A 112,995-nucleotide genomic window follows, 5' to 3' on the forward strand; every position below is an offset into this window, starting at 1 on the left:
ACATCTTTGCGCACTAAAGGCTGCCTTGGAATCCGGCGCATCGGCGCTAGATAACAAGCAACCCTACCGAAAGGCCCCGCATGTCCGGCACCCGCATCACATATACGCGTCTTGTGAACTGGCTGAAGATCATTCTGCCAGCCACTGCGCTTGTGCTGCTGTCCTTGATGTTTCTTGTGTCGAAATCTGTCGATCCGACCACATCGCTGACCTATGCGCGGATCAATCTGGAAGAACTGACGGGCGAGCAGAAGATTACCAATCCGAAGTTTTCCAGCGTGACCGAAGATGGCGCCGCGATCCAGTTCAAGGCTGCCAGCGCCGCCCCGGACGAAGAACGCGCCAATTATTTCAAAGCGTTAGAGCTTGAGGCCGACATCGAAACCCCCGACGGCGCGCAGGTTCATATCCGTGCGGCTCAGGCCGATATTGATGGCACTGCGCACAAGATCGACCTGTCCGGCGGCGTGTCTTTGCGTACCTCGACAGACTACTGGATCTCGACCGAAACGCTGACGACCTCGATGGACAGCACCTATGTCGCCAGCAATGGCCCGGTCGAAGCCACGGGCCCGATGGGCGACCTGTCGGCAGGTGACGCCGTCATTTCTCAGGCAGAAGGTGAAGACGCCGGATATGTTCTTGTTTTCAAGGACGGGGTGAAGCTGATATATGATCCCAAAGACAAGGGGGAACCCCGGTGATCAAACGCAGTTTTATTTATTCCATTTTGATGGCGATCTGCTTGCCGGTCGCCGCTTTCGCACAAGCTCAGGTTGCCTTTGGCGGGCTGAAGCATGACAGCAGCCTTCCGATCGAAATCTCGGCCGATCAACTGACCGTGGACCAGTCCAGCGGGGCGGCGACGTTTTCCGGCAATGTGGTGATTGGTCAGGGCGACATGCGCCTAAGCGCCGGCAAGGTGCGCGTGGAATACGCAACGGGCGCGGACACGACCGGCGAAATCTCGCGCCTACACGCTACGGGTGGTGTCACGCTTGTAAACGGCGCCGAAGCCGCTGAGGCGCGCGAGGCGGTTTATACGATCGAGTCAGGTCTGGTTGTGATGACCGGCAACGTGATCCTGACCCAAGGCCAAAACGCGCTGTCGTCTGACAAGCTGACCGTGAACCTGCAGAATGGCACGGGCCAGATGGACGGGCGGGTTAAATCGATCATCCAGACCGGGGCGAACTAATGGCGGCCCCAAATCTGACAGTTGAAAACGGCGACGCGGGGCTGCGCATCATCGGATTGCGCAAAAGCTATCGCAAAAAGCCGGTCATCCGCGAGGTGAACCTGGAACTGCACCGGGGCGAGGTTGTTGCGCTGCTGGGGCCAAACGGCTGTGGTAAATCCACGACCTTCTATTCCATCGCTGGGCTGGTCACGCCCGAAGCTGGTCAGGTGATTATCGACGGCGAAGACGTGACGCTGTTGCCGATGTATCGCCGTGCGCGGCGTGGGATCGGCTATCTGCCGCAAGAGATGTCGATCTTCCGCGGCATGAGCGTCGAAGACAACATCCTGTCGATCCTCGAGATCTCGACCAAGGATCGGCACAAGCGCCGTGAGCGTCTGGAAGAGCTGCTGAACGAATTCTCGATCAGCCACCTGCGCCGCACCCCCGCGCTGGCCCTGTCGGGCGGGGAACGTCGTCGCTGTGAAATCGCACGACTCTTGGCATCGAATCCCAAGTATTTGCTGCTGGATGAACCCTTCGCGGGCGTCGATCCGATTGCTGTGGGCGAGATTCGCACACTGGTGCATGACCTGAAAAACCGCGGCATCGGCGTGCTGATCACCGACCACAACGTGCGCGAAACGCTCGAGATCGTCGACCGTGCTTACATCCTGCATGACGGCCATGTCCTGATGAGCGGCACCACCGACGAAGTTGTGAAGGACGAGAACGTCCGCCGCGTCTATCTGGGTCAGAATTTCTCGATCAACTGACGAATGTGACATCGGGTCGCTTGACAATCCCTACCGACTCGTCGCCAAATGAAGGTGATGCATGAACACGCAACCCTTCGTTCGTGCCGTGCCCAATGCGGGCTCGCACATTTGATCGCCCCAGACCTGATCGGGCGGACAAATCTCTGCAAAGACAAAACATCCACATGTTTTAAAACAGTTTTCTTGCTTTATGCCCCCGTGGCATAAGGCCAAATTCCTACAGCGATCAAAGGAGATAGGATGCAATATCAAATCAGTGGCAAGCAGATCGACATTGGTGAAGCCCTTCAGGTTCACGTGAAAGAAGAGCTCGGCGGCATTGTTCAAAAGTATGCTGAACGCCCCACCGATGCGCAGGTCATTTTCTCGAAAAGCGCACATGAATATGTCTGTGAAACCATTGTTCACCTGTCCACTGGGCTGACCGCTCAGGCGAAGGGTCACGCGACCGAAATCTACGCGGCATTCGACCAATGTGCCGAGAAAATGGAAAAGCAACTGCGGCGTTATAAGCGCAGGTTGAAGGACCATCACCGTGACCGCGTCGATCCGGTTGAAGTTTTCGGTGGATCCTCGTATATCCTCGCCAACGAAGAAGGCCACGACGAGGCAGAGGACGCTACGCTCCAACCCATGATCATCGCCGAAATGGAAACGCGCATCCCGTCGCTTTCCGTTGGCGAAGCTGTCATGCAGATGGAGCTGGCCCACGCCCCCGTGCTGGTTTTCAAGAACGAGAAAACTCAGGGCATGAATGTCGTATACCGTCGTGAAGACGGAAATGTCGGCTGGATTGACCCGGTTAACAACGAAGCGTAGGCCCCCCGCCTTGGCGGGCGGGAAATTGGTCAAAAATGGAACTTGCGAGCATTTTGGCGCCGTCCGCCGTAAAGGTTCTGTCGACGGTGTCGTCCAAGAAACGTCTTTTTCAAGACTTGGGCGACATCGCTGCGGATTGCTATGGCATCAACGCAGAGGATGCGTTTGCCGCCCTGTCCGAGCGTGAAAACCTTGGCCCGACCGGCGTAGGTCGCGGCGTTGCCCTGCCCCATGCCCGTCTGGCCGGTGTCACCGAAGTGACCGGCTGCTTTGTCCGCGTAGAAAAGCCGTTTGATTTCGACGCCGTGGATCGTCAGCCCGTAGACCTGATCTTTGCGCTGTTTGCCCCGGAAGATTCCGGTGTGGACCACCTGAAAGCGCTGGCGCTGGTGTCCCGCTCGATGCGCGACGCGTCGATCTGCGCAAAGCTGCGCGCCAACACGGACACCGCGGCCCTGCATGCGCTTCTGACGGATAGCCTGTCGAACAAGGCGGCCTAAGCGCCGCCTGTCAGGATTTCCCCCACGGCCGATAGCCGAACATCATATAATCACGCTGATAGGCGGCCTTCACGGCGGTCTCGACCTCGTCATCATAGATCTGAGCCAGCGTGAAGGGTATATCGTCTTGCGGCGCTGGCAGCATGGACGCGGCTAAGCCAACGTCCTGTGCAAGCGCAAGCAAGCCTTCCTCAAGCTCGTCTTCGCGCAGCACGCGGTCAGGCAATTGGAAGTCCGAAAACCCTTTGATCACAGCAGATTGCGTGGCCCACGAGGCATCTACACGGATGCCGGTCTGTCCGGCCAGATTGCGTCGGACGAAGTTGGCAAACGCGATGAACGCCGCGCGATGGGCAGCAACATCCCAGCTGTCATCGGGCAAATGCTCGGGCAGGGGGACGTCATAGTTCTCGCGCAGGGCGTTTTTGATTTCCCAATAGGTCTCGGGCCCGCCTTGCAGGAAATGCGTACAGAACGCAGCGTGCAGGCGGGCGACCGGGTGGCGCAGCACCGTGAAGGTACGATGCCCTTTGTTGCGGTTCTTCCACTGGCGCAGCGATTTCTGGTTAAACTCCGAGGACAGTTCGCCGAACCCTTCCATCCAGCCTTTCACGCGCTCCACCGGACCGCCCTTGATGGGCAGGTACATCAGCGGCGCATTCTCGGCCGTCACATAGGTTGGCACGGCCGGCGGGCGGGCGGGTTCAAAGTTCGGCACTTTGCCAAGGTCGAACAGGTCGATGTTGCGCACCGTCTCGACCAGCTCATCGATGTTGCGAACCTTTTCGGCCAACGTCTCGGGGTTTTGTTTCTTGTATTTGCCCGAGAACTTGGTGATCTCGTGCTCGGCCCCCAGAAACTTCCCCAGCCCGTTCACAACATCGAGATTCTGCGTGTCTTCGTAATCGATATAGAATGCCGTCTGGCCGGTCTTTTGCAGCCGACCTTTGATGTTCAGCTGGAAAGCTTTGTATTCATAGAAGAATTTTTCAAATTCGCTTGAATCAAACCGTACGCGGAACTTCTTGGCATCCTTACCGTTGGTCAGCGCCCATTGCTGCGTGGCCCAAGCGATCCGGCGACTGACATAGCTTTCCACCTGGTTCCGCGTCAGGACCACCTTGGCGCAGCGCGGGTCGTCGATCACATGCTCGAAAATACGCATGTCGTGGTCGTGGAAGAACCGAAAACCGGGAATGCCGTCTGTGCCGGCTTTCATCTGCTCCAGCAGCTTCACCGGGTTCTTGTCGCGCTGCTTTACCGTGACGCCGAACAGCTCTTCCAGCTCGGGTTTCACCATAAAATAGGGGTTGAACGCCTCGCCATAGCATTGGATCCCGTCGAACTGATCCAGATTGCTTTCCAGAAAGTTGGACCCCGTGCGCATCTCGGCAAGGATGATGAAACAGTCGAATTTCTTATTCATATTACTTTGTCACCAAATAGGGCGTGGTGCGCGCGGGCTGGGCTGGCTCGGGCGCATAGTCGGTTGGGAAATCACCCGCGAGGTGCAGATGCATGCCTTGGTTTTTCAGATTTTGCAGGAACTCTCCGAACCCGCCCAGATGCACCATCTCGGGCGGCGCGGACAGCTTGGGGCGGTCGCGGGCGGCCAACTGGTCTAGAACATCCTGCAGTGGCTCGATCGGGTTCAAAACGAAATCCGAAAGGGTCTGGATTTTAACACGGGCGCGGCAGTGATCGGACAGAAGGACCTTCAGGAACGCACTTTCCGTCTTTTGCAGGCGCGCAGCAGTGCGGCGCATGTCGGCAAACCGGCCTTCGGACAGGAACAAGGGCACGGCCCACGCCCCCGAGATGATATGGATCCGCGCATTGGCGTCGCGCGCGATGTCCCATGTGATGTCCTGCGTATCCGCGGGGCCAAACTGGAAACACTGCCGTTCCCCCCGCGTATTCCAGATTAGGTTGTTCAGAAAAGCCGTGCCGTCATAGTCACGCAGCGCCGCCGAAGACGACAGCGCCCCGAAATACTCGCCCCCGCCACCTGCGAAATGCGCACCATCTGGCGCGAACAGATGCCCATGCACCCGCACTTTGCCAAAGCTGGCCAGCCACGGTTCAAACCCGCGAAACATCTCGGAAAAGCCTTGCAGAACCACATAGGGTTCGGCGGTCACGCGATTGCCCCAGCGCTGGTGCGGAAAGCGGCTTTGCATCAACAAGCCGGGTCGCCCCTTGGTCCGGCGATCCACCGCCTTGGCGAAGATCCGGTCGATCTCGCCCGGATTGGGTTCGGCCCCGGCACTTAGGCTGGGCGCATCCGACAGGAAGCTATCATAGAGCCGATCCGCATGGGGCCAGATTTTCCGCGCCACGAAGCAGTCTGAACGTCGAAGAAGTTGCAGGTGATCGTCATAGAACACATGCGGTTTGCCCTGATAGTCGAACTTCGACAGGGTCAGGGATCGGCTTTCGATTTTCTTCGAATGTTGGCGGGATAGGGTCTGATAATAGCTTTCATCCGGGATCCAGACGCGCCGGAAATAGGCATCATTCACGGCGCGCCGGGGGTCGTTCAGGATGGCCGCCAAGGTGTGTCGCGTCAGGCACCACCACTGACTGCCCAGATGCGGAGAGATGCCCAGGGGGATACGGCGCTTGTACCCCACTCGGCGCTGAAGCCTTACATAGCCATCAAACAGCCGGCGGTGACGCTTCCACGAGAACGGAAAGCGCAGGGTGAAGCGTTCGGTGTTCAACCCGCCGATGGCCCACGGCACGTCCTCGGTCGTGACGCTTTCGATGAAATCGGTAGAGGGCCGGTCGCGCAGATAGGTTGTTAGTTCGGCGACCGGGCGCAACGGTAAGCAACTGCCCGAGGCCAGCAGAACGTGCTGCACATCGGGGAAACGGTCCAACATCAGCTCGGACGCGGTTTGACTGGCGGCCACCAGCGACCACGTGCCCCATTCGCAGCGGTGCCGGTCGCAGAACAGCACATTGTCACGATCCGCCAAGCTGTCGACAAAGCGGTCATAGGTGTCACGGTCCACGCGCTGATCGACATGCAACACCACGGGGCAGCCGTGATCAGACCAATGACGCGCCAGCTGGGTTGCGCGGTGCAGTGCCTCGTGCACGATCATGACAACGCCCAAGCTCATGCCCAGTTCCCCTTGGACATCAGGCCCAGCACCTCAAGCTGTCGCCAGTTGATGTATTCCTCGCTCCACTCACACCACAGGACCGGATCATCCGCCATTCGGGTGTTGTAGGCGCGGTATTCGTGGCTGTTGGCATAGTGCTGACGGCGCTGAAGCTCTTCCTTCGATTTTGCCTCGAACGTGTCCAGAAACTTGGTGTGCAACAAACAGCCCGAGGCTTTCTCGCCCCCGGATTCGTCGTAAACAAGGTTCAAACCGCGCGGCAAAAGCGTGTGGGTCGAGCTGACATAGGCATAGGACCGACGCCACCTCACCAAAGGGATCTTGTTCAGGGCGGGGGCGCGTTCCGGGTTGTCGTCAAAAAAGACACGGGCGCGCACGCCGCCCTGGATCCACAGGTTCCGAAACTGGCTGTTCTTGCGAATGGTGTAGTTGCCGCTGTCGAACCAGCGCGTGATCTCAAGCGGGTTCTGACCGGCCTGATAGGGCTCGGCGCCGATCTGGCCCTCGGGATACATATCCATCAGCATTGCGCCGAAGCTTCTGATCTCGCTCGCGTCCAGCCAATCGGTCAGCGCGCGCAAGGGGCGAGTGTCGCAGAACGGATAGACAAAGAACTCGTCCGTATCGACGGTCAGGCACCAGTGATCGTGCCCGTATTTGCGTTGCAGCCAGTTCAGCCAATCCACGCCGAACTTCGCGCGTTTGTAACTGGCCCCAGTGGCCCACAGCGACACATCATCCTGCTGCGCCAGATATTCCCGCGATCCGTCGTCCGAGCCATTGTCCACGATCAGAAAGTGATTCACGCCCAAGTCCCTGTAATACTTCAGGAAATAGGGCAGGCGGACCAGTTCGTTGCGCAGGGTGGTAAAGACAAGGATGTCCGCAGGCGCGATCTGTGTGGTACGGTTCTTGACCGCCGACAGCTCGTGCCGTTTGCGAAACGCACGGATCAGGTGGCGCTTGCGCTTGAGCCTAAGGCGATATGACGTCAAAGCGCCCAAATCGTATCCTGTCCGTTAATGCCTGTATCTGCTGGCGCGCGCCTCTGCCCGTGGCAGGCACAAAGCGCGGTCCACCTTTGCTTTTATATCTAAATTCTAAACGTCTTCCATACATCGCGCAAATCCCTTCACGCGATGGTGTTAGTCACTCCACCCCCCAGTCGACATCAGCCCAAGTCGGGTCAGTTGCTGCCAGTCTTCGAACCGCTGTGCGCCGGGATGCCACAGATCCGGGGCCGCGCCGATCGCATCGTAATAGGCGTCGAACTGGTCGGGCTGGCCGAAATGCTCGCGCCGGGATTTTTCCTCTTCCGACCGCTCCAGCACGCCGGGCAGGAACTTGGTGTGCAGCAGAACGCCGGACAGCTGCTCGGTGCCACTGATCGCGGGCGGGCCGTCCCATTCCAAGTTTAGACGCGGCGGCAGGATGGAATGGGTCGAATTCGCATAGGCATAGCGGCGCGACCACTTGACCAAAGGCAGCTTGTTCAGGGTTGGACCGCGCGTGGGCGCGTCTGGAAAGAACACCCGTTCCCGCGCGCCGCCTTGAAGCCACAGGTTCTGCATCGGTGCCTGCCGGACCGCGCGATAGGGGCCAGCATCGAACCAAGGCAGCGCCGCGATGGGGTCGTCCGCCGTGTCGGCCACACCCAACGGCCCCTTGGGATACAGATCCAGCATCAGCGCGCCAAGCGCCTGCGCGCCTGTGGCGTCCAACCTTTGCGTCAGGGCGGGCAGGGGGCGTTTGTCGTGATGCGGATAGATCAACAGCTCGTCCACATCGACGGTCAGACACCAATACCCGTGCCCATAGCGAAACTGAAGCCAGGTCAGCCAATCGACGCCAAACCGCGCGGATTTATAGCTGGCGTCGGTGCGCCACAGCGACACATCGGGCTGCTCCGCCAGATACTCGGCGCTGCCATCGGTGCAATCGTTGGCGATAATCAGGAAATGCCCAACTCCAAGGCGGCGATAATGGGACAGAAAGAAGGGGAGGCGCTGCATCTCGTTGCGTAGCACCACAAACCCCAGAACCTGATCTTTCTGGATCAGCTCCTTACGCTCATTGACTGGGGTCAACTGTCGCCGGGATCGGATCGAGCGCCACAAAAGGCGTCGACGTTTCAGCCGCATCCGATACGAGGCCACAAGGCCGGACACGCCCCCCGTCACGCAGGCTTACTCGGCAGCTTTGTTCTGGGCCACCAGATCGTGCAGATAGCCAATAAGCTCGTCCCGAAGCTCTTCACGGGCCATGCCGAAGGCCACCGTGGCCTGCAAGAACCCCGCCTTCGAGCCACAGTCGAACCGCTGACCACGGAAGCGGTAGCCATAGACATCGCGGCCCTGCACCAGTTCGTTTGCAATGGCGTCGGTCAGCTGAATTTCGCCGCCTGCGCCGGTTTTCTTTGCGTTCAGGCTGTTCAAAACATCCGGGGTCAGGATGTAACGGCCAATCACCGCCAGATTGGACGGCGCTTCGTCGATCGAGGGTTTCTCGACCATACCGCGGGTCGAGACCAGATCGCCCATGTCCTCTTTCACATCCAGCACGCCGTAAGCGCTTGCTTTTTCGGGCGGGACTTCCATGGCCGCGACCATGCAGCCGCCGGTATTTTCATAGGCTTCCACCATTTGCTGCAAACAGGGCTTTTCAGCAGCGATCACGTCATCCGGCAGGATCACGGCGAAGGGTTCGTTGGCAATCAGGCGGCGGGCACACCACACCGCGTGACCCAGACCCAGCGCCTTGTGCTGTCGCATATAGGCGATGGCACCAGATTCCATATTGGTGTCTTTCAGGATCTTCAGAAGCTGGTCTTTGCCCTTCTTGCGCAACTCCTGCTCAAGCACGGGCGAGTTGTCAAAGTAATCCTCAAGCGCGCCTTTGCCACGCGAAGTTACGAAGATGAATTCCTTGATGCCAGCGGCACGCGCTTCGTCAATGGCGTATTGGATCAACGGCCGGTCAACCAGCGTCATGATCTCTTTCGGGATGGATTTCGTCGCGGGAAGGAAACGGGTTCCCAGTCCTGCCACAGGAAATATCGCTTTCGTAACCTTACGCTTCATGAATTTCACCTTTGTACATATCGCAGCAAAACCTTAGCGATTCTTTCGTCAGGAAAGGGGTGACGGCATCACGTCAAAGTTGCGCTTACTCGTTAAGTCTCTAATTGATAAATTTGAAAACATCATGATCTTTTTCTAACATTCTAATGCAAAGCGGATTTTTTCTCGACTCTTTTCCAGAGACGCTCTGAGGGCTTTGAATTATTCCACCCCCAGCTCCTGCAAAATGGCTTCGATCCGCGGAACATCCTCGGGATTGTTCAGCTCCCAGAATTGGCGCGAACGGGCGTCGACCTCGACGCATTGAATGGGCTTTTCACGCTCGAGAAAACGCAGCTGTTCCAGCCCTTCCAACTGTTCCAGAGGCCCCGCGGGCCAAAGCGGGTAGGCGGCAAGGGCCGAGGGGCGGTAGGCATAGACGCCGACATGATGAAACACTGGCGTCTGATCGTGATCGGACCAGCCGTTTCCCTGCGTGTACGGGATCACTTCTTTCGAAAAATAGAGCGCGTGTCCCTCTGATCCGAAGACCGCCGTCGTTCCGCCGACACGTCCCGCCTTGCGGTCTTCCAGAAAGCCGTTCAGCGCGCGACCATCGCAGCGAAGAACCGGCGTGGCGACCTCGGCTGCGGGATGGGTCTTGAGCGCGGCAACCAGCTCTTCCACGAACCACGGAGGCGTCAGGGGGGCGTCACCCTGCAAGTTGACGATAATGTCGAAGCCTTCGCCCAGCGCGGTTAGGGCTTCGGCGCAGCGCTCGGTCCCGTTTTCGCAGGCGTCCGAGGTCATCACGACCTCGGCCCCAAAGCGTGTCGCCTCGTCGCGGATGCGGTCATCGTCGGTGGCGACCACAACCCGATCCACGCCGCGCACGGCTTTAGCGGCCTCCCAACTGCGGTGGATTAGGGTCTTATTTTGACCCGTCGCCCCCGTAAGCGGCGCAAGCGCCTTGCCCGGATACCGGGTCGAGGCATAGCGCGCCGGGATGACAATCAGCGTGGACATGCGGGATCAGGCCTTTTTCAGCTCGACACCCGGTGCATAGGCAATGAAGAACGGGTTCTCGTAGATCGGCTTGCCATAGGTCAGCGGCGTGTGATCGTCGAAGCGCACCACGTCGCCACCAGCCCCCTTCAGAACCGCATGACCGGCAGCGGTGTCCCATTCCATCGTGCGGCCCACGCGGGGATAAAGATCCGCCTCGCCCGTCGCAACCAGACAGAACTTCAACGAGCTGCCTGCCGATTTGCTGTCTTTGACGCTGTATTTGTTGATGTAATCCTCGGTCGCCTGATCGCGGTGGGATTTCGAGGCGACGATGAACAGCGCGTCGTTGTCGGGCGTCGAGACGGAGATCGGCGACAGGGCGCCCACGGTGTCTTTTGCGAACGGCCCTTGCTCTTCCACGCTTTCGCCGCCCGCACGGGTGAAGAACATGCGGCCTTTGGCGGGGGCGTAGACCACGCCGCGCACAGGGGTGCCGTCTTTGACATAGGCGATGTTCACGGTGAAATCGCCGCGACGGTGAATGAACTCTTTCGTGCCGTCCAGAGGGTCCACGATCAGGAACTCGCCCGCTTGTTCGCTGTGGCTGTCGGCCTGTTCTTCCGTCACCAAAAGCACATCCGGGAAGGCAGCGCGCAATCCAGCCGAGATCAGCGCATCCGCCGCTTCGTCCGCCGCGGTCACCGGGCTGTCGTCTGATTTGGCGCGCACATCGAAATCGTCCGAGTTGTAGATCTCCATGATCACATCGCCCGCTTCCAGGGCCAAAGTGCGCATAACAGTTTCCAGACGCTCAAAATCCAAGTCGAAGCTCCTTAAAGAAGGCCAAATCTGGCCTTGTTGATAACATTCTGTCGCACCCTTATGATCAACCAGTAAAGGATCAGCAAGAATTCCCTGATAAATAGCACCGCATAACCGTTCAAGGGAACGCCATGTTTGAGGCAAAGAAGAAACAATCGAAGCTGTCTGCAGCGTTTTCAATGCTCGAGGTCATCTTCCACATGACCGCGCACAGCATTCGCAGTTCGCACACAAATGCCTTCGCCGCACTTGCGATCAACATGACGCAGGTGTTGGTCATGATGGCTGCTTTCTATCTTATGTTCTCAGTACTCGGACTGCGCGGGGCGGCCTTGAGGGGCGATTTCCTGCTCTATCTCATGTCGGGCATCTTCGTTTACATCACAAACATCAAAGCGATGAGCGCCGTGGCCGGAGCATCCAGCCCCACAGACCCGATGATGCTGCACACACCTATGAACACGTTTGTGGCCATGGTCTCATCCGCTTTAGGGTCGCTCTACATTCAAGTTTTAACAGTCAGCCTTGTTCTGGCGGTCTATCACATGGGCTTCACACCCATTACAATTGACAAGCCGGTTGGAGCGGTTCTCATGCTCCTGCTGTCATGGTTCAGTGGCGCGTCGATGGGTGTGGTTTTTCTAGCTCTGAAGCCGTGGTTTCCGCAGTTCACCAATATTGCAAAAACGGTTTATACGCGCGCCAACATGATCGCGTCGGGCAAGATGTTCGTGGCCAACTCTCTACCGTTCAACATAATCGTGTTGTTCAACTGGAACCCTCTGTTCCATATCGTCGACCAGACACGCGGGTTCACCTTTGTGAACTACAATCCGCACTACACCAACTGGATGTATCCGTTGATCTTCTCGCTTGTGATTATCCTTGTAGGCCTGATGGGCGAAAGCTATTCCCGTCGACATGTCTCGGCCAGCTGGGCAGCGCGTCAGTAGTCGCGATCACGCGCTTTCCAAGGCTTTGACACGCCAAAACCACACAAAACCTCAAATTGACTCGGAATTTTTGCGCCAACAGGGGCACCGGACCGCTTGCAGGCCCGATTTTGCCTACTTATATACGCCGAGACGCCGGAGATGGATCACTCCTGACCCGGTAAAAATCTGGGATCCGGGGCCGATGCTTTGCAAGGTCGGTCCTGACAACATCGCCTAAAGAGAGGATATTACGCATGGCCAAAGTCATCGGTATCGACCTCGGCACCACCAACTCGTGTGTTGCCATCATGGACGGCTCGCAGCCGCGAGTCATCGAGAACGCAGAAGGTGCACGTACCACGCCTTCGATCGTAGCCTTCAAGGACGACGAGCGCCTTGTAGGTCAGCCTGCCAAACGTCAGGCTGTTACCAACCCGGACAACACCGTCTTCGCCGTGAAACGCCTGATTGGCCGTAACATGAACGACCCGGCTGTCGAGAAAGACAAAAAGCTGGTGCCCTATTCCATCGTGGATGGCGGCAATGGCGACGCATGGGTTGAAGCTGCTGGCGAGAAGTATTCGCCCTCGCAGATCTCGGCCTTCATTCTGGGCAAGATGAAAGAAACGGCAGAAAGCTATCTGGGTGAAGACGTCACTCAGGCCGTGATCACCGTGCCTGCTTACTTCAACGACGCTCAGCGTCAGGCCACCAAAGACGCCGGCAAGATCGCTGGTCTTGAAGTGCTGCGCATCATCAACGAGCCGACCGCGGCTGCGCTGGCCTATGGTCTGGACAAAGAAGACACGCAGACCATCGCCGTATATGACCTTGGTGGTGGTACCTTCGACGTGACCATTCTGGAAATCGACGACGGCCTGTTCGAAGTAAAATCGACCAACGGCGACACGTTCCTTGGTGGTGAAGACTTCGACATGCGCATCGTTCAGTATCTGGTCGATGAGTTCAAAAAGGAAAACCAAGTCGATCTGTCGAAAGACAAGATGGCTCTGCAGCGCCTGAAAGAAGCCGCTGAGAAAGCCAAGATCGAGCTGTCGAGTGCCTCGCAGACCGAAATCAACCAGCCCTTCATCTCGATGGGCGCTGATGGTGCACCGCTGCACATGGTCATGAAGCTGACCCGCGCCAAGCTGGAAAGCCTTGTGTCGGACCTGATCAAGCGTTCGATCAAGCCGTGTCAGGCTGCCTTGAAAGATGCTGGCCTGTCGACTGGCGACATCGACGAGGTGGTTCTGGTTGGCGGTATGACCCGCATGCCGAAAGTGATCGAAGAGGTCACCAAATTCTTCGGTAAAGAGCCGCACAAAGGTGTAAACCCGGACGAAGTGGTTGCCATGGGTGCTGCCATTCAGGCCGGTGTTCTGCAGGGCGACGTGAAAGACGTTGTTCTTCTGGACGTGACCCCGCTGTCGCTGGGCATCGAGACGCTGGGTGGCGTGTTCACCCGTCTGATCGACCGCAACACGACGATCCCGACCAAGAAGTCGCAGATCTTCTCGACCGCGGAAGACAACCAGAACGCCGTGACCCTGCGCGTGTTCCAAGGTGAGCGTGAAATGGCTGCGGACAACAAGATCCTGGGCCAGTTCAACCTGGAAGACATCCCGCCCGCACCGCGCGGCATGCCTCAGATCGAGGTGACCTTCGACATCGACGCCAACGGCATCGTTGAAGTAGGCGCCAAAGACAAAGGCACCGGCAAAGAGCAGAAAATCACCATCCAAGCTTCGGGCGGTCTGTCGGATGACGACATCGACGCAATGGTGAAGGACGCTGAAGCCAACGCCGAGGCCGATAAAGAGCGTAAAGAGCTTGTCGAAGCCCGCAATCAGGCCGAAAGCCTGATCCACTCGACCGAGAAGTCGATGGAAGAGCACGCTGACAAGGTCGACCCGACCACGATCGAAGCCATCGAGCTGGCAATTGCAGCCCTGAAGGACGATCTGGCCAAGGACGACGCGTCGGCTGACAAGATCAAAGGCGGCGTTCAGAACGTGACCGAAGCGGCCATGAAACTGGGCGAAGCGATCTACAAGTCGCAGCAGGAAGAAGCTGCTGGCGAACCTTCGGAAGAAGCAGACGGCCCCTCGGCCGTGGACGATGACATCGTCGATGCCGATTTCGAAGACCTTGACGACAGCAAACGCTAAGTCGCTTAGGTGAATGGCGGGGCGGCCACGCTGCCCTGCCTCCCTCCCAAGTGGAGACGACCCCATGGCAAAACGTGACTACTATGAGGTTCTTGGCGCTTCGAAAGGTGCTTCGGCGGACGAGCTGAAGAAGGCCTATCGCAAGAAAGCCAAAGAGCTTCACCCAGACCGGAATTCCGACAACCCCGACGCCGAGTCTCAGTTCAAAGAAGTGAACGAGGCCTACGACGTTCTGAAGGATGCCGAGAAGAAAGCTGCCTATGACCGCTTTGGTCATGCTGCTTTCGAAGGCGGTATGGGCGGACGTCCCGGCGGCGGCCATCATGGCCAAGGCGATTTCGCCAGCGCGTTCTCGGACGTGTTTGACGACCTGTTCGGCGACTTCATGGGTGGCCGTGGCGGGGGCCGTGCGCGCGCCCAACGCGGATCGGACCTGCGCTATAACCTGCGCGTAACGCTGGAAGAGGCGTTCTCAGGCATCCAGAAAACCATCAACGTGCCGACCTCGGTCGCCTGTGATGAGTGTGATGGAACCGGGTCCGAATCCGGCGCGGAACCCACCATGTGTCCGACCTGTCAGGGCATGGGCAAGGTCCGTGCGCAGCAAGGTTTCTTTACGGTCGAGCGCGCCTGTCCGACCTGTCAGGGCACCGGTCAGATGATCCAGAACCCCTGCAAATCCTGCCACGGGGCAGGGCGCAAGGAAAAGGAACGCTCGCTGTCGGTGAACATCCCTGCTGGTGTTGAAACCGGCACCCGCATTCGTCTGGCTGGCGAAGGCGAAGCTGGGATGCGCGGAGGACCTTCGGGCGATCTGTACATCTTCATCGAAGTCTCTGATCATGCCATTTTCGACCGTGAAGGCACGCATCTGCATTGCCGCGTCCCGGTCTCGATGACTGCGGCCGCACTTGGCGGCGATATCGAGGTTCCGACCATTGACGGCGGCCGTTCCCGCGTGAAAATCCCGGCAGGCAGCCAATCGGGCCGTCAGATGCGTCTGCGCTCCAAAGGCATGCCCGGACTGCGCGGTGGACCGAACGGTGACATGTATATCGAGCTTGCGGTGGAAACGCCGGTCAACCTGACCTCGCAGCAAAAAGAGCTGCTGCGCGAGTTCGAGAAACTGTCGGAAGAGAACAACCCCGAAAGCTCGAACTTCTTCACGAAGGTCAGAAGCTTCTGGGACAGCATGAAGGGCTGATCGCTCTGTCAGAAATCCAAGCGCCCCGGTGTTGCACAAACGCCGGGGCGTTTTTGTTTCTGGGGCGCGTTAACCTGTCATTCACCAGTTGTGGGACAGGCTGTCCCAATGACCGACCAGCGTGACTTCCACTTCGCCGAGATGCCGCAAAGCCTGTTCGACACGGACGAGGCACCCGCAACGCCGATTGCGATGACCGCTGGCAAGCTGCCGTCCTATATCAAGGACCACCGCCAACGGCTGCGCGCACGGTTTAACGACGGCGGGGCGCAGGCCATGCCGGAATACGAGTTGTTGGAACTGCTTCTGTTCCGCTCGATCCCCCGCCGTGACGTGAAACCCATCGGGCGCGCGCTTCTGGACACGTTCGGTGATTTCAACCGCGTGGTCACGGCCCCAGCCGATCGGTTGCGCACCGTGTCAGGCATCGGGGATTCGGTCATCACCGACCTGAAGATCATCGAGGCCGCAGCCCATCGCATGGCGCGCTCCAAGGTGATGCAACGACATGTGATTTCCAGCTGGGACGCGGTGCTGGATTACTGCCACACCACGATGGCGCATAGGGACACAGAACAATTTCGCGTGCTGTTTCTGGACCGCAAAAACGTGCTGATCGCGGACGAGGAACAGGCGAAAGGGACCGTGGATCATGTGCCCGTTTACCCGCGCGAGGTGGTGAAGCGGGCGCTGGAACTGAATGCCTCGGCGTTGATCTTGGTGCACAACCACCCGTCCGGAGACCCGACTCCGTCCGAAAGCGATATCCAGATGACAGCGCAGGTGAATGACGCCGCGAAGGCGCTTGGCATTGCGCTACATGATCACTTGATCATCGGAAAATCGACCGAACTGAGCTTTCGGTCTGAAGGATACCTTTAGGCGTCAGTCCACCCAGATCTCGACCCGGCGGTTCACGCTGCGACCCCAGGCGCTGTCGTCACAGGCCATCGGCATCGCCTCGCCAAAGGCGTCGATCTGCATCTCGACGCGGGACAGATCGAAGGCCTCAAGCTGCGCCAAGACCTGATCCCGCACGGCACGCGCGCGGCGTTCGGACAATTTTCGGTTCTGCTCTGCAGCGCCTTGCCCGTCTGAAAATCCAATGAAAGACAAGCGCTTACCGTCAAAATGCCCGCTCTCCAGCGCCTCGGCCAGCAGCGCCACGTTCGACCGCGAGGGCGCATCCAGCAGGGTTGATCCGCCTTCAAAACGGAAGCTGATCGACAGACGCTCGGACCCGGTCAGGGTGGTGATCATGCGCTGAAGTTCGTCCAAGGTGACTTCTTCCCCGCCCGCGGTGATCGCATTGGCCATCCGATCCCCCTGCGCGCGGAGCGGTTGGCGGGTCAGCGCCTGGTCCACAAAACCCGCGCGGCGGGTGACGAATTGCGCACTGTCGGTCCGCAGATAGGACAGGAACTCGCGCCCAATCTGGGGCAGGCGACGTTCCGGCAGATACAGGAACATCGGCATGGTCAGAGGATAATCTTCGGACTTGATCGACGCGCGCGAGGCATGGACCGAGAAGCCGCAACGCCCCGACAGCTCGACAACTTCGCCGCTGCCGCGCTGAGTATAGGTGGTCATCGCAATGCCGTAAGGATCACGCGCAATCGCGTCGGCAAGGGTGCGGCTGGTCGGGTGAATTACCACACGGTCAGACAGGGTGACGCCCTGCGCCGCGATGACGTCCTGCATGAAAACGGGACCGAATCCTTCTTCCACATCCATCATGTAAGGCGTAATCGGCGCGTCTTCGCCGCCCAGTTCGGACCAATTGGTGATCTTGCCCGCATAAATCGCCGCCAGCTGCGAAATCGAGATCCGCGTCACCGGATTTCCCGGCGCAACGATGGGCACAAGCGCGTCCAGTGCCGCCACCCGGCTTTGCCGCGCCATCCGCAAATCACCAAAGCCCGCGTCCCGCGCAAGCGTCCGCTCGCGCGTGGTCGCTTGGCGCATCGACAAAACCATATCGGCCTGCTGGCTCAGCAGATCAGCAAAGCCTTCCGAGCTGGTGGTCAGCTTGATCGTGAAGCGCGCGACCTCTTGCCCGCTGCCGCTTTGCATAAGCGTATACAGCGCGCCAACACCTTGAATATCCTCGCGTTTCAGGGCGTAGCCGTTGCGCAGGGCAAAGCCCTCGACCAATGCAGGGAACAGGACGGCACCCATATTGTGGGCCCCTGAAATCGTCAGCTCTGCCACGAAAGGCCCAAGGCTGGGACAGCCCGGCCCCTCGCAACTAACGCCCGAGCTATCGACGGTCAGGATGCCGAACTCGGTATCGACGCGATAAAATTCGCCATCGAAGGTCAGAAGATAGCCGGTCAGCTCGACCGTGCCGTCGCGCGAGGTCAGCGTGACGTCCTGCGCCCGGGCCGCAGAAGCGCTGATCAGCGTAATCGCGCAGATTGCACCCAGAAGGCGCACAAGGATATCAGGTAGAATTCGAGTCACACGGGGACCATAGATATTTCCGCGCCCAACGCCAGAGCCTCTGTTCGTGAACGTGGATTTTCGAAGAGGCGTGACCGATCTGACAATGCCTTGTGGGTTATCTTGGGGGGAGCGACGCGACCGCCTGAACGATATCTGGCGCGATCAACGCTGCGCCCGCATCGCTGGGATGGTCACCATCCAGATACAGGATATCAGCAGAGTTCGCGTTTGCGCAGCGGCCCGTTGCAACATCGCAAAACCGCGCATGAATAGGCGCAATCCTGACATTCTGCGACTGCTCCTGCACCGCTTTAAAGGCAGCGATCACAGGTTTGGTTCGCGTGACATAGACGCTATAATCTGTGGACAGTGATTGATCGTCACTTCCCGCGAAATGCATGCGTTTCGCGATCAGTTCGGGCACGTTCCACCCTGCCTCGGGGATCGGTTCGACAAGGACCAGATTGAAGCGCTGTGCCAGACCTTCCAGTTTCGACCGAAGCAGATCAAATTGCCCGGCGTGGAGAGTTGCGCCCAGATCACGTACATCCATGCGTGTTCCATGCTCGATCCCACCTTCGCCGTTGTCAAAGCGCGTACCATGCAAGTAGGCCGGGAACCGTGCGGCAAGTACCAGCGTATCAATCCCAATCTCACCCGCGTAAGTCAGGATTGCGTCCACGAACTCGGCGCATTCATGGGCCGAAGACTTATGCACGTGCTCCATATTGGGCAATGGGATGCAACCGCCATAGGACCCGACATAGACATTCCGCCCGCTCGCGTTCAATGCTGTGGTCACCTGCGGCCAGACAGCCGCCACATGGCTGTCCCCCAATAAAAGTACCTCGCCCGAAGCGTCAGGAACCGAGTGATAGCAGGCTTGTTTCGGTACGAATTTCGATCGGTTTTCGTCAAAATGGCAGGTCCTGTCGATCCGATCCGTGTGCATCGACAAAACCGCACGCGCCTCGGGCGAAAAGCGGTTTGGAAAGCCGTTGTTCACATGCCCCCATGCGCCAAATCCCGCGATCAAAACCAGCCCAACAATACTGGTTGCGAAGACAGAAGATCGAGACTGCATCCATGTGTTAGGCCCCGCGCGGAACGGCTGCTCGACATAGCGCCAGCTGAAAGCGGCCAAGATCAGGGACAGCACGGCAAGCCCCAACATCAGGGTAAGACTGGGCTCGGTCAGGCTGCGAATGCGGGCGAAGGCGAAGAGCGGTTGGTGCCACAGATAAGCGCTGTAGCTGATCAGCCCGATCCCGACGATGGGTTTTGCGGACAGAATCGCAGCGACCCGCGTGCCTTGCTGCCCAAACAGGATGATCAACAGCACGCCAATGACGGGCAGCAATGTATAGAGGCTGGGGAACGGGGTCGTGTCGTCAAACAAAAATACCGCCACACCGATGGCCAGAAGGCCCAGCATAGCGACGATGTCATTGCCGGGCAGGGGGCGCCGGTGCAGGGCGAAAGCACAGAAGGAACCGGCCAACAGCTCCCACACGCGGCCGGGGGCGAGGAAGAAATTGGCGGCAGGGTGGTTTCGCCAGCCCCATTCCGCAAGGCCAAGGCTGACCACCGCGATCAGGGCCAAGATCCAGATCACCGCCTGCCTACCCAGTTTCCACAGCGCGAACAGCAAGACGGGGAAGATCACATAGAACTGCTCTTCAATGGCCAAGCTCCATGTATGAAGTAGCGGTTTCAGGTCGGCGCCGGCCTCGAAATACCCGCTTTCCATCCAGAACAGGAAGTTCGACGAAAACAGGCTGACCGCCACAAGGCTTTGGGAATAGTCGCGCAATTGCGCGGGCAGCATCCACAGGATTGCGAAGGGGATGGTGCAGGCCACCACAAAAAACAGCGCGGGTAGGATGCGCCGGGCGCGGCGCTCATAGAATTTCAGAATGCTGAAACGCCCACGCACGATATCTTCGATCAGGATCGAGGTGATCAGGTAGCCACTGATGACGAAAAAGACGTCGACGCCGACAAAGCCACCTTCAAACAGGCCAATGCCCGCATGAAACAAAATGACCGGTAAAACGGCAACCGCACGAAGGCCATCAATCTCTGGCCGATACAACATTACACAACAAAATCCCGTCAAATACCGCTTTACGATAGGTCAGCTATCGGCGGATTTGCAAGAAATTGTTGTTATCAGGGTGTTGCCGCGCCGCTGAGCGACGCGACAGTATCAGGTCAGTCGGCCGTGGCAGTGCTTGAACTTTTTGCCCGATCCACAGGGGCAGGCATCGTTGCGCGACGGGTTGCCCCAAGTGGTGGGATCGTTTTCGTCAAAGCCTTCGATGGCGTTTTCATTCGGCTCAGCGGCCGCAGCAGCTTGTGCCGCCGCCTGCTGCTGTTGGATCATCTGCTGCATCATCGCCTGCTGCTCTTCTTCCGTCATCGGGCGGATCTGAGCCAGCTTCTTGGTCACGTCCGAACGCAGACCATCCAGAAGGCTTTCGAACAGCTGGAAGGCTTCGTTCTTGTATTCGTTCAGCGGATCGCGCTGCGCGTAGCCACGGAACCCAACGACCGAGCGCAGGTGGTCCAGCGTCAGCAGGTGCTCGCGCCATTTCGAATCGATCGTCTGCAGGATCAGCTGCTTTTCGATCGTGCGCATGGTCTCGGGTCCGAAATCAGCGGCTTTCTTGGCCATGAACGCGTCAGACGCATCATAGAGGCGCTCGCGAATGCTGTCGTCATCCACGCCTTCCTCGGCAGCCCAATCAACAACCGGCTCTTCAAAGCCCAGATGTTCGATGACAGCGGCTTGCAGACCTTGTGTGTCCCACTGATCGGCATAGGATTTCGGCGGCATGTATTGGTCGACCAGATCGTCGATCACCTGATGGCGCATGTCGCCTGCGATCTCGGACAGATCCTCGGCTTCCATGATTTCCAGACGCTGACCAAAGATCGCCTTACGCTGATCGTTCATCACGTCGTCGAACTTCAGAAGCTGTTTACGGATGTCAAAGTTGCGGCCTTCGACCTTGGCTTGGGCGCGCTCCAGCGACTTGTTCACCCAAGGGTGCACAATGGCCTCGCCTTCCTGCATGCCGAGGGTCGACAGAACCTTTTCCAGACGCTCGGACCCGAAGATGCGCATCAGGTCATCATCCAGCGACAGGAAGAAGGCCGAGCGGCCCGGGTCACCCTGACGGCCCGAACGACCGCGCAGCTGGTTGTCGATCCGGCGGCTTTCGTGACGCTCGGTGGCCAGAACGAACAGGCCGCCCGCATCTTTCACCGCTTGCTCATCTGCCTCATGGGCTTCTTCAATCTGAGCGCGCAGGGCTTCGTGATCGCCATCCGGGTTGGCGGCGATGGCTTCCATCACCTTGAATTCAACGTTGCCGCCCAGCTTAATGTCGGTGCCGCGACCCGCCATGTTGGTGGCGATGGTCACCGCGCCCAGCTTACCGGCATCGGCGACGATCTGTGCCTCACGCTCGTGCTGGCGAGCGTTCAGAACGTCGTGCTTGATCTTGGCATCGGTCAACAGTTGCGACAGCTGTTCCGATTTCTCGATCGAGGTCGTGCCGACCAGAACCGGCTGGCCTTTCTCGTTCGCCTCGCGGATTTCCTTTACGATGGCGTCAAACTTCTCGCGTTCGGTGCGATATACGGCGTCGTTTTCGTCGATACGTGCAATCGGGCGGTTGGTGGGAACTTCGACCACACCAAGGCCATAGATCTCGGCAAATTCCTCGGCTTCGGTCAGGGCCGTCCCGGTCATGCCGCCCAGCGTGCCATAGAGGCGGAAATAGTTCTGGAACGTGACCGAGGCCAGCGTGACGTTTTCCGGCTGGGTCTTGCAGCCTTCCTTGGCTTCAATCGCTTGGTGCAGACCTTCGGACAGGCGACGACCTGCCATCATACGGCCGGTGAATTCGTCGATCAGAACCACTTCGCCATCACGGACGATATAGTCCTTGTCGCGGGTGAACAGCTTGTGGGCGCGCAGGCCTTGGTTCACGTGGTGCACAATGGTGGTGCTTTCCGGATCGTAGAGCGACTGACCCTCGGGCAGCAGACCACGGGCATGCAGCAGCTCTTCCAAGAACTCGTTGCCTTCCTCGGTAAAGGTGGCGCCACGGGCTTTCTCGTCGATGGTATAGTGCTCTTCCGTCAGCTCGGGGATCAGCGCGTCCACGGTGACATACAGTTCCGAGCGGTCCTCGGACGGGCCCGAGATGATCAGGGGCGTCCGGGCTTCGTCGATCAGGATCGAGTCGACCTCGTCCACAATCGCGAAGTTATGGCCGCGCTGGGACATGTCTTTCAGCTCGGACTTCATGTTGTCGCGCAGATAGTCAAACCCAAGTTCGTTGTTGGTGGCATAGGTGACGTCGCAGGCATAGGCCGCACGCTTTTCGTCATCGGCCTGATGCGGATAGACGACGCCGGTGGTCATGCCCAGTGCGCCGTAAACCTTGCCCATCCATTCCGCGTCACGCTTGGCCAGATAGTCGTTCACGGTAACGATATGAACGCCCTTGCCGGACAGTGCGTTCAGATAGGCCGGGAAGGTCGCCACAAGGGTTTTGCCTTCACCGGTCTTCATCTCGGCGATGTTGCCTTGGTGCAGGAAGATCCCGCCCATCAACTGCGTATCAAAGGCACGCAGACCCAGCGCGCGCTTGGCGGCTTCACGACAGTTGGCAAAGGCCTCGGGCAGGATCGCGTCCAGCTTTTCGCCGTCCGCCACACGTTGCTTCAATTCTTCGGTCTTGGCGACGATGCCGTCATCCGTCAGGGCGGCGAATTCGTCCTCAAGCGCGTTGATCTTTTCGACAATGGGTCGCGTGGCTTTGATCTTGCGATCATTCGGTGTGCCAAAGACTTTACGCGCGATTTTTCCAAGCATGTTTTTTTGCCTCAATGCGGTTTAACGCTGGTTTGACCAGAGGAAACTTGCCCGTCCCGATCCAGCCACCTATCTAAGTGCTCAAGAACCCACGCTCTTAAGCCCTTAGCGATGTAAGCGTCGGGTGGAAAACTGTCAATGTTGCCGGGGATTCCGGCCTGTTTTGAAGGATATTTTCATGATTTATCGCCACGCGGCCGCCTTTGGCTTCGCCCTTTCGCTGACTTTGGGTGCGCCTGCCTTTGCGCAAGAAACCGCAACCGAAGATGCCATGCCCAAGGTCGAGGTTCAGGCCGACACCGTTCTGGCGACTGTAAACGGTGAAAATATCACCGTGGCACACGTCATCGCCGCCCGTCAGGGTCTGGCGCAGCAGTATCAGCAACTGCCCGATGACGTGCTGTTCCCCGGTCTGGTCGAGCAGCTGATCCAGCAGACCGTTCTGGGTCAGGCCGCAGACGAAATCAGCCGTCGGAACGAGATCATTCTGGAAAACACCCGCCGAGAGATGGCCGCAGCCCAGCAGGTGGACGCGATTGTGTCCGAGGCCGTGACCGAAGACGCCCTGCAGAAGGCCTATGACGCGCAATATGCCGATGCCGAGCCCACGAAGGAGTTCAGCGCCGCGCATATTCTGGTTGCTACCGAAGACGAAGCGAAAGAGCTGATCACCAAGCTGGACGGCGGTGCGGACTTTGCCGAGCTGGCGAAAGAGTTTTCGACCGGTCCGTCAGGCACCGGTGGCGGTGATCTGGGCTGGTTTGGTCCCGGCATGATGGTGAAACCTTTTGAAGACGCGGTCTTTGCGCTTGAGGTCGGCGCGGTATCCGACCCCGTTCAGACCCAGTTCGGCTGGCACGTGGTCAAGCTGAACGACACCCGCATGGTTGGTGCGCCGGAACTGGACGAAGTCCGCGCAGAACTGGCCGCCCAGATCGAAGCTGACGCCGTCGATGTGGCCCTTCAGGCGCTGTTGGATGGTGCAACAATTGAACGTACTGCGCTGGAAGGGATCGACCCCGCCGTCTCGCGTGATATGACACTGTTGGACAACTGATCTTTAGGGGACAAAGATGGGCAAGACGGCGAAAATCAAAAAGCTGAAAAAGAAGGTATCCAAGCTGAAGGCCAAGCTGGCCGCGGCGCGGGACCACACGCATGAGGTTTCGCCGCTTGCACCCGCAAGTTTCCCTGACCTGCCGGTGATTGCCGGGGCCAAGTTCTCGGCTGTGAAGGCGGGTGTGAAATACAAAGATCGGCTGGATGTGATGCTGGCCGAGCTTCAGCCGGGCACCGCGATTGCAGGTGTATTCACCAAGTCTGCAACGCGGTCTGCGCCGGTCTTGGACTGTCAGGCGAAACTGGGCGGGGCCTCGGACCAAGGCGCGGCTTTTCTGGTCAACGCGGGCAACTCGAACGCCTTCACCGGCGCGACCGGCGACGGCTCGGTTGCGGCCATCACGGGGGCCGTGGCCAGCGCGCTGAACGTCCCGCAGGACCGCGTTTTCACCGCCTCGACCGGCGTGATTGGCGAACCGCTGCCCCATGACCGCATCACCGCCAAGATCGATGAGTTGAAGGGGCTTCTGACCCCCGATGCGATGCAAGACGCCGCCCAAGCCATCCGCACCACCGACACCTTCCCCAAAGGCGCCAAGGCTGAGGTGAAGATCGGTGACCGGATCGTGCATATTGCAGGGATCGCCAAAGGCTCGGGCATGATTGCGCCGGATATGGCGACGATGCTGGTGTTCATCTTCACCGACGCCAAGATTGCTCAGGGCGACCTGCAAGCGATGCTGTCGGACCTGAACGAGGACAGCTTCAACGCGATCACCGTGGACAGCGACACTTCGACCTCGGACACGCTGCTTCTGGCGGCGACGGGGGCGTCGGGCGTCGAGGTTGACCAAGACAACGCCGCCTTCCGCGCAGCCCTGAACGAGGTGATGTTGGATCTGGCTCATCAGGTTGTCCGCGACGGCGAAGGCGCCACCAAGTTCGTCGAGGTCCGCGTGACCGGCGCGAAATCGAATGCGGATGCCAAAGTGCACGCGCTGTCCATCGCCAACTCGCCCTTGGTGAAAACCGCAGTCGCGGGTGAAGATCCCAACTGGGGCCGCGTCGTGGCGGCGATCGGCAAGTCCGGCGCCTATGCCGACCGCGATCTTCTGTCGATCCGGTTCGGAGACATTCTGGTCGCGGAAAAAGGCTGGGTGTCGCCCGCCTATCGCGAAGAAGACGGCGCAGAATACATGAAGCAAGACGACCTGCTGATCGACGTCGATCTGGGTGTGGGCGAGGGCACAGCCACCGTCTGGACCTGCGATCTGACCCACGCCTATATCCAAATCAACGCGGATTATCGCTCGTGAAAACCATCCTTGTTTCTGCCGTCGCCCTGATCGACCCGGACGGGCGTATTCTGCTGGCCCAACGACCCGAGGGGAAATCCATGGCGGGCCTGTGGGAGTTTCCGGGCGGCAAGGTCGAGCAGGGTGAAACGCCCGAGGCGGCCTTGGTCCGTGAATTGCACGAGGAGCTGGGGATCGAGACGTGGAATTCCTGCCTCGCCCCCCTGTCTTTCGCCAGCCACAGCTATGACGACTTCCATCTGCTGATGCCGTTGTTTGCCTGTCGCAAATGGAGCGGCACGCCAACCCCGCGTGAAGGGCAGGTGCTGAAATGGGCGCGTGTGAACCAGTTGCGCGACTTCCCGATGCCGCCTGCGGACATCCCGCTGATCCCGGTGCTGCGCGAACTGCTGTAGAGCATTAACTCACCGCAAAACATGCAAAAAGGGGACGGAAAACCGTCCCCTTTTCTATGTCATCAATCGGCGGGGCGATTAGTCCAGCGTACGCTCGACCTCTTCACGTTCGAAGATCTCGATCACGTCATTCGGACGGATGTCGTCGTAGTTTTCAAACGCCATACCGCATTCCTGACCGGACAGAACCTCTTTCACTTCGTCTTTGAAGCGCTTCAGCGTCTTCAGCGTGCCTTCGTGGATCACCACGTTGTCGCGCAGCAGGCGAACGCCAGCCGAGCGGCGGGCAACGCCTTCAGTGACCAGACAGCCGGCAACCTTGCCAACGCCCGATACTTTGAAGACTTCGCGGATTTCGGCGTAGCCGATGAAGTTCTCGCGAACCTCTGCCGACAGCAGACCCGAGGCCGCCGCTTTCACGTCATCCACAAGGTCATAGATGACCGAGTAGTAACGGATCTCGACGCCCTTCTGGTTGGCCGAGTTACGAGCCGAGGCGTTCGCACGCACGTTGAAGCCGATAACCGGTGCGCCCGAGGCTTCCGCCAGACCCACATCGGTTTCGGTGATCGCGCCCACACCATAGTGCAGCACGCGCACGCGGACTTCTTCGTTGCCGATCTTTTCCATCGCCTGAACGATGGCTTCGGCAGAACCCTGCACGTCGGCTTTGACCAGGATCGGCAGCTCGGCCACGTCCTTGTCGGCCTTCGCCTTCGCCATCATCTGTTCCAGCGTGGTCGCAGCACCGGCAGCGGCGCGTTTGTCCTTGGCGGCTTGCTCGCGATATTCAGCGATCTCGCGGGCCTGCGCTTCGGTGTCCACCACGTTCAGAACGTCACCCGCTTCGGGCGTACCGTTCAGACCCAAAACCTCGACCGGAACCGAGGGGCCAGCTTCTTTCACGCGTTCGCCATGATCGTTGACCAGCGCGCGGACCTTACCCCACTGCTCACCCACAACGAAGATATCGCCCTGTTTCAGCGTGCCGTTCTGAACCAGAACGGTGGCAACCGGACCACGGCCCACATCAAGCTGGGCTTCGATCACAGCACCCGAGGCCGCACGGTTCGGGTTGGCTTTCAGTTCCAGAATTTCCGACTGCAGCGCGATGGCTTCCAGCAGCTCATCCAGACCAGCACCGGTGATGGCGGACACTTCAACGTCCTGCACGTCACCCGACATTTTCTCGACGATCACTTCATGCTGAAGCAGCTCGGCGCGGACCTGATCGGGGTTCGCGGTCGGCTTGTCGCATTTGTTGATCGCAACGATCATCGGAACACCCGCCGCTTTCGCGTGGTTGATGGCTTCGATGGTCTGCGGCATGACGCTGTCGTCAGCAGCCACAACCAGAACAACGATGTCCGTTACCTGCGCACCACGGGCACGCATCGAGGTAAACGCGGCGTGGCCGGGCGTATCCAGGAAGCTCAGCGTTGCGCCGCTATCGGTGGTTACCTGATAAGCGCCGATGTGCTGCGTGATGCCGCCAGCTTCGCCGGCTGTGACTTTCGCATCGCGGATCGCATCCAGAAGCGAGGTTTTACCGTGGTCAACGTGACCCATGATCGTGATGATCGGGGCGCGGTCTTTCAGGTCTTCCTCTTTGTCCTCGACGGTGTCGATCACGTCTTCCACGTCAGCGTCAGACACGCGAACGATGTTGTGGCCGAACTCTTCGATGATCAGCTCTGCAGTATCCGCGTCGATGGCTTGGTTCTGCGTCACCATCATACCCATTTTCATGAGCGATTTTACAACGTCAGCAACACGCTCGGCCATACGGTTGGCCAGTTCCGACACGACGATGGCCTCGGGGACCTGAACGTCGCGGATAACCTTTTCCCGCTCGACCGATTCACCCATGGCTTTCTGGCGTGCACGTTCCTGCTTACGGCGCATCGAGGCAACCGAGCGCTGGCGACCGTCGCCACCACGCATTGCCTGGTTCACAGTCAGCTTGCCCGAACGGCGACCATCATCGCGGCCTTTGCCACGGTTCTGGCGGTCATTGGCACCACCACGATCGTCTTTCTTGCGCGGAGCGGACGACGTTTTGCCGGGGCCACGCTGTTCAGCAGCCTGAGCCGCAGCAGGATCCGCTGCCGGAGCAGGGGCCGCTTTTGCACGGGTCTTGGCTTCTTCAGCTTCGCGTTTCTTGCGGGCTTCTTCCTCGGCCTTGGCTTTCAGCGCTTCTTCGCGCTCGCGCTCGGCGCGTTCCTTGGCTTCGGCTTCTTCGCGACGACGCTTGCGCTCTTCCTCGCGGGCCTTTTCTTCGGCTGCACGCTTTTCAGCTTCCTCGGCTTCACGCGCCTTGGCAGCCTGAAGCGCCTTCATGCGGCGTTCCATTTCGGCATCCGAAATGCCAGCGGGACGCTTGCGCGGATCCCCGCCTGCGGGCGTCTTGCCTGCACCACCAGCTGCCGCACCCGGCTTGGGCACGACAACGCGCTTGCGTTTCGTTTCGACCACGACGTTCTTGGTGCGCCCGTGGCTGAAGCTTTGCTTCACCTGGCCGGGGCGGCTTCCGCGCAGGCCAAGGGTCTTTTTGCCGTCATTATCGCTCATCTGGTCTTCGTACCTTTCCGGCGAGCCTTCCCGCCGTCGTTGTCTTGCACAACACGCATCGCTGTCAGTTTCTGGGCTTCCTCTACAACACGAGAGGCCAAACCGCCAGACGATAGCGCGCCATGTATCACATTTTCACGTCCAAACGCCAAACCCAGCTCGTCGCCGGTCAGACATTCGATAAACCGTCCCTCTTCGCGGGGCGGTCTGAGTTTTGACTTGCCGCGCTCGGACCCGTCCGAGGCCTGGATCAGGACATACGCCTGATCTTTCATCAGCCAGTCTTTAACTTTCTCATACCCGGCGACCGCTTGACCCGCTTTGCGCGCCATCGCGATCAGATGCGTCACCCGATCCGCGTAGCTACGCTCGAGCAGATCGAGCAACCCGTCTGGCACGGTGACCTGCTTGCGCGCGGAGCGCGAAAACAGGCCTTTCTTAATCGCCGTGGCAATCGCCGCACGGTTGGCAGCGACATAGATCCCACGACCCGGCAGCTTGCCCAACAGGTCAGGCACCACCATGTCATCCGGCCCCACCACGAAGCGGATCAACCCGGCCTTTGGCTGGGTTTCACCGGTTGCGATGCAGCGCCGTTCGGGCTCTTCCGGCCGCTTTTTATGTCCACCACGCGTCATGCGTTGCCCTCTGAGGCCCGAGGATCAGGCCTCGGCTCCTTCTTCAGCGGCTTCAGCTTCTTCTTCACCTTCAGCAGCTTCTGCTTCCAGTTCAGCAGGATCGACCCAACCCAGAATGATACGGGCGGTCATAACCATGTCCTGAGCTTCTTCCAGCGTGATGCCGAATTTCTCAAGCGAGCCGTCATCCTTGATGCGTTCACCATCTACGGTGGTCCAGCCGCCGGCCAGTTCCCAGTCAGCGCAGGTCGCGAAGTCTTCCAGCGATTTCACACCGTCTTCGGCCAAAGCCTCAACCATCTGAGCGGTCAGACCTTCGAACGCGATCAGGCTGTCTTCGACACCCATTGCGCGGGCGTTTTCCAGCGCCTTGGCGGCCTGAGCTTCCAGATATTCGCGGGCGCGGGTCTGCAGTTCCTGTGCGGTGCCTTCGTCAACACCGTCGATCACCAGCAGTTCGTCCAGTTCGACATAGGCGACTTCTTCCAGGTTGGTGAAGCCTTCCGAGACCAATAGCTGGGCAAAGAACTCGTCCAGATCAAGGGTCTCCATGAACAAAGCGGTGCGCACAGCGAATTCTTTCTGGCGACGTTCGCTTTCTTCGGCCTCGGTCAGGATGTCGATGTCCAGGTTGGTCAGCTGCGATGCCAGACGCACGTTCTGACCGCGGCGGCCAATGGCCAGCGACAGCTGCTCGTCGGGGACAACCACTTCGATCTTGCCGGCTTCTTCGTCCAGAACAACCTTCGACACTTCAGCAGGCTGAAGCGCGTTCACAAGGAAAGTCGGCTGATCTTCGTTCCACGGAATGATGTCGATCTTTTCACCCTGCAGCTCGTTCACAACGGCCTGCACGCGCGAACCACGCATACCAACACAGGCGCCAACCGGGTCGATCGAACCATCATAGCTGATCACGGCGATCTTCGCACGCGAACCGGGGTCACGGGCCACGGCCTTGATCTCGATGATGCCGTCATAGATTTCCGGAACTTCCATCTTGAACAGCTCGGCCATGAATTCCGGAGCGGTACGCGACAGGAAGATCTGCGGGCCACGGGCTTCGCGACGCACGTCTTTGATGTAGCAGCGGATACGGTCGTTCGGGCGATAGCTTTCGCGGCCGATCTTTTCGTTGCGGCGCAGGATGGCTTCGCCAGCACCCACGTCCACGATGACGTTACCGTATTCTTCGCGCTTAACCTGACCGTTGATGATGGTGCCGGCACGATCTTTGAACTCTTCGTACTGACGATCACGTTCGGCTTCACGCACCTTCTGCAAGATCACCTGCTTGGCGGACTGGGCAGCAATACGGCCCATTTCGACCGGCGGAACTTCTTCGCTGTACACGTCGCCCACTTCGGGGTTTTCCATGTACTGCTTGGCCTGTTCGACGGTGAACTCGGCCTGATAGTTCTCCAGCTCGTCATCGGCGACAACGGTGCGCACGCGGGTAAAGGTGGCGCGGCCGGTCTTGCGGTCGATGGACACGCGAATGTCCATTTCCGCGCCGTAGCGCGACTTGGCTGCACGGGCCAGGCTTTCTTCCATCGCTTCGATGACCAGCGCGGGGTCGATCATCTTTTCGCGGGCGACGGCCTCGGCGGTTTGCAGAAGCTCAAGCTGGTTAGCAGAGGTAATTGCCATTCTCAGTCCTCCTCGGAACCGGTGATTTCTTGAATTTCATCAAATTGGGCTTCGTCGATCTGGCCCGCATCCTTGCGCTGACGCAGCGCCTCGCGGATCAGGTCGTCGGTCAGAACCAGCTTGGCATCGGCCAGCCAGTCAAAGTCGAGGCCAATGGTGACCTCTTCGCCGTGGTTCTCGATCTCGATCAGAACCTCGTTTCCATCCACGCCTGCAAGGGTACCCTTGAAGCGCTTGCGCCCGTCGATCATCTCGGACGTTTCGATCTTGGCGACATAGCCCGACCACGCGTCGAAATCTTTCAGACGGGTCAGGGGGCGGTCGATGCCGGGCGATCCGACTTCAAGCGTATAGTTGTCTTCGATCGGGTCTTCGACATCCAAGATCGCGCTGATCGCGGTCGAAATCTGGGCGCAGTCATCCACTTCGATCCCGCCTTCGGGACGCTCGGCCATGATCTGCAGTGTGGGCGTGTTGCCGCCCATCAGGCGCAGACGCACCAGTTCGAACCCCATGTCTTCGATCACGGGGCTGACAATTTCAGCCAGACGACGGTCAATCGCGGATTTTGCAACAAGGTTGCTCACACGTCTCTCCAAAACAAAAAAACGGGCCAGCGGGCCCGTCGGATTTTCCGGTGGAGCTTTGGGGGTGGAGGCCAAAGCACCGCTGTTGAAAAGGGATATAGGGGAAAGCGGGCGAGTCTGCAAGAGGCATAACCTGCGCCCCAGCTTCTACTCGGCACCCACTGCGTCGGTCGTTTTGCGCGGCCTGCGCAAGGCTGCTGGATTGCCCAGCACTAGCTGACCTTGCGCATCCAGAAAATACCCACGCGCGACCATCTTGCGGGCCACCAGCCCGGTCCAAAACACACCATGCGCAAAACCGACCAGGACATCGGCTGGATAGTGCCAGCCCGAAAAGAACCGCGAAAAGCTGAGCCCAAGCCCGATGCCAAGGATCAGCCAGACCTGCCGTGGATACCAAAGCGCGACGAACATGGCCGCAGCCCCCAACGTAGTCGAGTGGCCGGACGGGAAGCTGTTGAAATGCCCGCCCGAGAACGGGGCAAATCCATATGCACCCAGCTCTTCAAAGGCCATAGGTCGCGGGCGGCCGATCAAAAACTTGATGATCTGAACGGCAATGCCGGACAACAAGATCGCCAGAAAAAATAGCAGTACGACCTGAAGCAGCAACCGAACATGCTTGTTAGCTGCCTCGGTCCGCGTTCTTTTCAGGGCAACTCCAAGAACCGCAAAGCCCAGCAAGCTGCTGACAAACATCCAATCGCTGTTGCCAATCTCGGTGATCGCCAAAGCAAACTGCTTAACGCTTTCAGGCAACCCCATCCGCCATTCGGTCAGGGCCGAGTCCGCAAACAGCGCACACACGCACACCAAAGCATAAACAACTACAAGCTTTCGCGAGAACACGGGCTTCACTGACATCACTTACATCCCTCAATCGCATTCACGGGCTGATCCGGGGCCGCATAAAGCCGCATCAAGACCTCTCGCCCTTCATTGTAATTAAACCCCCGCACCTCGATGGCGTCCGCGACAGGCGGTAACTTGCTGGCGTCGATCCACGCAAGCTCGATTGCTCCGGTCGAGAGGGCGTTCCAGGCAGCATCATGGTCGAGTTTTTTCAAACCGGTGCCCAGATTAAACACGGCTGACGGCTCGTGATAGCCAGCAATGGCCAAGGACCGCCCCTCGCATCTGTGCTGCGCAATCGCCCAGCGCATGGATTCCGACGGAAACACCAAGCGCATTTTGGCCAGCATTCCGGACAATAGACCAATATGCATTACAACGGCCGATACCGTCAGCGCGGTGACCAGCAACTCGGGCGCAAGGGTTTTTCTGCGCGTGAACACCCAAAACCCAATGCCGCCTGCCACGATGAATGTCGCAATAAACAAGAGGGATTGCGCGCTTTCCGCCATGATGGGCAAGCCAATACCGATGACGGCAATCAGCGCAGCGCCCAGCACCCAGATGCCAATCCCCAGCCACCCAATCGCGCGCGCCGAGAAGGTGACAAGCGCGAGCGCTGCAAGGGCAATCAGGGCAGGATAGACCGGAAGCGTGTAGTGCAGCAGTTTGGTGGGCACCAGTTCCAACACCAGCCAGAAGGGCACCAGCCATCCGATCAGAAAGGCGATGTTGCGCTCGGCCCGGTTCTTGAAGGCAAAGACTGCGGCCGCCGGCACAAGCACCGTCCACGGCCAGAGCGTCAAAAGCCCGGTCAGAATGTAAGTGCCCGGAAACGCCCCGTGTTCTTCTTGTCCCGACGCAATCTTGGCCGAGAAATCCTCCCCGAGGGATGCCCCCCAGAACGCCCAATCGCTTTTGATCGTGATGGCAATGAACCAAGGAAGGGTCAGAGCAAGGAATGCCAATCCGCCCTTCATGGGCGACAGATCGCCCAGCCAACGCCACTCGCGTTTCGTTGCGCACAGCCACAGGATGCTACAGAGAACCGGGCCGAAGATGATCGGTCCTTTGATTAATACTCCGGCAGAAAGGCCAACCCAAAAAATCGCCCTTGTCCACCAACCGCTTGGCGTGCGCATCCAGATACGCGCCAACGCCCCCATGGTCAGGATAATGACCAGAAGAAGTGTTGCATCTGTCTTGGCCAATCGCGCTTCGATATTCAGGATGAAAAGGCCAGGCATCATTAAAGCGGCAGGCCCAGCCGCCTGCGCTCCGGTCAATGGCAGTAGCGCCCAATAAAGCGCAAGCCCAGCCAACACCGCAGCAGAAAACGAGACAATCCGATAAGACCATATCTGATCCTTTTCGAACAGATTGGCGGTGGTGCTTTGTAACCAGTAGATCCCCACCGGTTTCTTGTATCTGGTCCCATCTTGAAACCGGATGTCAATCAGATCGCCGCTGATCGCCATCTGCTTCGAGGCCTGCGCAAACCGCGCTTCGTCTCGGTCCGTCACCCCGATTGTCGACTGTCCCGGACCGAAGGCAACCACACCTAACAGGACCACGAGTGGCAAAACCAACCACGGCATTCTGAGATATTGGATCAGCCTGCTCATCTTGGATCAGGCGGATTTGCTCTCGTCCCCCATATCCGTTTTGCCGGGACGATAGATCAGCACCAGATTTCGGATATAGACGAAAAGGCCCATGGATTGACCGAGGATAAACACAACATCCTGTCGGTAAATCGCATAGGACAGCAGCAGCAACCCGCCAACGATGGAAATCCACCAGAAGGCTACCGGCACATAGGAATGGCCTGCGCGTTCGGACGCAATCCACTGCACGATGAAACGGGCCGAAAACGACAGCTGCGCGGTCAGGCCCAGCGCGACCCACCAGAACTCGGTCCAGCCATCAATGGCCAGAAACTGAAAGATCGCGTCCTTCATTCGGTCGATCCACCCTGCGCAAAGACCTGCACATCACCGCGACGCACTTTCTTGCGGCGACGGATCAGCCAGGATACGGCCATCAGATCCGAAATCCCCACAAGCGCGCGGTTCAGGTTGTTATACTTGGACTGTCCGGCTTCGCGGTGACGGTGGGTGATGTCGACATGATCAATCTTCCAGCCATCGCGCAGGAACAGCGCGGGCAGGTAGCGGTGCATGTGATCGAAATAGGGCAGCGCCAGAAACGCCTGACGGCGATAGGCCTTCAGACCACAGCCCGTGTCACGCGTCCCATCTTTCAAAAGCGCCCCACGCAGCCAGTTGGCGAACTTGGAACCCCAGCGTTTGGCCAGTGTATCATTGCGCTTGGCGCGCTGCCCGGCGACCAAGGCAAGATCAGGGTCAGCATCCACAAACTTCGCCAGAAGACCCGCGATCTGGTCGGGTGGGTTCTGGCCGTCTCCGTCCAGCGTGACGATGATGTCCGACTGCGCGACCAGCACGGCGGAATGCACCGCAGCCGATTGCCCGGCCGAGCTTGCATGCTGCACGATCCGCAACTTGGGGATATCCGCCTGCAGCGTCTTCAGGATTTCAAGCGTACGGTCATCCGATCCGTCATCCGTCACATAGATGGGCGGCTCGCCCAGATCCAAGGTGGCGGTATAGCATTCCCGCAGGAAGCCCTCGGCCACCTCTTCCTCGTTCTTCATTGGAATGACCAACGCAAAATCAAGCGTCGAGATACGGTCTTCCTGAGATGAAGATGTGTTCCCGGTCGTGGTCTGTGTCATGACGATAATCCCAATTCCACATAGCGGCACAACTGCCGATGGATTGGCCCGGGCTTACAATGGAACCATCACGATTGAAAGACATAATGCCCCTGCCTGCTATGAGGCGTGGTGAACCGCCAATTTCTCCATCGTGGTCACCAGCTCGTCCGCGATACCGCGTTCTGACAGGGCGTGACCAGCCAGATGGATCATCCGCAGATCGGACGCGGGCCAGCGGCGGTGCAGCTCCCACGACATTTTCGGCGGGCAGATCATGTCGTGACGGCCCTGCACAATCGTGCCGGGGATATGTGCGATGCGCTCCATATCGCGCAGGATCTTGCCGTCCTCATCCAAGAAGGCGCCGTGCCGGAAGTAATGGTTTTCCAGCCGCGCAAAGGCGCGGGCATATTCCGCCGGGCTGTCAATCGTCACACCCATATTGTGGATCGAGGCGAGAGCGTTTTCCCACCCGGTCCAAGCGCGGGCAAAGCGGGCTTCCTCGGCATAGTTGCCGGAAAAGAGGCGCCGGTGATAGGCGGTGATCATGTCGTGGCGCTCGGCCTCGGGGATCAGGGTCTCGAAACGATCCCACAGCTCGGGCCAGAACCGCCCAGCGCCGCCGCCATAGAACCAGTCGAGCTCGGATTTCGTGGCAAGGAACACGCCGCGCAGAACCAGATGCGCCACGCGGGACGGGTGCGCTTGCGCGTAAATCAAGGCCAGCGTTGCGCCCCAGCTTCCGCCAAACACGATCCAGCGATCAATCCCCAGCAGGGTGCGGATCTGTTCAATGTCGCGCACCAGATGCCACGTTGTGTTGTGGTCGATGCTCGCATGCGGACGCGACCGGCCACAGCCGCGCTGGTCAAACAGGATGATGTGATAGAGCCGTGGGTTGAAAAACCGCCGCATCGCGGGCGAGGATCCACCCCCCGGACCGCCATGCAGAACCACAACCGGAATACCGTCTGGATTGCCCGATTGTTCCACATAGATCTTGTGGCCGTCGCCCACATCCACCATATGCCGATCAAACGGGTCGATCGGAGGATACAACCTTGCGGCTGCGCTGTTTTTTCCTGCGGCCTTATCCATGAGACCTCTATATAATGCCCACGACGCGCCCGCCATCAGAAAGAAGGTATCCGATGACCGCCGATAACCAGACCACCGTCGATCCCGCCGAAGTCGCCAAGTTCGAGGCGATGGCCGCCGAATGGTGGGATCCCACGGGCAAGTTCAAACCACTTCACATGATGAACCCGGTGCGTCTGGATTATATCACAAACCAGATCGCTACCGAATTTGGCCGCGATCTGAACGATGTCGAGCCGTTCAAAGGCCTGCGACTTCTGGATATCGGCTGTGGTGGGGGGCTGCTGTCCGAACCCATGGCCCGCCTGGGTGCCACGGTGATTGGTGCCGATGCGGCGCCGCGTAACATTCCGGTCGCACAGCTCCATGCCGAGCAGATGGGGCTTGAGATCGATTACCGCAATTGCACTGCCGAAAGCCTTGCGGACGCGGGCGAGCAGTTCGACGTGGTTCTGAACATGGAAGTGGTCGAGCATGTCGCCGACCCGCTGGCCTATCTGACCGCCTGTCAGCAGTTGCTAAAACCCGGCGGGCTGATGGTGGCATCCACGATCAACCGCAATCCGAAAAGCTATATGGTCGCAATCATTGGCGCCGAGCATGTGATGCGCTGGTTGCCCAAGGGCACCCATGAATGGTCGAAATTCATCACCCCGGACGAGCTGGCCGATCTGATCGCTGCCGCGGGTCTGAATGTGGTGGATCGCATGGGCATGGTGTTTAACCCGATCGCGTGGAGCTGGTCTCTGTCGGCACGAGACCTTTCGGTGAACTACGCGATGACCTCGGTTAAGCTGAAATAGTCTCTATTCCGTGGGCCGATAGGCGGAAATCGTCGTTTCGGCCAAAGCAAACCCGGCGCGGCGATAGAGCCGCCCGGCATCACTATCGGCATTCGCCACAATCACCGGAAGCGCATCTGGCGCACGGGATGTGGCCCAATCCAGACAGGCGCACAAAAGCGCCGCGCAAATGCCTTGCCGCCGGTGATCCTTATGGGTCTGAACCGACTGATACCGGATCAGGTTTTGATCGTGGAAAACCCCCATATCTCCGACCAGCGTGTCCCCCTTGAACGCCCCAAACCATTGACCCAAGCCTTGCGCAATCAACGCCCGCCGCGTGGCGCTGTGTCCGGCCAAATACGTGTCTAATCCAGCCTCAGGCAGCCCATCTTCGATGTGATGCACCTTGGCAATCGCCTCGGATTGATGCCAATCACTTGGCGTTTGAAACGGGTGAATGGTGACGCCCGCAGGCGCAGCACCTCGACGCAGTGGTCCGGTCAGGGTCAGAACATCCGCCTCTTCGACCGTCAAGCCGGTTCCATCAAACATCGCCGCCATCTGCGCGCGGTCCAGCCCCGGAATGTCCCAACTGATGCAGATATGACGTGCCTCGGGAAGGTCGGCGTGGAATTGATCGAGATGCGCCTTGGCGCCGTCCAGCACGGTGCGGAAAATCACCCGATTGCCAAACCAGAAATTCGGCTCGTCCGGCGTGATCTGCACGAAGCGATCTTCATACGTTTCCAGCCTGTACTGGCCGGTTTGCACCAAAAGATCGGTGGTGAACTCAAGCGCGTTCATTCAACATCGCTAAGGATCTTACGCATCTCACGAAGAACCGGCAGCACATTGCGCACGTTTTCGGCCCCGATCTGGCGCACCATGTTCGAGATGATGGGCGTGATCGCTGCCAGCGCCGCATCGCGCGCCGCCTTGCCCGCGGGCGATATCGTCACGAATTTGCGCCGCGCGTCGTCCCAGTCGGGCCGGATATGCACATGCCCCGCCCATTCCAGCTTGTTTAGCGTGTTGGTCATCGCACCGCGCGTAACGTGAAACGATTTTGCCAGCTGCGCGGGGCTTTTCTCTTCCCCGACACGGGCCAAGTGATTCAGCACAGAAAAATGGCTCAGCTCCATCCCCTTGGGCAACGCCTTCGACAGACGGTTGCGTGCCAGCTGGTCAGCCATGAACATCTCGCTGAACAGGGCGACAGACAGGGTTTCGGCAGAGCTTTCGGACATCAGGGGCCTTTGAATTCTCGATCATGCGTCAGGGATGGGACGCGTTGGCGCGACCTTCCCACGTCTGCAAGGTCAAGATCAACCATTGTGATGCCCGGTGCGACACCTGCGTCGGCCAAAACTTCGCCCCAGGGCGAAACGACCAGCGAATGACCGTACGTGGACCGCTTCGGTCCGTGCTGCCCGCACATGGCAGGTGCCAGAACAAAGACGCCATTTTCAATCGCGCGGGCCCGCAGCAGGCTTTCCCAATGGGCCGCCCCTGTGACCGGCGAAAACGCGGCAGGTACGGTAATGATTTGGGCGCCCGCCTTGGCTAAGGCACGGAAAAGATGCGGGAAACGCATGTCATAGCAGATGGTCATACCAATCGGGCAGAATTCGGTCTCGGCCACGACGGCGCGGTCGCCGGGGCGATAGCCCGCACTTTCGCGATAGCTTTCCGTCTCGTCGATCTGCACGTCGAACATGTGGATCTTGTCATAGCGCGCGACAATGTCCCCAAGCGGAGAAATCATGAATGACCGGTTGGCAAAGCGCCCATCCGGGTCGTCGGTCTTCAGTGCAAGCGAGCCGATCAGCAGCCAAATGCCCAGCGCGTGCGCCTCGTATCGCAAGGCGGCGAGGGTGGGGTCATCCTGTTCGTGATGTAGAACGTCTAGCTGATGGCGGCGACTGGTCGAAATGATGTTCGACACTTCGGGCGTCAGAACAAACTCGGCCCCGTCTTGCGCTGCCTGTCGCACCATGTCGCGCAATGGTCCAAGGTTCGCGGCCGGATCATCCCCGGCCGTAAACTGGATCAGCGCGACGCGCACGGTTAACCCGCCAACAGCGGATCAAGCTTCCCGCTGCGCTCAAGATCATACAGGTCATCGCAGCCGCCCACGTGGATGTCACCGACAAAGATCTGCGGCACGGTGTGGCGGCCATTGGCGCGCGACATCATTTCCTGCTTGCGCTCAGGCTTCATCAGAACGTTGATCTCTTCAAATTCAACGTTCTTGCTGTTCAAAAGGCGCTTGGCGGCGTGGCAAAACCCGCAAAGCGGCGAGGAATAGATGGTGACAGGCTGCATCAGGGGCTCCGTACGGGGGATCTGTTGATAGGTTTACAGCCAGTTAGGCATCACGCGCAACGCGCGCAAGGGACAGCACCTTCACAGATGCGGCACCGGCACGAATTGCCGCATGCGCCGCCGCATGAAATGTCGCGCCCGAGGTCATCACGTCGTCCAACAAAAGGACATCACGTCCCTGCAAAGCTGCGCCGTGCTTGGGGTGTGGCGCAATCGCGTTGTCCATATTCTCGAACCGATCCTCTGCGCTCATCCCGTCATGCATGGCGGTGCGGCGCGGGCGGATCAGGGATTGTGGTACGTGCTCTAACCCGGTTTCGCGCGCCAACGCCCGCGACAGCTCGGCCGATTGATTATAGCGCCGCTTCAGCCGCCGGGTCCAATGGATGGGGATGGGCACGATCAGCAGGTCGTCCTGCAGGATATCCGCAGCCGCGCGGGCAAGCCACGGGGCAAAACTGCGGGCAAGCTCGGGCCGGTCTCCGTGTTTCAAGGCCAGGATCATCCGGCGGGCATTGCCGCGATAGAGCAGGGCGGATCGGCCCCGCGTCCACGGACGCTGCCACGTCATGCAGGCGTCGCAATGCACGATGCTGTCCTCATCTTCGCCGGGCAGGGGTTCACCGCACAGATCGCAAGACAACCCGCTGATAAAGGGCGTGTCCCGCCAGCAGTCCGGGCACAGCGCAAAGTCCGTATCCGTCGGCGCATCGCAACTGACGCATTGCGGCGGATAGATCAGATGCAGCGCTGATTGCATTTTCGCCCTTTCCAACTATGGTCCGCCGCCATGAGACTGCCTGACGACACACCGCCCAAGCTGATCAACCGCGCCCAACTGGCGCAAAACCGCCGCCGCGCGACGGCGGATGGTATGTTCCTGCAGGAATTGGCCGCGGATGAGGTGAAGGATCGCCTGACAGAGGTTAACAGAACGTTTACCAAACCCGCGATTGTCACCGGTTTCCCGGATGTGTGGGCCGAAAGCTTCCCCGACGCGGTGATCGTGCCCGATGACGACATCCTGTCGCTGGAACCGGGCGCGCATGATCTGGTGATCCACGGGCTGTCGCTGCACTGGGCCAACGACCCGGTGGGGCAGATCATCCAATCCCGCCGCGCGCTGATCAATGATGGGCTGTTCATGGGGGTGATGTTCGGCGGGCAAACCCTGTCCGAGCTCCGCGCCATTTTGTCCGAGGTCGAGGTCGCCCGCACCGGCGGCCTGTCCCCCCGCGTCGTTCCAATGGGCGAGATCCGCGACCTCGGCGCGCTGCTTCAGCGCGCGGGACTTGCGCTGCCCGTTGCAGACAGCGCATTGCGGCAAGTGACCTACGCGGACAGCTACGCCCTGATGCGTGACCTGAAAGCGATGGGAGAGCGAAATGCGCTGGATCAGAGACTAATTTCGTCCTTGAACCGCGCCTTCTTTGACGATGTCAAATCCCGCTATGCCCAGCACTTCCCGGCAGACGACAACCGCATCACCGCCAGTTTCGAGATGATCTTCCTGACCGGCTGGGCGCCCGATGAAAGCCAGCAAAAACCCTTGCGCCCCGGTTCCGCCGCCGCCCGTCTGGCCGACGCCTTGGGCACGGACGAGACCAAATTGTCCAATTGACCTAAAGTTTATACCCGTTAAGTGATCTATGACGCGAACAAGGACGTAGCCATGATTATGAAAATGCCCACGGATCACCCCAAAATCCCCGCCCGCAAAGTCGGCGTTCTGTTCGCCAACCTCGGCACGCCCGATGGATATGACTATTGGTCGATGCGCCGCTATCTGAACGAGTTCCTGTCGGACAAGCGCGTCATCGATTATCCCGCATGGAAATGGCAGCCCCTGCTGCAGACCATCATCCTAACCAAACGCCCGTTTTCCTCGGGCGAAGCGTATAAGTCGATTTGGAATGAAGATCTGGGCGAAAGCCCCCTGATGACGATCACCAAAGCGCAGATCACAAAGCTTCGCGCAGCGTTAGAGACTAAATACGGCGCCGAGGTCATGGTCGATTTCTGCATGCGCTATGGCAACCCGTCGACCAAATCAAAAGTGTCCGAGATGGTCGCGGCAGGCTGTGACCGCATCCTGTTCTTCCCGCTTTATCCGCAATATGCAGGCGCCACGATGGCCACCGCGAACGACCAGTTCTTCCGCGCGTTGATGGAGGAAACCTGGCAGCCCGCGTCCCGCACGATCGAGCCCTATTTCGACGATCCCGCCTATATCGACGCTTTGGCGCAGTCGGTGGAAAAGGGCTATGCCGCGATGGACAAAAAGCCCGACCTGCTGGTCGTGTCTTATCACGGGATGCCGAAACGCTATCTGATGCAAGGCGACCCTTATCACTGCCAGTGCCAGAAAAGCACGCGCCTGTTGAAAGAGCGTCTGGGTTGGTCCGACGACGCCATCACCACAACCTTCCAATCGGTCTTTGGCCCCGAAGAATGGCTGAAACCCTACACGGTCGAAGAAGTCGCGCGTCTGGCTGAAACCGGCAAGAAGAACATCGCGGTCATCGCGCCCGCGTTCTCGGCCGATTGTATCGAAACGCTGGAAGAAATTCAGGAAGAAATCCAAGAGGCCTTTATCGAGGCCGGGGGCGAAAGCTTCACCTATATTCCGTGCCTGAATGACGACGACGCCCATATCGACGCGCTGATTGGCGTGGCTGAACGCAATCTGGGCGGTTGGCTGAAATAAGCCCTCGCAGATCTGAATATACACCACTTCGCACAGGCCAATGCTTGTGCGCCGTGTCGCCCGTGTCCATATAGGATGAAACCGAATTTGGAGGCGACATGGCAGAAAGCGAATTTCCCGGCTGGCATGGCACGACGATCATTGGCGTGCGCAAAGGTGGCAAGGTTGTGATTGCAGGTGACGGGCAGGTCAGTCTGGGCCAGACCGTGATCAAGGGCACCGCACGCAAGGTACGCAGGCTATCCCCCGGCGGGTTTGATGTTGTGGCTGGATTTGCGGGCTCGACCGCCGATGCCTTCACGCTGCTGGAGCGTCTGGAAACCAAGCTGGAAGCCACACCCGGCCAACTGGCCCGCGCCTCGGTCGAGCTGGCAAAGGACTGGCGCACCGACAAATATCTGCAAAAGCTGGAGGCGATGCTGATCGTCACCGACGGCAAGGATTTGTTCGTGATCACCGGCGCGGGCGACGTGCTGGAGCCGGAACATGACGTGACGGCCATTGGATCGGGCGGAAACTTCGCCCTCGCTGCCGCGCGCGGCTTGATGGAGGGTGACTTGGACGCCGAAACCATCGCCCGAAAAGCGATGGCAATCGCCGCCGATATCTGTGTCTATACCAACGGAAACCTGACGGTTGAGGAGATCAGCCAATGACCGATCTGACCCCGCGCGAGATTGTCTCGGAACTTGACCGTTTCATCATCGGCCAGAACGACGCCAAGCGCGCCGTTGCCGTGGCGCTGCGCAATCGTTGGCGTCGCAAGCAGCTGTCGGATGACCTGCGTGACGAAGTTTACCCGAAGAATATCCTGATGATCGGACCCACCGGCGTCGGCAAGACCGAGATCAGCCGCCGCTTGGCGAAGCTTGCCCGCGCGCCGTTTCTGAAGGTCGAAGCCACCAAGTTCACCGAAGTCGGCTATGTCGGCCGCGACGTGGAACAGATCGTACGTGATCTGGTGGACGCTGCCATCATCCAAACCCGCGAGCATATGCGCGAAGACGTGAAAACCCGCGCCGAAGAAGCCGCCGAAGATCGCGTGATCGAAGCGATTGCCGGCTCTGACGCCCGCGACGCCACCCGCGAGATGTTCCGCAAGAAATTGCGCAGCGGTGAATTGGACGATCACGAGATTGAACTGGACGTCGCCGATACCTCAAACCCGATGCAGATGCTCGATGTGCCAGGACAACCGGGGCAGGGTATGGGGATGCTCAATCTGGGCGACATGTTCGGCAAGGCATTTGGCCAGCGGACGGTGCGCAAAAAGATGACCGTGCGCGACAGCTATGATGTGCTGATTTCAGACGAGGCCGACAAGCTTCTGGATGACGAAACAGTCACTAAATCAGCGCTAGAGGCGGTTGAACAGAACGGCATCGTCTTCTTGGACGAGATCGACAAGGTCTGCGCGCGTACCGAAAATCGCGGCGGGGATGTCAGCCGCGAAGGCGTGCAGCGTGACCTGCTGCCGTTGATAGAAGGCACAACCGTGTCGACCAAACACGGCGCGGTGAAAACGGACCACATCCTGTTCATCGCCTCGGGCGCTTTCCATGTCGCCAAACCCTCGGACTTGCTGCCGGAACTTCAGGGCCGTCTGCCGATCCGCGTCGAGCTGCGCGCGCTGACCGAAGAGGATTTCGTGCGTATCCTGACCGAAACCGACAATGCGCTGACTCGTCAGTACACCGCCTTGATGGGCACCGAAGACGTGACCGTCAGCTTCACCGATGACGGCATCGCGGCCCTGGCCAAGATCGCTGCCGAAGTGAACCAAAGCGTGGAAAACATCGGCGCGCGGCGGCTTTATACCGTGCTGGAACGTGTGTTCGAGGAACTCAGCTTCTCAGCCCCGGATCGTGGCGGCGAAGAGGTGGTCGTGGACAAGGCGTTCGTCGACAAACATCTGGGCGCGCTGATGACCTCGACCGACGTCAGCCGCTACGTGCTTTGATCTAGGCAGGGGCGGGTTCGTCAGCTATTCAGTAGCTGTATTTAAGGAGCCTGCCCAATGCATTCTCAGGTGCGCTTTCTGGTTTTTTCTATTGTTCTGGCGCTTTCCGCCTGTGCCCCACGCGGCACAATCACCCTTTTTCCCGGTGCTGGGCAGATCGGCGACGTGCAAAACATCTTTGTTGCCTCAACCCGCGAGCTTGACGAAGACGGCGCCCCGACCAGCAGCAGGGGTGGTGAACTGTTGTTCGGGCATGTTGGCGTTTCGATCCCGGAAAATCGCGAGCCGGGCGAGATCAACTGGCCCGGACGCAAGACCCCGGACCCCGCTCAGCATTTCCTTGTCGACAATTACGAACAATACACCTCGCGTCGCGCGTTCGAGGCCGCGATGGCGCGCGCCCTGCGCGGGCGGCGCGGGGAAGAGCGCACGGCGACCGTATTCGTCCACGGGTTCAACAACCGTTTTTCTGAAGGGCTGTATCGCTTTGCGCAGCTGAATGCGGATCTGGATCTGCCCTTCTTGCCGGTCCACTACTCTTGGCCCAGCGCCGGGCATCCTTTGGGATACGGGTATGATCGCGACTCAATGCTTTATGCGCGCGACGGGCTTGAAGCGACGCTGCGGTCGGTCTCGAAATCTGGCGTGGATGAGGTTTTGTTGGTCGGCCATTCGATGGGCGCGCTTCTGTCGGTGGAAGCCCTGCGCCAGATGGCAATTGCAGACGGCCAACGGGGGCTGGCCAAGATCGGCGGGGTCGTCCTGATTTCGCCCGATATTGATCTGGACCTGTTCCGCCAACAGGCCAAGCGCATTGGTAAACTGCCGCAGCCGTTCTTTATTTTCACGTCTTCCCGAGACCGAGCGCTAAGGCTGTCCGCCCGCTTGACCGGCCAGACCACGCGGCTTGGCAACAACACCGATGTCGCTGAATTGGCCGAGCTGGACGTGACCCTTGTGGATCTGTCTGCGTTTACAGATGGCGAGGCCGACCACAGCGTCGCCTTCGCCTCACCTGCATTTCTGCGATTGATCAACAGCATTCCGAACCTATCCGCCGCGATCAGCGCCAGCCCAACGGTCCAGCCGGGCCTGTTGCCGGGAACGATCTTGGTGGTTCAAAACGCGACACGCTTGGTGATCCCGAACAACGCGCCTTAACGCTGTCTGCGCAGATAGACGTAGTATGCACCTTGGCCGCCATGCTTCAGATGGGCTTCGGTGATTTGCAGGACGTGTTGGCGCAGGGGGGCGGTGTTCAGCCAATGCGGCACCTGATGACGTAGCACGCCGTGTCGCACCGGGATCGGCCCGCCCTCATCCTTGTGTTTACCCTTCCCGGTAATCACCAAAACAAGCCGTCGATCCGCATCGATCGCGTTCAAGATAAACCGCGTCAGCATCGGGTGGGCCTGCGCGATGGTCATGCCGTGCAGGTCGATCTTGGCCTCGGGCGACAGGCGACCCTTCTTCATCTTGCCAAAGGTTTTGCGGTCCATCGCCACCGGGCTGGACGCGATATGATCGCGCATGGATGGCGCCAGATCGTTCGGTTTTCCGGGTTTCTTCGCCCGCTCGCCCACGCGGAACCGCGGGTGCGTGACCTTGACCGGTTTGGGCGGAGGCTGAATGGGTTCAGGTGGAATAGTCTCTGTTTTCTCACGCGACGGCTTGGGTGGGCGCAGCCGGATCGTGCTGTCCGCCACTTTCTTCCACAACACCTTGTCGTCTTCGGTCAGTGTCTTGGGTCGCTTCGCCATGTCACTGATCCTCGGGCAGCAGCGCATAGGCGCGCTGGATTGGAAGCAGCACATACATGCGCCCGTCGTCTTTGATCTTGCCCGCCAGCTTTCCGGCCTGATCGCCGGTGCCCCAGAAAATATCCGCCCGCTGCGCGCCCTTGACCCGCGAGCCCGTATCTTGCGCGACCATCAGGCGGCGAAACGGCTCGGACCCGTCTTTTTCCAACCAGATCGGAGCGCCTAGTGGCGTGTATTTCGGATCAACCGCCAGCGACCGATGCGCCGTGATCGACCGGTTCATCGCCCCAAGCGGACCTTTGCTGGCCGAGACGTCTCCGATCTTGCGGAAGAACACATAGGACGGGTTGGACATCAGCAGATCATGCCCGGCTTCCGGGTTGCGCCGCACCCAGTTCTTGATCACCGCCTGCGAGACTTGGTGTTCGTTATAGACCCCGCGCCGGACCAGCTCTTTCCCCAGCGACACAAACGTGTGCCCGTTGGATCCGCCATAGCCCAGCCGAATGCTGCCACCATCCGGCAGTCGAATGCGGCCCGAGCCTTGGATTTGCAGGAATTGAAGATCGACGGGGTCCGCAACCCACGCGATTTCCAGCCCGCGACCCTTCATCACATCACCTTCTTCGATGGTCCGACGGGCAAGCCAGACCTGACCCGAGGCCTCGCGCGGTTTGGCGTAGACCGGATAACGATAGACCGAGGTCTGAACCCGCGAGCCTTTCAGCTCGGGTTCGAAATAGGCGGTGAACAGCGGGGCGTTGCCGTCTTCGATCAGAAGGGGGCGGAAGAAAAGCTCGAAAAAGGTTTTGCCGTCGTCCTGCGTCTGCGCCAAGGCACAGATCGGGCGCCATTGCGGGTCATCCAGATCACGGCAGGTGTCCAGAAATACGTGCAGGGCGTCTTGATGGTTGTCATCTTCCCAACCATCAAGGTCTTCAAACGGAACAAGAGTTACGCGCGCGTCATCCAGACCCGCATAGGCAGGCATGCCCAAAAGGGCCAGCGCACATGCCAGCCCCCGAAGCATCAGCCACCCGTGGCGACAAGTTGCCAGTTGGGGTTGTCCGAACCCATGATGCGGGCGAAGGTCCAGACGTCTTTCTGACGTTTGACCTCGTTCGGGTTGCCCTCGATGATGTCGCCGCCTTTGTCACGCACGACCGAAGTTAGCTCGCCCACAAATTTCACGGTGATTTCGCCTTCGCGGGTCGCGGTGTCGAACGCGGCTTCTTCCAGCTTCAGTTCGCGCACGCCAACAAAATTCGCTTCGACCGACAGGCCTTGAGCTTCGCGCGCCTCAACGACGCTGGCGAAGGTTTCGTACACTTCTTCCGACAGGAAGGGTTGGATCTTGGACATCTCGCCCGCTTCGAACCCCATCAGGATCATTTCATACGCACCACGCGCACCGCCAAGAAACTCGCCGACATTAAAGCCGGGTTCGTTGGTTTTCATCGCCGCCAGCGCTTGTGCCGAAGCACTACCCTCATCCGCGTGATCCAGAATGTCCCGATCCGGGCCACCTTCGATCACTTCAAGGTTGCTGCGATCCAAGCGTCGGTTGTCCTGACGCGGGACAACGGGTTTCTCGAACCCCTCGCGCGTGCCAAGCACATCGCGCAGGCGCAAAATCAAAAACAGGGCAATACCGGCCAGTACAAGAAGCTGGATCAGGGAAGAGCTCATGGATACCTCTTTTCAAGCGCCATATGGAAACGCGATCATCGAAGTCATATGTAGGTGCAGTACCGGGCCAAGTCCACCGGTCACACGAAAAGGAGATCACTTGCCATGTGGCTTTTTGCACTGTTCATCGCCGTTCCGCTGATTGAAATCGCCCTGTTCATTCAGGTTGGCGGTGCGATCGGGTTGTGGTGGACCCTTGGGATTGTGGTTTTGACCGCGATTGTCGGCACCCAATTGATGCGGGCGCAGGGGGCACTTGCGTTGTCACAACTTCGGGACAGTTTTGGGCAGTTGAACGACCCGACCGAACCGCTAGCCCATGGCGCAATGATCCTGTTTTCCGGCGCGCTTCTGCTGACGCCCGGCTTCTTCACCGATTTCGTAGGCTTTGCCCTGCTGATCCCCGCCGTGCGCAGCGCCGTGTTCAACTGGGCGAAATCGCGGGTGAAGGTTCAGACCTTCACAATGGGTGGCATGGCTGAAGAAGAAATGCGCCGCCGTCCGCGTCCTGAGGACGACGTGATTGATGGCGATTTCAAAGATGTGACGCCCGAAAAACGCCCGACCCATCCCGGCGTCGAAGGTCCGTCAGGCTGGACCAAACACTGAGGCTGAATGCTTCGACATGTAAATCTGTAGCCATGGGGTGAACTGATCTGGGTTTTCGGCGATTTTCGTCTCTAATTCACCACGATCCAGCCAATCCACTGCCTGAACCTCGTCCGGGTTCAGGTCCATATCGGGGCGCGTGTCGCAGTGAATGACGAACAGATCGACGACTTCGTGCTCGATCAGGCCTCCACCCACATCGGCGCGATATTCCAAGTTTTCGACCCAGACCGGATCGACGCCAGTGATCCCCAACTCTTCCTCCAGCCGGCGGATCGCGCAGAACCGCGGGTCTTCGCCCCAATAGGGGTGCGTGCAGCAGGTATTCGCCCACAGGTTCGGCGTATGATATTTCCCCGCCGCGCGTTGCTGGATCAGCACCTGACCATCGCAGATCAGAAACACAGACACGGCTTTGTGCCGAAGCCCTTTCACATGCGCTTCAAGCTTTTCGACCGGGGTCAGGGTGCCGTCCACCCAAGTGGGGATCATCGTCGTCATGACGCGCTGATAGCGTCAAATCCGCTCTGACGAAACCCTTAGTTGAGGGTCCCTTCCCAACCTGATAAGGACATTTCCGACAGATTTTCCTGAAGGAGACACCCATGGCCGACGAAGCCACCCCACAGACCGCTCCCACTCCGCCCAAGATGCAGGTTCTGGGTCAGTTCATTCGCGATATGTCGTTTGAAAACATTCTGGCGCAAAAAGGCATTCAGGGCGAAGTACAGCCCGATATCAGCGTCGAAGTTGCGCTGGACGCCAAAAAGCGCCCGACCGATCACCAGTTTGAAGTGATCACGAAATACACCATCGGCTCGAAAAACAAGGCAAGCGGCGAACAGCTGTTCCTGATGGAGCTGGAATATTCGGGCATCTTCCACGTGGAAAACGTGCCGGAAGAGCAGCTGCACCCGTTCCTGATGATCGAATGCCCGCGCATGCTGTTCCCGTTCGTGCGTCGCATCGTGTCGGACGTGACCCGTGACGGTGGCTTCCCGCCGCTGAATCTGGACACCGTCGACTTCCTGGCCCTGTACCGTCAGGAAATCGAGCGCCGCGCCGCGGCCGAACAGGCAAACGCTCCTGTGAGCTAAATCGAAGCCGATTTCATCCGCTCCAAAGAGCATCAGAAATCGCGTTCGAGATCTGCCACAGCTGATCGAGAGGCAGCGAATTCTGATTCCGATCAATCGGCTTCGATTAAGAAGTTACTGAAACTTCTTCCAAATTGCGCCGTCGCCCAGCTTTTCTACGAAAGCATCATGGGCGGCGGTTTCTTTTTCGTGGATCCGGGACGGCAGGGGTTCAGGACGTGGGCGCGGGCGCCAATCGTCGTTCGCACCACCAGAACCCGAGGTCGCCTGATTGCCCGCCAAAACAAGGTCGGGCTGACGACCTCCAATGAGCTCCAGATAGACTTCGGCCAGAATTTCACTGTCCAAAAGCGCGCCGTGCAGTGTCCGCGACGAGTTGTCGATCGCATAACGACGGCACAGCGCATCCAAAGACGCGGGCGCGCCGGGAAATTTGCTGCGCGCCATCGCCAGAGTATCCAACGCGCGTTCCCACGGGATTTGCGGCAGGCCCATCCACTGCAGCTCGGCATTCAGGAATTTCATGTCAAAGCTGGCGTTGTGGATGACCAGCTTGGCGTCTCCGATGAAATCAAGGAACGCCTGCCCAACCTCTTTGAAGATCGGCTTGTCTTTCAGAAGAACTTCGCCCGGTTCGGCGGGGCGGGGGCTGGCCAGCAGGTCGGGGCCGATGCCGTGCACGCCAAACGCCTCGTCCGGCATACCGCGTTCGGGGTTGATGTATTGGTGATACGTCCGCCCGGTCGGCATGTGGTTCATCAGTTCAAGACACCCGATTTCCACGATGCGGTCACCGCTTTGGGGATCAAAGCCGGTGGTTTCTGTATCGAGCACGATCTCACGCATCCAACTTCCCTTTCACATGGGCGATGACCTCGTCCACCGCGGCCCGCGCACCGTCCAATGTTTCGGTCGGAATGATCACATCCGCGCGGGCGCGTTTGTCGGCATCTGGCACCTGTTTGGCCAGAATAGTCTCGAATTGTGCTTCCGTCATGGTGCCTCGCGCAAGTACGCGTTCGCGCTGTAACTCAGCGGGGGCCGAGACCACGACGACCAGATCCACATGTTCATGCGCACCGATTTCAAACAGAAGCGGCATGTCCAGAAGAACGATGGGCGAGGTGCTGTTTGTCAGAAATTCCGCCCGGTCTTGTCCGACCAGCGGGTGGACGATCTGTTCCAGTTTTTTCAGTGCGCCCGCATCTTTCGACATCCAGTCTTTCAGAGCATCGCGGCTGACGGCGCCGTCGATAATTGCATCAGGACAGACCGCGCGGATCGGTTCGACCGCCGCGCCGCCCACATCATAGATGCGATGCACCGCTGCATCCGCGTCCCAGATTGGAACGCCGGCGTCCGCAAACATTTTCGCGGTTGTGGATTTCCCCATCCCGATCGAGCCGGTCAGCCCGATGATAAACGGCCCGCTCATACGCCCAGAACCGCGTGGCGCAGCGCATCATCGACGACGGGGCGGGTCCCGAACCAACGTTCGAACCCGGGAACGGCTTGGTGCAGCAACATGCCCAACCCGTCGACCACCTGACAGCCCGCATCCTCGGCCTGTTGCAGGAAATCGGTTTTGAGCGGCGAATAGACCAGATCATTCACGACCGCGCCGGGCATCAGCCCATCCAGCGGCACGCGGAAGTCGGGCTTGCCGGTCATGCCAAGGGACGAGGTGTTCACAACCGTGACCGCGTCATCCAACATATTGCCCGCCTGAACCCAGTCATACACCACGATCCGCGCACCAAATTCAGCGCGCAAAGCATCCGCACGGGCGCGGGTCCGGTTGGACAGGCGAATTTCAGGCACGCCGAGCTCGATGAGCGAGGCCAAAATGGCGCGCGCAGCGCCGCCGGCTCCGAAAACAGCAGCAGGTCCGGTTTCCGGCGCCCAGTCCGGTGCAGATTGGCGCAGGTTTTGCGTAAATCCATAGCCGTCGGTGTTGTCCGCGTGGATTTTGCCATCGTCACGGAAGATCAGCGTGTTCGCCGCCCCGATCAGCGCGGCGCGGTCAGTGACGATGTCGGCCAGCTTCAGCACGGCCTCTTTATGCGGGATCGTCACATTCAGACCGACAAACCCGGCTTTCGGCAGCGTGCGAATGACGGTTTCCAGATCGTCCGCTTCGACCCGCATCGGGATGTAATGCCCGGCCAGCCCCATCGTGCGCAACCAATGGCCGTGCAGCCTTGGGGACAGAGAGTGTTCGATGGGGTTTCCAATGACGCCCGCCAGGGGAATTCGTGTGTCGCTCATATCTTCAGATCTCCTCGCACGATCAGATATGACAGAAGCTCGGTCAGGGGCAAACCCAACACGTTGAAATAGTCGCCGTCCACCTTGGCAAACAGGCGTACGCCTTCTTCTTCCAGCTTGTAGGCGCCGACCGAATGGCGGATGCTGTCCCAGTTCCGCTCGACATAATCCGCGATATAGTCCGGCGAAAGCTCTCGCATCTTCAGGCGCACCAAGCCCACATGGCGCCAAATCGGCTTGCCGTCTTCGTAAAGCACGGCGGCAGAGAGCAACCGATGCACTTTGCCGGACATCGCCGCCAGCTGGGCGCGGGCCTCTTCTTTGTCTTTCGGCTTGGACAGCACCTTCTGTTCCAGCTCGGCCACTTGATCGCAGCCCAGAACCAAAGACCCAAAATGTTTCTCGCTGATCTTTCGGGCTTTGAACTCGGCCAGCGCATCAGCCAGATCGCGCGGGCTGGCGCCCTCAGCCTCTAATGATGCGCGGATCATCTCTTCATCGATGCGGGCGGGGATGATGTCGAAGTCGATCCCTGCGTTGCGCAACATATCGGCGCGGATTTGCGAGGCGGACGCCAAGATCAGGGAAGCGGTCATGTGATAACCCTGTGGAAAAACTCTGTGTAATCCTGTTCTGGAATCAGCAGATAACTCGGCCCTCGCCAGAACAGCTGGATAAGTCCCACCTTTACTAAGGCGATTTTCACAGTTCTTCCACTGTTGGTTTTTGCCTGTCGCACCCCGTGGGCGAATCCCCACCGTGCGATTTCATCCCTGCACTTATCCCCAGATGGTAAATGCGCTGATCCCTGTGAAACAAAGGCGAAAAGATTCCGTCCAGAATCCGGGTCGCCGCTTATCCACCTGTGAACAAGTCGCGGGACAGATCAATAATCCCCGTTATCCACAGGCCTAACAACAACATCATCTTTTCTTCTTCTTTATTTTATTTATGAAGATCGAAGCGGCATCGCATGTAAGAGGCTTAGAATGGGTGACTTTCTGTCAGACGCGTATTTCTGGACGAAATCGCTGCACATCGTATCGGTGATCGCATGGATGGCGGGCCTGTTCTATTTGCCGCGCCTGTTCGTCTATCATGTCGAGGTCGTGGGATCGGGCAATGAGACGGATGATCTGTTCCAAACGATGGAGCGCCGGCTTCTGAAAGCGATCATGAACCCAGCCATGATCAGCTCGTGGATTTTTGGTCTGTGCCTTGTGGCAACGCCCGGTGTGGTCGACTGGTCGCTGGTCTGGCCCTGGACCAAGGGGATCTCGATCATCGGTATGACGTGGTTTCACATGTGGCTGGCTGCACGACGCAAAGACTTCATGGCGGGCACCAATACGCTGACCGGTCGGCGCTATCGCATGATGAACGAATTGCCGACGCTTTTGATGATCGTCATCGTCTTCTCGGTCGTGTTCAAATACTGATTTTGTTGACTCATGCGCGTCCAGCGCGTATCTGAGCCTCTAAGCAGGCCGTCCGGCCATGTGTTTTTCCCAACTCGACATAGACAGCGCTCAGGCGCCGTCGTGATCTATTTCCGAGATATTCCATGTCTGAAAACCGTCTGAACCTATCCGATCTGAAAGCCAAGAGCCCGAAAGAGCTGGTGACTATCGCTGAAGAGCTCGAGATCGAGAACGCCTCGACCATGCGTAAAGGGGACATCATGTTCTCGATCCTGCGTGAACGTGCGGATGAAGAATGGATCATCGGCGGGGACGGGGTGCTGGAAGTGCTGCAAGATGGCTTTGGCTTCCTGCGCTCGCCCGAGGCAAACTATCTGCCCGGTCCCGATGACATCTATGTTTCGCCCGACATGATCCGTCAGTACTCGCTGCGCACTGGTGATACTGTCGAAGGCGTCATTCAAGCTCCCGGCGAGAACGAGAACTATTTCGCGATCACCAAGGTCGAAAAGATCAACTTCGGCAATCCGGAAGACGCGAAGCACAAGGTTGCCTTTGACAACCTGACGCCGCTCTACCCCGATGAGCGTCTGAAGATGGAGATCGAAGATCCCACCATTAAAGACCGTTCGGCCCGCGTGATTGATCTGGTTGCGCCGATCGGCAAAGGCCAGCGTTCGCTGATCGTGGCGCCGCCGCGTACCGGTAAGACGGTGATCCTGCAAAACATCGCCCACTCGATCGAGAAGAACCACCCGGAATGCTATCTGATCGTTCTTCTGATCGATGAACGCCCGGAAGAGGTGACGGACATGCAGCGCTCTGTCAAAGGCGAGGTTGTGTCCTCGACCTTCGACGAACCCGCGACCCGCCACGTGGCCGTATCCGAGATGGTGATCGAGAAAGCCAAGCGTCTTGTTGAACACAAGCGCGACGTTGTGATCCTGCTCGACTCGATCACCCGTCTCGGTCGCGCGTTCAACACGACCGTCCCGTCCTCGGGTAAGGTTCTGACCGGTGGTGTCGATGCCAACGCCCTGCAGCGCCCCAAACGTTTCTTTGGTGCGGCACGTAACATCGAAGAGGGCGGCTCGCTGACCATTATCGCGACCGCGCTGATCGATACCGGATCGCGTATGGACGAAGTGATCTTTGAAGAATTCAAAGGCACCGGCAACAGCGAAATCGTGTTGGATCGTAAGATCGCCGACAAGCGCGTTTTCCCGGCCATCGACATTCTGAAATCCGGTACCCGGAAAGAGGATCTTCTGGTCGATCCGAAAGACTTGCAGAAAACCTATGTCCTGCGCCGCATCCTGAACCCGATGGGCACCACGGATGCCGTCGAGTTCTTGCTGTCGAAGTTGAAGCAGACCAAGTCGAATTCGGAATTCTTCGACTCGATGAATACATAATATCAAACTAAAACAATAGGTTAGTCCAATGGACACAATCTATGCTCTTGCCAGTTCCCGCGGGAAAGCGGGTGTCGCAGTGGTCCGGATTTCCGGGCCACATGCGTTTTCAGCCGCGCGTATTTTGGCAGGTGATCTGCCTGCGCCGCGCCGCGCTGGGTTGCGCCGCCTGACAAGCGCGGACGGAGCACTGTTGGACGAGGCATTGGTGTTGCTGTTTGAAGCGGGCTCCAGCTTCACAGGCGAGGATGTGGTCGAGCTTCAGCTGCACGGGTCCACGGCTGTGGTTCGGGCTGTACTGGCCGAACTGTCAAAGCAGGATGGGTTGCGCCCTGCCGAGCCCGGAGAGTTCACTCGCCGCGCGCTTGAGAATGAATGCCTCGATCTGGCACAGGTGGAAGGCCTGGCAGACCTTTTGGACGCCGAGACCGAAGCACAGCGCAAGCAGGCCGTAGGCGTGCTGTCTGGCGCTCTGGGCGACCTTGCAGGCGCATGGCGTACCGACCTGATCCGCGCCGCTGCGCTGCTGGAAGCCACCATTGATTTCGCAGATGAAGACGTGCCCGTCGACGTCTCGCCCGAGGTAAATGTGCTGTTGGACACTACGTTGGACAGCCTGGAACGCGAGACCGCAGGGACACGCATTGCCGAGCGTATCCGAGAGGGGTTCGAGGTTGCCATCGTCGGTCGTCCTAACGCCGGGAAGTCCACGCTTCTGAACGCGCTGGCGGGGCGTGAAGCGGCAATCACCTCGGATATCGCGGGCACTACCCGTGACGTGATCGAAGTCCATATGGAGCTTGCAGGGCTTCCTGTGACGGTGCTGGATACGGCTGGGGTTCGGGACACCGAAGATCAGGTTGAGGCCATCGGCGTCGCCCGTACGCTTGAACGTGCGAATGCTGCAGACCTGCGGGTCTTTTTGCTGGAGGGGACCGACGATCAGCCTGCGATGGACCCGCTGAACGATGACCTCGTGGTCCACGGAAAGGCCGATCTGGGCGTCTCTGGTGATCTGGTCGTTTCGGGTAAGACCGGGCAGGGGATGGATCTGTTGGTGCAAAAGATCTCGTCCGTGTTGGAAACCCGCGTTCAGGGGGCCGGGATCGCCACGCGCGAACGGCATCGCATCGCGATGGAGCGCGCGCTGTTCTCTTTGGAAGATGCGCGAATCGAGGTACAACACGGCCCCGAACGCGCTGAATTTGCCGCAGAAGAGATCAGAACCGCCATCCGGGCCCTTGATAGTCTTGTCGGCCATGTCGATGTAGAGCATCTGCTGGACGAAATCTTTTCTAGTTTCTGTCTGGGAAAATAGCGTGTGCGTAGCGAAGGAGTGTTTCACGTGAAACATCTGGATTTCGATGTGATTGTTGTTGGGGGCGGGCACGCGGGTGCCGACGCGGCCCATGCTTCTGCGCGTATGGGTGCAAAAACCGCGCTGATCACTTTGCGCAAGGAAGACCTTGGCGTGATGTCCTGCAACCCCGCCATTGGTGGTTTGGGTAAGGGGCATTTGGTGCGCGAGATTGATGCGCTGGATGGGTTGATGGGCCGTGTCGCAGATCAGGCTGGCATTCAGTTCCGCCTGCTGAATCGTCGCAAAGGCCCCGCTGTTCAGGGTCCACGCGCCCAGGCAGACCGCGCAATCTATCGCAAAGCCATGTCGGCCGAGATCCTGTCGACCGAGGGTCTGACCCTGATCGAAGGTGAAACCACCGACTTGATCATGGACGGGGATCGCGTGTGCGGTGTCGTGCTGGGAGACGGATCACAACTGCATGCCGGCGCTGTGGTGCTGACCACGGGCACGTTCCTGCGCGGGATTATCCATATCGGCGACCAGCAAAGCCAAGGCGGCCGAATGGGGGATCGCCCCTCGGTCAAACTGGCGGAACGCATTGACTCCTTTGGTCTTCCTCTTGGCCGCCTGAAAACGGGCACCCCACCGCGCCTGAAGGGGCAAACGATCAACTGGGATATTCTGGCGTCGCAACCGGGCGATGATGATCCCGCGATGTTTTCCTTTATGAACAAGGCGCCCATCGCGCGGCAGATTTCCTGCGGGATCACCCATACAAACGCGCAAACGCACGACATTATCCGCGCCAATCTGGACCGCTCGGCGATGTATGGTGGGCATATCGATGGTGTCGGGCCGCGCTATTGCCCCTCGATCGAAGATAAAATCGTGCGCTTTGCAGACAAAGAAAGCCATCAGGTGTTCCTTGAGCCGGAAGGTCTGGACGATGACACGGTGTATCCGAATGGGATCAGCACCTCTCTGCCCGTTGAGGTGCAAGAGGACTATGTGCGCTCCATCGCCGGGCTTGAGCAGGTCGAGATCCTGCAGCCCGGCTATGCCATCGAATATGATTACGTCGACCCGCGTTCTTTGACCGAAACGCTGTCTTTGCGGGATGTTCCGGGGCTATATCTTGCGGGTCAGATCAACGGCACCACAGGATATGAGGAAGCCGCCGCACAAGGTCTGGTAGCTGGCACCAACGCTGCACTGGCGGTGCAGGGCAGGGATCCGGTGATCTTTTCGCGCTCGAATTCCTATATCGGGGTGATGATCGATGATTTGATAACCCGCGGCGTAACCGAACCCTATCGCATGTTCACATCGCGTGCCGAGTATCGTCTATCGCTGCGCGCGGACAATGCAGACCAGCGTCTGACACCCTTGGGGATCGAGCTTGGTTTGGTGAAAGATACGCGTAAATCTGCGTTTGAAGCGAAGCGTGACGCCTTGGCGTGTGCGAAAGAGCAGCTGACGCAGACGTCGTACACCCCACAAGATCTTGTGGGTCTCGATCTAAACGTACGTAAAGATGGTACCCGCCGCACCGCTTACGAGCTTTTGGCCTTCCCCGATATGAGCTTTGAAAAGCTGGTTCAGCTGGACGCAGCTCTGGATCAGATTGACGATGAAGTGAAGCTTCAGGTCGCGCGCGATGCGCTTTACGCGAATTATATCGAGCGTCAGCAGAAAGATGTTGAGGCGCTGAAGCGGGATGAAGCGCATGTGATTCCCGAGGAATTCGACTATTCATCGCTCAGCGGGCTGTCAAACGAACTCGCGTCGAAGCTTCAGGCCGCCCGTCCGCGTACTTTGGCCCACGCCAGCCGCGTTGAAGGGATGACTCCAGCCGCCTTGACGCTGCTTTTGTCGAAGATTCGCCAGTTCGAGCGGAAGCGCTCAGCATGAATCATGGCGAATTTCAGCGTCACGTCGATGTTTCACGTGAAACATTCGAGCGACTCGAGGCTTACGTCGCCCTGATGAAGAAGTGGAATTCGGCGATTAATCTGGTTTCGCCCAGTACGATCTCTGAAATCTGGACGCGCCATATTCTTGATTCGGCCCAGATATATGGCCTTGCGCCAGAGAATCCCAATATATGGTGTGATCTGGGATCGGGTGGGGGGCTTCCGGCGTTGGTCGTCGCAATCATGGCGAAGGAGGCCAACCCCGATCTTTCTGTGACTTGTATCGAAAGCGATCTGCGCAAGGCGACCTTTCTGCGGACTGTCGCGCGCGAGCTGGATCTGAAACTCTCCGTCCGCTCAGAGCGAATCGAGAAAGCCGCCCCGCAGAACGCCGATGTCCTGTCGGCGCGTGCTTTGGCGTCGTTGGATGCGCTTTGTGGCTTTGCCGAACGGCACTTGAAGCCCGAAGGCGTTGCCATTTTCCCCAAGGGCGAAAACTATCGCCAGGAAATCGACGAAGCCCTTGAAAACTGGTCGTTTCAGCTTGATACATATCCCAGCAAGACCCATCCATCCGCCGTTGTTCTGAAGATTAAGGAAATCTCACGTGTCTGACCCATTCCAAGTACGCGGGCCGAAGATTATTGCCATCACCAACCAGAAAGGCGGGGTTGGAAAGACGACAACAACGATCAATCTGGGGGCAGGGCTGGCCGAGGCCGGAAAGCGCGTGCTTTTGATTGATTTGGACCCGCAGGGCAACGCCTCGACCGGGTTGGGCGTTTCCGCCGACGATCGCGATATGAGCACCTATGACCTTCTGCTGGAAGAGGCGTCGGTGCTGGATGTCATTCAGAAAACCACCATCGACAATCTGCTGATCTCGCCCGCGACAACGGATCTGTCTTCGGCGGATATCGAGCTGGTCTCGAACGAAAAGCGCAGCCACCTTCTGCGCGATGCATTGCGAGATGTAGCGTTATCGCAGCTGAACATCGACTACATCTTGATCGATTGCCCACCGTCTTTGAACCTTCTAACCGTCAACGCGCTGGTCGCAGCGGACAGCGTTCTGATCCCGCTGCAAAGTGAATTCTTCGCACTGGAAGGGCTGTCGCAGCTTCTTCTGACCGTGCGCGAGGTGCGTACAGCAGCCAATCCCGATCTGCGAATTGAAGGTGTTGTGCTGACCATGTATGACAGCCGCAACAACCTGTCCCGTCAGGTCGAGGCGGACGCGCGCGAAAATCTGGGCGAGCTGGTGTTCAAGACCATGATTCCGCGCAATGTCCGCGTCAGCGAGGCGCCCTCTTTCGCGTTGCCGGTGTTGATGTATGATCCGACGTCCAAGGGCAGCCGCGCCTATCGCAATCTGGCCGCTGAACTGATCAAACGATAATCGGAGGCGAGTAATGAGCAAACCAACTAAAAATCGCGGCCTGGGCCGCGGCTTGTCGGCCCTGATGGCGGATGTTGTTGTCGATGAATCGCCGAAGGGGGCTTCGTCCGAACCGCGCCGTGCGGATATGATGGTTCCGATTGAAAAGATCAAACCAAACCCCGAACAGCCGCGCCGCACCTTTACCCAAGAGCAGCTGGATGATCTGGCGGCTTCGGTGAAGGAAAAGGGGGTTATCCAACCCCTGATCGTGCGCCCGCGCCCGGGTGCTGAAGGCGAATATGAAATCGTTGCGGGCGAACGTCGTTGGCGCGCGTCTCAGATGGCGAAACTTCACCAAATACCTGTAATCATTAGAGAATATTCAGATACTGAGGCGCTGGAAGTTGCGATTATCGAGAATATTCAGCGCGCCGATCTGAACGCGATCGAAGAAGCCGCCGGCTATCGCGATTTGATGGATCGGTTTGGACATACGCAGGAAAAAGTTTCTGAAGCTCTGGGCAAAAGCCGTTCGCACATCGCGAACCTTCTGCGCCTTTTGAGCCTTCCCGATGACGTTCAGGCCTTTGTGCGTGACGGGCAATTGACCGCCGGGCACGCGCGGACGCTGGTTACGGCGGATAACCCGTCTGCCTTGGCGCGCGAGATCATCAACAAAGGCCTGTCGGTGCGGGCCGCCGAGAAGCTGGCGAAGGGCGCTGGCGAAAGCAAACCGCGCACAGCAAGCCCGAAGGCCGAGAAGGACGCCGACACCAAGGCGCTCGAGGCGGATCTGTCTGCGGCGACGGGCATGAAAGTTCAGATCGACCACAAAGCCGGGGGCGAGGCCGGGACGGTCACAATTCGCTACCAAAACCTCGATCAGCTGGACGATATCTGCGGAAAACTGTCCGTTTAGTCCGGCAAAAGCTCTCGCAAAATACCATTCAATACGGGGCGGCCATTTTTGGTCGCCCTAAGTGTTTTCTGATCGACGGAAACCAGATCTAATTCGATTAAGTCTTTGATTTTATTCACATCTAGCTGGGCATTGAACTGGGTCTTCAGCCGCTCTAGATCGATCCCTTCAGTGGTGCGCAGACCCATCAAAAGGTATTCAGTTACCTGTTCAGAGAGGGGAAGAGGTGCTCTCTCGCGCTTGTCATCGTCCCCCAGTGCGTTTTCCAACCATTTGCTCGGCGAGAGAGGGGTTTCCGTTCCCCACCTGTTCTCGCCAAAGGACAGCCGCCCGTGCGCGCCCGGACCGATCCCGATCCAGTCGCCGCTGCGCCAATAGATCAAATTGTGCCGACTTTCTTCGCCGGGGCGTGCGTGGTTCGAGACTTCATAGGCGGGCAGGCCGGCGGCTTCGGTGGCGTACTGCGTGTGGAAGAACATGTCGACGGCCAGTTCGTCCTCGGGCAGGCCGGACAGCTTTCCTGCTTCGAAGCGTGCACCGAAGACGGTGCCGGGCTCGATGGTCAGTTGGTAAAGCGACAAGTGATCTGGCGCGAAACTAAGTGCGCGGTCAAGCTCGGCTTGCCAATCGGATAGGCTCTGGTCCTGCCGCGCATAGATCAGGTCGAAATTCACGCGGTCGAAATGGGTGCGGGCAATGTCGAGCGCGCGCAGACCCTCGTCGACCGAGTGCATGCGGCCAAGCCTGCGCAGGTCCGCATCGTTTAGCGCCTGAAACCCCATGGACACGCGGTTGACGCCAGCCTTGCGATAGCCCGCGAAGTTTAGCGCCTCGATCGAGGTCGGGTTGGCCTCAAGCGTGATCTCAATGTCATTGGCGAAGGTCCACAGGCCTGCCGCCTTGTCGATGATCGCGCCGACGGTCGCGGGGTCCATCAAGCTGGGTGTGCCACCACCGAAATAAATCGAATCCAGTACGCGACCTTGGGTTTCAGCCCCATAGCGCCCTAGATCTTTCAGATAGGCTGCCGCCCAGTCGTCTTGGTTAATGGATGCCGAGACATGGCTGTTGAAATCGCAATAGGGGCATTTGGCGGCGCAGAAGGGCCAGTGGACATACAGGCCAAAGCCCCCGATTTGCCAGTTCTCAAGCAAAGGCGCCCTTCACCAGCTTGGCAAACGCGTCGGCGCGATGGCTCATTTGGTGCTTCTTGTCGGGGTCCATTTCGCCAAAGGTGATGTCAAAGCCTTCGGGCACGAAAATCGGGTCATAGCCAAAGCCCTGATCGCCGCGCATGGGCCATGTCAGCGATCCTTCGACCTTGCCTTCGAAAACCTCGTCATGCCCATCGGGCCAGGCAAGGCACAAAGTGCAGCAAAAGCGCGCGGTGCGGGGCAGGGGCGCTTTCTTCTCTTCCAGAAGGGTCCAGGTTTTCTCCATCGCCATCGGGAAATCGCGCCCGTTCGGCGTTTCGGCCCAATCTGCAGTGTACACGCCCGGCGCACCGTCCAGCGCGTCGACCATGATGCCACTGTCATCCGACAAAGCGGGCAAGCCGCTTTCCTTTGCGGCAAAATGCGCTTTGATCCGAGCGTTGCCGACGAAGGTGTCTTCGGTTTCTTCCGGCTCTTCCAAACCCAGCGCGCCAGCCGAGGTGACGGCGATGCCAAAAGGCTCTAACAAGGCGGAAATCTCGCGTAATTTGCCCGCATTGTGGGTCGCAACGACCAGTTTATCGCCGTCAAACTTCCGCATTATGCTGTCGCCTGAAGCTGAGCGGCGACCAACTCGGACACGCCTTTGTCGGCTAGATCCATCAGCTGGTTCATCTGGTCGCGCGTGAAGGTCGAACCTTCCGCAGACATCTGCACTTCGATCAGTTTCGGGCCGCACATGACAAAGTTTCCATCCACGCCCGCTTCGCTGTCTTCCGGATAGTCCAGATCCAGAACCGGCTGACCCGCATAGATGCCACAGGACACGGCGGCGACCGGATCCATCAGCGGATCGGTGGTGATGTCGCCAGCCTTCAGCAGTTTGTTTACGGCCAGACGCAGCGCTACCCAACCGCCGGTGATCGCCGCACAACGGGTGCCGCCATCGGCTTGGATCACGTCGCAGTCGACGGTGATCTGACGTTCGCCCAAGGCCACCAGATCGATGCCCGCGCGCAGCGAACGGCCAATCAGGCGTTGAATTTCAACTGTGCGACCGCCTTGCTTACCGGAAGCAGCCTCGCGACGCATGCGCGATCCGGTCGAGCGGGGCAGCATGCCGTATTCCGCGGTCACCCAGCCCTTGCCGGAATTGCGCAGAAACGGGGGAACGCGGGTTTCCAGCGATGCGGTGCACAGCACATGCGTGTCGCCTACGCGGATCATGCAGGATCCTTCGGCGTGTTTTGTGACCCCGGTTTCGATTGAAATCGGGCGCATTTGATCTAAATCTCGACCAGAGGGACGCATGGCTTCTTCCTTTGTTTCCGCTTTGAAAGCGTGATAGCCATGGGTCCGGCAAAAAGGCAAGGCTAAGCTGATGGCAGACGCTTCTGATTTGATGGAAGACATGAACACCCGCTCGCGCGAGGTCTTCCGCTGCATCGTTGAAAGCTATCTGGAAACGGGCGCGCCGGTGGGCTCGCGCAGCCTGACCCGCAGCCTGACGGAAAACGTCAGCGCGGCGACCATTCGCAATGTGATGCAAGACCTTGAGTATATGGGACTGCTGAACAGCCCGCATGTCTCGGCCGGGCGGATCCCGACAGAGCTTGGCTTGCGGATGTTCGTGGATGGGCTGCTTGAGGTGTCGGACCTGACGACGGACGACCGGCAGAAAATCGATGCAACTGTCGGAAATGAAAGCAATATCAACTCGATGATGGACCGCGTGGGCGCGGCGTTGTCGGGGATCACGGCTGGGGCCAGCCTGGTTCTGACGCCCAAGCACGAAGCGCCGATCAAGCATATTGAGTTCGTGTCACTTGGCCCGGATCGTGCGCTGGCTGTGCTGGTCTTTGCAGATGGCCACGTGGAAAACCGCGTGTTTGAACCACCTGCGGGGCAAACCCCAAGCTCGATGCGGGAAGCGGCGAATTTCCTGAACGCATTGGCCGAAGGCCGCACGATTTCCGAACTTCAGCGCATTATCGCGACCGAAGTTGCCAATCGTCGGCAGGAACTTGATACTCTGGCGCAGGCTTTGATCGAAAGTGGTGCCGCAATCTGGGAAAACGAAGGGCAACCTTACGAGCGTTTGATCGTGCGAGGCCGTTCGAATCTGCTGATGGAAGACGGGCCTGAGGTCGATCTGGAGCGTATTCGCACCCTGTTTGACGACCTCGAACGCAAGCGTGATATCGCCGAATTCCTTGATCTGGCCGATCAGGGCGAGGGCGTGCGCATTTTTATTGGGTCCGAGAACAAACTTTTCTCACTTTCGGGTTCCTCTTTGGTGGTTTCCCCTTATATGAACGCTGATCGAAAGATCATTGGTGCTGTGGGCGTGATTGGCCCGACGCGGCTGAACTATGGGCGGATTGTTCCGGTGGTGGACTATACCGCGCAACTGATCGGCAAAATGATCTCGGATCGAGGATAAAGGCCGAGGATAGAGGCAAAGAACATGACGGACGCGAAAACCGAACGCGCTGAGGAACTGGAACCGGGCATCGACAAGCTGATGACCGAAGAAGTGACCGTTGAAGACGAAGTGAGCCTTGAGGACGAGCTGATTGCCGCACGTGCCGAGCGGGACGAGATGAAAGATCGTTTCATGCGCGCGCTGGCGGACGCTGAAAACGCCCGCAAACGTGGCGAACGTGACCGTCGCGAGGCCGAGAACTATGGCGGCTCCAAGCTGGCCCGCGACATGCTGCCGGTTTACGACAACATGAAGCGTGCTTTGGAAGCTGCAAATGAAGCCGGTGAAGCAGACAAGGCTCTGCTGGAAGGTGTTCAACTGACCATGCGTGCGCTGCTGGGCATCTTTGATAAGCACGGCATTCATCTTCTGGCGCCAGAAGTTGGCGATAAGTTTGACCCAGAAGTGCACGAAGCGATGTTCGAGGCCCCGGTGCCCGGCACCAAGGCGGGAGACATCATTCAGGTGATGGCCGAGGGCTTCATGCTGCATGACCGCCTGCTGCGCCCGGCGCAGGTTGGTGTGTCGTCGACGCCGAAATAAGGCTCTAATTCACCATAAAACGCTTAAAACGCCCTCGGATTTCCGGGGGCGTTTACGTTTCTGCCGCGATCTCTTTCAGCTCATACAGCAGGTTCAGCGCCTCGATGGGTTTCAGGTCATCAGGGTGGATATCCTTCAAGGCAAGCTCCAGGTCGCTCGGGCCTGTAGGCGCGGGTTGAACCGGTTCGGCAAGGGCAGAAAACAGCGGAAGGTCGTCGATGATGGCCTTCTGACCGGATCCTTCACGCTCTCCTTTTTCCAGCGCGTCCAGCACCACATTCGCGCGAGCGACAACGCTGTTAGGCAGGCCCGCCAGCTTGGCAACCTGCACACCGTAAGATCGATCGGCCGCGCCTTTGCGGACTTCGTGCAGGAAAATGACCTCGCCTTCCCATTCTTTCACCGCAATCGTCGCGTTTTCCACGCCGTCCAGCTTGTCGGACAACTGCGTCATCTCGTGATAATGCGTGGCGAAGAGTGCGCGGGATTTGTTGACGTCGTGCAGGTGTTCCAGCGTCGCCCAGGCGATGGACAAACCGTCATAGGTCGCCGTCCCGCGCCCGATTTCGTCCAGAATAACCAGCGCGCGGTCGTCGGCTTGGTTCAGAATGGCGGCGGTTTCCACCATTTCGACCATAAATGTCGAACGTCCCCGCGCCAGATCATCCGAAGCGCCCACGCGGCTGAACAGTTGCGAGACCAAACCGATATGTGCCGCTTTCGCCGGAACAAAGCTGCCAGCCTGCGCCAACAGGGCGATCAGCGCGTTTTGGCGCAGGAAGGTCGACTTACCGGCCATGTTCGGACCAGTCAGAAGCCAGACATCGGCAGATTTTGCACCATCCGCGAGGTCGCAATCATTGGCCACAAACGCCTCGCCCGACTTTCGCAGGGCAGCCTCGACCACGGGGTGACGTCCGGATTCCACGTGAAACACGCGGCTGTCATCGACGGTGGGGGCGGACCAATTGTCGGACCGTGCCAGATCGGCAAAACCGGTGGCCACGTCGATTTCCGATAGGGCGCGGGCGGTGTCGGATACCGCACCTACCTGATCCAAAATTGCGGCAGTTAGGCTGGAATAGAGCCGCTTTTCGATCTCAAGCGCTCGGTTGCCCGCGTTCAGGATCTTGGTTTCCATATCGCTGAGCGCCACTGTGGTGAAACGAACCGCATTCGCTGTGGTTTGCCGGTGGATATAGGTCTCGGACAGCGGTGGGTTTAGCATCTTTTCAGCATGGGTTGCCGTGGTCTCGATGAAATAGCCCAGCACGTTGTTGTGCTTCACCTTCAGCGAGCTGATGCCGGTGTGTTCGGCGTATTGGGCCTGCATCGCAGCGATCACACCGCGGCCTTCGTCGCGCAATTGGCGGGCCTCGTCGAGGTCCTGGTCATAGCCGGGGGCAATGAAGCCGCCGTCACGGGCCAGAAGTGGCGGTTCGGCGACCAGCGCTTGATCCAGAAGATCGATCAGATCGTCATGGCCGCGCAGGTTTTGCGAGGCTTCCGCCAGTTTGGCGGGCAGATCGGATTGCGACAGGCTGTCGGCCAGATCACTTGCAGCGGCAAGCCCGTTGCGAATGGCGCCCAGATCGCGGGGGCCGCCACGTTCCAGTCCAAGCCGCGATAGGGCGCGGTCGATGTCGGGGACGTTGCGCAGAAATTCGCGCGTATTCTCGCAAATTAGTCTCTGTTTCACCAGAAAACGTACCGCATCCAGTCGGGCGTTGATCTCGGAAAGGGTGCGCGAGGGGCTGGAGATGCGACGTTCCAACAAACGTCCACCACCAGCGGTCACGGTACGGTCGATCACAGACAAAAGCGATCCGTCACGCCCGCCGGACAGGCTGTGGGTTAGCTCCAGATTACGGCGGGTGGCGGCGTCGATCTGCATCGTGCCCTGCGCAAGCTCTTTAACGGGCGGACGCAACAGCGGCAGTTTGCCCTTCTGGGTGATGTCCAGATATTCGACGATGGCTCCCATCGCGCCCAGTTCGGCGCGTGAGAAGCTGCCGAACGCATCGAGCGACCCGATCTTATACAGATCCAGCAGCCGTTTTTCAGCACCCGTACTATCAAAGGCCGCGCGGCCCAGTTCGGTGGGGGATGCGCCAGAATCAGTCACTATTTCAGAGCAATTTTGATAATCGGCTTCGGACAACACAACCTCGCGTGGGGCAAGGCGGGCGAGTTCGGGGCCAAGACGCACAGGCGGGCAGGGCATGACGCGGAAGGCGCCGGTCGAGATGTCGACCCATGCTAGCGCGGCCTCGTCGCGCACGACGTTATAGGCGGCCAAGAAGTTATGCCGCCGCGCGTCCAGCAGGCTTTCTTCGGTCAAGGTGCCGGGCGTGACAAGCCGGACCACATCGCGTTTCACCACGGATTTCGAGCCACGCTTTTTCGCCTCGGCCGGGTTTTCCATCTGCTCGCAGACCGCAACACGGAAGCCCTTGCGGATCAACGTCAGCAAATAGCCCTCGGCCGCATGAACCGGCACACCACACATGGGGATGTCTTCACCCAGATGCTTGCCGCGTTTGGTCAGGGCGATGTCCAAGGCCGCGGCAGCCGCGACGGCGTCGTCAAAGAACAGCTCGTAAAAATCGCCCATGCGATAGAACAAAAGGGCGTCTTGGTAGCCCTCTTTGATCTCAAGAAACTGCGCCATCATTGGCGTGATCTTGGCTGGTTTATCGCTCACCTGCTGCCCCCCGGCGTTATGCTTTGCGACAGACTAGAATGTCGTGCGTCGGGGTGAAAGAGGGGTCAGGAATTTTTGCGGCGCGAGACCCAGTTCCAGCTGCTTTCGCACATCTCGTCCAGACCACGCTCGGCTTCAAATCCCAGCACATCGCGGGCCATGTCAGGGCGGGCGACCAAAGTGGGGACGTCGCCCGGGCGCCGCTGTGTCACGGCATACGGCAAGTCGCGCCCAACCGCGCGCTCATAGGCGTGTAGCATATCGTACACTGAGTAGCCCTGACCGGTCCCAATGTTGACGGTGTGACCCTTCTTGTTTTCAAGCAACGCGGTCAACGACAGTACATGCGCACGCGCCAGATCAGAGACGTGGATATAGTCGCGTACCCCAGTACCGTCAGGCGTATCGTAATCATCGCCAAAGATCGAAAGCTGTTTCAGTTCGCCCATTGCGACTTTGGCAATATAAGGCATCAGGTTGTTAGGAATATCGTTTGGATCCTCGCCAATCAGCCCGGTTTCATGCGCGCCTGCCGGGTTGAAATAGCGCAGAATACCAAAGGCCCAACTGTCATCCGAGGCCGCGACCTGTTCCAGCGTTTGCTCACAGGTCAGCTTGGTGAATGCATAGGGGCTGGAATAACTGCGGGGGTAATCCTCGGGGATCGGGATGACCTTGGGCTCGCCATAGACGGTGGCGGTTGATGAAAAGACCAGCGCACGACAGCCCGCCGGTTGCATCGCCTGAAGCAAATTCAAAAGGCCGGACACATTGGTTTGAATATAGTCCAGCGGAATTTGCGTGCTTTCACCAACGGCTTTAAGTGCGGCGAAATGCACTACGGCGTCGATCTTGTGGCTGTCAAAAATGCGGGCCAGAATTTCAGGATCCAGCACATCCCCTTCGTAACACGTGACAGGTGCGGCGGTGATCACTTCTAGCCGGTCAATTACATCGCGGCGCGCGTTTGAGAAATTGTCCAAGATCACAACGTCAAACCCAGCTTTTGTCAGCTCGACATAAGTATGCGAGCCAATAAATCCTGCGCCGCCGGTCAAAAGGACTTTTTGTGCCACGTGAAACCTCCAAATCTAATGACCGAGATATAGGATGGATCGGAGGGAAAGGCACGTAGGAATGATTTTCGGGTGTGAAATTGCGATTATTGCGGTGATCTTCGAAAATATTTTTCAAGAATTACCCAAAAACCCCCGATAAAAGACAGATTAATAGCCGAATACCGGTTGAGGCCCGGATTTTCCCCCTGTAAGGGTTTGACTTCGACAGAAGATGACAAAGGCCCCCGAAATGCCCAAAGCCAAGATCACAGATGAAGAGGCGCTTGCCTTCCACATTGACCCCACACCGGGCAAATTCGAGGTCACGCCGTCGGTCCCGATGACCACGCAGCGTGACCTGTCGCTGGCCTATTCGCCGGGCGTTGCGGTTCCCTGTGAGGCGATCGCCGAGAACCCGCAGACGGCCTATGATTATACCAACAAGGGCAACCTTGTGGCGGTGATTTCCAACGGGACCGCGGTTCTGGGTCTTGGCAATCTGGGCGCGCTGGCGTCGAAACCCGTGATGGAAGGCAAGGCGGTTCTGTTCAAGCGTTTTGCCGACGTGAACTCGATCGATATCGAGCTGGACACCGAGGATCCCGAGGCGATCATCAACGCGGTCAAGCTGATGGGCCCGACCTTTGGCGGCATCAACCTTGAAGACATCAAAGCGCCCGAGTGCTTCATCATCGAGCAGCGTCTGAAGGAAGAAATGGACATCCCCGTCTTCCACGACGACCAGCACGGCACGGCGGTGATCTGCGCGGCGGGCCTTTTGAACGCGCTGCACCTGTCGGGCAAAAAGATCGAGGATTGCCGCATCGTTCTGAACGGTGCCGGTGCTGCGGGCATCGCCTGTATCGAGCTAATCAAGGCGATGGGCGCGAAGCATGACAACTGCATCGTTTGTGATACCAAGGGCGTGATCTATCAGGGCCGTACCGATGGTATGAATCAGTGGAAATCGGCCCACGCCGCCAACACTGAACTCCGCACGCTGGAAGAGGCAATGGACGGGGCAGACGTGTTCCTTGGCGTGTCGGTCAAGGGTGCAGTGACGCAAGAGATGGTCGCCTCGATGGCCGACAACCCCGTCATCTTCGCCATGGCGAACCCGGATCCCGAGATTACGCCGGAAGAAGCCCACGAAGTGCGCAATGATGCGATCGTGGCGACCGGGCGTTCGGATTATCCGAACCAGGTGAACAACGTGCTGGGCTTCCCGTACCTGTTCCGTGGCGCGCTGGACATCAACGCGCGTGCCATCAATGACGAGATGAAGATCGCCTGTGCGCAGGCGTTGGCGGAATTGGCCCGCGAAGATGTGCCGGACGAAGTTGCGATGGCCTATGGCAAGAAGCTGACCTTCGGTCGCGACTATATTATTCCAACGCCGTTTGACCCGCGTCTGATCCACGTGATCCCGCCGGCAGTTGCTAAGGCCGGGATGGATACCGGCGTTGCGCGCCGCCCGATCATCGACATGGATGGGTACGAGCAAAGCCTGAAGGCGCGGATGGATCCGACGGCCTCGATCCTGCGCGGCATCACGGCGCGTGCACGTAAGAGCCAAGCGACGATGATTTTTGCCGAGGGCGACAACTCGCAAGTTCTGCGCGCGGCAGTTCAGTATCAGCGTAACGGCTATGGCCGCGCGCTGGTCGTTGGCCGTGAAGAGGATGTCAAGGCCAAGCTGACCGCCGATGGTTTGGGGGATGCTGTGCGCGAGTTGCGCGTGGTGAACGCCGCAAATACCGAGCATCTGGATACCTACAAAGACTACCTGTACCAGCGCCTGCAGCGCCAAGGTTTCGACCGCCACGACATTCACCGTCTGGCCGCGCGTGACCGCCACGTGTTTGCCTCGCTGATGCTGGCGCATGGGCATGGCGATGGTCTGGTGACCGGCGCGACCCGGAAATCGGCCTATGTGCTGGACCGGATCAACCACGTGTTCGACGCAACCGCCGCCGATGGCGCGGTGGGCGTGACCGCCGTTCTGCACAAAGGGCGCATCGTGCTGATGGCCGATACGCTGGTGCATGAATGGCCCGAAACCGAGGATCTGGCCAACATCGCAGAACGCGCTGCCACCGTGGCACGTGGTCTGGGGCTTGAGCCGCGCGTGGCGTTCGTCAGCTTCTCGACCTTCGGTTATCCGGTGTCGGAACGCGCCTCGAAACTGCACGAAGCCCCCGTGATCCTTGAGAAGCGCGGCGTGGACTTTGAGTTTGAGGGCGAGATGACCGCGGACGTTGCTCTGAACCCTGACGTTATGGCGCAGTATCCGTTCTGTCGCCTGTCTGGTCCGGCCAACATTCTGGTGGTTCCGGCCCGTCACTCGGCCTCGATCTCGGTCAAGATGATGCAGGAATTGGCAGGGGCCACGGTCATCGGTCCGATCCTGTCGGGTATTGATCAGCCGATCCAGATCTGTTCGACCAACTCGACCTCGAACGACATTCTGAACATGGCGATGCTGGCCGCGACCCGCTTGGGCAAGCGCTAATTCCGCTGGATTAGAGACTGAAACGGCCCGTGGGACATCCTGCGGGCCGTTTTCGTTCTGTGCAGGTTTGAACAGACACGTCGCTTATCGCGCTGAATTGTTTGGTGGCTTGGAGTCGCTATCTCTCTATGGAGTATAGGAGGCACCAATGGGTCAGCTTGTAGATGGCGTCTGGAAAGACGTGTGGTACGACACGAAGAAAACCGGCGGCACATTCAAACGCGAAGACGCGCGGTTTCGCAATTGGGTCACGGCGGACGGGTCTGCGGGCCCGACGGGCGATGGCGGCTTCAAGGCCGAACCCGGGCGCTATCACCTGTACGTCTCGCTCGCCTGCCCTTGGGCGCACCGCACCCTGATCTTTCGCAAGCTGAAAGGGCTTGAGGATCTGATCGGCATGACCGCCGTGCATCCGCATATGTTATCGAATGGGTGGGAGTTCGACCCCGCCGACCCCGACCCGCTGTTCGGGCACAGCTTCATGCATCAGGTCTATACTACCGACAAAGCTGACTACTCGGGCCGGGTGACGGTGCCGGTTTTGTGGGACAAGGTGCAGGGGCGGATTGCCAGCAACGAAAGCTCGGAAATCATCCGCATGTTCAACACGGCCTTCAACGGGCTGACCGGGAATACGCTGGATTTCTACCCTGAACCGTTGCGGGATCAGATCGACGCGATCAACGATGACGTCTATCGAAACATCAATAATGGTGTCTATCGTTGCGGATTTGCGACCACGCAAGAGGCATATGAACAGGCGTTTGACGCGCTATTCGCGGCACTGGACCGCGTTGAAACCATCCTATCCCAAAGCCGCTATCTGGTCGGCGGCCAACTGACCGAGGCCGATTGGCGACTGTTCACTACGCTGATCCGGTTCGATGCGGTCTATCACGGGCATTTCAAAACGAACCTGAAACGGATCGAAGATTTCCCGAACATCTCGAACTATCTGCGCGAACTGTATCAGCATCCCGGCGTGGCCGAGACGGTGAACATGCAGCACATCAAATCGCACTACTATTACTCGCACGACACGATCAATCCGACGCGGGTGGTGCCGAAAGGCCCGGCGCTTGATTTTAGCCGCCCCCATGATCGCGATCGGTTCTGACGCAGTTTGACTTGCGCGCCGGGACGGCCCTAGGCTTGTCCGATGCGGTATCTTCTGAACCATCTGCGTGGGCGGCATCCGCTGTGGCAAAGCTTCTGGGTGAATGGTGTCGGCGTGCGGCTGACGCTCTATGCCCTTATTTTGCTGGCTCTCAGCGCCGCCCCGATTTCGATCTTGGCGGCTGCGGCGCTTGTTGGCGCCGATGCATTGTGCCTGCTGTGGCAAAGCGTCGGCTATTTCCGCGCCGCTGACGCGCGCGTGCGCGATACCGGGTCGATGCTGCCCACGTGGGGCGGGATGATCGCCTTGGTGATCGCCGTGTTCGTCGTGGCGTCGCAATGGTGGGCCTTGGCTTTGGCAACGCGACCGGGCGAGGATGGCCCCAGTTTTGCCGAGCAAAAGGCGCTAGAACGGCAGGCTGAATACCAGATTGTGCGACAACTTGACGGAAACCTTCTATTCCAAGGGCAGATCGTGTTGGGTGTGACCAAGGCGCTGGACCGGGAACTGGCGCAAGGGCCGATCCCCACACGCATCACCTTAGCCAGTGACGGCGGCAATGTGTTCGAGGCGCGCGGGTTGGCGAAGCTGATCATGACACACGAGATTCAGACCCATGTGGAGGACACCTGCAGTTCGGCCTGTACGCTGGTGTTCATCGCGGGATCGCAGAGGCAATTTGGGCCGGATGCACGGTTGGGGTTTCACAGCTATCTGCTGGAAGACGCGCAGCGGCTGCCGGGATTTAATATCGAGGCTGAACAGGCGCGGGATCGGGCGTTCATGCTTGGGCAGGGAGTGTCGGCTGATTTCATCACCCGCGTGTATGAGACGCCCTCCAGCGATATCTGGTTTCCGGAACACGGGTTTTTACGCCAATCGGGGGTCGTGACACAGACCCCCTAAAACAGAAAACCCCGCCACAAGGACGGGGTTTTCAGGTGATTTAGAGACGTATTAGTCGATGATCGCGTTCAGCGTGGCCGAGGGGCGCATCACTTTGGCTTTCAGTTCGACCGAGGGGCGATAGTAGCCGCCGATATCGGCTGCCGGACCCTGCGCTGCGGCCAGCTCGGCCAGAATGGCTTCTTCACCGTCTGCCAGTGCCTTGGCAACCGGAGCGAACTCGGCCGCCAGATCAGCGTCGTCCGACTGAGCGGCCAGAGCGTCGGCCCAGTAACGGGCGAACCAGTAGTGGCTGTCGCGGTTATCCGGCTGACCAACTTTACGCGACGGCGAGTTGTTGTTGTCCAGAATGCCTTGGGTTGCAGCTTCGGCAGCGGCACCCAGAACACCGGCTTTGGCGTTGCCTTTAACGTCCGCCAGGAAGTTCAGGCTTTCACCCAGTGCACAGAACTCGCCCATCGAGTCCCAACGCAGGTGGTTTTCTTCAACCAGCTGCTGAACGTGCTTCGGAGCCGAGCCACCAGCACCGGTTTCAAACAGACCGCCACCTTTCATCAGCTTCACGATCGACAGCATCTTGGCCGAGGTGCCCAGCTCCAGGATCGGGAACAGGTCGGTCAGATAGTCACGCAGCACGTTGCCGGTGATGGCGATGCTATCGTTGCCAGCGGTGATGGTTTTCAGCGACTGCGCGGTTGCTTCGCGCGGGGCCATGATCTGGAACAGGTCGGCTTTGCCGGCAGCTTCCAGCGCGGGCTGAACGTATTTGATCAGCTCGGCATCGTGGGCGCGGTTTGCGTCCAGCCAGAAGATCGCTTCCGAACCGGTCAGGCGCTGACGGTCCATGGCCAGCTCGATCCAGTTCTCGATCGGCGCTTTCTTCACGGTGCACGAACGCCAGATGTCACCGGCTTCAACCTCGTGGCTGTGCAGCGTGTCGCCATTGGCGGTCACGATGCGGATGGTGCCATCGGCGGGCGCCTCGAACGTGGTCGGGTGCGAGCCGTACTCTTCTGCTTTCTGCGCCATCAGGCCGACGTTTGCGACCGAACCTGCGGTGGTTACGTCCAACGCGCCGTTGGCTTTGAAGAAGTTGATGGTTTCGTCATAGACGGTGGCGTAGCAGCGGTCGGGGATCACGCAGTTGGTGTCGCCTTTCGCGCCAGTCTTGTCCCAGCCTTTACCGCCCGCGCGGATCACGGCGGGCATCGAGGCGTCGATGATCACGTCCGACGGCACGTGCAGGTTGGTGATACCTTTGTCGCTGTCGACCATATACATCGACGGACGATCCAAGGCGGCGATTTCCGCGTTGATCTCGTCTGCGTTGTCCATGCTGTTGATGGCGTCCAGAACCGCACCCAGACCCGAGTTCGGCGAGCCACCGGCAGCGGCAATCGCGTCACCGTGCTTGTCCCAAACCGGACCCAGCCATGCTTTGACTGCGTGGCCAAAGATGATCGGGTCCGACACTTTCATCATGGTCGCTTTCATGTGAAGCGAGAACATGGTGCCGTCTTTCTTGGTGTCTTCGATGGCCTCGGCCAGGAAGGACCCCAGCGCTTTTGCCGACATGAAGGTCGCATCCGCGATGGTGCCTTCTTCCAGCGGCCAGCCGTCTTTCAGAACGGTGGTTGCGCCGTCTTTGCCGACGAATTCGATCTTCGCGTCACCTGCCTGAGCGGCGGTGATGGTGGCCGAAACTTCGTTGGCGTAGAAGTCGTTGCCCGGCATGGACGACACTTTGGTTTTCGAGGACGATTCCCAGGCACCCATCGAATGCGGGTTGTTCTGGGCAAAGTTCTTCACAGCGCGGGCCGAGCGACGGTCCGAGTTGCCTTCGCGCAGAACCGGGTTCACAGCCGACCCTTTGATACCGTCGTAACGGGCGCGGATGGTTTTTTCTTCGTCGGTCGTGGGATCTTCCGGATAGGACGGGATGTTGTAACCCTGACCTTGCAGTTCTTCGATCGCGGCAACCAGCTGCGGGACCGAGGCCGAGATGTTCGGCAGCTTGATCACGTTCGCGCCGGGAGTTTTCACCAGCTCGCCCAATGCAGCCAGATCGTCCGACTGGCGCTGATCGTCGGTCAGGTTCTCGGGGAAGGTCGCGATGATACGGCCAGCCAGCGAAATATCCGGCGTGCCAACGGTGATTCCCGCGGCGGAAACAAATTTGCGGATGATCGGCAGGAACGAGGCCGAGGCCAGCTCGGGCGCTTCGTCTACAATTGTATACAGAATGTCTGCTTGCGATTTATCGGTCATTTCAGGACACCTCTTTTTTCGCGGAAAACTTCGCCGGGGGGCCACTGCCCTGAACGGCGAAAGGTGAGATTTCCCCTTTCCCATACACAAAACCCGTGAAGAAAAAAAGGGCGGAGCGCTAACAGCCCCAAGAAAAAGGGTCGCAGCCTAAGCTACGACCCAATGAACTGCTTACAGGCGATCCATGATCGCTTCGGCAATCGACATTGTGTTGCCCGTGCCGCCAAGATCCGGCGTGACGCGGTCTTTGGCTTGTACGGTATCGATCACAGCTTTCTTCAGGCGCTGGGCGTCTTCGGGTTTGCCCACATGCTCCAGCATCAGGCCTGCGGCCATCAGGAAGGCACAGGGGTTGGCTTTCTGCTGGCCCGCGATGTCAGGGGCCGATCCGTGGACGGCTTCGAAGATCGCGGCGTCTTTGCCGATATTGGCGCCCGGGGCCAGACCCAGACCACCGACCAGCCCAGCGGCGAGGTCAGACAGGATGTCGCCAAACAGGTTGGTGGTGACAATCACGTCGAACGCGTCCGGGTACATCACCATCTGCATGGCGCAGGCATCGACGATACGTTCGTCGAAATCAACGCGGCCTTCATATTCTTGGGCGATCTTGCGGGCTTCCTCAAGGAACATGCCCGACAGCAGCTTTAGGATGTTGGCCTTGTGAACGATCGAAACCTTCTTGCGCCCGTTCGCCAGCGCATATTCGAACGCGGCGCGGGTGATGCGCTGGGCGCCTTCTTTGGTGTTGTAGCCAGTCGAGAAGACTTTGCCCTCGGGGTCGCCGTTGTGCTCCATATACCCTTCGTCCGAGATGTAATACCCTTCCAGGTTCTCGCGGAAGATCACCATGTCGACGTTGTCAAAACGGCCATCCAGCTTGATCGTCTTGGTCGGACGGACGTTGGCATACAGGTTGAACGCCTGACGCAGTTGCAGGTTGATCGACTTGAAGCCACCGCCAACGGGTGTGGTCAGCGGACCCTTCAGCGCCAGCTTGGTTTTGCGGATGCTGTCCAGCGTCGCTTCGGGCAGGGGGGTGCCGACGGCGTCAAAGGCGGTCATGCCGGCCTGCTGTACGTCCCATTCGAACGGGCTGCCCATCTTGTCGAGGATGGCAACAACGGCTTCGGTGATTTCGGGGCCAATCCCGTCGCCGGGGATCAAAGTGGCTTGGATCTTGGTCATGGTCTTCTCCATGCTGTTGAGCGCGTTTAGGGCTCATATAAACGGTATACAATGGAATACAATAGTGAAATGATATTCAGAAAGGTGAATAAAACAAGGCGTTTCCCCGTCATGCTACGCGCGACTTGCACCTGCGGGCAAGCGCGCTAACGTGGACAGGCAAGGAGGCGCCGCGTGACCCTATTCAATCTCGGATCCATCAACATCGACAACTTCTATCGCGTGCCGCATATGCCCGCGCCGGGCGAGACCTTGGCGGCGGAGGAGCACTCTGTCGGTCTGGGCGGGAAAGGCGCAAATCAATCTGTTGCCAGCGCGCGGGCTGGATCGCAGGTGCGCCATATCGGGGCGGTTGGCCCGGAGGGCGACTGGTGTGTCGAGGTGCTGGCACAGGCCGGAGTCGACGCGCGCCACATCACGCAAGCGCAGGCGGCAACGGGCCACGCTAATATTCTGGTGGATCCCGAGGGTGAGAACCAAATCATTCTCTATCCCGGCGCAAACCGTACGTTTTCACGTGATCATGTTTCCGAGGCTTTGTCCGACGCGGGGCCGGGGGACACTCTGATCTTGCAGAACGAAACAGCCCTGACGGTCGAGGCGGCAACGCTGGCCAAGTCGAAAGGCCTGCGCGTCATCTATTCCGCCGCACCCTTTGTGGCCGACGACGCGAAGGCGATGTTACCCGTCACGGATATGCTGGTGCTGAACGCGGTCGAGGCGCAGCAACTGACCGACGCGCTGGGCATTGGGCTGGCCGATCTTCCGGTGCCTGTGGTGCTGATCACCAAAGGGGCTGATGGGGCCGTATGGATGGAAAATGGCGTGGAAATCGCGCAGGTTCCAGCCTTTCCAGTCACGCCTGTGGACACGACTGGGGCAGGGGATTGCTTTATCGGCTATGTCGCCGCCGGGCTGGATCAGGGGATGTCACCCGAGGACGCTATGCGGTTTGGGTCGGCGGCGTCTGCCATCAAAGTCACCCGTTTCGGCACCGCAGATGCGATCCCGAAACGGGAGGAAGTGGATCGTTTTCTGCAGAAATAGGCTCTATTAGCCCTTCAGCAACTGCCCCAACCGCATCGCAATCGACACATCGCCGGATACTTTAATCTTGCCCATCATGAAGGCGGTCATTGGGTTCAAATCGCCCTTCATCAGCTTCTGCAAATTGGCATGCGACATGGAAATCGTACAATCCGCATCCGCATCCTCGCGCGAGACCACTCCGTCTTGCAGCACAATCACGCCGTCCTCACCACAATCTAACTTCAGGCTATCCTCGAACGACACCTTGGTTAGGCCGCGTTCGATCTTCTCGACGATAGGGGTCAGGGGCATGGGGGGGTCCTTAAGTAAAAACGCCCCCGCGTGATACGGGGGCGTTTTGAATTGGTCCACTGTGACGTGGCGCGAGCTTACTTGACGCGTTTGTTGCGCATCGCGATCAGCTTCAGACGTAGGGCGTTCAGCTGGATGAAGCCGGCGGCGTCGGTCTGGTCGTAGGCGCCCATGTCCTCTTCGAAGGTCACGTGCTCTTCCGAGTACAGCGAGTGATCCGACCAGCGGCCAACCACGCGGGCCAGGCCTTTGTACAGCTTCATGCGGACGGTGCCGGTGACGTGTTCCTGCGAGTGGTCGATGGCGGCTTGCAGCATCTCGCGCTCGGGCGAGAACCAGTAGCCGTTATAGATCAGCTCGGCGTAACGCGGCATCAGTTCGTCTTTCATGTGCATCGCGCCGCGGTCCATGGTGATCGACTCGATGCCACGGTGGGCGTCCAGCAGGATGGTGCCGCCGGGGGTCTCGTAGATGCCGCGCGACTTCATACCGACATAGCGGCCTTCCACCAGATCCAGACGGCCAATGCCGTGCTTGCGACCGTATTCGTTCAGTTCGGTCAGGATGGTCGCGGGCGACATCTTTTCGCCGTTGATGGCAACGGGGTCACCCTTTTCGAACTCGATCTCGATGAATTCGGGCGTGTCCGGCGCGTCTTCCGGGTGCACGGTGCGCTGATAGACGTAATCCGGTGCGTCCTCGGCAGGATCTTCCAGAACTTTCCCTTCCGACGAGGTGTGCAGCAGGTTCGCGTCGACCGAGAACGGCGCCTCGCCACGTTTGTCCTTGGCGATCGGAATCTGGTTCTTCTCGGCGAAGTCCAGAAGCTTGGTGCGCGAGCCCAGATCCCATTCACGCCACGGGGCGATCACGACGATCTCGGGGTTCAGCGCGTAGGCGGCCAGTTCGAAACGCACCTGGTCGTTGCCTTTGCCGGTTGCGCCGTGGCTGACGGCATCTGCGCCGTGCTCTTCGGCGATTTCCACCAGACGCTTCGAGATCAGCGGACGTGCGATCGAAGTACCCAGCAGGTACAGGCCTTCATACTGCGCGTTGGCGCGGAACATCGGGAAGACGTAATCACGGACGAATTCTTCGCGCAGGTCTTCGATGTGGATGTTTTCAGGCGCGATGCCCAGCATCTCGGCCTTCTTGCGTGCGGGTTCCAGTTCTTCGCCCTGACCAAGGTCAGCGGTGAAGGTGATCACTTCGCAGCCATACTCGGTCTGCAGCCATTTCAGGATGATCGAGGTATCAAGGCCACCGGAATAGGCCAGAACAACTTTCTTAGGCGCCTTTTGCGGTGCGGTATTGGACGAAATCATCGGTTTCCCTTTCACGAGCGTATCGCGCGGCGATTATATGTTTTTAAGGGAAAGAGCAAGGATGCGCGGGCGTGTTCTGCATGGAAAAGGGCGGCCCAATGGACCGCCCTTCGTAATTTTATGCGTAGTGGCGGATCGGATCAGAGCCCGAGGTTGCCGTGCAGCTCGTCCATGGCGGCCTCGTCGCCGGAAATGTCGCGGCCATCGGTCAGCGTCAGAAGCGAGTCGTGCTGGGCTGCTGCGGCGGCTTCAGCTTCAGCAGCAGCAGCTGCTTCTTCAGCTTCCAGACGTGCCAGCTCTTCTTCAAAGGCTTGGACTTCTGCAAGGTCATCTTGTGCAGCTGCCAGATCGGTTTCAGTCTGCGCGATCTCGCCGTCCTTGGTCGCCAGTTCGCCTTCCAGTTCGGTAACGCGGGCGGCCTCTTCTTCGGTCAGCTCGGTTTTCTCGTTGAGCGCATCAAGCTCGTCCTGAAGGGCGGTCTTTTCGCCGTTCAGTGTGGTCAGGTCGTCATTCAGCCCATCGACCGCTGCCTGAGCATCCGCTTCAGTGATACCCGGATCGTTTGCTTTATGGGCCTCAGTAGCAGCAGCTGCTGCCTCGGCTGTAGCTGCAGTTTCTTCTGCGGTGATCGTTGCGTCGCGATAGGCCGCAGCTTTACCAACGCGGCTGTTTGGGCTGGCAACTTCAAGAGCGCGTGCGCTTGCGTTCGAGGCATTCGCCCCTTTCAGCGTGCTGCGGACCGCACCATTTCCGTTCGAAGGCTTGGAGGGTTTGTCTGCACCTCGGGATTTGGCGCCGCGGTCTTTGTCTTTGCCGCCACCTCTTTCTTTGTCCTTGTCCTTACCTTTGGCGAGCGCAGGTTCGGCGGAGACAAGCATGATCGACGTGCTTGCAACGGGTACAGCAAGTGTGGTGACAAGTGCTGTCATGACGGCTTTGGTAAGTGTTTTCATTACGCTCTCTCCGTGAGTTCAGAGTTTGGGGGCCTCGCTAGGATAGAACAGGCACGCTAAAGGGTCAGGGGAAACTCGCAAGCATTTTATGTAAATATGCGCACAATTCCGCCGGGTTAGGGGTGACTGTTTCCAATCAGACACAACCTTAAGGCATCATTAAGGCGTCCGTTTGTGGGTTTGACTTGCCAAGCTGCACCACTTGATGGACAGATCACGCATGAACGATTTTTTGAAAAGAGCCCGCGTTGCCGAACAGCAGATGCGCGCATTGTTTCCCGCCACGCCCTTGCAGCGAAACGATCATCTGTCTGCGATGTATGGGGCCGATATCTGGCTGAAGCGTGAAGACCTCAGCCCGGTGCGCAGCTACAAGATCCGGGGCGCGCTGACGGCGATGGGCAAGGCCTTGGCCGCGGACCCGACGCGCGATCTGTTCGTCTGCGCCTCGGCGGGCAACCACGCACAGGGTGTGGCCTATACCAGCCGCCATTTTGGCGTGCGTGGTGTGATCTTCATGCCTGTGACGACGCCTCAGCAAAAAATCGAGAAGACCCGTATTTTCGGCGGCGACAACATCGAAATCCGCTTGGTTGGGGACTATTTCGACGACACCTTGGCCGCTGCTCAGGAATATTGCGCCACCGAGGGCGGTCATTTTCTGTCGCCCTTTGACGATGCGGATGTGATCGAAGGACAGGCCAGCGTCGCCGCCGAGATTGTGTCGCAGCTTGGCCGCGCGCCGGATCTTGTCATTCTGCCTGTTGGGGGCGGCGGTTTGTCGTCGGGCGTTACCAAGTATCTCAGCGCAACCGCGCCGGAAACCGCCCTGCGCTATGTCGAGCCTTTGGGCGGCGCCAGTTTGAAAGCGGCATTGGATGCGGGCGGGCCCGTGACCATGCATGCGGTGGACAACTTTGTTGACGGCGCTGCCGTGGCCCGGATCGGCGATCTGACCTTCGACGTTTTGAAGGATGTTGATCCGGCGCATGTACTCGACGTTCCCGAGGACCGCATTTGCCTGACGATACTGGACATGCTGAATGTCGAAGGCGTGGTGCTGGAACCTGCCGGTGCTTTGTCCATTGATGCGTTGAAAGACCTGAAAGACGAGATCAAGGGAAAGACGGTTGTCTGTGTCACGTCCGGCGGAAATTTCGACTTCGAGCGCCTGCCCGATGTCAAAGAGCGCGCCCAGCGCTTTGCCGGCTTGAAGAAATATTTCCTGCTGCGCCTGCCGCAACGCCCCGGTGCGCTGAAAGATTTCCTTCAGATCCTTGGTCCGGACGACAACATCGCCCGGTTCGAGTACATGAAGAAAAGTGCGCGCAATTTCGGATCCGTCCTGTTGGGCATCGAAACCAGCAAGCCCGAAAACTTCGACCTGCTCGAGCAGCGGTTGGAAGAGAGCGGTTTTGCCTTCTCGGACATTACGGATGATGAAACCATCGCTGAATTCGTGGTCTAGCAGGTCGCCAGAAACTCGGCCTTGGACTGGTCATAGGTGGTGAAAACCGGATCAAGCTGGATCTGGTGTGCCTGACCGTTTGCCGCGGCCTGTTCATTCTGTCCGCAGATCACAGAGAGATCCCGAAACCCCAAATTCAGGGCCGATCCTTTCAAAAAGTGCATATCCTGTTCGAACTGCGCGGGGTCTGGGCTGGATTTCAGACGGGCAATCACCTCGTCCACTTCCTCCAGGAAAATCTCGGCCACTTCGCCGAAATCCTCTTCCCCGATTTCATCTTTCAGTTCATTCACGCGGCCCCAGTCGATCATGAGCGGCTCCTATCTGTCCGCGGTGATCATGCGCGATGCAGGTTAACATACTGTTATAATTATAGATAAGGTCGAATTTTAACTTTAAAGACCTGTTAAATCGGGCGCCCTAAAGATGATCCAGAATATCGTATTTATGAAGAGTTCTCGGGGCAATCTTGGGCGTAGCAAAACCACATAACACTGAGGCAATCCGCGCAAGCACTGTGCAAAACAACGCAGTGCGGCCTGATTCGATTCAGCGCATCCTGGTCGTTGACGACAGCCGCGCCCAACGCAGCCTGATGTCGCGATCACTGGCGAAACAAGGCTATCAGGTGACCGAGGCCGGATCGGGGCTGGAAGCGATCAAGCTGTTCGCCGCGCAGGACTTCGATCTGGTCCTGAGCGACTGGATGATGCCCGGTATGGACGGGCTGGAGCTGTGTAAGGCTATTCGGGCGTACAATGCGAAGGGCTATGTCTATTTCATTTTGCTGACGTCGAAATCCGACAAAGACGCGGTGGCGCGCGGTTTGGATGTGGGGGCGGACGATTTCCTGGCCAAACCCTTCAATCCGGATGAACTGCGTGCGCGGATCGCGGCGGGTGGGCGCATTCTGTCGATGGAGCGGGAGCTTCAGGAAACCAACCGGCTGGTGTCCTCGGCGCTGGCAGAGCTGAAAACGCTCTATGATTCGCTGGATCGTGATCTGGTCGAGGCGCGGAAAATGCAGCAGTCCTTGGTGCGGGAATCGTTCCGCGACTGGGGCCGGGCGGAGGTGTCCGTGCTGTTGAAACCCTGCGGCCATGTGGGCGGCGATCTGGTGGGGTTCTTTGATGCCGGAAAAGACCACATCGCGTTCTATTCCATTGATGTGTCCGGGCACGGGATCGCCTCGGCGCTGTTGACTGCACGGCTTGCGTCCTACCTGTCCGAAGGGTCGCCCACGCACAACATTGCCTTAATCGAGCGTGAAGATGGCGACCACCGCCGCCAACCTCCGGAAATGGTCGCGACCCAGCTGAACACGCTTCTGACCAAGGACATGCTGTCCGAGCACTATTTTACGATGTTGTTTGGCTATCTGAACATGTCCACCGGCCAAGTCGAGTTCACCCAATGCGGGCACCCAAATGCTGTGATCCTGAACCGATCCGGCCGGGCGCAATTCATCGGAGATGGCGGAATGCCGATCGGCCTAATTTCGGCGGCAGAGTTCGAACGCCAAACCCTGAATTTGCACCCCGGAGAGCGGCTGATCTTCTATTCAGACGGCTTCACGGAATGCGAAAACACGCAGAAAGAACAGATTGAAGAACAAGGGTTTGGCGAGATCCTTGAACAAAACAGCGGTCTGACGAACGAGATGCTGTTTGACGCGATGGTCTGGGATCTGGATCGCTATGCCGGCGGGGAAGAATTCGGCGATGATCTGTCCTGTGTGATGGTGACTTACAAGTCCCCGACATAGGACCGGACGAAATGCCGATCGCCCGCGCTGTGCAGGATCTTTGCGGCGATGGGGGCGGTACTCCAGATCGGGGTATGGTCCGGTTCAATTGGTGCACCGATCTGCCGAACGGGGACTGCCAGAAAAATGTGGCAGATCTTTTCGGCCCACAGGTCGTATTCCGGCATGAAGGTGAACCGACGATAGGCGCCAAGTCGCACGGGATTGCGAATGGTCCAGCCGGTTTCTTCCATAACTTCGCGGTGCAGGGCGGCAATCGGGCTTTCCCCTGCATCAATGCCGCCGCCCGGCAATTGGTATTCGTCGAATTCCCCACCCTGATGAGTCAGCAGCAGATCCCGCCCGTGTACAAGGATGGCATAGGCCCCCGGTCGCGGAGTATAGGCCTGATTTCTTTGCTTCGGAGCGCCAAATCTGCGGATCATCCCTTTTCCATCCGGTTGCTGCCACCATATAGACGCGGTATGCCAAGCTGAACGCCGATAGGAAACCCCAATGACTCTTGGATCTCAAATCGCATGGGATGACACCATTCTGCCATTCCAACTGGACAACAGCGACATCCGCGGGCGTCTTCTACGCCTTGACGGAACGCTGGACACGATCCTGTCCCAACACAATTATCCCCCCGCGATCGAAGCGCTGGTGGCCGAAGCCGCCATGCTGACCGCGATGATCGGGCAAACGATCAAGCAAAGCTGGAAATTGTCGCTGCAAATCCGCGGTGATGGCCCCGCGCGCTTGATTGCCACCGATTACTACGCGCCGAAAAAGGCGGGCGAACCCGCCGAAATCCGCGCCTATGCCAGCTATGACGAAGAGCGTCTGGACCCCACCGGTCCCAGCTTTCCGCAGATCGGCAAAGGCATTTTCGCGATCCTGATCCAGCAAAAGGAAGGCCAGCAGCCCTATAAGGGCATGACGCCGCTTGCCGGGAATTCGTTGTCTGATTGTGCGCAGGCGTATTTTGCACAGTCCGAACAGTTGCCGACCCGCTTCCACCTGACCTTTGGCAAATCGGTCTGGGCCGGCGGTCAGGAAGGCTGGCGTGCGGGCGGCGTGATGCTGCAACACATGCCGAAATCCTCGCCCCATGTGGCGGGTGAAGGTGGGTCGGGCGAAGGTGGGCTTCTGGCCCCAGCTGATCTGCTGAACGACGAAGACAGCGAAAACTGGAGCCGCGCCAACATCCTGTTGGATTCCGTCGAAGAACTGGAGCTCGTTGGCCCCTCGGTTCAACCGACCGAGCTGCTGGTTCGCCTGTTCCACGAAGAAGCACCGCGCGTCTATGATCCTCAGCCCCTGACTTTTGGCTGCCCCTGTTCCGAACAGCGTGTGCGCGACAGCCTGTCGATTTATTCCGAGCGGGATATCGGCCATATGACAAATGACGACGGTCGTGTGACGGCCGATTGCCAGTTCTGCGGGGCGCATTACGATCTGGATCCGGCTACCGTTGGCAAGGATGCGAAGGGCGTGGATGGTGACAGCGCCTGATCAAATCGCGCGCCTTCGGGCGGCCCTGTCCCTGCCGGGGACGGGAAGCTCGGACTTTGATTTGTCGCCCGGCGTGAAGCCTTTGGCCGGGCGAAAACTGCGCCCCGCGGGCGTTTTGATGCCCTTTGTCGAAACCCGAACCGGGTTGGAACTGGTGCTGACCAAACGGTCCTCGGCCTTGAAACATCACCCGGGGCAGATTGCCTTTCCGGGCGGCAAACGGGACGAAATAGACACTGATATTCGTGCCACCGCCTTGCGCGAGGCGCATGAGGAAATCGGTCTGCAGCCCACGAATGTCGAGGTTCTGGGCCAATTGCCGGAGCACGAGACCGTCACCGGCTTCACCGTGACCCCCGTCTTGGGCTTGGTGACCACCGAGTTTACCCCAATCGTAGAACCCGGCGAGGTCGAGGAAGCATTCCGTGTGCCTTTCGACCACGTCGCGGACTTGGCCAAGTTCAGCAGACAAGGACGGTATTGGCAGGGTCAAATGCGCTGGTACGAAACTGTGCCGCTTGGCCCGTACTATATCTGGGGCGCAACCGCGCGGATGTTGCGCGCATTGGCCGAAAGGCTGGCGCAATGACGCGTATTCAGGGAGATTGGATCAACGACCCGGGCGCGCAGCGGGTTTGTGCCTTGCTGGCCGATGCGGGATATCAGGCCTATTTCGTCGGCGGGTGCGTGCGCAACGACCTGTTGGGGGTTGGGATCTCGGATCTGGACATGTGCACGGATGCGCTGCCCGCGCGGGTGATGGAGTTGGCCGAAGCTGCCGGTCTGCGTGCGTTGCCCACCGGGATTGAGCACGGCACGGTGACGATTGTCATCGACCATGAACCGTATGAGATTACGACCTATCGCAAAGACGTTCACACGGATGGGCGTCGTGCGGTCGTGGCGTTCTCGGACCGGATCGAGGATGACGCACATCGCCGCGATTTCACGATGAACGCGCTGTATGCCGATCCAACCGGGCAGGTTTTGGACCCGCTGGGCGGGCTTCCCGACCTGAATGCGCGCCGGGTGCGGTTCATTGATGATGCGGGCGAGCGGATCCGCGAGGATTACCTGCGCACACTGCGGTTCTTCCGGTTTCATGCGTGGTATGGCGATGAAACTGCAGGTATTGATCCTGACGGTTTGGCCGCCTGTGCGGCGAATTTGGATGGATTAGAGACGCTTTCGAAGGAACGTGTTGGGTTGGAGATGCTGAAAATCCTCTCCGCGCCTGACCCCGCGCCCGCGATGGCGGCGATGGCGCAGTCGGGCGTATTGGCGCGGATCTTGTCCGGTGCGGATGCCTCGAAACTGGCGGTTCTGGTGCATCTTGAGGCCGATCTGGCGACAGACCCGCTGCGCCGTCTAGCGCTGTTGGGTGGGCAGGGCGTCGCGAAGGCATTCCGCCTGTCAAAGAAGCAAGCAAAGCAGCTAGACGAGTTGCGCGATGGGATGGGGTCGTCCGCTTCGGTTGGCGAGTTGGCGTTCCGGTTGGGCGCCGACCAAGCGCGCAACATCGCGCTTTTGCGCGCTGTGATGTTCGAAATACCTCTGCCAGATGGGCTGGACACCCAGATTGACGCTGGAGCTGCGGCCAAATTCCCCATCAAACCTGCCGACCTGATGCCCGACTTTTCCGGCCCCGCGCTGGGCGAGAAACTGCGCGAACTCGAAACCCGTTGGATCGCGTCTGGCTTTACCCTGACGCGCGAGGAGCTGTTGAAATGAGTGACGTGACTCACACCATCACCCGTCTGGGTCATCTGGGCGATGGGATCGCCGACGGACCGATCTTTGCGGCGCGCACCCTGCCGGGTGAAGTCGTGCGCGGTGACGTTGTGGGCGACCGGATCGAGACGCCGAAGATCGTCACGCCCTCGTCCGATCGGGTCAAACCCGCTTGCCCGCATTACAACGCCTGCGGGGGGTGTTCGTTGATGCATGCCTCGGATGAGTTCGTGGCGGGATGGAAGACCGATATTGTCCGCACTGCGCTGAATTCCCATGGAATAGAGACTGATTTTAGGCCCATCCACACCTCGCCTGCGCGCTCTAGACGCCGGGCTGTGCTGTCCGCGCGACGGGGCAAGAAGGCGCCGATTGTTGGCTTTCATGGCCGCCGGTCTGGCACAATCACCGAGATTTCGGACTGTCATCTGATCCACCCCGAGATCCTGCAAGCCTTGCCCGCACTGGGCGAACTGACCGTGATTGGCGGCTCGCGGAAGGGCGAGCTGTCGATCAACGCGACGGTCTCGGACGTGGGTCTGGATGTGTCGGTCACGGGTGGCAAACCGCTGGACCGCGCGCTTGAATCCCAGTTGGGGCAGGCTGTACATCGGTTTGGTTTCGCCCACCTGTCGTGGGACGGCGAAGTGATCGCGATGGAAACCCCGCCGACGCAAAGCTTTGGGGCCGCCGCCGTGACGCCCCCGCCCGGTGCGTTCCTGCAAGCCACCCGCGAAGGCGAAGCCGCGCTTCTGGCTGCCGTGCGCGAGGCCGTTGGCGGTGCCGATCACATTGTGGACCTGTTTGCTGGCTGCGGCACCTTTGCGTTGCCCTTGGCGGAAAACGCCGTTGTGCACGCGGTCGAGGGCGAGGGCAGCATGTTGAAAACGCTGGATGCGGGCTGGCGGCACGCCAAAGGTCTGCACAAAGTGACCGTCGAAACCCGCGATTTGTTCCGAAACCCGCTTTACGCCGAAGACCTGACCCGGTTTGACGCCGCAGTCATCGACCCGCCGCGCGCTGGGGCCGAGGCGCAAATCGAACAGATTGCGGCGTCGGACCTGTCGGTTGTGGCAATGGTGTCATGTAACGCGATCAGTTTTGCGCGAGATGCCAAAATTTTGCTTGATGCAGGGTTTGAAATGGAGTGGTTACAGGTCGTGGACCAGTTCCGATGGTCCACACATACCGAGCAGGTGGCCAGTTTCCGGCGCAAATAAGTCGGACCTGCCCAATAAAACAACGGGTGCCCCATGAGGATCGTCGTCGCAATCGCAGCAGTGCTTGCCCTTCTTTTCACCGCGTCCTGCGGCGAGAAGGTAACCCGTTATGACGGGCCCGAGGTCACGCGGATCGTGGTGAACAAGGGTGCCCGGAAAATGTATCTTCTGCACGGCACCAAGATCCTGAAGCGCTATAATATCGACCTTGGCTTTGCCCCCAATGGGCACAAGCAGTTCGAAGGCGACGGCAAGACGCCCGAGGGGCGCTATGTCATTGATCGCCGCAATCCCAACAGCGCCTTCTATTTGTCGATCGGTATTTCCTATCCGAACCGGAAAGACGTGGCGTATGCCCGCGCGCGCGGAAAGCCTCCGGGGGGCGAGATCTTCATTCACGGTGGTCCGCGCCCCACGGATCCCAATGGTCCGGATTGGACGGCGGGCTGTATCTCGGTCACGAACCGCGAGATGCGCGAGATTTATACGATGGTGCGGTTGGGAACGGTCATCGACATCCATCCCTAAGACAAAGCCCGCCGAATTAGGCGGGCTTTTTTGTTGTATCGGAGTGGCTTAGGCGCCGGTTTCCAGAACCCACCAAATCTTGCCGTTGTCTTCTTGATGCCACGAGAACCCCATGTTGCGGGCACGCGGATCCATGATGATGCGGCGCGTGTCGGGGTTTGCCATCCATGCTGACAGGGTGGTCAGCTCGCTCTCGAAGGTCTCAGAAATCGTCTCGCCCAGATAAAGCCCCGGGTATCCCACGCGATTGGCGCGATCCAGCGGGGATGAGCCGTCCGAGCCGAAATGCCACGGGCGGTTTTGCACGGCCATATCCTGTGCGTGGGTCTTGGCGGCGGCGTTCAACTGGCTGTTCAGCTGTAAGGGCACAGCACCTGATGCTGCGCGCAGTTCATTTACAGAATCCAGCATCCGGTACTGGATACGCGAAGTTTGCGAGGACGAAATCCGGTAGACGCGTGTGCCGTCCCCGATATTGCCAGTGTTGGTCGTACAAGCTGTCAAAGCTGTTGCTGCGGCCAAGGCCAACAAAATCGCGCGCATGGGTACTCTCATCAAAATAATCTTGTTCAGGCGCTTCACTATAGACACTATGAAGCGAATTCAAACAACGGCTGCGTGATATTGCCGATTCACGCCGGTTTGAATTGCGACTGATGCTGTCGCGCAATATAGGATACGTGAATACAAGTTAGTTGATTGGAGTGGCGATATGAATGACACCCCCAAAACACAGATTGGCCGGCGTACATTTTTGACCGGTGTTGCCGCCGCTGCGGGTGGTGTGGCGTCGCCCGCACTTGCGCAGTTTGACAACTCGACCGAAGTTGAGCGTGACCTGACCGAGGTGGTGAAGCGGAACATCTCCAGCTTCCGCACGTTGGATTGGCAGCCCTATTTCAGCAACACCCGAAACGGTGTGATCTTGGTGGATATCAGCTCGCGCTGTTTGCACTATTGGTCCGAAGATCAGTCGATCTACCGCCTGTACCCGACCTCGGTCCCGCTGAGCGAAGACCTGACCCGGCGCGGTCGCACCAGCGTGATCCGTAAGGTGGAAGGTCCATCCTGGGCACCGACCCCGGCGATGCGCAAGCGGAACCCGGAATGGCCCGCCTTTGTTGGCCCCGGCCCCGACAACCCGCTGGGCACCCATGCGCTGTATCTGGGCTGGAAGTACTACCGGATTCACGGAACGCACGACACGCGCAAGATCGGGCGTCAGTCGTCAAACGGCTGCATCGGCCTGTATAACGAACACATCGCCGAGCTGTTCGCCCTGACGAAGAATGGCGCGCAGGTTCTGTTGATCTGACCGCAGGCCACGCCAGAAACGAAAAAAGCCCCGCAATCTGCGGGGCTTTTCTTTTGGTTGTGTGCCGGGATCAGACGCTTTCGTCGATCCACGACTGCAGGGCAGCTTTCGGCGCAGCGCCCACTTTGTTCGAGATCACCTGACCGTCTTTGAACATGAACAGCGCCGGAATGCCGCGCACGCCCATCTGAGCCGGCGAGTTCGGGTTCTCGTCCACGTTTACCTTCACGATTTTGACCTTGCCTTCATACTCGGTCGACAGCTCTTCCAGAGCCGGGCCGATCTGTTTGCAAGGGCCACACCATTCGGCCCAGAAATCGACCACTACGGGAATGTCCGAGTTGCGGACTTCTGCGTCAAAGGTGGCATCGGTGACAGCGACGGTTGCCATGTGTGTTCTCCTAAAAATTTGGTTGGACAGAACCTAGGTAGCCTGACCCTCAGCGTCAAGGCGACCAAATGCGTCATCGACAGTTTGGTCGTCCAAAGCCATCAGCTCGCGCGTTTGTGTCCACAGGATTGCGGTGTGCACGGGGCGCTCCGGATAAACGGCGCGCAGCATCCAGCGATAGGCGCCCAACTGGCGTAAAAGTCCTTCGGGCGTTTGGTCGGGGTGATCCGGAATGATGCGGTTGGATTTGAAATCCACCGCCAGCACGTGATCCTCGGTAACAATCAGCCGGTCGATAAAGCCGTGCAAGATACGCGCGGGATCATCCGGCAGGTGCCCGGTGATGGGCGCTTCGGCGATGCTGCGTTCGTCAAACAGATGCGCCAGCGCCGGGTCGGTCAGCAAGGCCGAAACCTCGTTGGTCAGCGTGTCGATCACATGGGGCTCCGCTGCATCCGCGCCGGTGGACAGCAGGTGCTGCGCGACGCCTGCCCAGCTTTCCGGGGCGACGTTCGGCAGATGCTCCAACAGCGCGTGAATTTGACGTCCGCGGATCAGCGGATCCTGCCCATCCGCCAGCTCTGCCTCACCGGGAAGCGCTTTCGCGCCGCCCAAATCGGACGGAGAGAGCGGTTTTGGTGCCGTCACAGGGGGCACGGCCTGCGTGGTCAACCATTCGGGCAGCAGGCTGCGCGCCGTATCCTGCGCGGAGGGGTCGTTCACCCCCGGTTCGGGCCAGTCGCCTGTGGCATAACGTTTACCTGTACCCGTCGGGAAGGCGCAATCGGCGCCGCCTGCGCGTTCCATCGCGGCCTCGGCCACGCGATACCATCCGGTCTCGGCTTTCCCAAGGTCCCCGGCTGCGGCAAGGATCAACCACTGTTCGGCGCGGGTCATGGCGACATAAAGCAGCCGGGTCCGTTCCTCGATCTCGGCCTCTTTCAAGCCCTCAGCCACGTCCTCAATCGCCTCGGTTCGGTCCGGTTTCGCGGGGAACCAGAAGGGCTGATCTGACGACAGTTTGCCAACCTGCGGCGGGTCCGAGGCGCGCCGCGCCGCCAGATCCGGCAGCAGAACAATCGGCGCCTCAAGCCCTTTCGAGCCGTGGATCGTCATCACCCGCACCAGATGCCCCTTGCTGTCCACCTGCCGCTTGATCGTGATGTCGCCGGTTTCCAGCCACGTGATGAACCCGGTCAGGCTGGGGATCTCAAGCCGCTCGTAGTTCATCGCCTGATGCAGCAGCGCATCAATGCCATCCTCGGCCTCTTGCCCCAACCGCGCGAGCAGCTTTTTGCGGCCGTCATGGCGGGTCAGGATCCGTTCCAGCAACTCATAGGGTCGCAGGAAATCCGCGCGGTCACGCAGGTCATGAAGTGTCTCTAACGTTGCGGAATATTGCTCTGACTGATCCGAGAGCGCCCGCCACAGGAAGGTCTTCTTGCCGCGATAATGGGCCAGTCGGAACAGATCGTCTTCGCTCCACCCAAACAAGGGCGAGCGCAAGACGGTCGCTAGCGACAGATCATCCTCGGGCGTGGCAAGGAAGGACAACAGCGCGGTCAGATCTTTCACTGCAAGTTCCGCCCCGATGCGCAGCTGATCAGCCCCGGCGATGGGAATGTCGCGGGCTTTGCAGGCGCGGATCAGCTCGTGGAACAGCTCGCTTCGGGACCGGACAAGAACCAGAATGTCGCCCGGATCGACGGGGCGTGAACCGCCCTTGTCATCGGGCAGGCGCTCTTCGCGGATCATCCGCTGGATTTCATCCGACAGATGGTCCGCCAGTTGCACCCGGTGATCACGCGGCGAGGGTCGATCGACCGGATCATTCCAATCGCGGTCTTCTTCGTGCTTAACCGGCTCAATCGACGGCCATAGATCCACGCGCCCCGGTTTGTCGCCAAAGAACGCCCGGTGCATGAAACCACCGCCAAGGCCCGACCGCCCTTCCAGCGCCATATCGACGAAGCCCAGCACGGCGGGCGAGGAGCGAAACGAGTATTCCAGCGGTTGAACCGCCAAGGCGCGCCCAACCTGCTGTAAGCGATCCGCAAAACTGTGCTGCATCCGCTGGAACTCGGCCGGTTCCGCGCCTTGGAACGAATAAATCGACTGTTTCGGGTCGCCCACCACGAAAATTGTGCGCTCCACATCGTCGCGGGCGCCTGACCCGGTGGTAAACTCGCGCGCAAGGCTGTCGATCACGCGCCATTGCACGGGGCTGGTGTCCTGAGCCTCGTCCACAAGAATGTGGTCGATGCCGCCATCCAGCTTGAACAGCACCCACGCGGCGACCGACGGATCGGTCAAAAGTCCACCCGCCTTCAGGATCAGATCGTCAAAATCCAGCCAGCCCCGCGCCAGTTTGGCGGCCTCATATTCCTGCACGAAAGCATGCGCGAAACGATAGAGAACCTGCGTCCGCCGCGCGTTATGCAGCGCCAATCGCTTGTGCCGCGCATCCTCAACCCGCGCCATCAGATCGTTCAACTGATCCATGATCGGCGCGCAGGCCCCAGATTGCAGTGCTTTGGTCGGAACAGACCCTATCTTGGCGGAAAACGGAGCAGATTGCTTCAAGAAGATCTTCTCGAGCCGCTGAAGAAGATCCAGATTTGGTTGGGCAAGATCCGCCCCCTGCAGCGTTTCAGAACGTTTCTGATCCTGCGCGCTGCCCGTAGCCGATCCCGCCCGGAACTTCGCCAGCACATCCAGATCATCCGGTGCAAAACACGTGTCCAGCAGGACGTCCAAGCTGTCGCCCGCGGCCACCCCAAACCAACCGCTGATCTGCGCCGCATCCTTGTCATCTGCAAACAGCATCCGGGCCGAGGTGATCCCCGCCGTTAGCCGCATCAGGTCTTCGCCCGTAAACAGCTGCGCCAGATCCTGCACCACACCCTTGTGCGGCCCGTCGCTCATCTGTTCCAGAATCGTGGCACGCAGATCGTTGGCGGCGCGATCGTCCATCTCGGTAAATTGTGGGGATACGCCCGCTTCGGTCGGGAAACGGCGCAAAAGCGAGGCGCAATAAGCGTGAATCGTCTGGATTTTCAACCCGCCGGGCGTCTCGATCGCGCGGGCGAACAGTTGTCGGGCCAGCGACAGGTCGCGCGCGCCTTCAACGCCCAGCTCAGCCAGGGCCTGTGTCAGGCTGGCGTCATCCTTCATTGCCCATTCGCCCAATCGCTTGAACAGGCGGTTCTGCATCTCGCTCGCGGCGGCCTTGGTGTAGGTCAGGCACAGGATGTTCTGCGGGGACACGCCGTCCAGCAACAGCCGCGCCACGCGGTCGGTTAGAACGCGGGTTTTTCCTGACCCCGCATTGGCCGACAACCAGGTCGAGGCCGAAGGGTCCGCCGCGCGGATCTGGGCGCGGGTTGCGTCGTTAAAGTTCATCGCCCAACCTCCGTGATCACAGGGGTGTCGCTGTCATCCCATTCGCCATAGCGTGCCAGATGATCATAGTCGCCCGCAAAGCGCTGCATATGCATGGCGCGGCGCGACGTATAGCCCTGCGCCTCATCATTGTAGGCTCTAATCAAGCCCAAAAGCTCGGATTTGATGGTTGCGATGTCGGCGGGCAACAGATCGGTTTGGACCTCTTTCTGCGGTGTCAGGCCGATATAGCTGACCAAGGACACAGGTGCGGCGTCGATGTTTTCGAACCCGCCAACTTCGGCAATCACAGCCTCGAGCAACAGCTGTTTGTCGAAGTTTTTTTGCTGCTTCTCGTTCGGAGGCGCGCCGGTTTTATAATCATAGATCAGCAGCGATCCATCCTGATGGCGGTCGATCCGGTCGGCCTTGGCGACCAGCTCGAAATCGGGGTCGTCAAATCGCGCTCGACCCCAAGTTTCGTTCGCCAGATTGGACGAGAACGCGCCGCGCGACAGCTCTTGTTGAACGAACCACGGCGCGATCCGATCAATCCGGGCTTTCCACAGGATACGAGTCGCAAGGTTGGGCACATGCTCGGCCAAGATATCATCCGCGATCTGGCATAGGCGCTCTTGTTCAAGCGCCGGGTCCGGGGCGTCGGGCAGCGACGAGACGTAGTTTTCGAAAACATCATGCAGCACGGTCCCGCGCATCAAGGCGTCCGATCCGCGCAGAAGAGGATCCAACGCACGCAGATGCAGCACTTTGTCTGCATAGATCGCAAAAGGGTCGCGGATCAGTTTGGTTACGCCGGTTGCCGACAGTTGCCGGGGACGTGTGGACAGGGGCGGGGATGGCGAAGGCCGCTTTTCTAGCGGAATAGTCTCGCTCGGCTGATCAATCTGACGCGCGAACTCCAGCCATTGGGTGCCCCGTGCACGCATTTCCTGTAAGGCCTGCGCACCGTCATCTGACATCCCGGCCATCAAGTTGCAGATGCGGTTTAGCCAGCGCGACGGGATGGTTTCGCTGTCCTCGTCCTTGACCGACCGGGTCAGGATCACCTCTTTCGTGGCGATGGCTTGCTGGAAATCATGCGCGGACAGACCCACGCGGCGTTCAGGCAAGGGGAGGTCCACCTGCATCCGCATTTGGCGGTTCAGCCACGGATCTGGGCCGGGTAGTTCGGGCCAGATCCCATCGTTCAACCCGGCAAGAATGACCCGATCCGCACCCTGCACGCGGGCCTCGAGCGTGCCCCAGAACATCACGCCGGGATGGGGGGTGTTGGGGTCGCGGACCTCGCCTTTTGATAGGATCGAGCGGAACAGATCGCGATAGGCGAGGGGAGAAAGGTCTCCTCCATGTTCAGCATTTTCTGCAAGGTTAGAGACGATTTCTTGGCACATCTGCCCCGCAGCGCGGTTCCAAAGTTCGCCCGTTCCCTCACCGTTCGGACCGCACGCGATCTCACGCGCCAGATCAAGATGGTGGGTTAGAAGATCTGGAAGGGGCAGCTCCTCCTCAAGCGGCGGGGCAAGGCAAATCGTGGCGACCCACTCGGCCCAGATCGCGCGTTCCGGTTCTTCCTCGAACGTCTGCGCCCAATCCAGAAGCGCCTGACGGTCGGGGATCGTGGCCGAGCCACGCAACACCTGAAGCTCAAGATCGCGGGTCCAGCGCAGATGATCCCCGCGTGTGTCCCCTCCCGTGTTGGTCAGCGGATGCTTGAGCAGCGTCAGCAGCCGATCAGCCGCGGGGGCTTCGCACATCATAAGCGTGATCTGGCGCAAAAAACGTCCCGGCGCGGACAGGGCAAGCGGGCGGCCTGCGCTGTCGTCCGGTTCGATGTTCCAGCGGTCCAAGGCGGCAGTGACCTGACGGGTCAGGTTTCGATCTGGCGTGATCAAAGCCACGCTGACCCCGTCTTTGACCGAGCGGCGGAGCAGTGCGGCGATTGCCTGCGCCTCGTCTCGCTGTCTCTGCGCCTCGATCAGGGTTAACCCCTCGGTGGCCTTTGTGATGCCTTCGAACCGGCGCCCTTCGATCTGCCATTGGTCCGTCACAGGGGCGGGCCGCAGCGCCAGCGAGATCAGTTTGTTGCGTTCAGGCGCGACGGGCGGCAGCTCTGTCCAGTTTTGAACCTCGCTTCGGGGTAAATCCAACTGTTTCAGAAGCGTGGCGAAGCGGTATTGCGGGTGATCTTCAGCCGACAGGGCGTCTTCTAAGGCGCTCCATGTGTGGTCTGGCAGGTCCGTGTCGAACCCCGGCAGGACCAATGCGCCCTGCGGAAGCTGCGCGACGGCGCGCATCAACAGCGCCGTGGTGCCACGCGATCCCGTCGAGCCGGCGATAATGATCGGGTGATCGGGGGGGGACTTCTGCCAGCCTTCGATAATCTTCGTTACCACCATCCGCTGCCGCGTTTCCGCGTCTGGGGCATGTCCGGCGCTGGGATCGAAGAACGGGTTGATCAGCGACAGAAACCGCAGGCTGCGGGCCCAGTGTTCGGACATATCTTGGACATCAAGCGTCTCTAACGCAGCGGGATTCACGCCTTCGCCGTGCATTTCGTCCATCAGCTTTGCCACGCTATCGGCCAGATCAAACGCCGCGCTTTTTGGGGCAAGGTCGGGTTCTTGTTCGAGCAGGGCGAGGATCAGCTGGTGCAGTTCAAGCTGGCGTCGCAAGGGGGCGACGGCGGTGGGGATCGAGCTGTCCAGCGGCATCTGCGCAAGGTCGGTGATCAGTCGCAGACGCGGTACGAAACCGGGCTGATCGTCAAACAGGCTTTGTACGCGGTTCAGCATGCGGCGGGAGTTCACGAACAATTCGACCCGTGCCATGTCATGCGGTGGGCTGCCTTCCATGCGGCGGCGCAACCCGTCGACCAACGCCTTGGGAAAGTCGACGCCGAGCGGCACACCGAAGACGCGCGATTTGGACGAGGACTCAAACATCGGCACCCTCCAACATTTTCTCTGCCAATGTGATGCCGTCCGGATGCCCGACATCACACCATGCGCCTTGATAGGGCAACCCGAACAGACGATCTGATCGGCGAATGGCATCCCACGCGACGTTTAGCGAGAAGACGTCCTCATCCACCTGCGCCACCGGGTGCGACTTGATGATCTGACACCCGGTATAGACCAGCCCCTGCCCGCGCGTGAGCTGCCCGTCTGGAGCGATCGTAAAGTCGCCTTTCCCGAGGTGACCGATGGCGTTTTCCGGCGGTACTAGCAGCATCAGGGCGTCCATGCGGTCAGGATCCCAGGCGTGAAGAAGCATCTGCATCGGGTTGGGACCAGACCAAACCGCATCGGCGTTGAGGGTGAAAAGAGACGCAGTTTTATGCAGTGTTAGAGCCTGTTTTAGACCTCCGCCGGTCTCAAGCAGTGTGTCTTCGTGCGAAAAAACGACGTCTCGATCCGCCAAGTGCGTATGGATCTGATCTGCCAGATAATGGGTGTTCACAATGATCTGCGAGACGCCGTCAGCTTCGTCCACAATATCCAGCGCGTGGTCCAGAAGGGGCTTCCCGGCGACCGGGATCATCGGCTTTGGCTGCGTTTCCGTCAAAGCGCCCATGCGGGTGCCGCGCCCGGCGGCAAAGATCATCACTGTGTCGGGCATGGCTGTCTGAGCCTTTCAAGGTGGCTAGGGCTGGGTTCAGGTAGGATCGCGTTTAGTTGGGTGCGTAGTTTTGCAAGCGGCGGGTGGCGAAGGTCGTCTTGCAGCAGGGTCCAGACGCGCGGGATCAGGTCAATATAGTGCGGTTTGCCCATCTGCTGCGACAGTCGCGCGAAAATGCCGAGGATACGCAGGTTGCGCTGTACGGCGACCAGATGGAACTCGTCCTGAAAGGCGGTTTGATCAAGCCCGCGCCGCTTTGCGAAGGCCTTTCGCGCCGATTTGGCCAGATCGACCGACACATCGCGCCGCACATCACGCAGAAGCGACACAAGATCGTAGCTGGGCAAGGTGTTCACCGCGTCCTGAAAGTCCAGAAGCCCGACGCGAGCGGTGCCCCCCCGATCTGGCAGCCAATGCAGGTTCTGTGCGTGGAAGTCGCGCAGGGATGTGCACAGGGTGGTGTCGAAGGGGGTGAGCGCCTCTTCGATGGCACCCAGCGCATCGCTCATCACGGCGGCAGGCTGGGGCGCATAGTGTAGGAAGGCCAGGTCGCAGGCTTGCGCCATGTCGCTTATGCCATAGCTGGCGACCGGCGCGGGCGTGGCGTCCAGAATGGTGTGAATTGCATCAATTGCGCAAGAATAGAGACTGTTTTCAAGCGAGGGATCGGTTTGGATCAGCGAGGCGAAATCATCGTCTCCGAAATCCTCAAGCAGCAGGAACCCGCTTTGCAGATCCGCCGCATAAATTGTCGGTGCAGACAGGCCAAGCCCCGCAAGATACTGCGCGATATCGACGAAGGACTGCATCGAGCCACAGGTCGATGGCGGGGCGTCCATCAGGATCGCGGGGCGGGTGCCCTGTGCGCGGAAATACCGGCGGGAGGAGGCATCCCCGGTCAGGGGCCGAAAGGGCGCATTGGCCCATTCGGTCGTGGTCAGAAACTGGCGGCGATCCTGCGCGCGGTCATCGCTCATGGCAGCGCCTTTTCGATGCGGGCTTCCCACTGCTCGGCGGGGCCCGAAATCCGGACGTGTCGCAGATCGGGGTCATCGGACGCGCCGCCTGTCGAGAACTCCAGCGACAGCGCGTTTTGCGGCAGCAGCTCACCCAGGCGGTCGGGCCATTCGACAAGGCAAATCGCGGTCTCGAACGCGTCGATCAGGCCCAGCTCTTCGACTTCGTCCGGGTGTGTCAGGCGGTAGAGATCGGAGTGCCAGATCTCGCACAACGTGTCGTCATAGGTCTGCACCAGCGTGAAGGTGGGCGAGGGCACGTCCTCGGCCAGACCCTGCGCGGCAAGGCGGGATTGGATCACCGCACGGGCGAAATGCGTCTTTCCGGCCCCGATCCCGCCAGACAGCAGGATCACGTCGCCCGGTACCAATTGGTGGGCTAGGGCTTCGGCAAAAGCGGTGGTCTGATCCGGGGTGGAAAATGCAAGATCATGATGAAAGGCGTGCGTCATGGCACGAGTTTTAGACGCCCTGCGCGTCGGTGCAAGGGTGGATCACCTCACCTCGTGTCAGGGGGTCAGATGCATGGCGGAATTCGGCGCAGGCTGAAACTCGCGCTGGGCGGGGCGGACGTGGAAGCGGGCCATTGTGGCGCCACGCACCAAGGGGACGAAATGGCATTCGACCTGCCGTCCATCCAGAAGGGCGATATGGTCGGACCACGTTTGACGTTCGCCATGGGCGGCCACGAATTCTTTCAGCATGCGCCAGACCGGCGTGTCGCCCGCGGTGCCGCGCCAAGTGCGGATCGCGTCGCCCAGATTGATATCCTCAAGCGTGGTGGACGGATCATTGCCCCACAGCTTGGTATAGGCCGCGTTCGACATGGACAGCACCCCACCGGGCGAGAAGATGGCAATCGCGTCCTCGATACAGTCCAGCGCGGATTGGCCCATCTCAAGCTCGCGGCGGAAGCGGCGGGTGAGCGAGATTTCGGACGTAATGTCTTCGAACAGGAAGGCCACGGCGCCATCCGGATGCGGGCGCCCGGTAATGCGATAGGTCTGACCGGTGGGCAGGGACCACGTTTCCTCGTAGGTGCCATTCACCGCGGCACTTTCCAGATCTGACATCTGTTGCCGCCACGAGACATAATCCTTTGGTTCCGGCATCATCCGCTTCTCGCGCAGGCGGTCGAGGAAGGTAAACAGCGTGGGTTTGCCCACAAGGAACGAAGCATCCAGCGCCAAAATATCGGTCAGGGCCGGGTTGAACAGGGTCAGCTGCCGTTTGCGGTCGAAAATGGCCAGACCGATGGGAAGATGCGCAAAGGTTTTGGTCAGGGTCGAGACGAACTCGGTCCGTGATTTTTCGGCATTTACCACGCGATCCACGGGGATGGCGGTCAGCAGGGTCTCGGTCCCCAAGGGGGCGTCGTGCAGCTCGAACCAGTGGCGTTCACCATCGGTGGGCAGCTGGACGGCCACGCGGCGCGGGGTTTCCAAGTTTTTGGCATCTTCAAGCCGGGGCCGATCAAACAGCTTTTGCGGGGGCCAGCTGGCGACCTCGTCCGAGGTGTCGGGGTCGGCGGCCTGATCCAGATAAGTCTTGTTGGCCCATGTGATTTTGCCGTTTGCGTCTTCGCGCCACATCATGACGGGTGCGTGATGCGCAATCGCGCGCAGCCCGTCCAATTCGTCCCGCATGGCGTCAAAGCTGACACGGTCGACAATCGGATCGGCGCCCTCGGTGCCAGCGGTTACCAAGTGGATCCGCGCTAGCCCGTCGCGCCATTCCGCGTCAATGCGATGCGCCCCGTCAGTCGAGGGGATCGAGAGCGTGCCAAGCTCGGCCAGTTCGCCGATCTGGTTGGACAGGTTGGGAAAGCGCGCCTCCAGGACTTGTGATAGATGCTGCCAGTCAGAGCCGGAGTTGTGCCGCGGAAGCGCATCCAGAATCTGACGCCCCGCCGGGGTCACATCTGTCAGCATCTGATCATCGAACAGAAAGACGACGCTGTCTTTTTCCTGCGAGGTCCGCTTGCGCAGCTTTCGATCCCGCGCCGGGTCCAGCACGGAAAGAATGTACAGCGCCGCGATCGAGATTGTGAGGGCCGTCAGCACCAGCCCCACCGCGTAAAGAGTATTCATCATGTCCACACCTGTCGTTTCGGCGGTCTGCCACCCGCGTTATCAACGGATTAACCTTAGTCTGGTGTGGTTAATGAAGGTTTAATCAAGGTGAACTGCTTGATTCTACGGGGTTTCTAGCCCGCATCATGGGTGAAATGAATATTCTCGCCCAGCGCGCCGCTTGTGTCTGTCGCTTCCAGCCCACGCGTGCCACGCCGCCATTCCACCTGTGCAATCGCGCCCGATTTCTCGCGCGGGTGGGGGCGGCCAGTATAAGGCGACGAGGCATTGGCGAAATGCAACGTGGCGCCGGTGCGTTCCAGCAGTGTCTTGGCGATGAACAGGCCCAGCCCCATGCCTTTGTACGCCTGCCGTTGGCCATGCTCGGCCTGCGATTTGCGGCGGCGGATGAAGGGGTCTCCGATCCAGCCCAGAACTTGCGGGGAATACCCTTTGCCGTCGTCCAGAATGCGGATGGTGATGCGCTCGTCATTCCAGCACAGCTCGATCCAGACCTTGGTCGAGGCGAAATCCACTGCGTTCTGGATCAGGTTGCGTAGCCCGTGAATGATCTCGGGGCGGCGCATCAGGATGGGCTGATCCAAGGGATCGGCCTCGATACAGGTGATCTCAATCTCAAGCGCCTTGCCGCGCTCGCGGTGGGGTTCGGCGGCCTCTTCGATCAGGGCGATCAGGGGGGCGTGTTTGACCAGCATGTCGTCTTTGCCGGCGCGGCCCATGGATTGCAGAATATCCCGGCAACGGTCGGCCTGCTCGCCGATCAGGCGGGCGTCGTCACGTAGCTCGTCATCGCCGTCCAGTTCCTCGACCAGCTCGGACGAGACCAGCTTGATCGTCGCCAGCGGGGTGCCAAGTTCGTGTGCGGCAGCAGCGACCACGCCGCCCAGATCGGTCAGGTTCTGCTCGCGGGACAGGGCCATTTGGGTGGCCAGAAGCGCTTCGGACATCGAGCGCATCTCGGACGAAATCCGGCGGGTATAGAGGCCAATAAACCCGACCGAGATCGTGACCGAGACCCACAGGCCAAAGACGAAAAGGTCCGGCATCTGCAGAACGCCCGTCGCAGTCTGAAGCGGAATATTGACCCACGTGACCAGACTGGTGGCCGCGATGGCCACAGCCCCCACCATAATGGTCGAGCGAGTCGACAACGCGGTCGCGGCAACGGTTACCGGGGCAAGGATCAGCACCATGAATGGGTTGTGGATGCCGCCGGTCAGCAACATCATCAGGCCCAGTTGCAGCGTGTCGAAGACCAAAATGCCGGTGGCCTGACGTTCGTTCAGGCGGGTGTTGCGCGGAAAAAGCGTGCTGGAGACAAGATTGGCGATCACCGCAATCCCGATGGCGGCGGCTACCAATCCGAACGGGATCTGAACCGTAAAGAACTGAACTGACACGGCAATTGCCGCGATCTGACCCGCGATCGCCGCCCAGCGCAGAAGGATCAGCGTGCGCAGGCGCACCCAGCTGCGTTGCTGGCTTCCAACGGCGGCATCAGTGGCCGGGTCTGTTTGCTGTTCCACCATTTGTGATCAGGGCTAATTGCTTTTTCGGTTGCGTCAATGTGTTCTCTTGCTAGTCGTGACGAAAGGCAGGATCAATGCCTGCGCGAACAAACCGGAGAATTTCTATGCAACGCATCATTGCTGTGACGGCCGCAACGGCGATTGTGGCACTTGTCGGGGTGACGTGGTTTGTCACCAGCGGGGAAGAGGATGCCTTTGCCGAATGTCGTGCAGGCGCCATCGGAACCGGCGTTGCGTCGATCGGGGGTCCGTTCGAGCTGACGGATGAAACCGGCGCTCTTGTGACCGAGAAAGACGTGATTACCAAGCCGACGCTGGTCTATTTCGGCTACACCTTCTGCCCCGATGTCTGCCCCTTGGACAATGCCCGCAATGCCGAAGCGATGCGCATTCTGGATGGTCAGGGTTATGACGTGCAGGCGGCCTTTATCTCGGTCGATCCAGAGCGCGACACGCCCGAGCATCTGGCGGATTTCACCAGCTATATGCATGACAACATGATCGGTCTGACCGGTACGCCCGAGCAGGTCAAAGCGGCCAGCCAGGCCTACAAGACCTATTACCGCAAGCAAGAGCCGGAAGAGGGGCAGGAAGAGTATTATCTGATTGATCACTCGACCTTTACCTATCTGATGTTCCCGGAAACCGGGTTTGCAGATTTCTTCAAGCGGGACGAGACGCCCGAGTCGATGGCCAAGCGGGTCAGCTGCTTCATTGACGCGGGCGCATAGCAGGCATCGTAGCGTCAAAATTGACCTTACGGTCATTAGTACCTACCTATCATGATGCAGACGCAAACCGGAGGTTGCTGCGATGACCACTGAGGAACTCAAGCCGATTGGCGAAGACGCGTCCCTGTTGTTGGTAGACGACGACGAACCGTTCCTGCGCCGCTTGGCGCGCGCGATGGAAAAGCGTGGCTTTTCTGTTGAAACTGCAGGATCTGTTGCTGCGGGTAAGGCCATCGCCACCGCCCGCCCGCCGGCCTATGCCGTGGTGGACTTGCGGCTTGAGGATGGCAACGGGCTGGATGTGGTGGAAACCATCCACGAGAAACGACCGGACTCCCGGGTTGTTGTTCTGACCGGTTATGGCGCGATTGCCACCGCGGTTGCAGCGGTCAAACTGGGTGCGGCGGATTATCTGTCGAAACCTGCAGATGCAAATGACATTACCGCTGCTCTGCTGGCCATGCCAGACGAGCTTCCGCCGCCACCGGAAAACCCCATGTCCGCTGACCGCGTCCGGTGGGAGCATATCCAGCGGGTGTATGAACTGTGCGACCGCAATGTTTCCGAGACCGCGCGCCGTCTGAACATGCACCGCCGCACGCTTCAGCGCATTCTGGCCAAGCGCAGCCCGAAATGAGGCTTCTCGCGGGCGTGATGGGCCTTGCGCTGCTGTCCGCCTGCGTCCAGCCCAGCGCGCCAACACCTACGCCGCGCCAAGCCGTCAGTTTTTCGCCCGACGCGCAGGGGCTGGCCGTTCTGCCCAGCAATCAGCGTATTGACTTCGGACGCTCGCCCAAGGGCGTAATCCCCGCCCTGACCCGAGAGCTTGGCCACCCAACCACCTTGCCTTTAACCGGTTGCCCGACAGGCATCACGCAACGCCTGCGCTGGGCGGAGCTGGAACTCAGCTTCACTCCCGAGCGGTTCGTGGGGTGGAAACGTGGTACTGACCAGCGCGGCCGCGTCTGCGCCTAGGCGTTTTGGGCTGGAATAGTCTCTGACGTGACTACCCCATCCGCTCCAACAGGCGATTGTGGCGCGCGGTGAAATCGGTGCGGACCTCGGCGGGGGGGCGCAGGGTGATGTCCAGCCCCTTGGTGATGGTGGGATCGGGCACGCCAAAGAACTTCCCGGCCTCTTCAACACTGAAACCGGCGATCTGCGTGGCCTCCAAAAAGGCCGAGATCCTGTCCGCGCGCTTAATGGCCTTTTTCACCGCCACAGGGATCTTCGCGGGCAGGCTAAAGCGGATGTGGATGGCGGCGGTTAGGCGGTCGTCCAGCTCTCCATACCCCGCACCGACCGAGGCTTTCACCGGCGAGATCATGTCGCCAATCACATATTCCGGTGCATCATGCAGAAGGGCAGCCAGCTGCCATTTTACCGGCGCTTTGGGGTTCATCCGTGTGTAAAGCGCTTCGACCAACAGCGAATGTTCGGCGACGGAATAGGGGAAGTCGCCAAAGGTCTGCCCATTCCAGCGCGCAACGAAGGCAAGGCCGTGGGCGATGTCCTCAATTTCAATGTCGACGGGGGTCGGATCCAGCAGATCCAGCCGCCGACCAGAGAGCATCCGTTGCCATGCGCGGGGTTTTGCGGGCATTTTCGGTCCTTCCTGCGGGTTTCGCAACGCAATGTCGCCTTTTTCACGGGCAAGTCAATTGGCCTTCATTGCGTGTTCGTGGTTAGAATGCTACGGCACGCGCAACAGTAACGGGATCAGGATCGGAGAAACACCGTGACCCAGGATTATATCGTCAAAGACATCGCTCTGGCCGAGTTCGGCCGCAAAGAGCTGGACATCGCTGAAACCGAAATGCCGGGCCTGATGGCCCTGCGTGAGGAATACGGTGAAACGAAACCGCTGGCAGGCGCACGCATTGTCGGCTCGCTGCACATGACCATTCAGACCGCGGTTCTGATTGAAACGCTGGTCGCGCTGGGCGCCGATGTGCGTTGGGCCTCGTGCAACATCTTCTCGACCCAAGACCACGCGGCTGCTGCGATTGCGCAGGCAGGCGTTCCGGTCTTCGCCATCAAAGGCCAGTCGCTGGAAGAGCACTGGGACTATCTGGACCTGTCCTTCCAATTCCCGGACGGCCCGAACCTGATCCTGGACGATGGCGGCGATGCGACGCTGTACATCCTGCTGGGCGCGCGCGCCGAAGCCGGTGAAGATCTGGGTGTTCCTGGGTCGGAAGAAGAAACCGTCATCCACGCGCAGATCAAGAAGCGCATGGAAGCCAGCCCCGGTTGGTTCACTAAGATGCGCGACCAGATCAAAGGTGTCTCGGAAGAGACCACCACCGGTGTGCACCGCCTGTATGATCTGGTTAAGAACGGCCAACTGCCGTTCCCGGCGATCAACGTGAACGACTCGGTCACCAAATCGAAGTTCGACAACAAGTACGGCTGTAAGGAATCGCTGGTCGACGGCATCCGCCGTGCCACCGACACCATGATGGCCGGTAAGGTTGCCGTGGTTTGTGGTTATGGCGACGTGGGCAAAGGTTCGGCCGCGTCGCTGCGTGGTGCTGGCGCCCGCGTGAAAGTGACCGAGATCGACCCGATCTGCGCGCTGCAAGCTGCGATGGACGGGTTCGAGGTGCTGACGCTGGAAGACGCTGTCGCAGACGCCGACATCTTCATCACCACCACTGGCAACAAAGACGTCATCCGCATCGAGCATATGCGCGCGATGAAGGACATGGCGATCGTTGGCAACATTGGCCACTTCGACAACGAAATTCAGGTGGCAAACCTGAAAAACCACAAGTGGACCAACATCAAAGACCAAGTGGACATGATCGAGATGCCCTCGGGCAACCGCATCATCCTTCTGTCGGAAGGCCGTTTGCTGAACCTCGGCAACGCCACAGGTCACCCGTCCTTCGTGATGTCGGCCAGCTTCACCAACCAGGTTCTGGCTCAGATCGAGCTGTGGACCAAAGGTGATGAATACAACAACGACGTCTACATCCTGCCCAAGCATCTGGACGAGAAAGTCGCCCGTCTGCATCTGGACCGCATCGGCGTGAAACTGTCGTCGCTGAACAAGGAACAGGCGGATTATATCGGCGTGTCGACCGAAGGCCCGTTCAAGCCGGAACACTATCGTTACTGAGCCAATAAGGTATCAGAATGGAAAAGCGCCGCCCGGTTGGGCGGCGCTTTGCGTTTTGGATGTGTGTAAGGGGCGTTGCCCCTCGCGGCTGCGCCGCTCACCCCAGGATATTTCCGACAAGAAAAAGAGGGGGTGCGACACGTGATCAGAGGTCTTCGCCGAACCCAAAGTTCTCGGTCACGTAATCGATGTCTTTGTCGCCACGACCAGACATGTTGATCAGGATCGACTTGCCCGGATGTTTCGGGGCTTCGCGCATCGCGAAGGCAACCGCGTGGGCGCTTTCGAGTGCCGGGATGATGCCCTCGGTGCGGCTGACGGTGAAGAAGGCGTTCAGCGCTTCTTTGTCGTCACAGGCGGTATAGTTCGCCTTGCCGGTGCGATAGAGGTGCGCGTGCTCTGGCCCGACACCCGGATAGTCCAGACCCGAGGCGACGGTGTGCACGGGGGCCGGTTCGCCGTTTTCGTCCTTCAGAACCATCGTGCGGAAGCCGTGAATGTCGCCGTCTTCGCCGAAGGTGATGGTCGCGGCGTGTTCGCCCAGTTTCGACGAGGTGCCCATCGGCTCGACGCCATAAAGCGCTACATCGTCATCGTCGATAAAGCCCGAGAACAGGCCCATTGCGTTCGATCCACCGCCCACACAGGCGGCAACCATGTCAGGCAGACCGCCGGTCATCTCAAGGAACTGTTCGCGGGCTTCGACGCCGACGACGTGCTGGAAGTCGCGAACCATCATCGGGAACGGGTGCGGTCCCACGACCGAGCCAATGGCGAAGAGCGCTTGGTCGGCCTGCTCCATGTAGCTGCCGAAACAGCTGTCCACGGCCTCTTTCAGCGAACGGCCACCAAAGCCCACGGGAACAACCTCGGCGCCCAGCAGCTTCATGCGGGTCACGTTGGGGGCTTCTTTGGCGATGTCGATCTCGCCCATGTGGATTTCGCATTCCAGACCAAAGTAAGCGGCGGCAGTGGCCAGCGCCACGCCGTGCTGACCGGCACCGGTTTCGGCCATTAGCTTTTTCTTGCCCATGAACTTGGCCAGCAGACCTTCGCCCATGCAGTGGTTCAGCTTATGCGCACCAGTGTGGTTCAGGTCTTCGCGCTTGGCATAGATCTGAGCGCCACCGCACTGCTCGGACAGGTTCTTCAGATAGGACACCGGGGTCGGACGGCCCTGGAAGTGCTTACGGATGTGGCGCAGCTCGGCGATGAAATCTGCCGACTTCGAAATCCGGTCATAAGCCTCGCGGATTTCTTTGAAATGCGGCTCCAGCGGGGGCGGCAGCATCGCGCCGCCGTAGTCGCCGAAATACCCGTCACGTGTCGGTGTGGATTTAAGATAAGACGCCATTCCTGTGTTCCCTCGTGTCTGTTTTGTCCACGGGATGAGACAGGGAAATGCGCGGCGCCTCAAGCAGAAAGTTGCGGTTTACAATGAATATCTAGAATAAAATTGCGGCCCGGCGTGGGCAGGGCCGCAATTCAAGGAGTTTCAGCCTATTCAGCTGGGAATGCGCAGGTTCTGACCCGGGTAAATCAGGTCTGGATCCTTCAGCATCGGGGTGTTGGCTTCAAAGATGTCCTTGTAGCGCGCACCGTTGCCCAGCGTCTTTTCAGCAATCGCCCACAGGGTGTCGCCCTTTTCAACGGTGTGGAAGGTCGGCTCGTTGTCCAGATCGGCTTCAACCTCGGCCACACCTTCGACGTTGCCCACGGCCAGGATGACCTTCTCGCGCTCTTCCGCGCTTAGGTTTTCGCCACCTTTGACGGTGACTTTCTCGCCCTCGACCTGAATATCCAGACCCGAGGTGTCGATGCCCAGATCGGCGACTTCCTTGTTCAGGCTGTCGGCAGATGCGGCTTCGTCACCACCGAACAGCGATTTACCAGCACCTTTTACGAAGCTCCAAAGACCCATTGTTCTCTCCTAAAGCAATATGTGTCGCCGCCATCCTGTGCCAGATAGGCGGAAAAACATAGGGGGAAAGCTGCGGCAAACTTTTCCTTTGTGGAAATCCTGAATGCGCCTAGAGTTTCGATGAAAATCATTGAACGTCCATAAAATTGGGAGACACAGATGGGAAAGCGTGACGACTTGATCGCGAAATATGCAGATGATCTTAAGAACAAATGCGGCATGACGCCGGATATGGATCTTCTGACCAAGGTGACAATTGGCTGTGGCCCTGCGATTTACAATGACGATGCCTCGACCGTGGCTGCGACGCAGGAAAGCGAGCTTGAGACCGTCAAAAACAACTTCCTGATCAAGAAGCTGGGTCTGGCTGATGGCCCGCAGTTGATGGACGCGATCAACGCCGTCATCGACACCTATGGCCGCAGCGAGCGCAACAAGTACCGCGCCGTTGTGTACTACATGCTGGTGAAGCATTTCGGGAAAGAAGCCGTCTACGGCTAAACCGCCCAGACACCTGACCTTTTCAAAGCGCGGCCTTCGGGTCGCGCTTTTTGAGTCTTTAACGGAAGGTGAACGTAAACCACTGCAATTGAACGGTATTTTACGGTCAATTCAATTGCTTGGGGGCGCAACCTGCGCTAGCTTCATCTACGAAGACCAGGACGGTCGGACCTTTAATTCAGAGACACGTGCGGTGCTGAGGGAGCACGTGGGGTGAGGAAGGGGTCCGAGACGTCGGGCCCCTTCTTGTTTCTCACATCACGCCCAGAACCAGCCCGATGATGGTGCAGCCCCCAACGGCATAGCCCCCATCCATCCAGATCAAGGATTTTGACCGGTCGCTGAACATGACGTTGTTGATCATCCACGGCGCGACGACGAACAATCCAAGCCCCAGCCCGGCAATCAGGCTTTTGCCCGCGCCATCAATGCCCGCCATGCTGAACATGTGCCGCATCATTCCAGCAACAACTAGCGCGCCCACGAAGGCCACGATATAGGGTTTCGGGTCGGACGCGTTATGGGGTTTGCCCGCGTCATCCGTTTGGATGCCCGCGGCGACAACCCATTGTTTCGACAGCGCCATATACCAGACCGCGCCGAACGCATAGCCCGCGATGGCGGCGACGATGACTTCCAACATGTGATTTCCTCCTGTTCGACTGGGTTCATGCGACCAGCCGGACAGGGGGGTTGTCAAGCGTCGCCCGCAAGCTCCAACACGATGGCCCATTCGGCCTCGGTCACCGGTTGGACGGACAGGCGGGTGTTGTTGACCAGCACCATATCGGCCAGACGGGGATCGTCTTTACACATGGCCAGCGTCACCGGCTTGGGCAACGCACGCACCGCTTTGATGTCCACGCAATCCCAGCGTTCGTCGTCGGTCGTGCTGTCCTGATGGCTTTCCGCGATCACCTCGACGATGCCGACGATCTCTTTTTCTTTCTGCGAGTGGTAGAAGAAGCCAAGATCGCCGATTTTCATAGCGCGCATGTGGTTGCGCGCCTGATAGTTGCGCACGCCGTCCCATTCCTCGCCCGCGTCACCTTTGGCGACCTGTTGGTCCCAGCTCCAGGTCGAGACTTCGGATTTGAACAGCCAATACGCCATTAGCCGACCACCCGGTTCCACTGCTCGATGCGCACGTCAGCAAACAGACCGGCCTTGGCATAGGGGTCGCCGTCCGCCCACGCCTGCGCGGCGGCCATGTCATCGACGTCCAGCACCAAAAGCGATCCGCACATCATGCCGTCGGCATCCAGAAACGGGCCCGCCTGCGCGACCACGCCGGTGTCCTTGATATAGGCCAGATGCGCCTCGCGGTTGGCTTTGCGGGTTTCGATGGCACCGGGTTTGTCAGTGCAGATGACGGCTACGAGCATTCATTCCTCCTTGAGCGGCCGTGACAAGAGCATGTCGACAGCTTCGTTTATGGTCAGTTGATTGTCCAGCACGGCGACGACCATCTGCGCGATGGGCATCTCGATCCCGGCGATTTGGGCAGCGTTAGAGACTGCTTTTGCAGTTGCGCGCCCTTCGACGGTGGTGCCTTCGGGCAGGGGATCGCCGTGACCAAGCGCCAGTCCAAAGCTGTAGTTGCGCGATTTCTCGGACGAGCAGGTCAGGGTTAGATCGCCAAAGCCCGACAGCCCGGACAGCGTTTCCGGCTGCGCACCTTTCAGGGCGGCATAGCGTTGCATCTCGGCATAGCCACGGGTCATCAGGGCCGCACGGGCGCTTTCGCCCAACCCTGCACCGATGGCGATGCCGCAGGCGATGGCGACGACGTTTTTCAAGGCGCCCCCGATCTCGACCCCGATCAGATCTGTTGAGCGATAGAGGCGGATGTTGTTGGTGGACAACGCGGCTTGCAGTGCTTCTCCGTCCTCGCAGGCCAAGGTCAGGGCCGTGGGAAGGCCAGCCGCAATGTCGACTGCAAAGCTGGGTCCAGACAAGATCGCTGGCGTGGCCGAGGGACAGGTGCGCTGAATGATCTCAGCCGGACCAAGCCCGGTCTGCAAATCGACGCCCTTACAGCAGGCCACCAGCGTTTTGCCTAGAAATAGGGACGCGTTTTCTTCCAGAAACCCGGCCAGCTTCTGCATCGGGACGGCCAATAGGATGATGTCCGAGGTCTGCACATCCTCGATCCGCTCAAGCACGGTTAGGCTGTCGGGAAAGGTAAAGCCGGGCAGGCGGCGGGTGTTTTCGCGGGCAGTTGCCATGTCGCCCGGATCGCGCGCCCATAGGCCAACGGCGCGACCGCTTTGCGCCAAAGAGATGGCCAAAGCCGTACCAAATGCGCCTGCGCCCAGAACCGAAATGCTCATGCTTTTGCCCCCTTTTTTCCTGATCCCAACATTGCAGGAGCGCGCTGGTCAAGCGGCCATCGCGGGCGGGCTTGCAAGGACATATCGTCTTGCTGCCCTGCGCGGAAGCGTTCGATCCCGGCCCAGGCGATCATCGCGGCATTGTCGGTGCACAGCGCCAGCGGTGGGGCAAGGAAAGTAGTGTCGTGCTGTGCACAAACAGTCTCTAACTCGCCCCGAATGGCCATATTTGCCGCAACGCCCCCGGCCACGGCCAAGGTGGGCTGGGCGGGGGTCAGGGACAGGTACTCTTTCAGCGCACGGCGTGATTTTTCGGCCAGAACATCTCGCACAGCGGCTTGGAACCCGGCGCACAGGTCCGCGCGGTCCTGAACGCGCAGCCCGCCATGTTCCGCCACCAGCCGGTCGCGTTCGCGCAGCAGCGCGGTTTTCAGGCCCGAAAAGCTCATATCACAGCCGGGGCGATCCAACAGCGGACGCGGGAATTTGAAGCGTTTGGGGTCGCCCTTCTTCGCCTCAGCCTCGACCGAGGGGCCGCCGGGTTGGGGAAGACCCAAAAGTTTGGCGGTTTTGTCGAAGGCTTCGCCCGGGGCATCGTCGATGGTGCCGCCAAGACGGGTGAAATCCTCGGACCCTTTGGCGATCAGGAACTGGCAATGCCCGCCCGAGACCAGAAGCATCAGATAGGGAAACGCCGCCTGATCCGTCAGGCGCGGGGTCAGGGCGTGGCCAGCAAGGTGGTTCACGCCGACCAGCGGCTTGCCCGAACCGATCGACAGCCCCTTGGCACACATGACACCCGCCAGCACGCCCCCGATCAGGCCGGGGCCTGCGGTGACGGCGATGGCGTCGACCTCGGACAAAGCCATATTCGCCTGCGTTAGAGCCTGTTCCACGCAGCTATCCAGCTTTTCGGTATGTGCCCGCGCGGCGATTTCAGGTACGACACCGCCGAAATCTGCGTGCAGCTCGGTCTGGCCAGCCACCACCGACGACAGCACTTCGGGCACCTGTCCCGGCACATGGCGGACCACCGCCGCAGCGGTATCATCGCATGAGCTTTCCAGCCCAAGAACGGTAAGGGGTTGATCAGTTTCAGTCATCACGCTTGCGATCTGTTGCGGGAACGGGTCGGTTGGGGGTAACACCTAGACAGTTCGCAGACAATCCCGGCCCGAAACATGCCCAAGCTTCCAATCCTTGTCCTGACGCGCCCAACGGCGGCGGCGCAGCGGTTTCTGACGCAGGTCGAAGCGGCGCTGGGGCAGGAAGTGCCGCATGTGATCTCGCCCATTTTGCAGATCCAGCCGGTTGGGGAGTGGCCCGACCTGTCTGAGGTAGAAGTCATCCTGACCTCGGAACACGCGGTGCGGGGGGATTTGACCGGCATCACCGCCCATTGCGTGGGCAGGCGTACTGCCGAGGCTGCAGCCGCGCAAGGCGCGCAGGTCCAAACGGTTGCGGTGAATGCCGAAGCGCTGTTGCAGAAGCTGGGTGCGCAACCGGGCAACTATGTGCATCTCTGTGGCTCGCACAAAGCGGTCGATATCTCGGCCCGTTTGACCGTTGCAGGCCTGTCCTGCTGCGACCATCAGGTCTATGCGCAGGTGGCGCAGCCCCTGACCGATACCGCACGCGCGGCGTTGGAAGGGGAAGACCCCGCCCTGCTTCCCCTTTTTTCGCCACGTTCGGCGCGTTTGGTTGGGGAAGCCATTGCGAAACCGGCTCGGCACCTCCAAGTCATTGGTATGAGCGATGCGGTCGCAGAAGAATGGCGTGTGGTGACTGGCGAAACCGCCGAAATCGCCGACGCGCCGACCGGTGATGCGATGGTGAGCGGGATTGTCGCAGCGTTGCGTGGTCACGTCGCTTGAGCCGCACCAAGGCAAGGGGTAGGCTGTTCTACGCAGCTGCAGCATTTTAAAGCAAGATTCGAGGGGGTCCTGATTTTGGCCAAGTCTCCGAAAACAGCCAAGGAAACGGTAGAAACGGCGGAAGACGCCGTTGTCGTTGAAGAAACCAAGCTGGACGAGGACCAGGATACACCTCCTGAAAACCCGACCGAGGATGCGCCCGCAGCGGAGTCTGAGCAGGATGACGCTGTGATTTCCGACGAGGCCGAGAGCACGGACGGCGAAGATTTGCCGAAGGACGAAGCTGACGCCGAGGAGCGTGTCGAGGAGACCCCGGAAGAGGTCGAAACCCCGGACGAACCGACCCCAGCCCCGGCTGACGCAGAACCCAAGAAAAGCGGATCTGCTTTTGGTCCGATGGTGCTGGGTGGCGTGATTGCTGCAGCCCTTGGATTTGGGGCCGCCCAGTTTGCGGGTCAGTGGTCTTTCGGACAGCCAGAAGAAGATCCGATGATCGCTGAAATGGCTGCGCTTCAGGATCGGATTGCCGGTTTGGAAAGCAGCACCGCCGCGCAGGGCGACAGCCTGAGCGCCTTGGCCACGGATGATGGGCTGGATCGGCTGCGGGACGAGACATCAGGCACGATGGACCAGCTGCGCACGCAGCTTGACGGGATGACCGCCAAGCTGGACGAGCTTGAGAACCGCATTCACACGGTCGAAAAACTGCCTCAGGGCTCGGGCATGGAAGCTGCTGCGGCGGCTGCGGCAGCCTATGAGCGTGAATTGCAGCAGATGCGCCAGATGCTGGATACCGAACTTGCGCGGATCACTAGCCAGAAAGAAGACGCGCAGACGTTGGAAATGTCCGCTGCTGAAACGGCACGGGCAGCAGCAGCACGTGCCGCGATGGCGCGGGTGCATGCAGCCCTTGAAACCGGCCAACCCTTTGGGGACGCACTGTTTGATCTGACGGAAAACGCAGGTGTTGAAGCGCCCGATGTGCTGTCGGCTATTGCGGCGGATGGTGTGGCCACCCAACAAACACTTCAGTCCAGCTTCCCGGAGGTCGCCCGCGCGTCGCTCGATGCGTCGATCCGCGCCGCTGTGGAAGCGGGCGAGATGGATCGCGTTTCGGCCTTCTTCCGCACACAGCTGGGCGCGCGGTCGCTGGAACCGAAAGAGGGGGACGATCCCGACGCCATCCTGTCGCGCGCTGAAGCCGCGTTGAAAGCCGGGCAGCTGGACACCGCACTAACGGAACTGGCCGCCATGCCCGCCGCCGGACAGCCCGCGCTGGCCCCGTGGATCGCTACCGCCACCGCGCGTCGCGATGCCTTGGCCGCCGCCGCCGATCTGTCCCAGCACATGAACACGAACTGAGGAACCGCCGATGCTTTGGTCTTTGATTAAGATTATCCTGTTCATCGCAGCGATTGCACTTTTGACGGTGGGCGCTGGGATCCTCATGGAAACCGAAGGTGGCGTGCGCATCGCCATCGGCGGGATCGAGTTTAACATGGAGCCCTTGCAGGCGGTTATCGCCGGGGTGCTTCTCGTGATTGCGATCTGGCTGGCGCTGATCGTGTTCGGACTGGTCGTTGCTTTTGTCCGCTTTGTGAATGGCGACGAAACCGCGATTTCGCGCTATTTCGACCGCTCGCGTGAACGTAAGGGCTATGAGGCGCTGGCCGAGGGTATGATGGCGATTGCCTCGGGCGAAAGCTCGACCGCGATGTCGAAAGCCGCCCGGGCCGAGAAATATCTGCGCCGCCCCGAGCTGACCAACCTGCTGACCGCGCAGGCGGCCGAGATGTCGGGCGACAAGCGCAAGGCGGCTCAGGTCTATAAGCGGTTGCTGAAAGATGAACGCACGCAGTTTGTTGGCGTGCGCGGGATCATGAAGCAGAAGCTGGAAGAGGGCGACACCGAGACCGCGATGAAGCTGGCCGAGAAAGCCTTTGCGCTGAAGCCGCGTCACACTGAAACGCAGGATGTGTTGC

111 protein-coding genes (2 of these 111 only partly in view) are annotated in these 112,995 nt (G+C 59.4%); 50 read left to right on the forward strand and 61 right to left on the reverse strand.

Annotation, left to right across the window (positions count from 1 at the left end; genetic code table 11):
* From Q0677_RS01690 to Q0677_RS01715, 6 genes are all read left to right on the forward strand, one after another.
* Positions 1-17 carry the end of a ribonuclease D gene (locus Q0677_RS01690; RefSeq protein ID WP_298905322.1) on the forward strand. The gene continues 595 nt to the left of window position 1, outside the view, so 17 of the gene's 612 nt are visible here — the last part of the coding sequence; its start codon lies off the left edge, out of view; it ends in the stop codon at positions 15-17.
* A 63-nt stretch (positions 18-80) separates the two neighbouring features.
* Positions 81-704, forward strand: coding sequence for an LPS export ABC transporter periplasmic protein LptC (gene lptC, locus Q0677_RS01695; protein ID WP_298905324.1), 624 nt, complete (start codon positions 81-83; stop codon positions 702-704).
* A gap of 29 nt (positions 705-733) precedes the next feature.
* Entirely contained in the window at positions 734-1,198 is a 465-nt protein-coding gene (lptA, locus tag Q0677_RS01700) for a lipopolysaccharide transport periplasmic protein LptA (RefSeq protein ID WP_298905778.1), read from the forward strand.
* A complete protein-coding gene (gene lptB, locus Q0677_RS01705) occupies positions 1,198-1,956 on the forward strand; it encodes an LPS export ABC transporter ATP-binding protein (protein WP_282182058.1) in 759 nt (252 codons plus the stop codon). The genes lptA and lptB overlap by 1 nt, the downstream gene beginning before the upstream one ends.
* Before the next feature lie 243 nt (positions 1,957-2,199).
* Positions 2,200-2,778, forward strand: a complete 579-nt coding sequence (gene raiA, locus Q0677_RS01710; RefSeq protein ID WP_298905329.1) for a ribosome-associated translation inhibitor RaiA — start codon at positions 2,200-2,202, stop codon at positions 2,776-2,778.
* Between the two features lie 35 nt (positions 2,779-2,813).
* Positions 2,814-3,278: a PTS sugar transporter subunit IIA gene (locus Q0677_RS01715; protein ID WP_133485352.1), complete on the forward strand. Its 465-nt coding sequence runs from the start codon at positions 2,814-2,816 to the stop codon at positions 3,276-3,278.
* Between the two features lie 10 nt (positions 3,279-3,288).
* Here Q0677_RS01715 and Q0677_RS01720 read toward each other — a convergent pair whose 3' ends face one another.
* The 7 genes from Q0677_RS01720 to cysQ all read right to left on the reverse strand — a co-directional run bounded on the left by Q0677_RS01720 (position 3,289) and on the right by cysQ (position 11,298).
* Positions 3,289-4,704: a sulfotransferase family 2 domain-containing protein gene (locus tag Q0677_RS01720; protein ID WP_298905332.1), complete on the reverse strand. Its 1,416-nt coding sequence runs from the start codon at positions 4,702-4,704 to the stop codon at positions 3,289-3,291.
* A 1-nt stretch (position 4,705) separates the two neighbouring features.
* Positions 4,706-6,406 carry a beta-1,6-N-acetylglucosaminyltransferase gene (locus Q0677_RS01725; RefSeq protein WP_298905334.1) on the reverse strand — a complete coding sequence of 567 codons (1,701 nt, stop codon included), beginning with the start codon at positions 6,404-6,406 and terminating at the stop codon, positions 4,706-4,708.
* Positions 6,403-7,413: a glycosyltransferase family 2 protein gene (locus Q0677_RS01730; RefSeq protein ID WP_298905336.1), complete on the reverse strand. Its 1,011-nt coding sequence runs from the start codon at positions 7,411-7,413 to the stop codon at positions 6,403-6,405. Before Q0677_RS01730 ends, Q0677_RS01725 begins: the two co-directional genes overlap by 4 nt.
* A gap of 141 nt (positions 7,414-7,554) precedes the next feature.
* Positions 7,555-8,496, reverse strand: coding sequence for a glycosyltransferase family 2 protein (locus tag Q0677_RS01735; RefSeq protein WP_366940938.1), 942 nt, complete (start codon positions 8,494-8,496; stop codon positions 7,555-7,557).
* 99 nt (positions 8,497-8,595) lie between these two features.
* Entirely contained in the window at positions 8,596-9,489 is an 894-nt protein-coding gene (gene galU / locus Q0677_RS01740; protein WP_298905337.1) for a UTP--glucose-1-phosphate uridylyltransferase GalU, read from the reverse strand.
* A 201-nt stretch (positions 9,490-9,690) separates the two neighbouring features.
* A complete protein-coding gene (locus Q0677_RS01745; RefSeq protein WP_298905339.1) occupies positions 9,691-10,494 on the reverse strand; it encodes a manno-octulosonate cytidylyltransferase in 804 nt (267 codons plus the stop codon).
* 6 nt (positions 10,495-10,500) lie between these two features.
* Positions 10,501-11,298, reverse strand: a complete 798-nt coding sequence (cysQ, locus tag Q0677_RS01750; protein WP_298905341.1) for a 3'(2'),5'-bisphosphate nucleotidase CysQ — start codon at positions 11,296-11,298, stop codon at positions 10,501-10,503.
* Between the two features lie 131 nt (positions 11,299-11,429).
* On the opposite strand from cysQ, the gene Q0677_RS01755 reads away from it, so the two are divergent.
* From Q0677_RS01755 to radC, 4 genes are all read left to right on the forward strand, one after another.
* Positions 11,430-12,251: an ABC transporter permease gene (locus Q0677_RS01755; protein ID WP_298905343.1), complete on the forward strand. Its 822-nt coding sequence runs from the start codon at positions 11,430-11,432 to the stop codon at positions 12,249-12,251.
* A gap of 236 nt (positions 12,252-12,487) precedes the next feature.
* Complete coding sequence (gene dnaK, locus Q0677_RS01760) at positions 12,488-14,404, forward strand: molecular chaperone DnaK (RefSeq protein ID WP_298905345.1); 1,917 nt, start codon at positions 12,488-12,490, stop codon at positions 14,402-14,404.
* A gap of 64 nt (positions 14,405-14,468) precedes the next feature.
* On the forward strand, positions 14,469-15,608 hold the full coding sequence (gene dnaJ / locus Q0677_RS01765) for a molecular chaperone DnaJ (RefSeq protein WP_298905347.1): 1,140 nt from the start codon (positions 14,469-14,471) through the stop codon (positions 15,606-15,608).
* Between the two features lie 108 nt (positions 15,609-15,716).
* Positions 15,717-16,490, forward strand: coding sequence for a DNA repair protein RadC (gene radC / locus Q0677_RS01770; protein ID WP_298905349.1), 774 nt, complete (start codon positions 15,717-15,719; stop codon positions 16,488-16,490).
* A 3-nt stretch (positions 16,491-16,493) separates the two neighbouring features.
* Here the strand turns inward: radC and Q0677_RS01775 are convergent, their stop codons facing one another.
* The 3 genes from Q0677_RS01775 to secA all read right to left on the reverse strand — a co-directional run bounded on the left by Q0677_RS01775 (position 16,494) and on the right by secA (position 22,944).
* Positions 16,494-18,071 carry a phosphate ABC transporter substrate-binding/OmpA family protein gene (locus tag Q0677_RS01775; RefSeq protein WP_298905351.1) on the reverse strand — a complete coding sequence of 526 codons (1,578 nt, stop codon included), beginning with the start codon at positions 18,069-18,071 and terminating at the stop codon, positions 16,494-16,496.
* A 97-nt stretch (positions 18,072-18,168) separates the two neighbouring features.
* Positions 18,169-20,151: an acyltransferase family protein gene (locus tag Q0677_RS01780; RefSeq protein WP_298905353.1), complete on the reverse strand. Its 1,983-nt coding sequence runs from the start codon at positions 20,149-20,151 to the stop codon at positions 18,169-18,171.
* A 111-nt stretch (positions 20,152-20,262) separates the two neighbouring features.
* Entirely contained in the window at positions 20,263-22,944 is a 2,682-nt protein-coding gene (gene secA / locus Q0677_RS01785) for a preprotein translocase subunit SecA (RefSeq protein ID WP_298905355.1), read from the reverse strand.
* Positions 22,945-23,122: 178 nt separating this feature from the next.
* Between secA and Q0677_RS01790 the strand changes: the two genes are divergently transcribed.
* Genes Q0677_RS01790 through mutT form a run of 3 tightly spaced genes read left to right on the forward strand, consistent with a single transcriptional unit; the run spans position 23,123 to position 25,714 of the window.
* Positions 23,123-24,001 carry a peptidylprolyl isomerase gene (locus tag Q0677_RS01790; RefSeq protein ID WP_298905357.1) on the forward strand — a complete coding sequence of 293 codons (879 nt, stop codon included), beginning with the start codon at positions 23,123-23,125 and terminating at the stop codon, positions 23,999-24,001.
* Positions 24,002-24,017: 16 nt separating this feature from the next.
* Positions 24,018-25,319, forward strand: coding sequence for a bifunctional glutamate N-acetyltransferase/amino-acid acetyltransferase ArgJ (gene argJ / locus Q0677_RS01795; RefSeq protein ID WP_298905358.1), 1,302 nt, complete (start codon positions 24,018-24,020; stop codon positions 25,317-25,319).
* Positions 25,316-25,714: an 8-oxo-dGTP diphosphatase MutT gene (gene mutT, locus Q0677_RS01800; RefSeq protein ID WP_298905359.1), complete on the forward strand. Its 399-nt coding sequence runs from the start codon at positions 25,316-25,318 to the stop codon at positions 25,712-25,714. Before argJ ends, mutT begins: the two co-directional genes overlap by 4 nt.
* Positions 25,715-25,792: 78 nt before the next feature.
* On the opposite strand, the gene infB is transcribed toward mutT, so the two are convergent.
* From infB to pip, 9 genes are all read right to left on the reverse strand, one after another.
* A complete protein-coding gene (gene infB / locus Q0677_RS01805) occupies positions 25,793-28,285 on the reverse strand; it encodes a translation initiation factor IF-2 (RefSeq protein WP_298905360.1) in 2,493 nt (830 codons plus the stop codon).
* The gene (locus Q0677_RS01810) at positions 28,282-28,923 is read right to left on the reverse strand and encodes an RNA-binding protein (RefSeq protein WP_298905361.1); all 642 of its coding nucleotides are present in this window, start codon (positions 28,921-28,923) and stop codon (positions 28,282-28,284) included. Before Q0677_RS01810 ends, infB begins: the two co-directional genes overlap by 4 nt.
* Before the next feature lie 24 nt (positions 28,924-28,947).
* A complete protein-coding gene (nusA, locus tag Q0677_RS01815; RefSeq protein WP_133485316.1) occupies positions 28,948-30,573 on the reverse strand; it encodes a transcription termination factor NusA in 1,626 nt (541 codons plus the stop codon).
* 2 nt (positions 30,574-30,575) lie between these two features.
* Positions 30,576-31,160 carry a ribosome maturation factor RimP gene (rimP, locus tag Q0677_RS01820; protein ID WP_298905363.1) on the reverse strand — a complete coding sequence of 195 codons (585 nt, stop codon included), beginning with the start codon at positions 31,158-31,160 and terminating at the stop codon, positions 30,576-30,578.
* A 147-nt stretch (positions 31,161-31,307) separates the two neighbouring features.
* Positions 31,308-32,024 (reverse strand): phosphatase PAP2 family protein, encoded by a 717-nt coding sequence (locus Q0677_RS01825; RefSeq protein ID WP_298905365.1) that lies wholly within the window; start codon positions 32,022-32,024, stop codon positions 31,308-31,310.
* On the reverse strand, positions 32,024-33,637 hold the full coding sequence (locus Q0677_RS01830; protein ID WP_298905367.1) for a glycosyltransferase family 39 protein: 1,614 nt from the start codon (positions 33,635-33,637) through the stop codon (positions 32,024-32,026). The genes Q0677_RS01825 and Q0677_RS01830 overlap by 1 nt, the downstream gene beginning before the upstream one ends.
* A gap of 6 nt (positions 33,638-33,643) precedes the next feature.
* Positions 33,644-33,973 (reverse strand): lipid-A-disaccharide synthase N-terminal domain-containing protein, encoded by a 330-nt coding sequence (locus Q0677_RS01835; protein WP_298905369.1) that lies wholly within the window; start codon positions 33,971-33,973, stop codon positions 33,644-33,646.
* Positions 33,970-34,770, reverse strand: a complete 801-nt coding sequence (locus tag Q0677_RS01840; RefSeq protein WP_298905371.1) for a glycosyltransferase family 2 protein — start codon at positions 34,768-34,770, stop codon at positions 33,970-33,972. Before Q0677_RS01840 ends, Q0677_RS01835 begins: the two co-directional genes overlap by 4 nt.
* A gap of 99 nt (positions 34,771-34,869) precedes the next feature.
* Entirely contained in the window at positions 34,870-35,850 is a 981-nt protein-coding gene (gene pip, locus Q0677_RS01845) for a prolyl aminopeptidase (protein ID WP_298905372.1), read from the reverse strand.
* 53 nt (positions 35,851-35,903) lie between these two features.
* Here pip and ubiG point away from each other — a divergent pair, with 53 nt between their 5' ends.
* Positions 35,904-36,653 (forward strand): bifunctional 2-polyprenyl-6-hydroxyphenol methylase/3-demethylubiquinol 3-O-methyltransferase UbiG, encoded by a 750-nt coding sequence (ubiG, locus tag Q0677_RS01850; RefSeq protein WP_298905374.1) that lies wholly within the window; start codon positions 35,904-35,906, stop codon positions 36,651-36,653.
* A gap of 3 nt (positions 36,654-36,656) precedes the next feature.
* On the opposite strand, the gene Q0677_RS01855 is transcribed toward ubiG, so the two are convergent.
* Genes Q0677_RS01855 through Q0677_RS01875 form a run of 5 tightly spaced genes read right to left on the reverse strand, consistent with a single transcriptional unit; the run spans position 36,657 to position 39,720 of the window.
* Complete coding sequence (locus tag Q0677_RS01855) at positions 36,657-37,439, reverse strand: GNAT family N-acetyltransferase (RefSeq protein WP_298905376.1); 783 nt, start codon at positions 37,437-37,439, stop codon at positions 36,657-36,659.
* Positions 37,436-37,882: a MarR family transcriptional regulator gene (locus Q0677_RS01860; RefSeq protein ID WP_133485304.1), complete on the reverse strand. Its 447-nt coding sequence runs from the start codon at positions 37,880-37,882 to the stop codon at positions 37,436-37,438. The genes Q0677_RS01855 and Q0677_RS01860 overlap by 4 nt, the downstream gene beginning before the upstream one ends.
* On the reverse strand, positions 37,882-38,700 hold the full coding sequence (locus Q0677_RS01865) for a carbon-nitrogen hydrolase family protein (protein ID WP_298905380.1): 819 nt from the start codon (positions 38,698-38,700) through the stop codon (positions 37,882-37,884). The genes Q0677_RS01860 and Q0677_RS01865 overlap by 1 nt, the downstream gene beginning before the upstream one ends.
* 2 nt (positions 38,701-38,702) lie before the next feature.
* A complete protein-coding gene (gene grxC, locus Q0677_RS01870; RefSeq protein WP_133485300.1) occupies positions 38,703-38,960 on the reverse strand; it encodes a glutaredoxin 3 in 258 nt (85 codons plus the stop codon).
* A 43-nt stretch (positions 38,961-39,003) separates the two neighbouring features.
* On the reverse strand, positions 39,004-39,720 hold the full coding sequence (locus tag Q0677_RS01875; RefSeq protein WP_298905383.1) for a ComF family protein: 717 nt from the start codon (positions 39,718-39,720) through the stop codon (positions 39,004-39,006).
* 30 nt (positions 39,721-39,750) lie between these two features.
* Here Q0677_RS01875 and Q0677_RS01880 point away from each other — a divergent pair, with 30 nt between their 5' ends.
* The 5 genes from Q0677_RS01880 (at position 39,751) to Q0677_RS01900 (ending at position 44,788) form a co-directional block, all read left to right on the forward strand.
* Positions 39,751-40,581, forward strand: a complete 831-nt coding sequence (locus Q0677_RS01880) for an SAM-dependent methyltransferase (protein WP_298905384.1) — start codon at positions 39,751-39,753, stop codon at positions 40,579-40,581.
* 51 nt (positions 40,582-40,632) lie between these two features.
* The gene (hemH, locus tag Q0677_RS01885) at positions 40,633-41,667 is read left to right on the forward strand and encodes a ferrochelatase (protein WP_298905386.1); all 1,035 of its coding nucleotides are present in this window, start codon (positions 40,633-40,635) and stop codon (positions 41,665-41,667) included.
* Between the two features lie 98 nt (positions 41,668-41,765).
* Positions 41,766-42,323 (forward strand): ATP-dependent protease subunit HslV, encoded by a 558-nt coding sequence (gene hslV, locus Q0677_RS01890; protein WP_298905387.1) that lies wholly within the window; start codon positions 41,766-41,768, stop codon positions 42,321-42,323.
* Positions 42,320-43,627, forward strand: a complete 1,308-nt coding sequence (gene hslU, locus Q0677_RS01895) for an ATP-dependent protease ATPase subunit HslU (RefSeq protein ID WP_298905389.1) — start codon at positions 42,320-42,322, stop codon at positions 43,625-43,627. Before hslV ends, hslU begins: the two co-directional genes overlap by 4 nt.
* A gap of 57 nt (positions 43,628-43,684) precedes the next feature.
* Positions 43,685-44,788: an alpha/beta fold hydrolase gene (locus Q0677_RS01900; RefSeq protein WP_298905391.1), complete on the forward strand. Its 1,104-nt coding sequence runs from the start codon at positions 43,685-43,687 to the stop codon at positions 44,786-44,788.
* On the opposite strand, the gene Q0677_RS01905 is transcribed toward Q0677_RS01900, so the two are convergent.
* Genes Q0677_RS01905 through Q0677_RS01915 form a run of 3 tightly spaced genes read right to left on the reverse strand, consistent with a single transcriptional unit; the run spans position 44,785 to position 47,076 of the window.
* Positions 44,785-45,387, reverse strand: a complete 603-nt coding sequence (locus tag Q0677_RS01905; protein WP_298905393.1) for a Smr/MutS family protein — start codon at positions 45,385-45,387, stop codon at positions 44,785-44,787. The two genes, Q0677_RS01900 and Q0677_RS01905, sit on opposite strands and share 4 nt — an antisense overlap.
* Position 45,388: 1 nt before the next feature.
* Positions 45,389-46,378, reverse strand: a complete 990-nt coding sequence (locus Q0677_RS01910) for an MltA domain-containing protein (RefSeq protein WP_298905784.1) — start codon at positions 46,376-46,378, stop codon at positions 45,389-45,391.
* 38 nt (positions 46,379-46,416) lie between these two features.
* Positions 46,417-47,076 (reverse strand): Tim44/TimA family putative adaptor protein, encoded by a 660-nt coding sequence (locus tag Q0677_RS01915; RefSeq protein WP_298905395.1) that lies wholly within the window; start codon positions 47,074-47,076, stop codon positions 46,417-46,419.
* A gap of 105 nt (positions 47,077-47,181) precedes the next feature.
* Here Q0677_RS01915 and Q0677_RS01920 point away from each other — a divergent pair, with 105 nt between their 5' ends.
* Positions 47,182-47,685, forward strand: coding sequence for an FxsA family protein (locus Q0677_RS01920; protein WP_298905397.1), 504 nt, complete (start codon positions 47,182-47,184; stop codon positions 47,683-47,685).
* On the opposite strand, the gene idi is transcribed toward Q0677_RS01920, so the two are convergent.
* On the reverse strand, positions 47,665-48,186 hold the full coding sequence (idi, locus tag Q0677_RS01925; RefSeq protein ID WP_298905399.1) for an isopentenyl-diphosphate delta-isomerase: 522 nt from the start codon (positions 48,184-48,186) through the stop codon (positions 47,665-47,667). The genes Q0677_RS01920 and idi overlap by 21 nt on opposite strands.
* Before the next feature lie 104 nt (positions 48,187-48,290).
* Here idi and secB point away from each other — a divergent pair, with 104 nt between their 5' ends.
* Positions 48,291-48,782, forward strand: a complete 492-nt coding sequence (secB, locus tag Q0677_RS01930; protein WP_298905401.1) for a protein-export chaperone SecB — start codon at positions 48,291-48,293, stop codon at positions 48,780-48,782.
* A gap of 114 nt (positions 48,783-48,896) precedes the next feature.
* Here the strand turns inward: secB and dnaQ are convergent, their stop codons facing one another.
* Genes dnaQ through Q0677_RS01950 form a run of 4 tightly spaced genes read right to left on the reverse strand, consistent with a single transcriptional unit; the run spans position 48,897 to position 51,646 of the window.
* Entirely contained in the window at positions 48,897-49,628 is a 732-nt protein-coding gene (dnaQ, locus tag Q0677_RS01935) for a DNA polymerase III subunit epsilon (protein ID WP_282182028.1), read from the reverse strand.
* Positions 49,621-50,217: a dephospho-CoA kinase gene (gene coaE / locus Q0677_RS01940; protein ID WP_298905403.1), complete on the reverse strand. Its 597-nt coding sequence runs from the start codon at positions 50,215-50,217 to the stop codon at positions 49,621-49,623. Before coaE ends, dnaQ begins: the two co-directional genes overlap by 8 nt.
* The gene (locus Q0677_RS01945; protein WP_298905405.1) at positions 50,214-51,050 is read right to left on the reverse strand and encodes a shikimate dehydrogenase; all 837 of its coding nucleotides are present in this window, start codon (positions 51,048-51,050) and stop codon (positions 50,214-50,216) included. Before Q0677_RS01945 ends, coaE begins: the two co-directional genes overlap by 4 nt.
* On the reverse strand, positions 51,047-51,646 hold the full coding sequence (locus tag Q0677_RS01950; RefSeq protein ID WP_298905407.1) for a Maf family nucleotide pyrophosphatase: 600 nt from the start codon (positions 51,644-51,646) through the stop codon (positions 51,047-51,049). The genes Q0677_RS01945 and Q0677_RS01950 overlap by 4 nt, the downstream gene beginning before the upstream one ends.
* A 393-nt stretch (positions 51,647-52,039) precedes the next feature.
* Between Q0677_RS01950 and Q0677_RS01955 the strand changes: the two genes are divergently transcribed.
* The 7 genes from Q0677_RS01955 to Q0677_RS01985 all read left to right on the forward strand — a co-directional run bounded on the left by Q0677_RS01955 (position 52,040) and on the right by Q0677_RS01985 (position 59,402).
* Positions 52,040-52,489, forward strand: a complete 450-nt coding sequence (locus tag Q0677_RS01955) for a CopD family protein (RefSeq protein WP_298905409.1) — start codon at positions 52,040-52,042, stop codon at positions 52,487-52,489.
* 125 nt (positions 52,490-52,614) lie between these two features.
* Positions 52,615-53,886: a transcription termination factor Rho gene (gene rho, locus Q0677_RS01960; RefSeq protein WP_163040059.1), complete on the forward strand. Its 1,272-nt coding sequence runs from the start codon at positions 52,615-52,617 to the stop codon at positions 53,884-53,886.
* 28 nt (positions 53,887-53,914) lie between these two features.
* Positions 53,915-55,204: a tRNA uridine-5-carboxymethylaminomethyl(34) synthesis GTPase MnmE gene (mnmE, locus tag Q0677_RS01965; RefSeq protein WP_298905412.1), complete on the forward strand. Its 1,290-nt coding sequence runs from the start codon at positions 53,915-53,917 to the stop codon at positions 55,202-55,204.
* Between the two features lie 27 nt (positions 55,205-55,231).
* On the forward strand, positions 55,232-57,100 hold the full coding sequence (mnmG, locus tag Q0677_RS01970; RefSeq protein WP_298905414.1) for a tRNA uridine-5-carboxymethylaminomethyl(34) synthesis enzyme MnmG: 1,869 nt from the start codon (positions 55,232-55,234) through the stop codon (positions 57,098-57,100).
* On the forward strand, positions 57,097-57,717 hold the full coding sequence (gene rsmG, locus Q0677_RS01975; protein ID WP_298905417.1) for a 16S rRNA (guanine(527)-N(7))-methyltransferase RsmG: 621 nt from the start codon (positions 57,097-57,099) through the stop codon (positions 57,715-57,717). The genes mnmG and rsmG overlap by 4 nt, the downstream gene beginning before the upstream one ends.
* Positions 57,710-58,501 carry an AAA family ATPase gene (locus Q0677_RS01980; protein WP_133485255.1) on the forward strand — a complete coding sequence of 264 codons (792 nt, stop codon included), beginning with the start codon at positions 57,710-57,712 and terminating at the stop codon, positions 58,499-58,501. Before rsmG ends, Q0677_RS01980 begins: the two co-directional genes overlap by 8 nt.
* A 13-nt stretch (positions 58,502-58,514) precedes the next feature.
* Complete coding sequence (locus Q0677_RS01985) at positions 58,515-59,402, forward strand: ParB/RepB/Spo0J family partition protein (RefSeq protein WP_298905420.1); 888 nt, start codon at positions 58,515-58,517, stop codon at positions 59,400-59,402.
* Here Q0677_RS01985 and hemW read toward each other — a convergent pair.
* From hemW to rph, 3 genes are read right to left on the reverse strand one after another with little or no spacing between them, the layout of a single operon-like run.
* A complete protein-coding gene (gene hemW / locus Q0677_RS01990; RefSeq protein WP_298905422.1) occupies positions 59,399-60,556 on the reverse strand; it encodes a radical SAM family heme chaperone HemW in 1,158 nt (385 codons plus the stop codon). The genes Q0677_RS01985 and hemW overlap by 4 nt on opposite strands.
* A complete protein-coding gene (gene rdgB / locus Q0677_RS01995; RefSeq protein WP_298905424.1) occupies positions 60,549-61,157 on the reverse strand; it encodes an RdgB/HAM1 family non-canonical purine NTP pyrophosphatase in 609 nt (202 codons plus the stop codon). Before rdgB ends, hemW begins: the two co-directional genes overlap by 8 nt.
* Positions 61,157-61,867, reverse strand: coding sequence for a ribonuclease PH (gene rph, locus Q0677_RS02000; protein WP_133485246.1), 711 nt, complete (start codon positions 61,865-61,867; stop codon positions 61,157-61,159). Before rph ends, rdgB begins: the two co-directional genes overlap by 1 nt.
* Positions 61,868-61,937: 70 nt before the next feature.
* On the opposite strand from rph, the gene hrcA reads away from it, so the two are divergent.
* Together hrcA and Q0677_RS02010 are read left to right on the forward strand one after the other, a co-directional pair.
* Complete coding sequence (gene hrcA, locus Q0677_RS02005) at positions 61,938-62,999, forward strand: heat-inducible transcriptional repressor HrcA (protein WP_298905431.1); 1,062 nt, start codon at positions 61,938-61,940, stop codon at positions 62,997-62,999.
* Positions 63,000-63,080: 81 nt separating this feature from the next.
* Positions 63,081-63,584 carry a nucleotide exchange factor GrpE gene (locus Q0677_RS02010; RefSeq protein ID WP_240686444.1) on the forward strand — a complete coding sequence of 168 codons (504 nt, stop codon included), beginning with the start codon at positions 63,081-63,083 and terminating at the stop codon, positions 63,582-63,584.
* 52 nt (positions 63,585-63,636) lie between these two features.
* Here the strand turns inward: Q0677_RS02010 and mutS are convergent, their stop codons facing one another.
* Together mutS and galE are read right to left on the reverse strand one after the other, a co-directional pair.
* Positions 63,637-66,258, reverse strand: a complete 2,622-nt coding sequence (gene mutS, locus Q0677_RS02015) for a DNA mismatch repair protein MutS (protein ID WP_298905793.1) — start codon at positions 66,256-66,258, stop codon at positions 63,637-63,639.
* Positions 66,259-66,353: 95 nt separating this feature from the next.
* A complete protein-coding gene (gene galE, locus Q0677_RS02020) occupies positions 66,354-67,364 on the reverse strand; it encodes a UDP-glucose 4-epimerase GalE (RefSeq protein ID WP_298905434.1) in 1,011 nt (336 codons plus the stop codon).
* Positions 67,365-67,596: 232 nt separating this feature from the next.
* Here galE and Q0677_RS02025 point away from each other — a divergent pair, with 232 nt between their 5' ends.
* The 3 genes from Q0677_RS02025 to Q0677_RS02035 all read left to right on the forward strand — a co-directional run bounded on the left by Q0677_RS02025 (position 67,597) and on the right by Q0677_RS02035 (position 71,881).
* The gene (locus Q0677_RS02025; RefSeq protein WP_282182369.1) at positions 67,597-69,858 is read left to right on the forward strand and encodes an NADP-dependent malic enzyme; all 2,262 of its coding nucleotides are present in this window, start codon (positions 67,597-67,599) and stop codon (positions 69,856-69,858) included.
* Between the two features lie 148 nt (positions 69,859-70,006).
* Complete coding sequence (locus Q0677_RS02030) at positions 70,007-70,975, forward strand: glutathione S-transferase family protein (protein ID WP_298905436.1); 969 nt, start codon at positions 70,007-70,009, stop codon at positions 70,973-70,975.
* A 42-nt stretch (positions 70,976-71,017) separates the two neighbouring features.
* On the forward strand, positions 71,018-71,881 hold the full coding sequence (locus Q0677_RS02035) for a hypothetical protein (RefSeq protein ID WP_298905438.1): 864 nt from the start codon (positions 71,018-71,020) through the stop codon (positions 71,879-71,881).
* 51 nt (positions 71,882-71,932) lie between these two features.
* Here Q0677_RS02035 and Q0677_RS02040 read toward each other — a convergent pair whose 3' ends face one another.
* Together Q0677_RS02040 and Q0677_RS02045 are read right to left on the reverse strand one after the other, a co-directional pair.
* Positions 71,933-74,149 carry an NADP-dependent isocitrate dehydrogenase gene (locus Q0677_RS02040; RefSeq protein ID WP_298905440.1) on the reverse strand — a complete coding sequence of 739 codons (2,217 nt, stop codon included), beginning with the start codon at positions 74,147-74,149 and terminating at the stop codon, positions 71,933-71,935.
* Between the two features lie 171 nt (positions 74,150-74,320).
* Positions 74,321-75,337: an isocitrate/isopropylmalate family dehydrogenase gene (locus Q0677_RS02045; RefSeq protein ID WP_298905442.1), complete on the reverse strand. Its 1,017-nt coding sequence runs from the start codon at positions 75,335-75,337 to the stop codon at positions 74,321-74,323.
* A gap of 174 nt (positions 75,338-75,511) precedes the next feature.
* On the opposite strand from Q0677_RS02045, the gene Q0677_RS02050 reads away from it, so the two are divergent.
* Positions 75,512-76,384: a ribokinase gene (locus tag Q0677_RS02050; protein WP_298905444.1), complete on the forward strand. Its 873-nt coding sequence runs from the start codon at positions 75,512-75,514 to the stop codon at positions 76,382-76,384.
* 6 nt (positions 76,385-76,390) lie between these two features.
* Here Q0677_RS02050 and Q0677_RS02055 read toward each other — a convergent pair whose 3' ends face one another.
* The 3 genes from Q0677_RS02055 to Q0677_RS02065 all read right to left on the reverse strand — a co-directional run bounded on the left by Q0677_RS02055 (position 76,391) and on the right by Q0677_RS02065 (position 78,956).
* Positions 76,391-76,678 carry an SCP2 sterol-binding domain-containing protein gene (locus Q0677_RS02055; RefSeq protein WP_298905445.1) on the reverse strand — a complete coding sequence of 96 codons (288 nt, stop codon included), beginning with the start codon at positions 76,676-76,678 and terminating at the stop codon, positions 76,391-76,393.
* Between the two features lie 77 nt (positions 76,679-76,755).
* The gene (locus Q0677_RS02060; RefSeq protein WP_298905446.1) at positions 76,756-78,003 is read right to left on the reverse strand and encodes an argininosuccinate synthase; all 1,248 of its coding nucleotides are present in this window, start codon (positions 78,001-78,003) and stop codon (positions 76,756-76,758) included.
* 140 nt (positions 78,004-78,143) lie between these two features.
* Positions 78,144-78,956 (reverse strand): hypothetical protein, encoded by an 813-nt coding sequence (locus tag Q0677_RS02065; protein ID WP_298905448.1) that lies wholly within the window; start codon positions 78,954-78,956, stop codon positions 78,144-78,146.
* Positions 78,957-79,176: 220 nt separating this feature from the next.
* Between Q0677_RS02065 and ilvA the strand changes: the two genes are divergently transcribed.
* Positions 79,177-80,424, forward strand: a complete 1,248-nt coding sequence (gene ilvA, locus Q0677_RS02070; protein ID WP_298905450.1) for a threonine ammonia-lyase IlvA — start codon at positions 79,177-79,179, stop codon at positions 80,422-80,424.
* Here ilvA and Q0677_RS02075 read toward each other — a convergent pair.
* The gene (locus Q0677_RS02075; protein ID WP_133485217.1) at positions 80,421-80,735 is read right to left on the reverse strand and encodes an Hpt domain-containing protein; all 315 of its coding nucleotides are present in this window, start codon (positions 80,733-80,735) and stop codon (positions 80,421-80,423) included. The genes ilvA and Q0677_RS02075 overlap by 4 nt on opposite strands.
* Positions 80,736-80,956: 221 nt before the next feature.
* Here Q0677_RS02075 and Q0677_RS02080 point away from each other — a divergent pair, with 221 nt between their 5' ends.
* The gene (locus tag Q0677_RS02080; RefSeq protein WP_366940939.1) at positions 80,957-82,189 is read left to right on the forward strand and encodes a SpoIIE family protein phosphatase; all 1,233 of its coding nucleotides are present in this window, start codon (positions 80,957-80,959) and stop codon (positions 82,187-82,189) included.
* Here the strand turns inward: Q0677_RS02080 and Q0677_RS02085 are convergent.
* The gene (locus Q0677_RS02085; RefSeq protein WP_298905455.1) at positions 82,171-82,614 is read right to left on the reverse strand and encodes an NUDIX hydrolase; all 444 of its coding nucleotides are present in this window, start codon (positions 82,612-82,614) and stop codon (positions 82,171-82,173) included. The genes Q0677_RS02080 and Q0677_RS02085 overlap by 19 nt on opposite strands.
* Before the next feature lie 70 nt (positions 82,615-82,684).
* Between Q0677_RS02085 and Q0677_RS02090 the strand changes: the two genes are divergently transcribed.
* From Q0677_RS02090 to Q0677_RS02110, 5 genes are read left to right on the forward strand one after another with little or no spacing between them, the layout of a single operon-like run.
* Complete coding sequence (locus tag Q0677_RS02090; protein WP_298905456.1) at positions 82,685-83,686, forward strand: Hsp33 family molecular chaperone HslO; 1,002 nt, start codon at positions 82,685-82,687, stop codon at positions 83,684-83,686.
* Positions 83,670-84,275, forward strand: coding sequence for a CoA pyrophosphatase (locus Q0677_RS02095; RefSeq protein WP_298905457.1), 606 nt, complete (start codon positions 83,670-83,672; stop codon positions 84,273-84,275). Before Q0677_RS02090 ends, Q0677_RS02095 begins: the two co-directional genes overlap by 17 nt.
* Entirely contained in the window at positions 84,272-85,417 is a 1,146-nt protein-coding gene (locus Q0677_RS02100) for a CCA tRNA nucleotidyltransferase (RefSeq protein ID WP_298905459.1), read from the forward strand. The genes Q0677_RS02095 and Q0677_RS02100 overlap by 4 nt, the downstream gene beginning before the upstream one ends.
* Positions 85,414-86,637 carry a class I SAM-dependent RNA methyltransferase gene (locus Q0677_RS02105; RefSeq protein WP_298905460.1) on the forward strand — a complete coding sequence of 408 codons (1,224 nt, stop codon included), beginning with the start codon at positions 85,414-85,416 and terminating at the stop codon, positions 86,635-86,637. The genes Q0677_RS02100 and Q0677_RS02105 overlap by 4 nt, the downstream gene beginning before the upstream one ends.
* A gap of 33 nt (positions 86,638-86,670) precedes the next feature.
* Positions 86,671-87,165, forward strand: coding sequence for a L,D-transpeptidase family protein (locus Q0677_RS02110; protein WP_298905461.1), 495 nt, complete (start codon positions 86,671-86,673; stop codon positions 87,163-87,165).
* Between the two features lie 48 nt (positions 87,166-87,213).
* Here Q0677_RS02110 and Q0677_RS02115 read toward each other — a convergent pair whose 3' ends face one another.
* Positions 87,214-87,708, reverse strand: a complete 495-nt coding sequence (locus tag Q0677_RS02115; protein ID WP_298905462.1) for a CAP domain-containing protein — start codon at positions 87,706-87,708, stop codon at positions 87,214-87,216.
* 169 nt (positions 87,709-87,877) lie between these two features.
* On the opposite strand from Q0677_RS02115, the gene Q0677_RS02120 reads away from it, so the two are divergent.
* Entirely contained in the window at positions 87,878-88,480 is a 603-nt protein-coding gene (locus tag Q0677_RS02120; RefSeq protein ID WP_298905463.1) for a L,D-transpeptidase, read from the forward strand.
* Positions 88,481-88,550: 70 nt separating this feature from the next.
* Here the strand turns inward: Q0677_RS02120 and trxA are convergent, their stop codons facing one another.
* The 8 genes from trxA to regB form a co-directional block, all read right to left on the reverse strand.
* Positions 88,551-88,871 (reverse strand): thioredoxin, encoded by a 321-nt coding sequence (gene trxA, locus Q0677_RS02125; RefSeq protein WP_133485203.1) that lies wholly within the window; start codon positions 88,869-88,871, stop codon positions 88,551-88,553.
* Positions 88,872-88,904: 33 nt separating this feature from the next.
* Positions 88,905-92,273, reverse strand: coding sequence for a double-strand break repair helicase AddA (gene addA, locus Q0677_RS02130; RefSeq protein ID WP_298905465.1), 3,369 nt, complete (start codon positions 92,271-92,273; stop codon positions 88,905-88,907).
* Positions 92,270-95,215: a double-strand break repair protein AddB gene (addB, locus tag Q0677_RS02135; RefSeq protein WP_298905467.1), complete on the reverse strand. Its 2,946-nt coding sequence runs from the start codon at positions 95,213-95,215 to the stop codon at positions 92,270-92,272. The genes addA and addB overlap by 4 nt, the downstream gene beginning before the upstream one ends.
* Positions 95,208-95,891: a nucleotidyltransferase family protein gene (locus Q0677_RS02140; RefSeq protein ID WP_298905469.1), complete on the reverse strand. Its 684-nt coding sequence runs from the start codon at positions 95,889-95,891 to the stop codon at positions 95,208-95,210. Before Q0677_RS02140 ends, addB begins: the two co-directional genes overlap by 8 nt.
* Positions 95,876-96,868 (reverse strand): phosphotransferase, encoded by a 993-nt coding sequence (locus tag Q0677_RS02145; protein WP_298905471.1) that lies wholly within the window; start codon positions 96,866-96,868, stop codon positions 95,876-95,878. The genes Q0677_RS02140 and Q0677_RS02145 overlap by 16 nt, the downstream gene beginning before the upstream one ends.
* Positions 96,865-97,359, reverse strand: a complete 495-nt coding sequence (tsaE, locus tag Q0677_RS02150) for a tRNA (adenosine(37)-N6)-threonylcarbamoyltransferase complex ATPase subunit type 1 TsaE (protein ID WP_298905473.1) — start codon at positions 97,357-97,359, stop codon at positions 96,865-96,867. Before tsaE ends, Q0677_RS02145 begins: the two co-directional genes overlap by 4 nt.
* Positions 97,360-97,416: 57 nt before the next feature.
* Positions 97,417-99,000 carry a PAS-domain containing protein gene (locus Q0677_RS02155; RefSeq protein ID WP_298905475.1) on the reverse strand — a complete coding sequence of 528 codons (1,584 nt, stop codon included), beginning with the start codon at positions 98,998-99,000 and terminating at the stop codon, positions 97,417-97,419.
* Positions 99,001-99,113: 113 nt separating this feature from the next.
* A complete protein-coding gene (gene regB / locus Q0677_RS02160; protein WP_298905477.1) occupies positions 99,114-100,526 on the reverse strand; it encodes a sensor histidine kinase RegB in 1,413 nt (470 codons plus the stop codon).
* 107 nt (positions 100,527-100,633) lie between these two features.
* On the opposite strand from regB, the gene Q0677_RS02165 reads away from it, so the two are divergent.
* The 3 genes from Q0677_RS02165 (at position 100,634) to Q0677_RS02175 (ending at position 102,235) form a co-directional block, all read left to right on the forward strand.
* Complete coding sequence (locus tag Q0677_RS02165; RefSeq protein WP_298905479.1) at positions 100,634-101,260, forward strand: SCO family protein; 627 nt, start codon at positions 100,634-100,636, stop codon at positions 101,258-101,260.
* Between the two features lie 82 nt (positions 101,261-101,342).
* Complete coding sequence (locus Q0677_RS02170) at positions 101,343-101,897, forward strand: ActR/PrrA/RegA family redox response regulator transcription factor (protein ID WP_298905481.1); 555 nt, start codon at positions 101,343-101,345, stop codon at positions 101,895-101,897.
* Positions 101,894-102,235: a hypothetical protein gene (locus Q0677_RS02175; protein WP_298905483.1), complete on the forward strand. Its 342-nt coding sequence runs from the start codon at positions 101,894-101,896 to the stop codon at positions 102,233-102,235. The genes Q0677_RS02170 and Q0677_RS02175 overlap by 4 nt, the downstream gene beginning before the upstream one ends.
* 31 nt (positions 102,236-102,266) lie before the next feature.
* On the opposite strand, the gene Q0677_RS02180 is transcribed toward Q0677_RS02175, so the two are convergent.
* Positions 102,267-102,863 (reverse strand): HD family hydrolase, encoded by a 597-nt coding sequence (locus Q0677_RS02180; protein WP_298905485.1) that lies wholly within the window; start codon positions 102,861-102,863, stop codon positions 102,267-102,269.
* Between the two features lie 135 nt (positions 102,864-102,998).
* On the opposite strand from Q0677_RS02180, the gene ahcY reads away from it, so the two are divergent.
* A complete protein-coding gene (gene ahcY / locus Q0677_RS02185; protein WP_298905487.1) occupies positions 102,999-104,384 on the forward strand; it encodes an adenosylhomocysteinase in 1,386 nt (461 codons plus the stop codon).
* 145 nt (positions 104,385-104,529) lie between these two features.
* On the opposite strand, the gene trpB is transcribed toward ahcY, so the two are convergent.
* The gene (gene trpB / locus Q0677_RS02190; protein WP_298905489.1) at positions 104,530-105,738 is read right to left on the reverse strand and encodes a tryptophan synthase subunit beta; all 1,209 of its coding nucleotides are present in this window, start codon (positions 105,736-105,738) and stop codon (positions 104,530-104,532) included.
* Positions 105,739-105,888: 150 nt separating this feature from the next.
* Complete coding sequence (gene lysM / locus Q0677_RS02195) at positions 105,889-106,305, reverse strand: peptidoglycan-binding protein LysM (RefSeq protein ID WP_298905491.1); 417 nt, start codon at positions 106,303-106,305, stop codon at positions 105,889-105,891.
* Between the two features lie 159 nt (positions 106,306-106,464).
* Between lysM and Q0677_RS02200 the strand changes: the two genes are divergently transcribed.
* Entirely contained in the window at positions 106,465-106,806 is a 342-nt protein-coding gene (locus Q0677_RS02200; RefSeq protein ID WP_298905492.1) for a DUF2853 family protein, read from the forward strand.
* Positions 106,807-107,059: 253 nt separating this feature from the next.
* On the opposite strand, the gene Q0677_RS02205 is transcribed toward Q0677_RS02200, so the two are convergent.
* From Q0677_RS02205 to tsaD, 5 genes are read right to left on the reverse strand one after another with little or no spacing between them, the layout of a single operon-like run.
* Entirely contained in the window at positions 107,060-107,449 is a 390-nt protein-coding gene (locus tag Q0677_RS02205; RefSeq protein ID WP_133485185.1) for a DUF1761 domain-containing protein, read from the reverse strand.
* A gap of 53 nt (positions 107,450-107,502) precedes the next feature.
* A complete protein-coding gene (locus Q0677_RS02210; RefSeq protein ID WP_298905495.1) occupies positions 107,503-107,919 on the reverse strand; it encodes an EVE domain-containing protein in 417 nt (138 codons plus the stop codon).
* Positions 107,919-108,191, reverse strand: coding sequence for a YciI family protein (locus Q0677_RS02215; RefSeq protein ID WP_133485183.1), 273 nt, complete (start codon positions 108,189-108,191; stop codon positions 107,919-107,921). The genes Q0677_RS02210 and Q0677_RS02215 overlap by 1 nt, the downstream gene beginning before the upstream one ends.
* The gene (locus Q0677_RS02220) at positions 108,192-109,139 is read right to left on the reverse strand and encodes an NAD(P)H-dependent glycerol-3-phosphate dehydrogenase (RefSeq protein WP_298905497.1); all 948 of its coding nucleotides are present in this window, start codon (positions 109,137-109,139) and stop codon (positions 108,192-108,194) included. It abuts the gene before it with no gap.
* Positions 109,136-110,242 carry a tRNA (adenosine(37)-N6)-threonylcarbamoyltransferase complex transferase subunit TsaD gene (gene tsaD / locus Q0677_RS02225; protein WP_298905499.1) on the reverse strand — a complete coding sequence of 369 codons (1,107 nt, stop codon included), beginning with the start codon at positions 110,240-110,242 and terminating at the stop codon, positions 109,136-109,138. Before tsaD ends, Q0677_RS02220 begins: the two co-directional genes overlap by 4 nt.
* Positions 110,243-110,320: 78 nt before the next feature.
* Between tsaD and Q0677_RS02230 the strand changes: the two genes are divergently transcribed.
* From Q0677_RS02230 to Q0677_RS02240, 3 genes are all read left to right on the forward strand, one after another.
* Positions 110,321-111,013, forward strand: a complete 693-nt coding sequence (locus tag Q0677_RS02230; protein ID WP_298905500.1) for a uroporphyrinogen-III synthase — start codon at positions 110,321-110,323, stop codon at positions 111,011-111,013.
* 75 nt (positions 111,014-111,088) lie between these two features.
* Positions 111,089-112,375 carry a hypothetical protein gene (locus Q0677_RS02235; RefSeq protein ID WP_298905501.1) on the forward strand — a complete coding sequence of 429 codons (1,287 nt, stop codon included), beginning with the start codon at positions 111,089-111,091 and terminating at the stop codon, positions 112,373-112,375.
* 10 nt (positions 112,376-112,385) lie between these two features.
* Positions 112,386-112,995: the 5' end (the start) of a heme biosynthesis HemY N-terminal domain-containing protein gene (locus tag Q0677_RS02240; RefSeq protein ID WP_298905502.1), read on the forward strand. It continues 866 nt past the right edge of the window; only the first 610 of its 1,476 coding nucleotides appear in the window; it begins with the start codon at positions 112,386-112,388; the stop codon falls past the right edge of the window.

Origin of the sequence: uncultured Aliiroseovarius sp. (assembly GCF_947492455.1) — a bacterium.
Taxonomy (GTDB): domain Bacteria; phylum Pseudomonadota; class Alphaproteobacteria; order Rhodobacterales; family Rhodobacteraceae; genus Aliiroseovarius.

Excerpts from the sequence above, each read along its gene's own strand:
- lptC (WP_298905324.1), top strand. The coding sequence starts at position 81 with ATGTCCGGCACCCGCATCACATATACGCGTCTTGTGAACTGGCTGAAG.
- lptA (WP_298905778.1), top strand. The coding sequence starts at position 734 with ATGGCGATCTGCTTGCCGGTCGCCGCTTTCGCACAAGCTCAGGTTGCC.
- lptB (WP_282182058.1), top strand. The coding sequence starts at position 1,198 with ATGGCGGCCCCAAATCTGACAGTTGAAAACGGCGACGCGGGGCTGCGC.
- raiA (WP_298905329.1), top strand. The coding sequence starts at position 2,200 with ATGCAATATCAAATCAGTGGCAAGCAGATCGACATTGGTGAAGCCCTT.
- Q0677_RS01715 (WP_133485352.1), top strand. The coding sequence starts at position 2,814 with ATGGAACTTGCGAGCATTTTGGCGCCGTCCGCCGTAAAGGTTCTGTCG.
- Q0677_RS01720 (WP_298905332.1), bottom strand. The coding sequence starts at position 4,704 with ATGAATAAGAAATTCGACTGTTTCATCATCCTTGCCGAGATGCGCACG.
- Q0677_RS01725 (WP_298905334.1), bottom strand. The coding sequence starts at position 6,406 with ATGAGCTTGGGCGTTGTCATGATCGTGCACGAGGCACTGCACCGCGCA.
- galU (WP_298905337.1), bottom strand. The coding sequence starts at position 9,489 with ATGAAGCGTAAGGTTACGAAAGCGATATTTCCTGTGGCAGGACTGGGA.
- Q0677_RS01745 (WP_298905339.1), bottom strand. The coding sequence starts at position 10,494 with ATGTCCACGCTGATTGTCATCCCGGCGCGCTATGCCTCGACCCGGTAT.
- Q0677_RS01755 (WP_298905343.1), top strand. The coding sequence starts at position 11,430 with ATGTTTGAGGCAAAGAAGAAACAATCGAAGCTGTCTGCAGCGTTTTCA.
- dnaK (WP_298905345.1), top strand. The coding sequence starts at position 12,488 with ATGGCCAAAGTCATCGGTATCGACCTCGGCACCACCAACTCGTGTGTT.
- dnaJ (WP_298905347.1), top strand. The coding sequence starts at position 14,469 with ATGGCAAAACGTGACTACTATGAGGTTCTTGGCGCTTCGAAAGGTGCT.
- radC (WP_298905349.1), top strand. The coding sequence starts at position 15,717 with ATGACCGACCAGCGTGACTTCCACTTCGCCGAGATGCCGCAAAGCCTG.
- Q0677_RS01780 (WP_298905353.1), bottom strand. The coding sequence starts at position 20,151 with ATGTTGTATCGGCCAGAGATTGATGGCCTTCGTGCGGTTGCCGTTTTA.
- secA (WP_298905355.1), bottom strand. The coding sequence starts at position 22,944 with ATGCTTGGAAAAATCGCGCGTAAAGTCTTTGGCACACCGAATGATCGC.
- Q0677_RS01790 (WP_298905357.1), top strand. The coding sequence starts at position 23,123 with ATGATTTATCGCCACGCGGCCGCCTTTGGCTTCGCCCTTTCGCTGACT.
- argJ (WP_298905358.1), top strand. The coding sequence starts at position 24,018 with ATGGGCAAGACGGCGAAAATCAAAAAGCTGAAAAAGAAGGTATCCAAG.
- infB (WP_298905360.1), bottom strand. The coding sequence starts at position 28,285 with ATGAGCGATAATGACGGCAAAAAGACCCTTGGCCTGCGCGGAAGCCGC.
- Q0677_RS01810 (WP_298905361.1), bottom strand. The coding sequence starts at position 28,923 with ATGACGCGTGGTGGACATAAAAAGCGGCCGGAAGAGCCCGAACGGCGC.
- nusA (WP_133485316.1), bottom strand. The coding sequence starts at position 30,573 with ATGGCAATTACCTCTGCTAACCAGCTTGAGCTTCTGCAAACCGCCGAG.
- Q0677_RS01825 (WP_298905365.1), bottom strand. The coding sequence starts at position 32,024 with ATGTCAGTGAAGCCCGTGTTCTCGCGAAAGCTTGTAGTTGTTTATGCT.
- Q0677_RS01830 (WP_298905367.1), bottom strand. The coding sequence starts at position 33,637 with ATGAGCAGGCTGATCCAATATCTCAGAATGCCGTGGTTGGTTTTGCCA.
- Q0677_RS01835 (WP_298905369.1), bottom strand. The coding sequence starts at position 33,973 with ATGAAGGACGCGATCTTTCAGTTTCTGGCCATTGATGGCTGGACCGAG.
- Q0677_RS01840 (WP_298905371.1), bottom strand. The coding sequence starts at position 34,770 with ATGACACAGACCACGACCGGGAACACATCTTCATCTCAGGAAGACCGT.
- pip (WP_298905372.1), bottom strand. The coding sequence starts at position 35,850 with ATGGATAAGGCCGCAGGAAAAAACAGCGCAGCCGCAAGGTTGTATCCT.
- ubiG (WP_298905374.1), top strand. The coding sequence starts at position 35,904 with ATGACCGCCGATAACCAGACCACCGTCGATCCCGCCGAAGTCGCCAAG.
- Q0677_RS01855 (WP_298905376.1), bottom strand. The coding sequence starts at position 37,439 with ATGAACGCGCTTGAGTTCACCACCGATCTTTTGGTGCAAACCGGCCAG.
- Q0677_RS01860 (WP_133485304.1), bottom strand. The coding sequence starts at position 37,882 with ATGTCCGAAAGCTCTGCCGAAACCCTGTCTGTCGCCCTGTTCAGCGAG.
- grxC (WP_133485300.1), bottom strand. The coding sequence starts at position 38,960 with ATGCAGCCTGTCACCATCTATTCCTCGCCGCTTTGCGGGTTTTGCCAC.
- Q0677_RS01875 (WP_298905383.1), bottom strand. The coding sequence starts at position 39,720 with ATGCAATCAGCGCTGCATCTGATCTATCCGCCGCAATGCGTCAGTTGC.
- Q0677_RS01880 (WP_298905384.1), top strand. The coding sequence starts at position 39,751 with ATGAGACTGCCTGACGACACACCGCCCAAGCTGATCAACCGCGCCCAA.
- hemH (WP_298905386.1), top strand. The coding sequence starts at position 40,633 with ATGATTATGAAAATGCCCACGGATCACCCCAAAATCCCCGCCCGCAAA.
- hslV (WP_298905387.1), top strand. The coding sequence starts at position 41,766 with ATGGCAGAAAGCGAATTTCCCGGCTGGCATGGCACGACGATCATTGGC.
- hslU (WP_298905389.1), top strand. The coding sequence starts at position 42,320 with ATGACCGATCTGACCCCGCGCGAGATTGTCTCGGAACTTGACCGTTTC.
- Q0677_RS01900 (WP_298905391.1), top strand. The coding sequence starts at position 43,685 with ATGCATTCTCAGGTGCGCTTTCTGGTTTTTTCTATTGTTCTGGCGCTT.
- Q0677_RS01905 (WP_298905393.1), bottom strand. The coding sequence starts at position 45,387 with ATGGCGAAGCGACCCAAGACACTGACCGAAGACGACAAGGTGTTGTGG.
- Q0677_RS01910 (WP_298905784.1), bottom strand. The coding sequence starts at position 46,378 with ATGCCTGCCTATGCGGGTCTGGATGACGCGCGCGTAACTCTTGTTCCG.
- Q0677_RS01915 (WP_298905395.1), bottom strand. The coding sequence starts at position 47,076 with ATGAGCTCTTCCCTGATCCAGCTTCTTGTACTGGCCGGTATTGCCCTG.
- Q0677_RS01920 (WP_298905397.1), top strand. The coding sequence starts at position 47,182 with ATGTGGCTTTTTGCACTGTTCATCGCCGTTCCGCTGATTGAAATCGCC.
- idi (WP_298905399.1), bottom strand. The coding sequence starts at position 48,186 with ATGACGACGATGATCCCCACTTGGGTGGACGGCACCCTGACCCCGGTC.
- secB (WP_298905401.1), top strand. The coding sequence starts at position 48,291 with ATGGCCGACGAAGCCACCCCACAGACCGCTCCCACTCCGCCCAAGATG.
- dnaQ (WP_282182028.1), bottom strand. The coding sequence starts at position 49,628 with ATGCGTGAGATCGTGCTCGATACAGAAACCACCGGCTTTGATCCCCAA.
- coaE (WP_298905403.1), bottom strand. The coding sequence starts at position 50,217 with ATGAGCGGGCCGTTTATCATCGGGCTGACCGGCTCGATCGGGATGGGG.
- Q0677_RS01945 (WP_298905405.1), bottom strand. The coding sequence starts at position 51,050 with ATGAGCGACACACGAATTCCCCTGGCGGGCGTCATTGGAAACCCCATC.
- Q0677_RS01950 (WP_298905407.1), bottom strand. The coding sequence starts at position 51,646 with ATGACCGCTTCCCTGATCTTGGCGTCCGCCTCGCAAATCCGCGCCGAT.
- Q0677_RS01955 (WP_298905409.1), top strand. The coding sequence starts at position 52,040 with ATGGGTGACTTTCTGTCAGACGCGTATTTCTGGACGAAATCGCTGCAC.
- rho (WP_163040059.1), top strand. The coding sequence starts at position 52,615 with ATGTCTGAAAACCGTCTGAACCTATCCGATCTGAAAGCCAAGAGCCCG.
- mnmE (WP_298905412.1), top strand. The coding sequence starts at position 53,915 with ATGGACACAATCTATGCTCTTGCCAGTTCCCGCGGGAAAGCGGGTGTC.
- rsmG (WP_298905417.1), top strand. The coding sequence starts at position 57,097 with ATGAATCATGGCGAATTTCAGCGTCACGTCGATGTTTCACGTGAAACA.
- Q0677_RS01985 (WP_298905420.1), top strand. The coding sequence starts at position 58,515 with ATGAGCAAACCAACTAAAAATCGCGGCCTGGGCCGCGGCTTGTCGGCC.
- rdgB (WP_298905424.1), bottom strand. The coding sequence starts at position 61,157 with ATGCGGAAGTTTGACGGCGATAAACTGGTCGTTGCGACCCACAATGCG.
- rph (WP_133485246.1), bottom strand. The coding sequence starts at position 61,867 with ATGCGTCCCTCTGGTCGAGATTTAGATCAAATGCGCCCGATTTCAATC.
- hrcA (WP_298905431.1), top strand. The coding sequence starts at position 61,938 with ATGGCAGACGCTTCTGATTTGATGGAAGACATGAACACCCGCTCGCGC.
- Q0677_RS02010 (WP_240686444.1), top strand. The coding sequence starts at position 63,081 with ATGACCGAAGAAGTGACCGTTGAAGACGAAGTGAGCCTTGAGGACGAG.
- mutS (WP_298905793.1), bottom strand. The coding sequence starts at position 66,258 with ATGATGGCGCAGTTTCTTGAGATCAAAGAGGGCTACCAAGACGCCCTT.
- Q0677_RS02025 (WP_282182369.1), top strand. The coding sequence starts at position 67,597 with ATGCCCAAAGCCAAGATCACAGATGAAGAGGCGCTTGCCTTCCACATT.
- Q0677_RS02030 (WP_298905436.1), top strand. The coding sequence starts at position 70,007 with ATGGGTCAGCTTGTAGATGGCGTCTGGAAAGACGTGTGGTACGACACG.
- Q0677_RS02035 (WP_298905438.1), top strand. The coding sequence starts at position 71,018 with ATGCGGTATCTTCTGAACCATCTGCGTGGGCGGCATCCGCTGTGGCAA.
- Q0677_RS02040 (WP_298905440.1), bottom strand. The coding sequence starts at position 74,149 with ATGACCGATAAATCGCAAGCAGACATTCTGTATACAATTGTAGACGAA.
- Q0677_RS02045 (WP_298905442.1), bottom strand. The coding sequence starts at position 75,337 with ATGACCAAGATCCAAGCCACTTTGATCCCCGGCGACGGGATTGGCCCC.
- Q0677_RS02055 (WP_298905445.1), bottom strand. The coding sequence starts at position 76,678 with ATGCCCCTGACCCCTATCGTCGAGAAGATCGAACGCGGCCTAACCAAG.
- Q0677_RS02060 (WP_298905446.1), bottom strand. The coding sequence starts at position 78,003 with ATGATTTCGTCCAATACCGCACCGCAAAAGGCGCCTAAGAAAGTTGTT.
- Q0677_RS02065 (WP_298905448.1), bottom strand. The coding sequence starts at position 78,956 with ATGAAAACACTTACCAAAGCCGTCATGACAGCACTTGTCACCACACTT.
- ilvA (WP_298905450.1), top strand. The coding sequence starts at position 79,177 with ATGAACGATTTTTTGAAAAGAGCCCGCGTTGCCGAACAGCAGATGCGC.
- Q0677_RS02075 (WP_133485217.1), bottom strand. The coding sequence starts at position 80,735 with ATGATCGACTGGGGCCGCGTGAATGAACTGAAAGATGAAATCGGGGAA.
- Q0677_RS02085 (WP_298905455.1), bottom strand. The coding sequence starts at position 82,614 with ATGATCCGCAGATTTGGCGCTCCGAAGCAAAGAAATCAGGCCTATACT.
- Q0677_RS02090 (WP_298905456.1), top strand. The coding sequence starts at position 82,685 with ATGACTCTTGGATCTCAAATCGCATGGGATGACACCATTCTGCCATTC.
- Q0677_RS02095 (WP_298905457.1), top strand. The coding sequence starts at position 83,670 with ATGGTGACAGCGCCTGATCAAATCGCGCGCCTTCGGGCGGCCCTGTCC.
- Q0677_RS02100 (WP_298905459.1), top strand. The coding sequence starts at position 84,272 with ATGACGCGTATTCAGGGAGATTGGATCAACGACCCGGGCGCGCAGCGG.
- Q0677_RS02105 (WP_298905460.1), top strand. The coding sequence starts at position 85,414 with ATGAGTGACGTGACTCACACCATCACCCGTCTGGGTCATCTGGGCGAT.
- Q0677_RS02110 (WP_298905461.1), top strand. The coding sequence starts at position 86,671 with ATGAGGATCGTCGTCGCAATCGCAGCAGTGCTTGCCCTTCTTTTCACC.
- Q0677_RS02115 (WP_298905462.1), bottom strand. The coding sequence starts at position 87,708 with ATGCGCGCGATTTTGTTGGCCTTGGCCGCAGCAACAGCTTTGACAGCT.
- Q0677_RS02120 (WP_298905463.1), top strand. The coding sequence starts at position 87,878 with ATGAATGACACCCCCAAAACACAGATTGGCCGGCGTACATTTTTGACC.
- trxA (WP_133485203.1), bottom strand. The coding sequence starts at position 88,871 with ATGGCAACCGTCGCTGTCACCGATGCCACCTTTGACGCAGAAGTCCGC.
- addA (WP_298905465.1), bottom strand. The coding sequence starts at position 92,273 with ATGAACTTTAACGACGCAACCCGCGCCCAGATCCGCGCGGCGGACCCT.
- addB (WP_298905467.1), bottom strand. The coding sequence starts at position 95,215 with ATGTTTGAGTCCTCGTCCAAATCGCGCGTCTTCGGTGTGCCGCTCGGC.
- Q0677_RS02140 (WP_298905469.1), bottom strand. The coding sequence starts at position 95,891 with ATGCCCGACACAGTGATGATCTTTGCCGCCGGGCGCGGCACCCGCATG.
- Q0677_RS02145 (WP_298905471.1), bottom strand. The coding sequence starts at position 96,868 with ATGAGCGATGACCGCGCGCAGGATCGCCGCCAGTTTCTGACCACGACC.
- tsaE (WP_298905473.1), bottom strand. The coding sequence starts at position 97,359 with ATGACGCACGCCTTTCATCATGATCTTGCATTTTCCACCCCGGATCAG.
- Q0677_RS02155 (WP_298905475.1), bottom strand. The coding sequence starts at position 99,000 with ATGATGAATACTCTTTACGCGGTGGGGCTGGTGCTGACGGCCCTCACA.
- Q0677_RS02165 (WP_298905479.1), top strand. The coding sequence starts at position 100,634 with ATGCAACGCATCATTGCTGTGACGGCCGCAACGGCGATTGTGGCACTT.
- Q0677_RS02170 (WP_298905481.1), top strand. The coding sequence starts at position 101,343 with ATGACCACTGAGGAACTCAAGCCGATTGGCGAAGACGCGTCCCTGTTG.
- Q0677_RS02175 (WP_298905483.1), top strand. The coding sequence starts at position 101,894 with ATGAGGCTTCTCGCGGGCGTGATGGGCCTTGCGCTGCTGTCCGCCTGC.
- Q0677_RS02180 (WP_298905485.1), bottom strand. The coding sequence starts at position 102,863 with ATGCCCGCAAAACCCCGCGCATGGCAACGGATGCTCTCTGGTCGGCGG.
- trpB (WP_298905489.1), bottom strand. The coding sequence starts at position 105,738 with ATGGCGTCTTATCTTAAATCCACACCGACACGTGACGGGTATTTCGGC.
- lysM (WP_298905491.1), bottom strand. The coding sequence starts at position 106,305 with ATGGGTCTTTGGAGCTTCGTAAAAGGTGCTGGTAAATCGCTGTTCGGT.
- Q0677_RS02200 (WP_298905492.1), top strand. The coding sequence starts at position 106,465 with ATGGGAAAGCGTGACGACTTGATCGCGAAATATGCAGATGATCTTAAG.
- Q0677_RS02205 (WP_133485185.1), bottom strand. The coding sequence starts at position 107,449 with ATGTTGGAAGTCATCGTCGCCGCCATCGCGGGCTATGCGTTCGGCGCG.
- Q0677_RS02210 (WP_298905495.1), bottom strand. The coding sequence starts at position 107,919 with ATGGCGTATTGGCTGTTCAAATCCGAAGTCTCGACCTGGAGCTGGGAC.
- Q0677_RS02215 (WP_133485183.1), bottom strand. The coding sequence starts at position 108,191 with ATGCTCGTAGCCGTCATCTGCACTGACAAACCCGGTGCCATCGAAACC.
- Q0677_RS02220 (WP_298905497.1), bottom strand. The coding sequence starts at position 109,139 with ATGAGCATTTCGGTTCTGGGCGCAGGCGCATTTGGTACGGCTTTGGCC.
- tsaD (WP_298905499.1), bottom strand. The coding sequence starts at position 110,242 with ATGACTGAAACTGATCAACCCCTTACCGTTCTTGGGCTGGAAAGCTCA.
- Q0677_RS02230 (WP_298905500.1), top strand. The coding sequence starts at position 110,321 with ATGCCCAAGCTTCCAATCCTTGTCCTGACGCGCCCAACGGCGGCGGCG.